At 59.9% G+C, this 111,418-nt stretch carries 106 protein-coding genes, 3 tRNA genes and 1 pseudogene (2 of these 110 only partly in view); 43 read left to right on the top strand and 67 right to left on the bottom strand.

What is annotated here, in order from left to right; translation table 11 throughout:
* Both sufE and ACJ8IJ_RS18405 read left to right on the top strand, forming a co-directional pair.
* Nucleotides 1-20 carry the end of a cysteine desulfuration protein SufE gene (gene sufE, locus ACJ8IJ_RS18410; RefSeq protein WP_004931358.1) on the top strand. The gene continues 397 nt to the left of window position 1, outside the view, so 20 of the gene's 417 nt are visible here — the last part of the coding sequence; its start codon lies beyond the left edge, outside the window; its stop codon occupies nucleotides 18-20.
* A 296-nt stretch (nucleotides 21-316) separates the two neighbouring features.
* A complete protein-coding gene (locus tag ACJ8IJ_RS18405; RefSeq protein ID WP_004931356.1) occupies nucleotides 317-1,330 on the top strand; it encodes a L,D-transpeptidase family protein in 1,014 nt (337 codons plus the stop codon).
* 142 nt (nucleotides 1,331-1,472) lie between these two features.
* Here ACJ8IJ_RS18405 and ACJ8IJ_RS18400 read toward each other — a convergent pair whose 3' ends face one another.
* The 7 genes from ACJ8IJ_RS18400 to ACJ8IJ_RS18370 all read right to left on the bottom strand — a co-directional run bounded on the left by ACJ8IJ_RS18400 (nucleotide 1,473) and on the right by ACJ8IJ_RS18370 (nucleotide 6,084).
* Complete coding sequence (locus ACJ8IJ_RS18400; RefSeq protein WP_004931354.1) at nucleotides 1,473-1,709, bottom strand: major outer membrane lipoprotein; 237 nt, start codon at nucleotides 1,707-1,709, stop codon at nucleotides 1,473-1,475.
* 308 nt (nucleotides 1,710-2,017) lie between these two features.
* Nucleotides 2,018-3,430, bottom strand: coding sequence for a pyruvate kinase PykF (gene pykF, locus ACJ8IJ_RS18395; RefSeq protein ID WP_004931353.1), 1,413 nt, complete (start codon nucleotides 3,428-3,430; stop codon nucleotides 2,018-2,020).
* A 400-nt stretch (nucleotides 3,431-3,830) separates the two neighbouring features.
* Complete coding sequence (locus tag ACJ8IJ_RS18390) at nucleotides 3,831-4,136, bottom strand: cupin (RefSeq protein WP_015377721.1); 306 nt, start codon at nucleotides 4,134-4,136, stop codon at nucleotides 3,831-3,833.
* A gap of 119 nt (nucleotides 4,137-4,255) precedes the next feature.
* A tRNA-Val gene (locus ACJ8IJ_RS18385) sits at nucleotides 4,256-4,332 on the bottom strand.
* A gap of 20 nt (nucleotides 4,333-4,352) precedes the next feature.
* Nucleotides 4,353-4,429, bottom strand: a tRNA-Val gene (locus tag ACJ8IJ_RS18380).
* Nucleotides 4,430-4,449: 20 nt separating this feature from the next.
* A tRNA-Val gene (locus tag ACJ8IJ_RS18375) sits at nucleotides 4,450-4,526 on the bottom strand.
* Nucleotides 4,527-4,707: 181 nt separating this feature from the next.
* Nucleotides 4,708-6,084: an MATE family efflux transporter gene (locus tag ACJ8IJ_RS18370; protein WP_033633189.1), complete on the bottom strand. Its 1,377-nt coding sequence runs from the start codon at nucleotides 6,082-6,084 to the stop codon at nucleotides 4,708-4,710.
* Between the two features lie 239 nt (nucleotides 6,085-6,323).
* On the opposite strand from ACJ8IJ_RS18370, the gene ACJ8IJ_RS18365 reads away from it, so the two are divergent.
* Nucleotides 6,324-6,974, top strand: coding sequence for a riboflavin synthase (locus ACJ8IJ_RS18365; protein ID WP_004931347.1), 651 nt, complete (start codon nucleotides 6,324-6,326; stop codon nucleotides 6,972-6,974).
* 54 nt (nucleotides 6,975-7,028) lie between these two features.
* Nucleotides 7,029-7,322, top strand: coding sequence for an I78 family peptidase inhibitor (locus tag ACJ8IJ_RS18360; RefSeq protein WP_016927929.1), 294 nt, complete (start codon nucleotides 7,029-7,031; stop codon nucleotides 7,320-7,322).
* Nucleotides 7,323-7,394: 72 nt separating this feature from the next.
* Here the strand turns inward: ACJ8IJ_RS18360 and cfa are convergent, their stop codons facing one another.
* Together cfa and punC are read right to left on the bottom strand one after the other, a co-directional pair.
* Complete coding sequence (gene cfa, locus ACJ8IJ_RS18355) at nucleotides 7,395-8,546, bottom strand: cyclopropane fatty acyl phospholipid synthase (protein WP_004931341.1); 1,152 nt, start codon at nucleotides 8,544-8,546, stop codon at nucleotides 7,395-7,397.
* Nucleotides 8,547-8,890: 344 nt separating this feature from the next.
* The gene (gene punC / locus ACJ8IJ_RS18350) at nucleotides 8,891-10,102 is read right to left on the bottom strand and encodes a purine nucleoside transporter PunC (RefSeq protein ID WP_044031342.1); all 1,212 of its coding nucleotides are present in this window, start codon (nucleotides 10,100-10,102) and stop codon (nucleotides 8,891-8,893) included.
* Between the two features lie 123 nt (nucleotides 10,103-10,225).
* On the opposite strand from punC, the gene punR reads away from it, so the two are divergent.
* On the top strand, nucleotides 10,226-11,170 hold the full coding sequence (gene punR / locus ACJ8IJ_RS18345; RefSeq protein ID WP_442518436.1) for a DNA-binding transcriptional activator PunR: 945 nt from the start codon (nucleotides 10,226-10,228) through the stop codon (nucleotides 11,168-11,170).
* Here the strand turns inward: punR and purR are convergent.
* Nucleotides 11,167-12,192: an HTH-type transcriptional repressor PurR gene (purR, locus tag ACJ8IJ_RS18340; RefSeq protein WP_004931336.1), complete on the bottom strand. Its 1,026-nt coding sequence runs from the start codon at nucleotides 12,190-12,192 to the stop codon at nucleotides 11,167-11,169. The genes punR and purR overlap by 4 nt on opposite strands.
* A 324-nt stretch (nucleotides 12,193-12,516) precedes the next feature.
* Here purR and cydH point away from each other — a divergent pair, with 324 nt between their 5' ends.
* Complete coding sequence (gene cydH, locus ACJ8IJ_RS18335; RefSeq protein ID WP_004931335.1) at nucleotides 12,517-12,606, top strand: cytochrome bd-I oxidase subunit CydH; 90 nt, start codon at nucleotides 12,517-12,519, stop codon at nucleotides 12,604-12,606.
* Nucleotides 12,607-12,670: 64 nt separating this feature from the next.
* On the opposite strand, the gene sodB is transcribed toward cydH, so the two are convergent.
* A complete protein-coding gene (gene sodB / locus ACJ8IJ_RS18330) occupies nucleotides 12,671-13,249 on the bottom strand; it encodes a superoxide dismutase [Fe] (protein WP_021505464.1) in 579 nt (192 codons plus the stop codon).
* A 199-nt stretch (nucleotides 13,250-13,448) separates the two neighbouring features.
* Nucleotides 13,449-14,267, bottom strand: a complete 819-nt coding sequence (locus ACJ8IJ_RS18325) for a C40 family peptidase (RefSeq protein ID WP_004931330.1) — start codon at nucleotides 14,265-14,267, stop codon at nucleotides 13,449-13,451.
* A gap of 416 nt (nucleotides 14,268-14,683) precedes the next feature.
* On the opposite strand from ACJ8IJ_RS18325, the gene ACJ8IJ_RS18320 reads away from it, so the two are divergent.
* On the top strand, nucleotides 14,684-15,031 hold the full coding sequence (locus ACJ8IJ_RS18320) for a Grx4 family monothiol glutaredoxin (RefSeq protein ID WP_004931329.1): 348 nt from the start codon (nucleotides 14,684-14,686) through the stop codon (nucleotides 15,029-15,031).
* Between the two features lie 68 nt (nucleotides 15,032-15,099).
* On the opposite strand, the gene rnt is transcribed toward ACJ8IJ_RS18320, so the two are convergent.
* The 6 genes from rnt to ACJ8IJ_RS18290 form a co-directional block, all read right to left on the bottom strand.
* Nucleotides 15,100-15,783 carry a ribonuclease T gene (rnt, locus tag ACJ8IJ_RS18315; protein ID WP_016927925.1) on the bottom strand — a complete coding sequence of 228 codons (684 nt, stop codon included), beginning with the start codon at nucleotides 15,781-15,783 and terminating at the stop codon, nucleotides 15,100-15,102.
* 79 nt (nucleotides 15,784-15,862) lie between these two features.
* Nucleotides 15,863-16,270 carry a lactoylglutathione lyase gene (gloA, locus tag ACJ8IJ_RS18310; RefSeq protein WP_004931325.1) on the bottom strand — a complete coding sequence of 136 codons (408 nt, stop codon included), beginning with the start codon at nucleotides 16,268-16,270 and terminating at the stop codon, nucleotides 15,863-15,865.
* A 341-nt stretch (nucleotides 16,271-16,611) separates the two neighbouring features.
* Nucleotides 16,612-17,715, bottom strand: a complete 1,104-nt coding sequence (locus ACJ8IJ_RS18305; protein ID WP_004931322.1) for an alkene reductase — start codon at nucleotides 17,713-17,715, stop codon at nucleotides 16,612-16,614.
* A gap of 91 nt (nucleotides 17,716-17,806) precedes the next feature.
* Entirely contained in the window at nucleotides 17,807-18,427 is a 621-nt protein-coding gene (locus ACJ8IJ_RS18300; RefSeq protein WP_021505463.1) for a TetR/AcrR family transcriptional regulator, read from the bottom strand.
* Nucleotides 18,428-18,530: 103 nt separating this feature from the next.
* The gene (eptA, locus tag ACJ8IJ_RS18295) at nucleotides 18,531-20,168 is read right to left on the bottom strand and encodes a phosphoethanolamine transferase EptA (RefSeq protein WP_004931319.1); all 1,638 of its coding nucleotides are present in this window, start codon (nucleotides 20,166-20,168) and stop codon (nucleotides 18,531-18,533) included.
* A gap of 138 nt (nucleotides 20,169-20,306) precedes the next feature.
* On the bottom strand, nucleotides 20,307-20,948 hold the full coding sequence (locus ACJ8IJ_RS18290) for an NAD(P)-dependent oxidoreductase (protein ID WP_004931317.1): 642 nt from the start codon (nucleotides 20,946-20,948) through the stop codon (nucleotides 20,307-20,309).
* 139 nt (nucleotides 20,949-21,087) lie between these two features.
* Between ACJ8IJ_RS18290 and ACJ8IJ_RS18285 the strand changes: the two genes are divergently transcribed.
* The 3 genes from ACJ8IJ_RS18285 (at nucleotide 21,088) to ACJ8IJ_RS18275 (ending at nucleotide 23,276) form a co-directional block, all read left to right on the top strand.
* The gene (locus ACJ8IJ_RS18285) at nucleotides 21,088-22,017 is read left to right on the top strand and encodes a LysR substrate-binding domain-containing protein (RefSeq protein ID WP_193152098.1); all 930 of its coding nucleotides are present in this window, start codon (nucleotides 21,088-21,090) and stop codon (nucleotides 22,015-22,017) included.
* A gap of 23 nt (nucleotides 22,018-22,040) precedes the next feature.
* Nucleotides 22,041-22,280: a DUF1289 domain-containing protein gene (locus ACJ8IJ_RS18280; protein WP_015377731.1), complete on the top strand. Its 240-nt coding sequence runs from the start codon at nucleotides 22,041-22,043 to the stop codon at nucleotides 22,278-22,280.
* 99 nt (nucleotides 22,281-22,379) lie between these two features.
* A complete protein-coding gene (locus ACJ8IJ_RS18275) occupies nucleotides 22,380-23,276 on the top strand; it encodes an aldo/keto reductase (protein WP_004931312.1) in 897 nt (298 codons plus the stop codon).
* 59 nt (nucleotides 23,277-23,335) lie between these two features.
* On the opposite strand, the gene ACJ8IJ_RS18270 is transcribed toward ACJ8IJ_RS18275, so the two are convergent.
* On the bottom strand, nucleotides 23,336-25,180 hold the full coding sequence (locus ACJ8IJ_RS18270) for a polyurethane esterase (protein WP_442518435.1): 1,845 nt from the start codon (nucleotides 25,178-25,180) through the stop codon (nucleotides 23,336-23,338).
* A gap of 241 nt (nucleotides 25,181-25,421) precedes the next feature.
* Between ACJ8IJ_RS18270 and sodC the strand changes: the two genes are divergently transcribed.
* Nucleotides 25,422-25,943: a superoxide dismutase family protein gene (sodC, locus tag ACJ8IJ_RS18265; RefSeq protein ID WP_015377733.1), complete on the top strand. Its 522-nt coding sequence runs from the start codon at nucleotides 25,422-25,424 to the stop codon at nucleotides 25,941-25,943.
* On the opposite strand, the gene ACJ8IJ_RS18260 is transcribed toward sodC, so the two are convergent.
* The 3 genes from ACJ8IJ_RS18260 to ACJ8IJ_RS18250 are packed head-to-tail and all read right to left on the bottom strand — an operon-like array spanning nucleotide 25,944 to nucleotide 29,081.
* Nucleotides 25,944-27,974, bottom strand: coding sequence for an FUSC family protein (locus tag ACJ8IJ_RS18260; protein ID WP_076740273.1), 2,031 nt, complete (start codon nucleotides 27,972-27,974; stop codon nucleotides 25,944-25,946).
* Nucleotides 27,975-27,977: 3 nt separating this feature from the next.
* Nucleotides 27,978-28,841, bottom strand: a complete 864-nt coding sequence (locus ACJ8IJ_RS18255; protein ID WP_004931305.1) for an efflux RND transporter periplasmic adaptor subunit — start codon at nucleotides 28,839-28,841, stop codon at nucleotides 27,978-27,980.
* Nucleotides 28,842-28,844: 3 nt separating this feature from the next.
* On the bottom strand, nucleotides 28,845-29,081 hold the full coding sequence (locus tag ACJ8IJ_RS18250; protein WP_004931303.1) for a DUF1656 domain-containing protein: 237 nt from the start codon (nucleotides 29,079-29,081) through the stop codon (nucleotides 28,845-28,847).
* Nucleotides 29,082-29,261: 180 nt separating this feature from the next.
* Between ACJ8IJ_RS18250 and slyA the strand changes: the two genes are divergently transcribed.
* Nucleotides 29,262-29,693: a transcriptional regulator SlyA gene (gene slyA, locus ACJ8IJ_RS18245; protein ID WP_004931301.1), complete on the top strand. Its 432-nt coding sequence runs from the start codon at nucleotides 29,262-29,264 to the stop codon at nucleotides 29,691-29,693.
* Between the two features lie 92 nt (nucleotides 29,694-29,785).
* Here the strand turns inward: slyA and ACJ8IJ_RS18240 are convergent, their stop codons facing one another.
* The gene (locus ACJ8IJ_RS18240) at nucleotides 29,786-30,250 is read right to left on the bottom strand and encodes a glycine zipper 2TM domain-containing protein (protein WP_004931299.1); all 465 of its coding nucleotides are present in this window, start codon (nucleotides 30,248-30,250) and stop codon (nucleotides 29,786-29,788) included.
* A gap of 359 nt (nucleotides 30,251-30,609) precedes the next feature.
* Here ACJ8IJ_RS18240 and anmK point away from each other — a divergent pair, with 359 nt between their 5' ends.
* From anmK to tyrS, 4 genes are all read left to right on the top strand, one after another.
* On the top strand, nucleotides 30,610-31,731 hold the full coding sequence (gene anmK / locus ACJ8IJ_RS18235; protein ID WP_442518434.1) for an anhydro-N-acetylmuramic acid kinase: 1,122 nt from the start codon (nucleotides 30,610-30,612) through the stop codon (nucleotides 31,729-31,731).
* Nucleotides 31,732-31,776: 45 nt separating this feature from the next.
* Nucleotides 31,777-32,079, top strand: a complete 303-nt coding sequence (locus tag ACJ8IJ_RS18230) for an MliC family protein (protein WP_004931294.1) — start codon at nucleotides 31,777-31,779, stop codon at nucleotides 32,077-32,079.
* 89 nt (nucleotides 32,080-32,168) lie between these two features.
* Nucleotides 32,169-32,822 carry a pyridoxamine 5'-phosphate oxidase gene (gene pdxH, locus ACJ8IJ_RS18225; protein WP_048324978.1) on the top strand — a complete coding sequence of 218 codons (654 nt, stop codon included), beginning with the start codon at nucleotides 32,169-32,171 and terminating at the stop codon, nucleotides 32,820-32,822.
* Between the two features lie 139 nt (nucleotides 32,823-32,961).
* The gene (gene tyrS / locus ACJ8IJ_RS18220; RefSeq protein ID WP_048323245.1) at nucleotides 32,962-34,236 is read left to right on the top strand and encodes a tyrosine--tRNA ligase; all 1,275 of its coding nucleotides are present in this window, start codon (nucleotides 32,962-32,964) and stop codon (nucleotides 34,234-34,236) included.
* Nucleotides 34,237-34,314: 78 nt separating this feature from the next.
* On the opposite strand, the gene ACJ8IJ_RS18215 is transcribed toward tyrS, so the two are convergent.
* The 3 genes from ACJ8IJ_RS18215 to ACJ8IJ_RS18205 all read right to left on the bottom strand — a co-directional run bounded on the left by ACJ8IJ_RS18215 (nucleotide 34,315) and on the right by ACJ8IJ_RS18205 (nucleotide 43,930).
* Entirely contained in the window at nucleotides 34,315-37,398 is a 3,084-nt protein-coding gene (locus tag ACJ8IJ_RS18215) for a DUF4214 domain-containing protein (protein WP_442518433.1), read from the bottom strand.
* A gap of 173 nt (nucleotides 37,399-37,571) precedes the next feature.
* Entirely contained in the window at nucleotides 37,572-40,652 is a 3,081-nt protein-coding gene (locus tag ACJ8IJ_RS18210; RefSeq protein WP_286094105.1) for a DUF4214 domain-containing protein, read from the bottom strand.
* A gap of 149 nt (nucleotides 40,653-40,801) precedes the next feature.
* Entirely contained in the window at nucleotides 40,802-43,930 is a 3,129-nt protein-coding gene (locus ACJ8IJ_RS18205) for a hypothetical protein (protein WP_131164262.1), read from the bottom strand.
* 294 nt (nucleotides 43,931-44,224) lie between these two features.
* On the opposite strand from ACJ8IJ_RS18205, the gene pdxY reads away from it, so the two are divergent.
* On the top strand, nucleotides 44,225-45,085 hold the full coding sequence (pdxY, locus tag ACJ8IJ_RS18200) for a pyridoxal kinase PdxY (protein WP_369324523.1): 861 nt from the start codon (nucleotides 44,225-44,227) through the stop codon (nucleotides 45,083-45,085).
* Between the two features lie 39 nt (nucleotides 45,086-45,124).
* On the opposite strand, the gene gstA is transcribed toward pdxY, so the two are convergent.
* From gstA to ACJ8IJ_RS18180, 4 genes are all read right to left on the bottom strand, one after another.
* The gene (gstA, locus tag ACJ8IJ_RS18195; protein WP_004938367.1) at nucleotides 45,125-45,730 is read right to left on the bottom strand and encodes a glutathione transferase GstA; all 606 of its coding nucleotides are present in this window, start codon (nucleotides 45,728-45,730) and stop codon (nucleotides 45,125-45,127) included.
* Between the two features lie 92 nt (nucleotides 45,731-45,822).
* Nucleotides 45,823-46,707, bottom strand: a complete 885-nt coding sequence (gene dapA / locus ACJ8IJ_RS18190) for a 4-hydroxy-tetrahydrodipicolinate synthase (protein ID WP_369324525.1) — start codon at nucleotides 46,705-46,707, stop codon at nucleotides 45,823-45,825.
* A gap of 361 nt (nucleotides 46,708-47,068) precedes the next feature.
* A complete protein-coding gene (locus ACJ8IJ_RS18185) occupies nucleotides 47,069-47,332 on the bottom strand; it encodes a DUF3811 domain-containing protein (protein WP_033642935.1) in 264 nt (87 codons plus the stop codon).
* Between the two features lie 95 nt (nucleotides 47,333-47,427).
* Nucleotides 47,428-48,123, bottom strand: coding sequence for an HD domain-containing protein (locus ACJ8IJ_RS18180; RefSeq protein ID WP_197752659.1), 696 nt, complete (start codon nucleotides 48,121-48,123; stop codon nucleotides 47,428-47,430).
* Nucleotides 48,124-48,324: 201 nt separating this feature from the next.
* Here ACJ8IJ_RS18180 and ACJ8IJ_RS18175 point away from each other — a divergent pair, with 201 nt between their 5' ends.
* Nucleotides 48,325-48,717, top strand: coding sequence for a nuclear transport factor 2 family protein (locus ACJ8IJ_RS18175; RefSeq protein ID WP_004938379.1), 393 nt, complete (start codon nucleotides 48,325-48,327; stop codon nucleotides 48,715-48,717).
* Here ACJ8IJ_RS18175 and ACJ8IJ_RS18170 read toward each other — a convergent pair.
* Nucleotides 48,714-48,983: a hypothetical protein gene (locus ACJ8IJ_RS18170; RefSeq protein ID WP_004938382.1), complete on the bottom strand. Its 270-nt coding sequence runs from the start codon at nucleotides 48,981-48,983 to the stop codon at nucleotides 48,714-48,716. The genes ACJ8IJ_RS18175 and ACJ8IJ_RS18170 overlap by 4 nt on opposite strands.
* 276 nt (nucleotides 48,984-49,259) lie before the next feature.
* Here ACJ8IJ_RS18170 and ACJ8IJ_RS18165 point away from each other — a divergent pair, with 276 nt between their 5' ends.
* Entirely contained in the window at nucleotides 49,260-49,640 is a 381-nt protein-coding gene (locus ACJ8IJ_RS18165) for a nuclear transport factor 2 family protein (RefSeq protein ID WP_015377744.1), read from the top strand.
* A gap of 7 nt (nucleotides 49,641-49,647) precedes the next feature.
* Here ACJ8IJ_RS18165 and ACJ8IJ_RS18160 read toward each other — a convergent pair whose 3' ends face one another.
* Nucleotides 49,648-50,028 carry a RidA family protein gene (locus ACJ8IJ_RS18160; protein WP_154870483.1) on the bottom strand — a complete coding sequence of 127 codons (381 nt, stop codon included), beginning with the start codon at nucleotides 50,026-50,028 and terminating at the stop codon, nucleotides 49,648-49,650.
* A gap of 190 nt (nucleotides 50,029-50,218) precedes the next feature.
* On the opposite strand from ACJ8IJ_RS18160, the gene ACJ8IJ_RS18155 reads away from it, so the two are divergent.
* Nucleotides 50,219-51,064: an aminoglycoside phosphotransferase family protein gene (locus tag ACJ8IJ_RS18155; protein ID WP_370456260.1), complete on the top strand. Its 846-nt coding sequence runs from the start codon at nucleotides 50,219-50,221 to the stop codon at nucleotides 51,062-51,064.
* Here the strand turns inward: ACJ8IJ_RS18155 and ACJ8IJ_RS18150 are convergent.
* Entirely contained in the window at nucleotides 51,029-51,532 is a 504-nt protein-coding gene (locus ACJ8IJ_RS18150; RefSeq protein ID WP_442518432.1) for a cupin domain-containing protein, read from the bottom strand. The genes ACJ8IJ_RS18155 and ACJ8IJ_RS18150 overlap by 36 nt on opposite strands.
* 100 nt (nucleotides 51,533-51,632) lie before the next feature.
* Entirely contained in the window at nucleotides 51,633-52,820 is a 1,188-nt protein-coding gene (locus ACJ8IJ_RS18145; RefSeq protein WP_004938398.1) for a benzoate/H(+) symporter BenE family transporter, read from the bottom strand.
* 115 nt (nucleotides 52,821-52,935) lie between these two features.
* On the opposite strand from ACJ8IJ_RS18145, the gene ACJ8IJ_RS18140 reads away from it, so the two are divergent.
* Nucleotides 52,936-53,499, top strand: coding sequence for a helix-turn-helix domain-containing protein (locus ACJ8IJ_RS18140; RefSeq protein WP_369324527.1), 564 nt, complete (start codon nucleotides 52,936-52,938; stop codon nucleotides 53,497-53,499).
* 194 nt (nucleotides 53,500-53,693) lie between these two features.
* Nucleotides 53,694-55,787, top strand: coding sequence for a prolyl oligopeptidase family serine peptidase (locus tag ACJ8IJ_RS18135; RefSeq protein WP_275095879.1), 2,094 nt, complete (start codon nucleotides 53,694-53,696; stop codon nucleotides 55,785-55,787).
* A gap of 75 nt (nucleotides 55,788-55,862) precedes the next feature.
* On the opposite strand, the gene dtpA is transcribed toward ACJ8IJ_RS18135, so the two are convergent.
* From dtpA to rsxD, 5 genes are all read right to left on the bottom strand, one after another.
* Nucleotides 55,863-57,377 (bottom strand): dipeptide/tripeptide permease DtpA, encoded by a 1,515-nt coding sequence (gene dtpA / locus ACJ8IJ_RS18130; RefSeq protein ID WP_004938405.1) that lies wholly within the window; start codon nucleotides 57,375-57,377, stop codon nucleotides 55,863-55,865.
* Between the two features lie 604 nt (nucleotides 57,378-57,981).
* On the bottom strand, nucleotides 57,982-58,623 hold the full coding sequence (gene nth / locus ACJ8IJ_RS18125; RefSeq protein ID WP_004938407.1) for an endonuclease III: 642 nt from the start codon (nucleotides 58,621-58,623) through the stop codon (nucleotides 57,982-57,984).
* The gene (locus ACJ8IJ_RS18120; RefSeq protein WP_004938409.1) at nucleotides 58,623-59,321 is read right to left on the bottom strand and encodes an electron transport complex subunit E; all 699 of its coding nucleotides are present in this window, start codon (nucleotides 59,319-59,321) and stop codon (nucleotides 58,623-58,625) included. The genes nth and ACJ8IJ_RS18120 overlap by 1 nt, the downstream gene beginning before the upstream one ends.
* A complete protein-coding gene (gene rsxG, locus ACJ8IJ_RS18115; RefSeq protein WP_004938412.1) occupies nucleotides 59,318-59,947 on the bottom strand; it encodes an electron transport complex subunit RsxG in 630 nt (209 codons plus the stop codon). The genes ACJ8IJ_RS18120 and rsxG overlap by 4 nt, the downstream gene beginning before the upstream one ends.
* Nucleotides 59,948-59,956: 9 nt before the next feature.
* Nucleotides 59,957-61,042, bottom strand: coding sequence for an electron transport complex subunit RsxD (gene rsxD, locus ACJ8IJ_RS18110; RefSeq protein WP_004938416.1), 1,086 nt, complete (start codon nucleotides 61,040-61,042; stop codon nucleotides 59,957-59,959).
* Nucleotides 61,043-61,407: 365 nt separating this feature from the next.
* Between rsxD and ACJ8IJ_RS18105 the strand changes: the two genes are divergently transcribed.
* Entirely contained in the window at nucleotides 61,408-62,301 is an 894-nt protein-coding gene (locus ACJ8IJ_RS18105) for a helix-turn-helix domain-containing protein (protein WP_004938420.1), read from the top strand.
* A gap of 33 nt (nucleotides 62,302-62,334) precedes the next feature.
* Here ACJ8IJ_RS18105 and rsxC read toward each other — a convergent pair whose 3' ends face one another.
* The 4 genes from rsxC to ACJ8IJ_RS18085 form a co-directional block, all read right to left on the bottom strand.
* Nucleotides 62,335-64,536, bottom strand: coding sequence for an electron transport complex subunit RsxC (gene rsxC / locus ACJ8IJ_RS18100; RefSeq protein ID WP_442518431.1), 2,202 nt, complete (start codon nucleotides 64,534-64,536; stop codon nucleotides 62,335-62,337).
* Complete coding sequence (gene rsxB, locus ACJ8IJ_RS18095; protein ID WP_004938428.1) at nucleotides 64,529-65,101, bottom strand: electron transport complex subunit RsxB; 573 nt, start codon at nucleotides 65,099-65,101, stop codon at nucleotides 64,529-64,531. The genes rsxC and rsxB overlap by 8 nt, the downstream gene beginning before the upstream one ends.
* Complete coding sequence (rsxA, locus tag ACJ8IJ_RS18090; protein WP_004938443.1) at nucleotides 65,101-65,682, bottom strand: electron transport complex subunit RsxA; 582 nt, start codon at nucleotides 65,680-65,682, stop codon at nucleotides 65,101-65,103. Before rsxA ends, rsxB begins: the two co-directional genes overlap by 1 nt.
* Before the next feature lie 135 nt (nucleotides 65,683-65,817).
* On the bottom strand, nucleotides 65,818-66,258 hold the full coding sequence (locus tag ACJ8IJ_RS18085) for a DUF2569 domain-containing protein (protein ID WP_004938446.1): 441 nt from the start codon (nucleotides 66,256-66,258) through the stop codon (nucleotides 65,818-65,820).
* 224 nt (nucleotides 66,259-66,482) lie between these two features.
* Here ACJ8IJ_RS18085 and ACJ8IJ_RS18080 point away from each other — a divergent pair, with 224 nt between their 5' ends.
* Together ACJ8IJ_RS18080 and ACJ8IJ_RS18075 are read left to right on the top strand one after the other, a co-directional pair.
* A complete protein-coding gene (locus tag ACJ8IJ_RS18080) occupies nucleotides 66,483-67,523 on the top strand; it encodes an oxidoreductase (RefSeq protein WP_004938449.1) in 1,041 nt (346 codons plus the stop codon).
* 72 nt (nucleotides 67,524-67,595) lie between these two features.
* Nucleotides 67,596-68,600, top strand: a complete 1,005-nt coding sequence (locus ACJ8IJ_RS18075; RefSeq protein WP_004938453.1) for a bile acid:sodium symporter family protein — start codon at nucleotides 67,596-67,598, stop codon at nucleotides 68,598-68,600.
* An 11-nt stretch (nucleotides 68,601-68,611) separates the two neighbouring features.
* On the opposite strand, the gene ACJ8IJ_RS18070 is transcribed toward ACJ8IJ_RS18075, so the two are convergent.
* Both ACJ8IJ_RS18070 and add read right to left on the bottom strand, forming a co-directional pair.
* The gene (locus ACJ8IJ_RS18070) at nucleotides 68,612-69,157 is read right to left on the bottom strand and encodes an AAA family ATPase (RefSeq protein ID WP_004938455.1); all 546 of its coding nucleotides are present in this window, start codon (nucleotides 69,155-69,157) and stop codon (nucleotides 68,612-68,614) included.
* A 109-nt stretch (nucleotides 69,158-69,266) separates the two neighbouring features.
* Nucleotides 69,267-70,265, bottom strand: coding sequence for an adenosine deaminase (gene add, locus ACJ8IJ_RS18065; protein WP_004938457.1), 999 nt, complete (start codon nucleotides 70,263-70,265; stop codon nucleotides 69,267-69,269).
* Nucleotides 70,266-70,401: 136 nt separating this feature from the next.
* Here add and ACJ8IJ_RS18060 point away from each other — a divergent pair.
* A pseudogene (locus ACJ8IJ_RS18060) lies at nucleotides 70,402-70,599 on the top strand (NUDIX hydrolase); the annotation flags it as partial.
* Nucleotides 70,600-70,632: 33 nt separating this feature from the next.
* On the opposite strand, the gene ACJ8IJ_RS18055 reads toward ACJ8IJ_RS18060, so the two are convergent.
* Together ACJ8IJ_RS18055 and malX are read right to left on the bottom strand one after the other, a co-directional pair.
* The gene (locus ACJ8IJ_RS18055) at nucleotides 70,633-71,814 is read right to left on the bottom strand and encodes a MalY/PatB family protein (protein ID WP_049188117.1); all 1,182 of its coding nucleotides are present in this window, start codon (nucleotides 71,812-71,814) and stop codon (nucleotides 70,633-70,635) included.
* Nucleotides 71,807-73,426 (bottom strand): maltose/glucose-specific PTS transporter subunit IIBC, encoded by a 1,620-nt coding sequence (gene malX / locus ACJ8IJ_RS18050; RefSeq protein ID WP_015377762.1) that lies wholly within the window; start codon nucleotides 73,424-73,426, stop codon nucleotides 71,807-71,809. Before malX ends, ACJ8IJ_RS18055 begins: the two co-directional genes overlap by 8 nt.
* 223 nt (nucleotides 73,427-73,649) lie before the next feature.
* On the opposite strand from malX, the gene ACJ8IJ_RS18045 reads away from it, so the two are divergent.
* Complete coding sequence (locus ACJ8IJ_RS18045; RefSeq protein WP_015377763.1) at nucleotides 73,650-74,681, top strand: Mal regulon transcriptional regulator MalI; 1,032 nt, start codon at nucleotides 73,650-73,652, stop codon at nucleotides 74,679-74,681.
* Here the strand turns inward: ACJ8IJ_RS18045 and ACJ8IJ_RS18040 are convergent.
* Nucleotides 74,678-75,559, bottom strand: a complete 882-nt coding sequence (locus ACJ8IJ_RS18040) for a LysR family transcriptional regulator (RefSeq protein WP_085336960.1) — start codon at nucleotides 75,557-75,559, stop codon at nucleotides 74,678-74,680. The two genes, ACJ8IJ_RS18045 and ACJ8IJ_RS18040, sit on opposite strands and share 4 nt — an antisense overlap.
* 206 nt (nucleotides 75,560-75,765) lie before the next feature.
* On the opposite strand from ACJ8IJ_RS18040, the gene blaSRT reads away from it, so the two are divergent.
* The gene (blaSRT, locus tag ACJ8IJ_RS18035) at nucleotides 75,766-76,902 is read left to right on the top strand and encodes an SRT/SST family class C beta-lactamase (protein ID WP_442518430.1); all 1,137 of its coding nucleotides are present in this window, start codon (nucleotides 75,766-75,768) and stop codon (nucleotides 76,900-76,902) included.
* A gap of 26 nt (nucleotides 76,903-76,928) precedes the next feature.
* On the opposite strand, the gene ACJ8IJ_RS18030 is transcribed toward blaSRT, so the two are convergent.
* Nucleotides 76,929-77,837, bottom strand: a complete 909-nt coding sequence (locus tag ACJ8IJ_RS18030; protein ID WP_004938483.1) for a LysR family transcriptional regulator — start codon at nucleotides 77,835-77,837, stop codon at nucleotides 76,929-76,931.
* 103 nt (nucleotides 77,838-77,940) lie between these two features.
* On the opposite strand from ACJ8IJ_RS18030, the gene ACJ8IJ_RS18025 reads away from it, so the two are divergent.
* Entirely contained in the window at nucleotides 77,941-79,095 is a 1,155-nt protein-coding gene (locus ACJ8IJ_RS18025; RefSeq protein WP_442518429.1) for a serine hydrolase domain-containing protein, read from the top strand.
* Between the two features lie 44 nt (nucleotides 79,096-79,139).
* Here ACJ8IJ_RS18025 and ACJ8IJ_RS18020 read toward each other — a convergent pair whose 3' ends face one another.
* Nucleotides 79,140-80,672, bottom strand: a complete 1,533-nt coding sequence (locus ACJ8IJ_RS18020; RefSeq protein WP_033633153.1) for a YdgA family protein — start codon at nucleotides 80,670-80,672, stop codon at nucleotides 79,140-79,142.
* A 140-nt stretch (nucleotides 80,673-80,812) separates the two neighbouring features.
* Nucleotides 80,813-81,991, bottom strand: a complete 1,179-nt coding sequence (gene manA / locus ACJ8IJ_RS18015; protein WP_004938492.1) for a mannose-6-phosphate isomerase — start codon at nucleotides 81,989-81,991, stop codon at nucleotides 80,813-80,815.
* A 478-nt stretch (nucleotides 81,992-82,469) separates the two neighbouring features.
* Between manA and ACJ8IJ_RS18010 the strand changes: the two genes are divergently transcribed.
* Together ACJ8IJ_RS18010 and fumC are read left to right on the top strand one after the other, a co-directional pair.
* Complete coding sequence (locus tag ACJ8IJ_RS18010) at nucleotides 82,470-82,784, top strand: hypothetical protein (RefSeq protein WP_049188168.1); 315 nt, start codon at nucleotides 82,470-82,472, stop codon at nucleotides 82,782-82,784.
* 230 nt (nucleotides 82,785-83,014) lie between these two features.
* On the top strand, nucleotides 83,015-84,412 hold the full coding sequence (fumC, locus tag ACJ8IJ_RS18005) for a class II fumarate hydratase (RefSeq protein ID WP_004938497.1): 1,398 nt from the start codon (nucleotides 83,015-83,017) through the stop codon (nucleotides 84,410-84,412).
* 41 nt (nucleotides 84,413-84,453) lie between these two features.
* On the opposite strand, the gene ACJ8IJ_RS18000 is transcribed toward fumC, so the two are convergent.
* Nucleotides 84,454-85,119 carry a peroxiredoxin-like family protein gene (locus ACJ8IJ_RS18000; protein WP_442518428.1) on the bottom strand — a complete coding sequence of 222 codons (666 nt, stop codon included), beginning with the start codon at nucleotides 85,117-85,119 and terminating at the stop codon, nucleotides 84,454-84,456.
* A 103-nt stretch (nucleotides 85,120-85,222) separates the two neighbouring features.
* On the opposite strand from ACJ8IJ_RS18000, the gene ACJ8IJ_RS17995 reads away from it, so the two are divergent.
* The 3 genes from ACJ8IJ_RS17995 (at nucleotide 85,223) to ACJ8IJ_RS17985 (ending at nucleotide 87,263) form a co-directional block, all read left to right on the top strand.
* On the top strand, nucleotides 85,223-86,113 hold the full coding sequence (locus tag ACJ8IJ_RS17995) for a LysR family transcriptional regulator (RefSeq protein ID WP_021505430.1): 891 nt from the start codon (nucleotides 85,223-85,225) through the stop codon (nucleotides 86,111-86,113).
* A gap of 1 nt (nucleotide 86,114) precedes the next feature.
* Nucleotides 86,115-86,804, top strand: coding sequence for a helix-turn-helix transcriptional regulator (locus ACJ8IJ_RS17990; protein WP_015377773.1), 690 nt, complete (start codon nucleotides 86,115-86,117; stop codon nucleotides 86,802-86,804).
* A gap of 90 nt (nucleotides 86,805-86,894) precedes the next feature.
* Entirely contained in the window at nucleotides 86,895-87,263 is a 369-nt protein-coding gene (locus ACJ8IJ_RS17985; RefSeq protein ID WP_004938508.1) for a VOC family protein, read from the top strand.
* Here ACJ8IJ_RS17985 and tus read toward each other — a convergent pair.
* Complete coding sequence (tus, locus tag ACJ8IJ_RS17980) at nucleotides 87,253-88,191, bottom strand: DNA replication terminus site-binding protein (protein ID WP_015377774.1); 939 nt, start codon at nucleotides 88,189-88,191, stop codon at nucleotides 87,253-87,255. The two genes, ACJ8IJ_RS17985 and tus, sit on opposite strands and share 11 nt — an antisense overlap.
* 330 nt (nucleotides 88,192-88,521) lie before the next feature.
* On the opposite strand from tus, the gene ACJ8IJ_RS17975 reads away from it, so the two are divergent.
* A complete protein-coding gene (locus tag ACJ8IJ_RS17975; RefSeq protein ID WP_342579350.1) occupies nucleotides 88,522-90,318 on the top strand; it encodes a glycoside hydrolase family 3 protein in 1,797 nt (598 codons plus the stop codon).
* 126 nt (nucleotides 90,319-90,444) lie between these two features.
* Nucleotides 90,445-91,731 (top strand): glycoside hydrolase family 10 protein, encoded by a 1,287-nt coding sequence (locus tag ACJ8IJ_RS17970; RefSeq protein WP_442518427.1) that lies wholly within the window; start codon nucleotides 90,445-90,447, stop codon nucleotides 91,729-91,731.
* Nucleotides 91,732-91,782: 51 nt separating this feature from the next.
* Here ACJ8IJ_RS17970 and ACJ8IJ_RS17965 read toward each other — a convergent pair whose 3' ends face one another.
* A complete protein-coding gene (locus tag ACJ8IJ_RS17965) occupies nucleotides 91,783-93,051 on the bottom strand; it encodes an MFS transporter (protein WP_031300458.1) in 1,269 nt (422 codons plus the stop codon).
* Between the two features lie 147 nt (nucleotides 93,052-93,198).
* Here ACJ8IJ_RS17965 and ACJ8IJ_RS17960 point away from each other — a divergent pair, with 147 nt between their 5' ends.
* The 3 genes from ACJ8IJ_RS17960 (at nucleotide 93,199) to bioD (ending at nucleotide 96,279) form a co-directional block, all read left to right on the top strand.
* Complete coding sequence (locus tag ACJ8IJ_RS17960; RefSeq protein WP_442518426.1) at nucleotides 93,199-94,089, top strand: LysR substrate-binding domain-containing protein; 891 nt, start codon at nucleotides 93,199-93,201, stop codon at nucleotides 94,087-94,089.
* Nucleotides 94,090-94,248: 159 nt separating this feature from the next.
* Entirely contained in the window at nucleotides 94,249-95,466 is a 1,218-nt protein-coding gene (gene mlc / locus ACJ8IJ_RS17955) for a sugar metabolism global transcriptional regulator Mlc (RefSeq protein WP_004938526.1), read from the top strand.
* Between the two features lie 144 nt (nucleotides 95,467-95,610).
* Nucleotides 95,611-96,279 (top strand): dethiobiotin synthase, encoded by a 669-nt coding sequence (gene bioD / locus ACJ8IJ_RS17950; RefSeq protein ID WP_004938529.1) that lies wholly within the window; start codon nucleotides 95,611-95,613, stop codon nucleotides 96,277-96,279.
* Between the two features lie 5 nt (nucleotides 96,280-96,284).
* Here bioD and ACJ8IJ_RS17945 read toward each other — a convergent pair whose 3' ends face one another.
* A complete protein-coding gene (locus ACJ8IJ_RS17945) occupies nucleotides 96,285-96,779 on the bottom strand; it encodes a DUF2938 domain-containing protein (protein WP_442518425.1) in 495 nt (164 codons plus the stop codon).
* A 70-nt stretch (nucleotides 96,780-96,849) separates the two neighbouring features.
* Here ACJ8IJ_RS17945 and ACJ8IJ_RS17940 point away from each other — a divergent pair, with 70 nt between their 5' ends.
* Nucleotides 96,850-97,242 carry a helix-turn-helix domain-containing protein gene (locus ACJ8IJ_RS17940; RefSeq protein ID WP_044031310.1) on the top strand — a complete coding sequence of 131 codons (393 nt, stop codon included), beginning with the start codon at nucleotides 96,850-96,852 and terminating at the stop codon, nucleotides 97,240-97,242.
* Here the strand turns inward: ACJ8IJ_RS17940 and clcB are convergent.
* From clcB to ACJ8IJ_RS17915, 5 genes are all read right to left on the bottom strand, one after another.
* A complete protein-coding gene (clcB, locus tag ACJ8IJ_RS17935; protein WP_442518424.1) occupies nucleotides 97,239-98,540 on the bottom strand; it encodes a voltage-gated ClC-type chloride channel ClcB in 1,302 nt (433 codons plus the stop codon). The genes ACJ8IJ_RS17940 and clcB overlap by 4 nt on opposite strands.
* A 125-nt stretch (nucleotides 98,541-98,665) precedes the next feature.
* Nucleotides 98,666-99,805, bottom strand: a complete 1,140-nt coding sequence (gene osmV / locus ACJ8IJ_RS17930) for an osmoprotectant ABC transporter ATP-binding protein OsmV (RefSeq protein ID WP_021505258.1) — start codon at nucleotides 99,803-99,805, stop codon at nucleotides 98,666-98,668.
* Nucleotides 99,802-100,452 (bottom strand): osmoprotectant ABC transporter permease OsmW, encoded by a 651-nt coding sequence (gene osmW, locus ACJ8IJ_RS17925; protein ID WP_004938544.1) that lies wholly within the window; start codon nucleotides 100,450-100,452, stop codon nucleotides 99,802-99,804. The genes osmV and osmW overlap by 4 nt, the downstream gene beginning before the upstream one ends.
* A gap of 8 nt (nucleotides 100,453-100,460) precedes the next feature.
* Entirely contained in the window at nucleotides 100,461-101,318 is an 858-nt protein-coding gene (locus tag ACJ8IJ_RS17920) for a glycine betaine ABC transporter substrate-binding protein (protein WP_198509697.1), read from the bottom strand.
* 64 nt (nucleotides 101,319-101,382) lie between these two features.
* On the bottom strand, nucleotides 101,383-102,099 hold the full coding sequence (locus ACJ8IJ_RS17915; protein ID WP_004938551.1) for an ABC transporter permease: 717 nt from the start codon (nucleotides 102,097-102,099) through the stop codon (nucleotides 101,383-101,385).
* Nucleotides 102,100-102,608: 509 nt separating this feature from the next.
* Between ACJ8IJ_RS17915 and ACJ8IJ_RS17910 the strand changes: the two genes are divergently transcribed.
* On the top strand, nucleotides 102,609-104,096 hold the full coding sequence (locus tag ACJ8IJ_RS17910; protein WP_076740255.1) for an MDR family MFS transporter: 1,488 nt from the start codon (nucleotides 102,609-102,611) through the stop codon (nucleotides 104,094-104,096).
* 50 nt (nucleotides 104,097-104,146) lie between these two features.
* On the opposite strand, the gene ACJ8IJ_RS17905 is transcribed toward ACJ8IJ_RS17910, so the two are convergent.
* Both ACJ8IJ_RS17905 and ACJ8IJ_RS17900 read right to left on the bottom strand, forming a co-directional pair.
* Nucleotides 104,147-104,446, bottom strand: coding sequence for a DUF1161 domain-containing protein (locus ACJ8IJ_RS17905; RefSeq protein WP_004938557.1), 300 nt, complete (start codon nucleotides 104,444-104,446; stop codon nucleotides 104,147-104,149).
* A gap of 89 nt (nucleotides 104,447-104,535) precedes the next feature.
* On the bottom strand, nucleotides 104,536-104,904 hold the full coding sequence (locus tag ACJ8IJ_RS17900; RefSeq protein ID WP_004938560.1) for a DUF1283 family protein: 369 nt from the start codon (nucleotides 104,902-104,904) through the stop codon (nucleotides 104,536-104,538).
* A gap of 148 nt (nucleotides 104,905-105,052) precedes the next feature.
* On the opposite strand from ACJ8IJ_RS17900, the gene ACJ8IJ_RS17895 reads away from it, so the two are divergent.
* Nucleotides 105,053-105,379 carry a YnfA family protein gene (locus tag ACJ8IJ_RS17895; RefSeq protein WP_004938563.1) on the top strand — a complete coding sequence of 109 codons (327 nt, stop codon included), beginning with the start codon at nucleotides 105,053-105,055 and terminating at the stop codon, nucleotides 105,377-105,379.
* Between the two features lie 36 nt (nucleotides 105,380-105,415).
* Here the strand turns inward: ACJ8IJ_RS17895 and ydfG are convergent, their stop codons facing one another.
* The 5 genes from ydfG to fecI all read right to left on the bottom strand — a co-directional run bounded on the left by ydfG (nucleotide 105,416) and on the right by fecI (nucleotide 110,957).
* The gene (gene ydfG / locus ACJ8IJ_RS17890) at nucleotides 105,416-106,165 is read right to left on the bottom strand and encodes a bifunctional NADP-dependent 3-hydroxy acid dehydrogenase/3-hydroxypropionate dehydrogenase YdfG (RefSeq protein ID WP_004938567.1); all 750 of its coding nucleotides are present in this window, start codon (nucleotides 106,163-106,165) and stop codon (nucleotides 105,416-105,418) included.
* A gap of 125 nt (nucleotides 106,166-106,290) precedes the next feature.
* Nucleotides 106,291-106,812, bottom strand: coding sequence for a GNAT family N-acetyltransferase (locus ACJ8IJ_RS17885; RefSeq protein WP_275095895.1), 522 nt, complete (start codon nucleotides 106,810-106,812; stop codon nucleotides 106,291-106,293).
* Between the two features lie 200 nt (nucleotides 106,813-107,012).
* Nucleotides 107,013-109,364, bottom strand: a complete 2,352-nt coding sequence (gene fecA / locus ACJ8IJ_RS17880; protein ID WP_442518423.1) for a TonB-dependent Fe(3+) dicitrate receptor FecA — start codon at nucleotides 109,362-109,364, stop codon at nucleotides 107,013-107,015.
* A gap of 115 nt (nucleotides 109,365-109,479) precedes the next feature.
* Nucleotides 109,480-110,436: a ferric citrate uptake sigma factor regulator FecR gene (gene fecR, locus ACJ8IJ_RS17875; RefSeq protein ID WP_442518422.1), complete on the bottom strand. Its 957-nt coding sequence runs from the start codon at nucleotides 110,434-110,436 to the stop codon at nucleotides 109,480-109,482.
* Nucleotides 110,433-110,957: a ferric citrate uptake sigma factor FecI gene (fecI, locus tag ACJ8IJ_RS17870; protein WP_442518421.1), complete on the bottom strand. Its 525-nt coding sequence runs from the start codon at nucleotides 110,955-110,957 to the stop codon at nucleotides 110,433-110,435. Before fecI ends, fecR begins: the two co-directional genes overlap by 4 nt.
* A gap of 426 nt (nucleotides 110,958-111,383) precedes the next feature.
* On the opposite strand from fecI, the gene guaD reads away from it, so the two are divergent.
* On the top strand, nucleotides 111,384-111,418 hold the 5' end (the start) of the coding sequence (gene guaD, locus ACJ8IJ_RS17865; protein ID WP_004938583.1) for a guanine deaminase. Its footprint extends 1,282 nt past the window's final position; only the first 35 of its 1,317 coding nucleotides appear in the window; it begins with the start codon at nucleotides 111,384-111,386; its stop codon lies beyond the right edge, outside the window.

Here is a 111,418-nt window from a genome sequence, read left to right as displayed (position 1 = left end):
AAGCGGCGCAGCTGGCCTGATCCATAACGCCTTCATCCTCAAGACTCATTGATACCTTTGCTTTGTCAATGAGTCTTTACAATTCACGATTTTCCTCCGGGCAACGCGCCCAATTCAGTGATATTTCAGCAGCTTAACTGTTGACGTTTCGTTGACAATCAATGACGGCGATTACGTTATAACGTGTTGATTTTTAGAGGACTTATTGCCTTTGATACCAGCGTTGCTAGTATTAATCAGGTATTGTCTGATTTACCCACCACCTGGCGCTCGTTAGCCTTGTGGGCGAACCGTCATAAAAAATATAGGGATGATAATGAAACGTGCGTTGAGTTTAATGGGCATGGTCTTCGCCACCGTATTGGCCGGCACGCAGGCCGCCAGTGCGACCGAGTACCCGCTGCCGCCGCCGGACAGCCGTCTGATCGGCGAAAACACCACTTATACCGTGCCAAACGACGGCCGCCCGCTGGAAGCCATCGCCGCTGACTACAAGATCGGCCTGCTGGGCATGCTGGAAGCCAACCCCGGCACGGATCCGTTCTTGCCCAAGCCGGGTACGGTGCTGACCATTCCGACCCAAATGCTGCTGCCTGACACCAAGCGTGAAGGGATCATCGTCAACCTGGCTGAGCTGCGCCTTTATTACTATCCGAAAGGCGAGAACAAAGTGATCGTCTATCCGATCGGCATCGGCCAGACCGGGATGCACACGCCGCTGGAGGTGACCTCCATCAGCCAGAAGATCCCTAACCCGACCTGGACGCCCACCGCCAACATCCGCAAGCGCTATCAATCCCAGGGCGTGACGCTGCCTGCGGTGGTGCCGGCCGGCCCTGAGAACCCAATGGGGCTGTTCGCCCTGCGTCTGGCGATGGGGCGCGGTGAATACCTGATCCACGGCACCAACGCCAACTTCGGTATCGGCATGCGCGTCAGCTCCGGCTGCATTCGCCTGCGTCCGACGGATATCGAGGCGCTGTTCAACATGGTGCCGCGAGGTACGCGGGTGCAAGTGATCAACGATCCGGTGAAGATTTCCGTTGAGCCGGACGGCAAACGCTATGTGGAAGTGCACCAACCGCTGTCGCGGGTGGAAAGCGACGATCCGCAGACCATGCCGATTGCGTTGTCTAAAGCGGAGAAAGCCTTTGCGGCCGATGGTCAGACCGATCGCGCCGTGTTCGATAGCGCGGTTGTACGCCGTTCTGGCATGCCGGTGCTGGTCAACGTAGGGGAGAGTCCGTCGGCGGTGAGTTTGACGCCTGCAGCGGCTCCTGCGGCGAATAAGAGCCCATTCAAGGCAGCGCCAATCAGTTCGGTGAACTAGGTTTGCAGGATTGAGCGGTCGAAGAGGGGTTCAGCGTGCTGAACCTCTTTTTTTTTGCCTGCCGTGCAGGAAACCCCCTGGCTGACGAACAGACAAAAAAAACGGCGCACAATGTGCGCCGTTTTCAATAACCAAAGCTATCTTACTTTTTGTAAGCGTGAGCTTGGTTGTCCAGACGCTGGTTAGCGCGTGCTGCGTCGTCTTTAGCAGCTTGAACGTCAGAACGCATTGCGTTCACGTCGTTGCTCAGCTGATCAACTTTAGCGTTCAGAGTCTGAACGTCAGAAGACAGTTGATCGATTTTAGCGTTGCTAGAGCAGCCAGCCAGCAGAGTGGAACCCAGGATTACCGCGCCCAGTACCAGTTTAGTACGATTCATTATAACACCCTCTAGATTGAGTTAATCTCCATGTAGCGTTACAAGTATTACACAAACTTTTTTCGAAAGAGAATAATTTTTTAGTGTTGAGGTGCTTTATTTTGATCGTTCGCTCAAACTTGCATCTGGTTTTACAAATTAGTTAAAAAAACGAGGGAAAACAGCCGGCTTCCATGGGACTACTCCGATTCTTTATTAGCTAAATAATGAGCGGATCGCGGTTGCGTTTTGAGAAAAATAGTTTACTGCTGATAAAAAAAACGCCGCAAAGCGGCGTTTTGATCAAGACAATTATGTCACGTTTTATATTACAGCACGTGTACCGAGGCCGTGTTGGTGGTGCCGCTCGGCACCAGCGCGCCGGAAACCATCACCACGACGTCGCCTTTCTGCGCCAGGCCGCTGGCCAGGGCGGCTTCTTTACCGATGCGGTAGAAGTCGTCGGTGGAGGCGATTTCCTTGACCATCTGCGGGATGACGCCCTTGCTCAGCACCAGCTGATGCGCGGTAGTCTCATTGGTGGTCAGCGCCAGGATCACCGCGTTCGGGAAGTATTTACGCACGGATTTCGCCGACTTGCCGCCGCTGGTGGCGACCACGATCAGCGGCGCGTCGAGTTTCTCGGCGGTTTCAACCGCGCCGCGGCACACCGCTTCGGTGATGCGCAGCTTGCGACGATCGTTCAGGGTGTCGATACGGCTTGGCATCACGCGATCGGTACGCTCGCAGATGGTCGCCATGATGTTGACCGCTTCCAACGGGTATTTGCCCTTGGCGCTCTCGCCGGACAGCATGACGGCATCGGTGCCGTCCAGGATGGCGTTGGCAACGTCGCCAGCTTCCGCACGGGTAGGGCGTGGGTTTTTGATCATGGAATCGAGCATCTGGGTGGCGGTGATCACCACTTTACGCGCGCGGTTGCATTTCTCGATCATCATCTTCTGGGCGAAGATCACTTCTTCTACCGGGATCTCGACGCCCAGATCGCCACGGGCAACCATGATGCCGTCGGACGCTTCGAGGATTTCGTCGAAGTTGTTCAGGCCTTCCTGGTTTTCAATCTTGGAGATGATCTGGATCTGCTCGCCGCCGTGGGCTTTCAGGTGCTCGCGGATCTCCAGAACGTCGGAGCGTTTACGGATGAAGGACGCCGCCACGAAGTCGACGCCTTGCTCGCAGCCGAAGATCAGGTCGCGTTTGTCTTTCTCGGCCAGCGCAGGCAGCTGGATGGACACGCCCGGCAGGTTAACGCCTTTGTTCTCGCCCAGGTCGCCGTTGTTCAGCACCTTACAGATGACTTCGTTCTCGGTCACGTTGGTGACTTCCATGCCGATCAGGCCGTCGTCAACCAGCACGGTGTTGCCGATCTTCAGGTCGGCGGCGAAGCCGGCGTAGGTGACCGCCACGCGCTCGCTGTTGCCGATCACGCTCTGGTCAGTGGTGAAGGTGAAGGTTTGGCCGGCGACCAGCGAGGCGTCTTTGCCGCCTTCCAGTTTCATGGTGCGAATTTCCGGGCCTTTGGTATCCAGCAGGATGCCGGCGTTGATACCGGTTTTCGCCATCACGGCGCGCATGTTCTTGATGCGGTTACCGTGCTCTTCATAGTCGCCGTGAGAGAAGTTGAGACGCATCACGTTCATGCCCGCATTGAGCAGGTTGGTCAGCATTTCTTCCGATTCGGTTTTTGGACCGATGGTACAAACAATTTTGGTCTTTTTCATGGCGGAGTTTTCTACAAGTTGTGATGGATAAAAAAACGAATTTGACCGGCGCGGTTTACGCCGGTAGGGAATTTGGGCCGTGCCTGGTGGTGAAAAACATAGTTATAGTTAAGGATAGGTGACGACAGTTGAAGTGGGGCGGAAAAATTCAGCCCGCGCGGGGGCGCGGGGATGCTGCGCAACGGGGTAAGATCACATCGTGTTATTATTGCGTTTTCGCAGATCAAGGGCTGAAACCATTCAACTGATAGACGTTGCGCATTATAAAGGCTAAGCGGCGGGAAACAAAATAAAAAACCGCGGCGGTGCGGCGGATAGAGCAAAACGGGGCTAAATGTGGCGCAAATGCAACGCGTTGCGGGCCGCTTGTTGCGCAAATAACCTTGCTGTAAATACAGGTTTAACGCGTTTGGGGAATTTCCAGCAGCGTGCCGGCGCTCAGGCAGAAGCAGCCGCTGGCGACGTTGGCCGGCAGGGTCAGGCTCTCGCCGGCACGTACTATCCGGGTGTCGCCGCCGAGGGTGAACTCGAATTCGCCGGATATCACCCGGGTTTGCAGCGCGTGCGCGGGCTTTTGCAACTGGCCGAAGGCGCCGGCCTCGAAACGCACTTCCGCCGCCGGCGAACCGTCGCTCATCACGCCTTCACGGCGGGCAAGGCCATTGTCGAGCGGCAAAAAGGCGGTTTTGGCGGTGAAGGTGGTCATGTGGCGTTCCTGATGGCTGATGGCGGTAGTTCGGCGCAATCGACATGAAAAATCGAACGGTCGGGCAGAGACGATACAACGGGAAGTATAACGTGACAGGGAGAGATGAATCAGCAATATGGTGCGTCCGAGTGGACTCGAACCACCGACCCCCACCATGTCAAGGTGGTGCTCTAACCAACTGAGCTACGGACGCACTGCGCTGCTTCTGAAATTTGGTGCGTCCGAGTGGACTCGAACCACCGACCCCCACCATGTCAAGGTGGTGCTCTAACCAACTGAGCTACGGACGCACTGTACTGCTTCAGGAATTTGGTGCGTCCGAGTGGACTCGAACCACCGACCCCCACCATGTCAAGGTGGTGCTCTAACCAACTGAGCTACGGACGCATCTTTTCCTGCCTGTCATGGCTGACAGCGGGGACGAATATTAACGAGCTACCTGCGTGCTGGCAAGGGGAAAAGCGCAATTTTATTCGGTATTTCACGCGATTGCTGAGGTTGTGCGCAGTCCGGCGTTTTTTTCCGCAAACCGCAACCCGGCCGGGGAGGAAACCGGCCGGGAGCGGATTCAGCGCGTGGATCGCTGCAGGATAACGGCAGTCGGCTGTTTCTGCAGCCAGCGCATGCGCAGCGCCATCATGATGGCGGCGAAGGTCAGTCCGATGATAAAGCCGATCCAGAAACCGCTTGGCCCCATCGCCGGCACCAGCGCATCGGTTAACGCCAGCAGATAGCCGCTCGGCAGGCCCAACACCCAATAAGCGATAAAGGTGATGAAGAAGATCGCGCGGGTATCTTTATAACCGCGCAGCACGCCGCTGCCGATCACCTGGACCGAATCCGAGATCTGGTACAGCGCCGCCAGCAGCATCAACTGCGAGGCCATCGCCACCACCGCCGGGCTGTCGTTGTACAGCAGGGCGATCGGTTCGCGGAAAGTGGCGGTAAACAGCGCGGTGCAGACGGCCATGGTGATGCCGACGCCGATGGCGGAGTAAGCGGCGACGCGTGCGCCTTCGACCGAACCTTCCCCCAGACGATAACCGACGCGGATGGTGGCGCCGACGCCCAGCGACAGCGGCAGCACGAACATCAGCGCGCTGAAGTTAAGTGCGATCTGGTGGCCGGCGACCGCGACGATCCCCAGCGGTGAAACCAGCAGCGCCACCACCGCGAACAGCGTGACTTCGAAGAACAGCGCCAGCGCCACCGGCATGCCGATGCCGATCAGGCGCCTTAGCGCCGCCCAGTCCGGGCCGCCGAGATCGCCGGCCTGGCGTTTGATGTCGCGCTGCGACGGCGCGCGCTTCACGTACCAGCGCATCATCAGGAACATGATCCAGTAGACGCTGCCGGTGGCGACGCCGCAGCCGACGCCGCCGAGTTCCGGCATGCCGAACTTGCCGTAGATAAAGATGTAGTTGATCGGGATATTCACCAGCAGGCCGAGGAAGCCGATCACCATGCCGGGTTTGGTTTTGGACAGCCCCTCGCACTGGTTGCGCATCACCTGGAAGAACAGGTAACCCGGCGCCCCCCACATGATGGCGTGCAGATAGCCGACGGCTTTATCCGCCAACTGCGGATCGATGTTGTGCATCATGTCGATGACGAACTTGCAGTTATACAGCACGACGATCAGCAGCACGGAGACGCCGGAGGCCAGCCAGAAGCCCTGACGCACCTGATGGGCGATGCGATCGCGACGGCCGGCGCCGTTGAGCTGGGCGATAACCGGGGTCAGCGCCAGCAGCAGGCCGTGGCCGAACAAAATGGCCGGCAACCAGATCGAGGTGCCGACCGCCACCGCCGCCATGTCGGTGGCGCTGTAAGCGCCGGCCATGATGGTATCCACCACGCCCATGGCGGTTTGTGATATTTGCGCGATGATGACCGGGATAGCGAGAGCCAATAAACTACGCGCTTCAATTAAGTACTTCTGCACGCATACACCTTTTCTATTTATATATGTGGGAGGGAGGGCTGCCGCGAGAGGACAACAATTAAAATAGCGGAATTTTGTCAAAAAGATTGTACCTGCTCGGCGTCGTTAAGCAAACGCCGCAGATAAATAGTTATTAAATGCGCAGCCATTCTTTTTTTGCCGTCGCGGATTTGGTTTTCAGCGCCAACTGGGGCAAACTGCCGGTAGCGTTTTAACCTATTTAGCAAGAAGAGGCACATATGTTCACCGGTATCGTACAAGGCACCGCGCCGCTGGTCGCCATTGATGAGAAACCCAATTTCCGCACCCACGTGATCGAAATGCCTGCCGAGCTGCTGCCGGGGCTGGAGCTGGGCGCGTCGGTGGCCCATAACGGCTGCTGCCTGACCGTCACCGCGGTGGAAGGCAACCGCGTCAGCTTCGATTTGATCAAAGAAACGTTGCGCCTGACCAACCTCGGCGATCTGGCGCTGGGCGACATCGTCAATATCGAGCGCGCGGCGAAGTTCAATGACGAAATTGGCGGCCATTTGATGTCCGGCCATATTATCTGCACGGCGGAAGTGGCCAAGATTTATACCTCGGAAAATAACCGCCAGGTATGGCTGCGCATGCCGGATGCGGAATTGATGAAATATGTGCTGCACAAAGGTTTCATCGGCATCGACGGCATTAGCCTGACCATCGGCGAAGTGGTGAATAACCGTTTCTGCGTGCACCTGATCCCGGAAACGCTGGATCGCACCACGCTGGGTAAAAAACGCCTCGGCGACAAGGTGAACATCGAGATCGATCCGCAAACGCAGGCGGTGGTGGACACCGTCGAGCGCGTGCTGGCCAATCGGGAAGCGACGTTGGCCGCGGCGATGGCGCCGGCGCACAAAGACTGACAGCGATTCTGGCGTGACCGCCGGCATCGAATCATAAGCAGAGAGGAGAAACGCGTGAAGTTTTATGGGAAAACGTTGTTGTTAACCGCGTTGCTGGCGCTGAGCGCTTGCAGCAGTTCGCCTGAGCAGGGCGCGGGCGCGCAAATGGCCGATGCGGACGATACCTGCGGCGCTTCGCAGTATCAAAATTTTGTCGGCAAACCGATGACCTCGCTGGAAGGCGTGCGGATCGACGCCAAGGTGCGAGCCATTCCGTACAACTCTGCCGTCACCATGGATTTCAACCTGCGCCGTCTGAACTTCCTTGGCGACAGCGACGATAAAATTATTCGCGTTTATTGCGGTTAACCCGCAGGGTTCGAAAGAGCAAAAAAAAGCCCCGGCGAAGATGTTGCCGGGGCTTTTTTATCGGGAAAGCGTTCAGCGGGCGACGCGAATGCCGCCTTCAACGCCTTTCGGGCTGAACACCACCTGCCATAACTGCAGATCGCGCGCCCGGAACGCGCCGGCGCAGGCGTTCAGGTAATAGCTGAACATCCGTTCGAAGCGTTCGGAATAGCGCTCGGCGAGCTGCGGCCACGCCTGTTTGAAGCGCTCGAACCAGGCCATCAGCGTGCGATCGTAGTCGGCGCCGATGTTGTGCCAGTCTTCCATCACGAAATGGCCTTCGCTGGCCTCGGCGATATGTCTCACGGAGGGCAGGCAACCGTTCGGGAAGATATATTTGTTGATCCAGGGATCGACGTTCATGTCGGTCTTGTTGGAGCCGATGGTGTGCAGCAGGAACAGGCCGTGCGGCGCCAGATTGCGCTCCACCACGTCGAAATAGGTGCGGTAGTTTTTCGGCCCGACGTGCTCGAACATGCCGACCGAGACAATGCGATCGAACTGCTGGTGCAGATCGCGGTAATCCTGCAACAGGATCTGCACATCCAGCCCGGCGCAGCGCGCCTGAGCCAGCTTCTGCTGTTCGGCGGAAATGGTCACGCCGACCACCGACACGCCGTAATTTTTCGCCGCATAGGCGGAGAGGCCGCCCCAGCCGCAGCCGATGTCCAGCAAACGCATGCCCGGCTGCAGCTGCAGTTTCTCGCAGATCATCCGCAGCTTGGCTTCCTGCGCTTCCTCCAGCGTGGTGGCGTCTTTCCAGTAGCCGCAGGAATACTGCATGTAAGGATCGAGCATCAGGGTAAACAGATCGTTGCCGAGATCGTAATGTTCTTTGCCGACGATCCAGGCGCGCTTTTTCGATTGCAGATTGGTCAGGCGCGCGGCGGCGATACGCAGGGTATCTTTCAGGTGGTGGGGGAGTTTCTTCTCCAGCCCGGCGCTGACCACGCGCTGGAAGAACATATCCAGCCGCTCGCACTCCCACCAACCGTCCATATAGCTTTCGCCCAGGCCCAGTGACCCTTGCTGCAAAACGCGTTTAAAGAATTCGGGATTTTTAACCTGAATATCGAAAGGGCGCGATCCGTTGATTTCGATACCGGCCAGACCGAGCATTTCGTGCGCGATACGGTACCACTGGTTATCCTGGATGCTCAGATCTTCTATACACGATGAACTCATAGCTTCTCCATCACCTTCTTCTGACTGATGACCCGTTAGGAAACAGCTTAGACAATTTCTGCGGGTGCATACCTATACCAACGGGAAATAAGCCCGCGGCGTCTGATATCCGACTATGAACAGAGGAAATTTAAAGAAACGGCCCGACGCAAACGGCGCAGGATAAACGCCCCTTTAAAAAAAGAGTGTGACGCAAGGCGCGTACACAATAGCTGATTGAGATATAGAGATTATAAGGTGTTACTTTACAAGGTTGTTTTTGAGTATAGGCGTGCCGAGGCGTTGACTCAACTGTAAATCGCACTCGGCACGCATATTCTTTAAGTGATTATTAATCTTGGCAATTATGACGCTGAGTTAGCATGTTCCCGCTGTGCCTTTTGCTGCGCATCGGCCGCTTTTCCCCGCTGCAGGAAATAACCCAGCGCGGCCAGGACTACCGTAGATACCATCACCGTCACCGTCGCCAACAGCGGCTGGGCAATAAACGCCGACACCAGCATGCTTGCCACAAAACACAGCCCCAATTGCAGCGTATTTTGCAGCGCGGCGGCTTTGCCGCTGCTTTCCGGGAACGGCATCAGCGCATTCGCCACCATGATCGGGTAGCCGGCGCCGTTGACCAGCGCCATCACGCAGAACGGGATCAGCAGCGTGGTGAGCGTCGGATTGGTCAGGGTCGCCACCAGATACAGTGCCACCATGCTGACACCATAAGCTACCAGCAGCCACGGCAGCAGAGTTTTGCCATTGATGCGCTTAAGCGCGGCGCGGCAGCCGTAGCCGCCCAGCAGGAAGGCCAGCGTTTGCGGCACATAGCTCAGACCGATGTCGCTCGGGCTATAGCCCATATCGCCGAGGATGAACGGCGAACCGGTCAGCCAGGCGAAGAAACCGGCCGAGCAGGCGGCGTACATAGCGACGTTGCCGCTGAACACCGGAGATTTCAACAGTTGCCAGAAGCTGACGCCGTTTTTCGGCGCGTCGGCGGCGGGGTGCGTTTTGGCGCGCTCTTTGAGCAGCAGCGTCGGCAGCAGCAGCAGCGCGGTGATCACCAACAGCGCGGCGAAGATCGCACGCCAGCTGGCGTGGTTCAGCAGCCAGGCGCCAAGCAGCGGCGCCAGCGCCGGTGACAGCGCCACCAGCGGCATGATGGTGGCGAACACGCGGTTGGCCTGGCCTTCGCGATAGCGGTCGACCACCAGCGCTTGCCAGATGGCGGTGGCGGAACAGACGCCGACGGCCTGAATAAAGCGCAGTATCCAGAGCTGCACGGCATTTTCTACCCACAGCATGCCCAGGCAGCCGAGCGCGAACAGCGTCAGGCCAATCAATAATACCGGTTTGCGGCCCAGTCGGTCGGAGAGGGGCCCCCACAGCAGTTGCGCGAAGGCGAAGCCGGCCAGAAAGATACTCAGGCTGGCGCTGACCGCGCCCGCGGAAATTTGCAGTTCCTCCCGCATGGCGCCGAAGGCGGGCAGGTACATATCGGTCGCCAGATAACCCAGCATGCTCAGGCCGGCGAGGTAGAACATAAAGCCAAAAGAATTTCGCATGGTATTTCTCGTTAATATTTTAGTGTCGCAGGTTTTTAGCGCCGGCCAGTGTATCCGGCTGGATCTCTGCTTGTGAAACGGTAATATTTGCAAAGTGCTGTTAAAAAAATTGAAGGCAAAGCGATGTGGTCTGAATATTCTCTTGAAGTTGTTGACGCGGTGGCGCGCACCGGCAGTTTCAGCGCGGCGGCGCAGGAGCTGCACCGGGTGCCGTCGGCAGTGAGCTATACCGTGCGGCAACTGGAACAATGGCTGGCGGTGCCGCTGTTTGAGCGGCGTCACCGTGATGTGGAGTTGACGCCGGCCGGCGCGCTGTTTATCAAGGATGCGCGAGTTGTTATCAAAAAAATGCTCGACACCCGCCGCCACTGTCAGCAGGTGGCCAACGGGTGGCGCGGCCAGCTGAATATCGCAGTCGACATCATCGTCAAACCCCAGCGCAGCCGCCAGCTGGTGCTGGATTTCTACCGCCATTTCCCCGATGTTGAACTGATGCTGCAACCCGAAGTGTTCAACGGCGTTTGGGATGCGTTGGTGGACGGCAGGGTGGACATGGCGATCGGCGCCACGCGCGCGGTGCCGGTCGGCGGCGGCTTTGCCTTCCGCGACATGGGGGATATGAACTGGCTGTGCGTAGTCAGCCCACAGCATCCGCTGGCGCAGCTGGCAGGGCCGTTAAATGACGATCGGTTGAGGCCGTACCCTGCGCTTTGTCTGGAAGACACCTCGCGCAATCTGCCCAAGCGCGTCACCTGGACGCTGGATAACCAGCGGCGGCTGGTGGTGCCGGACTGGACATCGGCGCTCGACTGTCTGTGCGCCGGGCTGTGCGTCGGCATGATGCCGGCGCATCGGGCGCTGCCGCTGGTGCAGCGCGGTGAGCTGAAGGCGTTGCAGCTGCAGCAGCCGTTTCCCGCCAGCCCTTGCTGCCTGACCTGGCAGCAGGATAAACCGTCGCCGGCGATGAGTTGGCTGCTGGCGTATCTGGGCGATGGGGAGACGCTGAATCAGGAGTGGCTGAGCGAGGCGGCGCCGGAAGCCGTGCAGGCTTCCGGCTCAGGGGATTAGCGACGGTAGTCGATGAATGGACCGTCGGCGACCGAACGGCGTTCCACCAGCTTCGGATGCACCTCGATCACCTGCGATTCTTCGCGCTTGCTGATGATGCGATCCAGCAGCATGGTGAAGGCCATTTCTCCCAGACGCTCTTTAGGCTGGTGAATGGTGGTCAGCGCCGGGGTGAAGTAGCGGGCGTTGCGCACGTTGTCATAGCCGATCACGGAAATATCCTGCGGCACTCGCAGCCCCAGCTCGTCAGCGGCGCAGATGGCGCCCATCGCCATGATGTCACCGCCGCAAAATACCGCGGTCGGCCGCTGTTTTTGCGACAGGATTTGGTGCATCGCCTTGTAGCCGGACTCCGGCTCGAAGTCACCCTGGACGATCCACTCTTCGCGAATGTCGATATGCGCTTCCTGCAGCGCCTTCATAAAGCCCTGATGACGGCCGCCGCCGGTGTTGCGCGACAGCTGGCCCGGGATGGCGCCGATATCGCGGTGACCGCGCTCGATCAGGTAACGGCCGGCCAGATAGCCGCCTTCGAACGCGTTATCGATGATGGTGTCGGTGAAGTCGCCGCGCGCGGCGCCCCAGTCCATCACCACCATCGGGATATTACGGTAGTCCTCCAGCATGCCCAGCAGTTGATCCGGGTATTCGGAACACATGACCAGCAGGCCGTCGACGCGCTTTTGCGCCAGCATCGCCAGGTAGGCGCGCTGCTTGTCCAGATTGTTGTGCGAGTTGCACAGGATCAGGGTGTAACCTTTGCTGTAGCAGCTGTTTTCCACCGCCTCGATCACTTCGGCAAAATAGGGCGCTTCGCTCGAGGTGGCCAGCAGACCGATAGACTTGGTGTGATTGACTTTCAGGCTGCGCGCCACGGCGCTCGGCGAGTAGTGCAGCTCTTTGATCGCGGCCCACACGGCCGCTTTGGTCTCTTCGGCGACGAAACGAGTCTTATTGATGACGTGCGAAACGGTGGTGGTGGAAACGCCCGCGCGTTTGGCCACATCTTTAATCGTTGCCATGTAAGGAATGACTCCTGAACTCACATGTTTACAGCATGTAAGTGTGATGTTAATCGTTTGCCTACGTAGATCCTTCTCCAGAGAAGCGAAAACTGAGTTTTTAGTGTGTTGAAGTCTTCAGCGCTTAATCAGGAGGGGCATGGATGCCGGTACGCAGTTGTGAACTGCGAATTTTGTCGCATATTGAACAAAAGTGGAAGAGGTAATCGAGATTATAAACCGGGAAATGATAACAAGATTTTATCGGCGAACTGTGGGAAAATGATTTGACGTACTAATTGTGCGCCTTTTATCCTTAGGAAAGCCTATTTTAAAGGAGTTGTCATGGATACCGATCTGAAGATGTCTCTGTTCACTACCGTCGGCGCGTTGGCGATGATCATCGCTTTCAGCTTTGTCGCCGCGTTGAACTGATCTCCCGCCAGTTATAAAAAAGGCGCAGCCTGGCTGCGCCTCATCACTTAGGCAAGGCCTGCGTTTACGCCAGGTTTTCCGCCGCAAATTTCCAGTTGACCAACGCCCAGAAGTTTTCCAGGTATTTTGGACGCGCATTGCGGTAATCGATGTAATACGCGTGTTCCCACACGTCAACGGTCAGCAGCGGTTTATCTTCACCGGTCAGCGGAGTTGCCGCGTTGGAGGTGTTGACGATCGCCAGCGCGCCGTCCGGTTTTTTCACCAGCCAGGTCCAGCCGGCGCCGAAGTTTTTCACGGCGGCATCGGTGAACTGCTCTTTGAACGCAGCGAAAGAGCCGAAGGATTTGACGATTGCCGCCGCCAGTTCGCCCTGCGGTTCACCGCCGCCCTGTGGCGACAGGCAGTGCCAGTAGAAGGTGTGGTTCCACACCTGCGCGGCGTTGTTGAACACGCCGCCGTTGGAGGTCTTGATGATCTCTTCGAGCGATTTGCCCTCGAACTCGCTGCCTTTCACCAGGTTGTTCAGGTTAACCACGTAGGTATTGTGGTGTTTGCCGTAGTGGTATTCCAGGGTCTCGGCGGAGATGTGCGGCTCGAGCGCGTTTTTCTCATACGGTAATGCAGGTAATTCAAACGACATTGCTTCCTCCTTTACAGCGCCACTTTCTTCCCGCCCAGGCGGGAGCCAGATGGGCCGTTTTTTATTGTGGTCATTCAATCTTAACAATTTTCATCATAAAAAACAGGAGGAAAAGCGAGAAATGCGCGTGGGGGAGTGCGATGGGCGATAGCTTGAGCAGGCGGTTGCGACCGGGGCCGCAACCGCGCAGAACAGGGAATTAACGGATGGTTTTCGGCGTCACTACGCGGCGTGCGCCGATGTAATGGTTTTGCCAATAGTCGTTGTCGAGCTGGCTGATGCGGATCTCTTCGCCGGTGCGCGGCGACTGGATGAATTTGCCGTTGCCGAGATAGACGCCGACATGGTCCGCCACGCCGCGGTTATTGATGCGGAAGAACACCAAATCGCCGCTTTCCAGTTCGCTTTTCTTGATCGGCGCCGCGTCGCGCAGGTGATACATTTCGTTGGCGGTGCGCGGCATCTTGATTTTCACCACGTCCTTATAGGCGTAATAGATAAGGCCGCTGCAGTCGAAGCCGGTGCGCGGCGAGCTGCCGCCCCAGCGGTAAGGCTTGCCCATCTGATCCATCAGCTTGGCCATCGCGGTCTGTTTGGCATGCTGGTAACGTTTTTTGTGCGCCGGGCTGAGTTTTAACGGCTTTTCTTCACGCGCCAGTTTGGCGGTGGCCATACCGGCGTCGCGGTGGCGGCCATAGCCTTTTTTATAGCCCTTTTTCGGCGGAGTGACTTTAATCTTGGCGGTTTTCTGCGCTTTGGCCTTGGGTTTGGCGCTGACGATCTTTTTCGCGCTTTTCTCGCTTTTGGCCTTGGCGGTCTTGGTTTTTTTCTCGGGGGCCGTCACTTTGGCTTTTTTGGCGGCTTTATCCGCTTTCTTTTTTCTGCGGTCATCGGGCCGCGCTTCATTAGCATGGCTTTTACGCTGCTCGGCAGCAACGCGCGCCTGTGGCGCAGCGTGCGCCAAATTGAAGAAGAGCTGCGTAAACAGCAGCGCAAAGAGCGTAAGAATTAAACGCATGTCGACGTCACCAACCTTGGCCCCGAAACGGATATCGAAAGAGTTACAGTATTCCCGAACTTCACCATATAAAACAGCGAAGAACTCATAAATAATAATCCATATTGTGAGAAAACGTTAATGACATTTTTTTTGGTTTAAAATCAGCCTGTTGATGTATAAAAAAGCGCCAGGCGACGGTGGCGGATATAATTAAGCCGCGCCGGCATCGCGGCGCAATATATTAGTGAAATGGTCGGATTAAAAATGTTATTCTCAACGTATGTTTTGACCGGAATGACGTGGCCGGTGAAACGCGATCGGCGGCGGGCGAATATCCTTGCAAAAGATGGCGTTTTCTTGCGACTGTTCCAGCCGCTACAATAGCCCGCGTGATGCATGTTGTAGCCATGAAATGTGGCTTGAGGAAGCAATAAATGACGACGACACTTGAAAAAATTCAGCACCAGATCGCTGAAAACCCGATTCTGCTGTACATGAAAGGTTCGCCAAAGCTGCCGAGCTGCGGCTTTTCCGCGCAGGCTGTGCAAGCGCTGTCCGCCTGCGGCGAGCGTTTCGCCTATGTGGACATTTTGCAGAACCCGGACATCCGCGCCGAGCTGCCAAAATACGCCAACTGGCCGACGTTCCCGCAGCTGTGGGTAGATGGTGAGCTGGTCGGCGGTTGCGATATCATCATCGAGATGTATCAGCGCGGCGAACTGCAGCAACTGATCAAAGAAACGGCAGAAAAGTATAAAGCGCAGGAAGACCAGCAGTCTTAATCGACGGGCTTGCGATTATCGCGTAACGGGCGGCGCCAGTGCAAACTGGGCCGCCTTTTTTGTTGGTTTTATTCGGCGAGATCGCCGGCGGGCAGCGGCCAGCCGCCGAGACGTTTCCAGCGGTTAACCAGCTCGCAAAACAGCAGGGCGGTTTGCTCGGTGTCGTACAGCGCGGAGTGCGCCTGGCTGCTGTCGAACGGCATGCCGGCGGCGATGCAGGCTTTGGCCAGCACCGTTTGCCCCAGCACCAGGCCGCTCAACGCGGCGGTGTCGAAGGTGGCGAACGGATGGAACGGGTTGCGCTTCAGGCCGGCGCGTTCGGCCGCGGCCATCAAAAAGCTGTGATCGAAGTTGGCGTTGTGCGCCACGATAATGGCGCGATTGCAACCGCGATCCTTGAGCCCTTTACGCACCGCTTTGAAAATGGCGTGCAGCGCGTCATATTCGCTGACCGCGCCGCGCAGCGGATTGTGCGGATCGATGCCGTTAAACGCCAGCGCTTCCGGCTGCAGGTTGGCGCCCTCGAAAGGCTCCACGTGGAAGTGCAGGGTTTCGTCCCGCTGCAGCCAGCCGTCCTCATCCATTTTCAGCGTGACGGCGGCGATCTCCAGCAACGCATCGGTATTGGCGTTGAAGCCGGCGGTTTCAACATCTATTACTACGGGATAAAACCCACGAAAACGACCACTCAGGGCGTTAAGATCACTTTTCTCGGCCATCAGTTTCTTATCTTCATCGAATGCAGCGCGCATTATGGCAAATTTTGCGCCCGGTTGCAGGCGCTATCGCGCGGAGAATCAGCAGGGCGCCAACGCGCCCTGAAGGGGGGGCTTAGTGGCCAAGGCCCTGACCGGCGTGTTTGTTTTCGATCAGCTCGATTTTGTAGCCGTCCGGATCTTCGACGAAGGCGATAACCGTGGTACCGCCTTTCACCGGGCCGGCTTCGCGGGTGACCTTGCCGCCGGCGCGACGGATGCTGTCGCAGGTGGCGGCAACGTCATCCACGCCCAGCGCCAGGTGGCCGAAGGCGGTGCCCATATCGTAGCTGTCGGTGCCCCAGTTATAGGTCAGTTCGATAACTGCGCCTTCGCTCTCTTCCGTATAGCCGACGAAAGCCAGGGAGTATTTGTACTCCGGGTTTTCGCTGGTGCGCAGCAGACGCATGCCTAATACCTTGGTGTAGAAGTCGATGGCGCGTTGCAGGTCACCGACGCGGATCATGGTATGGAGTAAGCGCATAATTCCTCTGAATTGACTGTGCCGTGGCAGACGGCGGGTGGATTGAAGCACAAGCGAGTATAGCCTTGTCCCGCAAGGGAATTCAACGTGACAAGTTAGTGACAATGTCACTTCGTGGTCTCGCGTCGAGGGTGTCTAAATATTGATCGAGTGTACCGATCGATACAGAGTAATTGATCTGCACAATCAATTATCTATTCCAGCGGCGATCGTGTAAAAATCGAACGACAATAAAGATCAACACCAGGGAACACCGGCCCGCCTCGTGCGGGCCTTTTTGCTTTGCGCGCGACGCATAAAAAACGGCCATGCGATTGCGTGGCCGTTGGGGTCAGGACAGGTTACTTCGCCAGAAACGGATAGTCGGTATAGCCTTCGGCGCCGCCGCCGTAGAAGGTTTCCGGCTTAGGTTCGTTCAGCGGGGCGTGCTGGCGGAAACGCTCGACCAGATCCGGGTTGGCGATGTAGCTGCGGCCGAAGGCCACCGCGTCGATGAAACCTTTTTCGATCAATGCTTCGGCTTTTTCGGCGGTGTAGGCGCCGGCACCGACGATCACCCCTTTAAAGTGGGCGCGCACCGAGTCGCGGAAGGCGTCGGAATACGGTTTGCCGCCGGCCCAGTCAGGTTCGGAGATGTGCAGGTAAGCGATATTGCGCTTATTCAGCTCTTCCACCAGATACAGCGCCGCTTCTTCCTGATCTTCGCCGTTGTCCAGCCCGTTGAACGGCCCCAGCGGCGAGATACGGATACCGATGTGTTCGGCACCCCATTCGGCGATGGTGGCGTCGACCACTTCCAGCGTCAGGCGGGTGCGATTCTCAATGCTGCCACCGTATTGATCGGTACGTTGGTTGGAAGCCGGTGACATGAACTGGTGCAGCAGATAGCCGTGGGCAGCATGCAGTTCGATGAAATCGAAACCGGCTTCGCGCGCGTTGGCGGTTGCCTGGCGGAAATCGTTGATGATGCCCGGGATCTCGCTGGTTTCCAGCGCGCGCGGCGTGGAGGTCGGCACGCGCACCCAGGCGCCGGTTTCATCACGCACGGTGGTGCGGGTTTCAGCGTTGATGGCCGAAGGCGCGACCGGTGCTTGCCCGCCTGGCTGCAGGCTGGCGTGGGAAATGCGGCCTACGTGCCACAGCTGCACGGCGATATGGCCGTTGTTGTCATGCACTGCCTGCGTGATGTTTTTCCATGCGGCGATCTGCTCCGGCGTATGCAACCCCGGCGCACCGGCGTAGCCTTTCGCCTGGAAGGAAACCTGGGTCGCTTCGGTCACGATCAGGCCGGCGCTGGCGCGCTGTGCGTAATATTCCGCCATCAGCGGCGTAGGAATATCGCCCGGCTCGATGCTGCGCAAACGCGTCAGCGGAGCCATAAACACGCGGTTGGGCAGGGTGATGGCACCAACCTTCAGCGGAGAGAGCAATTTTTCAGTCTTCATAGTGCATCCTGTATTTAATAGACCGGTCGTCTAGTAATGGGCGATAAAAAACCATGAACTGCATTTTTTCAATAAAAATAAGTTGTTACCGTTACGGTTGCGGCGGGCGCAGCAGCAACTCGATGCTTTCCAGCGCGCTGGTCAACGGCGCCAGCGAGTGACGGATCTTGGCGCGCAACGTGGCGCCGAGCCACAGTGAATACAGCGTTTCTGCGGTTGCCGCCGGGCTCATGGCTACCGACAGCGAGCCCTCGGCGATACCGCGCTCGATGGCCTCCTGAAGGTGGCCGATCACGCGAGCGGTGCCCGTTTCCAGCGCATGGCGCATCGGTTCCGACAGATCGCTCACCTCGGCGGAAAGCTTCACCGCCAGGCAGGCGTTGTGGCATTCGCTGCGGCAGTGGTAGCTGATAGCCTGGGCGTAATAGCCGAGCAGCTGGTGGCGGGCATCACCGCGCCTGTCGGCAAACAGAGCCTGCATTTCTGCATCATAATGCGCGAAATAGCGCTGCAGCATCGCTTCGCCGAAGGCTTCCTTCGAGCGAAAATAGTGGTAGAACGAGCCTTTCGGCACGCCCGCGGTGGCCAGCAGTTCGCTCAGCCCCATGCCGGTAAAGCCCAGGCGCAGGCTGAGGGTTTCGCCGGTGGCGAGCAGATGTTCACGTGTATCCACGTTGCAATGCGTTGATTTGGTCATCATGGTGCCGAGCATAATAGACCGATTGGTCTAGGTCAATGGGAATAAAAAAACCGGCGCACAAAACGCCGGTTTGTCTGCAAACTATTGTGCCCCAGCGGCACGCGGAAGTTAAGCGCTACGCCGCGTTGCGGCAGCGTTGCAGGATATCCAACTGGGATTGATATTCGCGGGTTTGTACGTTCAGCATACCCAACAGGGTGTGGAACAGGTTGTCCTGCGAAACCTCGTCCTTTTCCGCCAGCGTATTCAGACACTGGCGATCGATGCCGAAATTGCGCTGATAGTCGGCCGACATCCACATCAGGAAAGGCACGTGCGTTTGCTGGCTCGGTGCGAAGACATAAGGCGTGCCGTGCAGATACATGCCGTTTTCCCCCAGCGATTCGCCATGATCGGACAAATAGACCAGCGCGGTATTGAAACGGTCGTCATACTGCCGCAGCAGCTTGATGGTGGCATCGAGCATCGCGTCGGTATACAGGATTGAGTTGTCGTAGGTGTTCACCAATTGTTCATGGCTGCAATCCTGGATCTGATTACTGTTGCAGGTCGGCGAAAACGCCTGGAATTCTGGCGTGCTGCGGCGGTAGTAAGCCGGGCCGTGGCTGCCCATCTGGTGCAGCACGATCACGCCGTCGTCTTTCAGGCTATTGATGTAGTCGTTCAGCTTGTACAACAGCACGTTGTCCATGCAAACCTCGCCGTCGCAGTCCTGCTGCGGTTTCAGCTTGGTCATGTCGATGTGCGGCACCCGGTCGCAGGCGCCTTTGCAGCCGCCGTCGTTATCGCGCCACAGCACATTGACGCCGGCATGCGCCAGCACGTCGAGCATGCCTTCCTGGTGCGTCGCCTGGGTCGCGTCGTACTCCTTGCGTGGCATGTTGGAGAACATGCAGGGCACGGAGATCGCCGTTTCGGTGCCGCAAGAGCTGGCGTTCTTGAAATAGACCACGTTGTCCTGCTTGAGGCGCGGGTTGGTTTCGCGTTCATAGCCGCCGAGGGAGAAGTTTTCGGCGCGGGCGGTTTCTCCCACGACCAGGATCACCAGCGTTTTCTTGGCCTGCCTGGCGATCAGCGGCCCTTTACGCGCATCTTCGCCGATCTTGACCAGCGGCAGATTGCGGGTGAAGTAACGCTGTTCGGTAAACTTGATGGTGCCGGCCACGAAGTTGGAAGGCGTCAACATCTTCACCACGCTTTTATTGTTGCGGATCAGCGAAGCGTAGTCTTTGTAGAACAGCGCGGCGACGATCAGGATCACCACCAACGACAGCATGACGTTGGCGGCGCGCAGTCCGACCATGTACCACCAGGGGCGAGTCTGGCGAATTTGGGTGAAGCAGACCGCCACCGCCGGCAGAATGCCGAGCAGCGTCAGCCACAATCCCATGCGCGGCGTCAGCAGCGCGGTCGCCTCCTGAGGGTTGGTTTCGAAGGCGTTTTGCATCATGTTGCCGTCGATCACCACACCATAGCTGAACATGAAATAGTTGGCTGCGGCGCTGCCGAGCAAGAAAAAGATGATCAGCGGCTTGCGCAGGTAGGGCACGGTCAACACGCTGAAGATGATATTCAACGCACAGAAGATCACCACCGGCATGCTGGCGGCGAAAATCACGCTGTGGGCGCTATCGAAGGTGATATACGACCAGGCGCGCTGCAGGAATAAGGCGTTCTGAAATAAAGTGAAGAACAGGGCGGCGGCGAGGGTAAAACCGAGGCTGTTGCACCGTAAGCGTTGACGTAACCACATTGCCAAATCGGGATCCTGAAAGTAGATAATGCCTTGAAATCTACCGGATGAAACTTAAGAAAACCTTAGAAACTCAGATTACTGGCAGCGAAGAATACGCGGAAAACGCCAGGCCGAGCGGCCTGGCGGCGGGGCGGTTTAGTAGGCGGCGGTGAATTGCGCGCGAATAAACTGAGGCTTTTCAATCTCATCAACGATAGCGACCGCCAGGTCTTCCACCGAAATGCTGGCCGGCGCTTCGCCGTTCATCAGCAGTTGCGTGGTGCCGAGGCGGAACTGGCCGGTGCGTTTGCCCGGCTCCAGCAGGGCGGCCGGCGAAAGATAGGTCCAGTCGAGTGCCGACTCGTTACGCAGTTTGTTGCGCAGATCGCGCACCGCCTGCGCACCGGGGCGGATATTTTCCGGGAACTGCGGCGTATCCACCAGTTCAACGCCCGGCGCCACTTCCAGGCTGCCGGCTCCGCCGACCACCAACAGGCGTTTGACGCCGGCCTGCTCGACCGCGGTGAGGATCTGCTGGGCGCCGCGGGTGGTTTTCTCATACAGGTTGTCTTCGCCCCAGCCGGGGTTGTAGGCGCTGATCACCGCATCCTGGCCGCGCAATTGTCCCGCCAGCCAAGCCGTATCGGCGACGTCGCCCAGTGCGACGGTCAGATTGGCGTGCTCCGGCAACTCTTTTTTCTGGCGCGCGATTGCCGTCACCTGAATACCGCGAGCCAGCGCTTCATCCACCACGCGGCGGCCAACAAAACCGGTTGCTCCAATAATGGCTACTTTCATCTGTATGCTCCTTCGGGGATAGGTTCAGTATCGTGAGGCAGGCCGAGGTGCCTGCCGCGTGGTTTCTACTCTAGTCCTTAACAATAGCCGTGATTAGTGCCATATTCATGCTTTCTTGATTAAGTAAAACTTCATAATCGTGGATAAACTCAATCGAATGGCGGTATTCGCCACCGTGGTGGCGGAGGGCTCGCTGGCCGGTGCGGCACGGCGACTGGGCATGACGCCGTCGGCGGTCAGCCAGCACATGCGCTCGCTGGAGAAGGCGCTTGGGGTGCCGTTGCTGCATCGTTCCACCCGCCGTCTGGCGCTGACCGAGGCAGGAGCGGCGTTCTATCCCGGCTGCGAGGCGATGCTGCAACAGGCGCTGCAGGCGGAGCAGCGGTTGGCGGAGCTGCGGGATACGCTGGTGGGGGAGCTGCGCATCGCCACCCCGGTCGGCATCGGCGGCCGATCGCTTGCGGAGGCGTTGTCGCCGCTGTTGCAGGCGCATCCCAAGCTGACGCTGCGAGTGCTGGCGGACGATCGCATCGTCGATATGATAGAACAGCGGGTCGACATTGCGCTGCGGGCCAACCGGCAGCTGGCGGACGCCAATATGATTGCGCATCCGCTGACGGCGTGGCCGATGGTGCTGTGCGCCGCACCGCGTTACCTCAGCCAGCATGGGGTGCCGGAAAAACCGCAGGATTTGGTACAGCACCGCTGGATCTCCAGCGGCTACAGCGGGGCGCATCTGGATTTGCAGCACCAGTCCGGCCAGCAGGTCAAGCTGCGGCTGGCGGAAGGACAGATCGTCAGCGAGAGCATGAACGTGATGCGCGCCTTTACCCGCGCCGGTCTGGGCATTTCCGTTCAGCCGCTGTATGAAATTGGCGACGAACTGCAGCGCGGCGAGCTGTTGCTGCTGTTGCCGGAGTGGCGGCCGGCGCCGCTGCGGCTGCACGCGCTGACGCTGGAACGCACTATGCCGGAGAAAAGCCGCCAGGCGCTGCGCTATTTGCGTGACTATTTTCGCCGCAATGGAGAAAAGGGACTTGCCAGCGGCGGCGATGGCGTCTTCAATTAGCAAGAGAACGCAGGAGGAGCCCCGTGGCGCAGCAGCTTGAGTTTTTCGACATCCCCAGCCCGTGTCGCGGCATTTGTCAGGCCGACGATCGTGGATTCTGCCGTGGCTGCCTGCGCAGCCGCGAGGAGCGTTTCGGCTGGATGAACATGAGTGATGCGCAAAAGCGCGAGGTGTTGCGCCTGTGCCGTCAACGCTTCCTGCGGCTGCAGCGCGCCAATAAAGCGCCTGACGAGCCGCTGCCGGAGCAGCCGTCGTTGTTTTAACCTTTCCTGATCTGCCGCACGTTCGTGTGGCTTACCGCTTCCCTGTGCATCACCGGCTTGTGTATGCTGGCTGACAACTAATGTCATGAGGTTTTCGCAATGGTAGAACGTATTCGTCTCGCGCCGCAGGGGCCTGAATTTTCCCGCATGATTTGCGGTTACTGGCGGTTGATGGAGTGGGGCATGTCACCGCAGCAGCTGCTGACGTTCATCGAACAGCATGTCGAACTGGGCGTCACCACCGCCGATCACGCCGATATCTACGGTGGCTATGCCTGCGAACAGGCGTTCGGCGACGCGCTGCGTCTGAAGCCGGCGCTACGCCAGTCGCTGGAATTGGTGACCAAGTGCGGCATCGCCACCACCGCCAAGCCCGGTAACCCGATTGGGCATTACATCACCGACCGCGATCATATCGTGCAGAGTGCGGAACAGTCACTGCGCCATCTGCATACCGATTACCTCGATCTGCTGCTGATCCACCGCCCGGATCCGTTGATGGACGCTGACGACGTAGCCGAAGCCTTCGTTGCGTTGCACAAAAGCGGCAAGGTGCGCCATTTCGGCGTATCCAACTTTACGCCCGCGCAGTTCCAACTGCTGCAGTCGCGTCTGCCGTTCACGCTGGCGACCAACCAGGTGGAGATCTCGCCGATTCACCAACCGGCCATTCTCGACGGCACGCTCGACCAGTGCCAGCAACTGCGCATCAAGCCGATGGCCTGGTCCTGCCTGGGCGGCGGGCGCCTGTTCAACGACGCCGAGTTTCAGCCGCTGCGCGACGAGTTGCAGCGGGTGGCGCAAGAGATCGGCGCGGAGACCATCGAGCAGGTGGTGTACGCCTGGGTGATGCGTCTGCCGTCGTCGCCGTTGCCAATCATCGGCTCCGGCAAGATTGAGCGAGTGCGTTCGGCGCTGAAGGCGCAGAAACTGGTGCTGAGCCGCCAGCAGTGGTTCCGCATTCGCAAGGCGGCGCTGGGGTATGATGTGCCTTAAGGCGGGCAGAAAGAGGAAAGCCGGGCGGCGAAAGCACCCGGCTTTTTTTATGCCGATCTTTAGGCCAACACCACCTGATCGGTGCTGATGTGATCGAGCGAGACGCCGATCAGCGTGACCTGGCTGTGGCCGAAGGCCAGCACCAGATCGTCGTTTTGCTGCGTGGCGTAGTCGCGGATATTGCCGCGGGCGCCTTCGGTGCCGATAAATACCAGTTTATCGCTGGCGTTGAAGCCATACAGCTGGTCGCGGCCGAAATCGCCGCTGAACAGGAAGGTGTTGCCGTTGCCGACGCCCTTCAGGATGTCATCGCCGCTGCCGCCGACGAAGGTCAGGTTGCCGCCGGCGTGGCCGATCAGCGTGTCGTTGCCGGCGTTGCCGAACAGCCAGGCGTCGTGGCTGCGAGCCTGCAGGACGTCATCGCCGTCGCCGCCGGTGGCGGCGGCGGCATAGGCTTTGAGGCCTGAGTCCGATTTCAATCCGGCGGCGGTTACCTGATGATCCACTTCTTTGTTGAAGATAAGCCAGGAGGTTTCTTTGCTGCGCAGGGTGCTGATGTCGTCCGCCAGCGTAATGCCGCCCTTGGCGTCGCGCAGGTAAAGCGTGTTGCCGTCGTAGGCGACCTCGGTATTCTTCAACGCCTGCTGGGTATCGAAGATATTGTGGCCTTTGCCGCCGGCGATCAGGTTATAGCCGCCGGCGTCGCGGAAGATATCGTCGCCGTCGCGGCCCTCGAGATAATCGTTGCCTTTGCCGCCCTTGATCAAATCATTGCCGTCGCTGCCGATGATAAACGTCGGCCCGCTGTGCGTTTCCGCGTTGCGGTTCAGGTCTTCCACCCAGGTACTGCCGCGCGTCACGTTCGACAGGTTGGAGACGATGATGGTCGAGTCTTTGTCGGTCAGCGAATAAAACTCGGAGTTCAGCACCCGTATCAGGCCGTCCTGATAGAAGAACGGCAGGTGGGATAGCCAGGTCGGAATGTTGAGAATGGAGAACGGCAACAGATTCCAGGCGTCCGACGCGTAGTGATCGTTGAAGTTGACGATATTGTTGGTGGCGGAGGTATGCGGCGCATCGTGAACGCCCAATGACGGCAGGGTCAGCGAGGTGCCGTCGAGCGCGCGAAACACCGGATCGTTCTCATAGCCGATGTTGATCACCTTGCCGCCGGCTTCGTACTGGGTCGGCGAGGCGAAAGCGACATAGTTGGACTGCGCGTAGAAGCCGCCCCAGTTGGCGTCGCTCTGCGCCGCCATGCTGTTGACCGCCAGCCCGCCGAGGCTGTGGCCGCTGACCACCACGTCCTCGCCGCTCAGCCCGTGGGCCTGCGCGAATTTCGCCACGTCGCCCAGCAAGTTGCCGAACGCCTTCAGCGTGTAGCCGTCGGCGTAGCCTTTCGGCCCGAACCCGGCCAGCAGATCGTTAATCACATCGCCGATGGTATCGCCGATCAACGACTCGCGCGGGCCGCTGGTGCCGCGAAATGAGATGCCAATGGCGGTGAGATTGCCTTCGCTGTCATATTTTCCCAGCACCTCGGCCTGCGCGGTGGTGTAACCGGCGGTCTCGCCGTAGTAGGTGCCGCGCGCATCGGTTTTGCCGGCGTAACCCAACTGCGTGGCGCTGATCACCGACCAGCCGGCATTGTTCACCGCTTCCTGCGCGGCCTGTTCGGAGTCGGGGTTCCAGGGAAGGCCGGGCAGGCCGCCCTGCGACTGGGTGCTGCCGATGAGCGCCGTGATCAGCGTCAGCGGCAGACCGAGCCCGAAACCGGTCTGGTGATAGCCTTCATCGAAGCCGTTATCGATATTGTGGTAAGCGTAGGTAGAGATGGCCAAGGCGTCGGAAAACAGCGCCTTTGACGCGTTTTCGTCCAGATCCTTATAGCTAAAGATGCCCATATCAGTTCCTTATGAAGTATGCCGCCTGGCCGGGAAGTGAACTCTCGCGCGTCGGCGGTGGAAACAGGGAAACAACGTTAGCCGAACGACAGCTGGTCAGAGGACCAACATCGGTAGAATTATTATTGGTGCTAAATATTAGGCCCGCGAATCAAATTGGCGAGATTGTGCGTTGGTTAACAGTGCTGGCGTTGGCTCTCCTATACTGATAACTCGATATAGTCATTAAGGAGACTGATTGATGAAACGTTATTGGTATGCGGCGCTTGGCCTGATGGCCTGCGGGGCCGCTCAGGCGGCGACGGTCGACGTTGAGATGAATTTGGTGACCGGGCAGGGTATCGGTCAGGATATCGGCAAAGTGGCCATCAGCGAAACGCCTTACGGCTTACTGTTCACGCCGAGCCTGAAAGCCTTGCCGGCCGGGGTGCACGGTTTCCATGTGCATGAGAAAGGCAGCTGCGAGCCGGGCATGAAGGACGGCAAGGCGGTGGCGGCGCTGGCGGCTGGCGGGCATTTTGATCCGCAAAAAACCGGGAAACACCTCGGACCCTATGCCGACGGGCATCTGGGCGATTTGCCGGCCATCTATGTGACCGCCGACGGCATGGCGAACGATCCGGTGTTGGCGCCGCGGCTGAAAAAAATCAGCGAAATTGAGGGCAAGGCGCTGATGGTGCACGCCGGCGGCGATAACCACTCGGATCATCCACAGCCGCTCGGCGGCGGCGGTGCGCGCTTCGCCTGCGGCGTGATCAAGTGATCACCCGCCGCTAACGGCCGGTGCGGCGGCGGGCTGGCCCATCGCCTGTTGCAACTGCTGCAGCGAGCAGTAGAGCCGCCAAATCAGGCCGGCCAGATCGCGCGCCGCCTGTTCCGGGTGGTGCGCCAGCGCGTTGCTCATGCGCAGCAATTCCTGCAGCGTGGCGTCCAGCGAACTGTGCTGCACGCCTTTCTCCGTCATGATGCCGCGCAGGCAGTGGATACAGACGTTGCGCACCGCCGACAGCGGATCTGATCGGGTTTGCCAGTCGCGCAGTTGCCAGACGATATGGCTGCAGTTGAGCAGCACCACGCCCCAGCGCAGTAACCAGGTGCGCGCCTCCTGATCCTGACTTTGATTGAGCTGGCTGATGCGATGGTAGATCAGCGATTCAAACTGGCTTTCGCTCTGCTGCGGCCGTTTGCTCAACTGATCGATAAAGTCGCGCCGCAGCGCGCGGATAATGCGGCGGCTTTTGCGTTTGTCCGAGCTGGGGCGCAGGATCTGAAACGCCAGCCCGGCCAGCAGCACGCCGACGACTTTAGCGATGTTGTCATTGATAAAGGACTGGTAGTCATAGCTCGGCGGATTGCTGACGGTCAGAAACGAGCCCATAAAGACGATCAGCTGCCCCCAAAGCGCGGCATAAGGCGGGTTCTGCAGCTTGAGCATCTGCATGGTCACCAGGATCGGGAACAGGAAGGCGCAGAACACCCAGAAATCGTCAATCTGGATCATCAAACCGAATTTCACCACGAAGCAGGCGACCGAGAGCAGCAGCACCGCCTTGAGCAAGGTGCTGACGCTGTTGATCGGCGAAGGCGTGGAGGAGTAGAGCACGCAGCTGATGGCGGTGAGCGTCAGCGCCGCGCTGCCGGCGTCCCATTGCGTGTTGATCCAGTAGGCGCAGCCGATCACGATGCACAAAAAGGTGCGCAGGCCATTGTAGGCGGCTTCATAGCTGTCGGTATGGCGCGCCAGCGAAGTGGCGCGCGGCGGTTGGAGATCGCTGACCGCCGTGGCGCTTTCCAACCGCCGCAGCCAGCGGCTGCAGCGCAGGTAAAGCCAACAGAAATCGCGCAACCGCAGCCAGAAGGCGCGATGGCGATAGTCCGCGGGATCGTGCGGCGCGATCTGCTGGAGCAGGCGCGCCAAGCGATATTTATCGGTGGCGGGATCGCGCAGCTCGTCCAGCAGTTGCGTCAGCACCGGCATCAGATTGACGGGGCGATCCGGCCAGTTCAGCAGCATGCGGCGCAGGCTGGAGATGACGCTGGTAATGCGCAGCTGCTGGTGCAGCAGATAGTTGAGCAGGTTATTTTGCCGCCGCAGCCGGTAGTGGCTCCAGAATGCCTGAATGCGCAGCAGGTTCATGGTCAGGATCTGGCCGATGACCCCTTCGTGCGAGGTGCGCATCTGCGCGGTGACCTCCGGCTGCCACAGCATGGCGGCGTGCTCCAGCAGGCGCAGTTGCATGCGCCGCAGCGAGGTCATCAGGGCTTCGCCGTCGGAGGTGCTGGGCAGGATCATCATCATCAACCCGCCGCACAGAATGCCGGTGATCACTTCGCAAACTCGCGCCTGGGCGATGTCGAAGATCTGCTGGGTATCGGTGACGTTGACCGTGCCGAAGGCGATGATGGCGGCGGTATAGCCCGCCAGCGCGAAGGCATAAGAGACGTTGTTTTGGTAATGGTTGGAGACGTAGGTGCACAACCCGATCCAGGCGGCGATGAACAGCGTAAACAGCCAGGGATCGTTCAGGCAGTGGCCGGCGATCGCCACCGAGGCGGCGGCGCCCACCAGGCTGCCGAAGATGCGGCCGATGCTTTTGCTGATCACGCCGCCGATGGTGGGGAAGCTCACCACCGCGGCGGAGGTAAGCGCCCAATAGGGTTCGTCGAGTTCGAGCACGAACGCGACCCACAGCGCCAGACACATCGCCAGCGAGTTGCGCAGCGCATAGCGCCATTGGCCGCCGGTCGCCTTACCCCAGGGGGTACGGCTCCACTCCAGAAAGGGCAGGTTCACACTTTAGTTCCGCTGATGAATCGAAATGGTGCAGGTGGTGCCGGCGACCAGCGTCAAATCGGCGGGCACGTTGAGCAATTTTATCCGCACCGGCACGCGCTGGGCCAAACGCACCCAAGGCACATTAGGCTTAACGTCCATTAATAGATCGTTGCTGCTGTCGACGCTCTGATCGTAAATGGCGCGTCCGATACTCTCTACTTCCCCCTGCAGCGGCGTGTTACCGTTATATAAAACGATGTCCGCTTTATTGCCTTCTTTTATATGTTTCAGCTTGGTTTCTTCGAAATAACCGAGTACATAAAACGAATGGACATCCACCAGCGCGACCAAAGGCGTGCCGGCGTTGGCGTAGTTCCCGACCCGCGCCTGCAGATTGGTGATATAACCGTCGGTCGGCGCGTAAATTTTAGTTTTGCTCAAATTCCATTTGGCCTGTTCCAGGTTGGCCAGGGCGGCTTTATAGGCGGCCTTCATTGCCTGAGCGGCTAAATTGGACTCATCCAAATCTTCAGCGGAAATAACGTTGCGCGGCAAACCGCGGCGGCGGGCAGCCTCGTGGTCTGCCTTGGCCAGATCTGATTGCGCTTTTGCCACCGCGGCCTCGGCATTGTCCAGCGCGATCTGGTAGGGCACCGGGTCGAGGGTAAAAATCAGACTTCCCGCAGGTACGAACTGATTGTCATTCGCGCTTATTTTCTCTAATCTTCCAGAGACTTCAGGGGTGATATTGACGAGTTCGGCGCGCACTTTTCCATCACGGGTCCATGGGGATTGCATATAATAATTCCAGAGCCACCAACCGGCGCAGACGGCAATGGCGCAGACGATCACCGTAGAGAAGTATTTTAATGTTTTATGCTGCATGGGTTACCAACTCGCTAAAATCCATAAGGAACCGCTGACGGTCAGAACGAAAATGGACAGGTCCATCAACATGGGATGCCAGATTTCACCGGAATACATCCAGTCTCTCAGCAGTTGATGAATCAGCAGCCATAAGACCAGTCCTAGTAAAAAAGCTTTAAATATAGGTGGAAAATAAAGCGATGCCCCCAGGACCAAATCGGGTAAGGGGGATGAGGTGTGTAACCATGATGTATTCACATTAACAATCCCTAAGGGTGAATATGTTGAATATTTGCATAACGATTAAACGATAACGGCCGAAAATAGTGGCTATTTCCACAATATACATTATATACATTTGTGTTTTTAATGTGAGTTACCCAAAATAGTCTAAACTCTGGGAGGTAATGTTAGCATGCTAATTATAAGGAGGGGGAAGTGGAGTCAACATTAGGTTCAGATTTAGCACGATTAGTTCGTGTTTGGCGCGCGCTCATCGATCATCGGCTCAAGCCGTTGGAGCTGACCCAAACGCACTGGGTCACTTTGCACAATATCAATCGTTTGCCGCCGGAGCAGTCGCAAATCCAGTTGGCCAAGGCGATCGGTATCGAGCAACCGTCACTGGTTCGCACGCTGGACCAATTGGAGGAGAAGGGGCTGATCACGCGTCACACCTGTGCCAACGATCGCCGCGCGAAGCGCATCAAGCTGACCGAAGCGGCCGATCCGATCATCAGGGAAGTGGACAGTGTGATCACGTCTACACGCAGTGAGATTTTAAGCGGCATTACCGCCGACGAAGTGCATCTGTTGGTAGGGCTGATTGGCAAGTTAGAACAAAATATCACCGAACTGCAGAACAAATAATAATATTCTTATTTTCTACGATTACAGTTTCACAGCATCAGAAATAAAACCGGAGGCGATTGCCTCCGGTTTGCCGTTTGTCGCCGACTGACTTACAGCGGGGAAACGGTGATGGTGTCGCCCATGCGCGCCATGCGCACACGCTGGCCAGGGCTGAACTTGCTGTCGCCCGCTTTCTGTACCACCACGATGTTCTCTTTCTGGTCGGTCTTGATTTCCAGCTCGTAGCCGGAGGTACGACCGGCCACTTCACCGATGCTGTTACCTGCCGCGCCGCCGGCAATAGCGCCCGCCGCGGTAGCAAGCGTACGACCGGTGCCGCCGCCAACGGTGTTGCCCAACAGCCCGCCAATCACCGCGCCGCCGATCATCCCCATGGCGTTGGAGCCTTCGCCGCCCTGAATTTTAACCGGACGCACGGAAACCAGCGTCCCGTAGGTGACGGTCTGTACCTGCTTGGCCTGCGAGGACGAGTAGACATCGCCGGACATGGATTCATTGGCACAGCCGGCCAGCGTAACGGCGGCGACGGCGACGACAAGAAGACGCTTGATCATATAAAACTCCTGATGGTAGTAGTCCATAGCCTGGCAATGCTCACCAGGCAAGATTCAGTGAAAATGATAGACAAAGTATGGCTGAAAGTTGACACACCGCCATGCTTCATCGCTGCATGCAGCTTAACTTTTCTCTGTTCAACCAATAATAAACCGCGGTTTACCTTTATGACAGCCTTGGCGACATTCCGTCGCCTGTTATGGCACGGTTTAACACATAGCCCGTGCCACAGCGGCGCCAGAAGGCATCTGGCTCACGGTGCGTAAAAAAAGCATCATAATTCATGGCGTTAATCCGGCAATTCTGGTTTATTTGTCAGGACAAATTTTGCTTACCGCGCGGGTTAGAGGATGTTGCTATGAAGTCAGGCCGCTATATAGGCGTCATGTCCGGCACCAGTCTGGACGGAATCGATGTGGTATTGGCCGCGATCGACGATCGCATGGTGGCGCAGCAGGCCAGCTATAGCCATCCGATGCCGATGGCGTTGAAAAAAGAGATCCTGGGGATGTGCCAGGGGCAGCAAACTACGTTGGCCGCCGTCGGCCGGCTGGATGCGCAGTTGGGTACGCTGTTCGGCGAGGCGGTGCTCGGCCTGCTGAAGCAAACCGGCATCGACGCGGAGCAGGTCACCGCCATCGGTTGCCACGGCCAGACGGTGTGGCACGAGCCGGAAGGCGACGCGCGTTTCTCGATGCAGTTCGGCGATAACAACCGCATCGCCGCGCTGACCAATATCACCACCGTCGGCGATTTCCGCCGGCGCGACATGGCGTACGGCGGGCAGGGCGCCCCGCTGGTGCCGGCGTTTCATCAGGCGCTGCTGGGGCATCCCGTCGAGCGGCGCATGGTGCTAAACGTCGGCGGCATCGCCAACCTTTCTCTGCTGTTGCCCGGTACGGCGGTACGCGGTTTCGATACCGGGCCGGGCAACATGCTGATGGACGCCTGGGTGTGGCGCCACCGCGCGCAGCCTTACGATCAGGACGGCGGCTGGGCGATGCAGGGGCGAGTCTGCTTGCCGTTGTTGCAGCAGATGCTGGCGGATCCGTACTTCGCGCAGCCGGCGCCGAAAAGCACCGGCCGCGAGTATTTCAATATCGCTTGGCTGGAGCGGCAGCTGGCCGGATTGCCGGCGATGGCGCCGGTCGACGTTCAGGCCACGCTCACGGAACTGACCGCCGTCAGCATCAGCGAACAGGTGCAGCTGGCCGGCGGGTGCGAGCGTCTGTTGGTGTGCGGCGGCGGGGCGCGCAACACGCTGCTGATGGCGCGTTTGTCGGCGCTGCTGCCGGGCACGGAAGTTGGGCTGACCGACGATTTCGGCGTCAGCGGTGACGACATGGAGGCGTTGGCCTTTGCCTGGCTGGCCTTCCGTACGCTGTCCGGCCAGGCCGGCAACCTGCCTTCGGTAACCGGCGCCAGCCGTGAAACGGTGCTGGGTGGGATTTATCCGGTTTTGCCATTGGGGGGCAGTTAGCTCTGTTAGGATAGCCTGTGAAGGATTTTTCTAAGGAGCAACAGCATGAAAAAAGTCATTTTCGTCGCCGGCGCGCTGGCGCTGTCCGGCTGCAGTTACATCCTGCCGCAGAGCAGCCAGACGATGCACTATCAGTGTGGCACCACGCCGCTGACGGTGGCGCTCGACGGCAAGGCGAGTGAAGTCAGCCTGCTGATGGATGGCGAGCAGCTGCATCTTAAGCAGGTGCTGGCGCTGACCGGCGCCAAATACAGCGACGGCAAATACACTTTTTGGTCGAAAGACCGTAACGCCTATCTTGAGCGCAACGGTAAGGTAGTCATGAGCGACTGCGTGTTGACGGAGTGAGGGTTGACGGCGGCGTCGGAGCGATTGAGTTCCTGACGCCGCAGGCGCAGAATGTAACGACGGATTTTTTCAGTTGGTCGATAACCCAGATGATTGAAAAGAATGAGTTTGATGTTGCGGACCTGCGCCGTGAATACACCCGGGGCGGCCTGCGCCGCAACGATCTGACCGCCAGCCCGCTCGAACTGTTCGAGCGTTGGTTGAAACAGGCCTGCGACGCGCGCCTGGCGGATCCCACCGCCATGTGCGTCGCGACCGTCGACGAACACGGCCAGCCTTATCAACGCATCGTGCTGCTGAAGCATTTCGATGAGCAGGGGTTGGTGTTTTACACCAACCTCGGCAGCCGCAAGGCGCAGCAGCTGGCGCACAACCCGCATATCAGCCTGCTGTTCCCCTGGCACATGCTCGATCGCCAGGTGATTTTCCTCGGTCAGGCGGAGCGCCTGTCGACCCTCGACGTGCTGAAGTATTTCCATAGCCGGCCGAAGGACAGCCAAATCGGCGCCTGGGTGTCGCAGCAGTCGTCACGCATTTCCGCGCGTGGCGTGCTGGAAAGCAAATTCCTCGAGTTGAAGCAAAAGTTCCAGCAGGGCGAGGTGCCGTTGCCGAGTTTCTGGGGCGGATTCCGCGTGAAATTCGACTCCGTCGAGTTCTGGCAGGGTGGCGCCCACCGCCTGCATGACCGTTTCCTGTATCAGCGGGACGGGAATGACTGGAAAATTGACCGACTGGCACCTTGAAGACGTAAAATCCCCCTCTAAGCGCTGGTGCTGACGCCGCCGGCGCTTTATTCTATGCGCTACCCTGAATTTTTATTTCGCCACTGGGCGAAAGGCCGTGTACCGGCAAAGGTGCATTCGTTTATACATGGAGTCATTGATGGCAAGCAGCAACTTGATTAAACAACTGCAAGAGCGGGGCCTCGTTGCCCAGGTTACGGATGAGGAAGCGTTAGCGGAGCGACTGGCGCAAGGGCCAATTGCACTGTATTGCGGTTTCGATCCGACCGCTGACAGCTTGCATTTGGGCCATCTGGTTCCTCTGTTGTGCCTGAAGCGCTTCCAGCTGGCCGGCCACAAACCGGTAGCGCTGGTGGGCGGCGCCACTGGCCTCATCGGCGATCCGAGCTTCAAAGCGGCGGAGCGCAAGCTGAACACCACCGATACGGTGAACGAGTGGGTCGAGAAGATCCGCAAACAGGTTTCCCCGTTCCTCGATTTCGACTGCGGCAGCAACAGCGCTATCGCGGCCAACAACTACGACTGGTTCGGCGGCATGAACGTGTTGACCTTCCTGCGTGACATCGGCAAGCACTTCTCCGTTAACCAGATGATCAACAAGGAAGCGGTCAAGCAGCGTCTGAATCGCGACGACTCCGGCATCTCCTTCACCGAGTTCTCTTATAACCTGCTGCAGGGCTACGATTTCTCCGAGCTGTATAACCGCCACCAGGTGGAGCTGCAGATCGGCGGTTCCGATCAGTGGGGCAACATCACCTCGGGTATCGATCTGACGCGCCGTCAGCACCAGAAGCAGGTGTTCGGCCTGACCGTGCCGTTGATCACCAAAGCCGACGGCACCAAGTTCGGTAAAACCGAGGGCGGCGCGGTCTGGCTGGCGCCGGAAAAAACCAGCCCGTACAAGTTCTACCAGTTCTGGATCAACACCGCCGACGCCGACGTCTACCGCTTCCTGAAGTTCTTCACCTTCATGAGCCTGGAAGACATCAACGCGCTGGAAGAAGAAGACAAGAACAGCGGTAAGGCGCCGCGCGCCCAATACGTGCTGGCGGAAGAAGTGACCGGCATGGTGCACGGTGCGGAAGGCCTGGCGGCCGCCAAGCGCATCACCCAGAGTCTGTTCTCCGGTGCGCTGCACGACATGACCGAAGCGGACTTCGCCCAGCTGGCGCAGGACGGCATGCCGACCATCAAACTGGACCGCGACGCCGATCTGCAGCAGGCGCTGGTGAATGCCGAGCTGGTACCGTCACGCGGCCAGGCGCGCACCATGATCGGCTCCAACGCGGTAACCATCAACGGCGAGAAGCAGTCCGATGCCGAATACCGCTTCAGCGATTCAGACCGTCTGTTCGGCCGCTACACGCTGCTGCGCCGCGGCAAAAAGCATTACTGCCTGGTGGATTGGCAGTAAACGTCAGTCAGTCTATATGACATGAAAAGCCCGGGGGAGCTCCCCCGGGCTTTTTTTATCGCATGGCGCGGATGACGATCAGGCAAACGCCTCCGGCAGCGAGTTTTCGGCCGCAAGGCCGTTCACGGTAATGGCCGGCGAGTGGTAGTGCAGAGTGGCGGCAACTACGTTGGGATTATGGTTGCCGACCGAGAAAACAAAATCATTATCGTCAAACATCTGGTTATGATTTTTATCTACGATGACATAGACCGACTTCCCCAGTTGCAGTAAGCCGACTTCCGCCAATTGATGGGTGCTGGCACCGTTGGTCTGCTTCGCCAGAATCTGCGAGAACAACGCCTGGGCATTGTCGGTCGCCGTCAGATCGCTGAAGACCGCCTGGAGTTCGCTGGCGCTGCTCGCTTTGCCATACTGTACAGGACTTTTATTGCCGGTTTTGGCGAAGAGCCACTGGTTGCCGACATCGCCTACCCTGATCACGCTGTTCGGATAGTCGTAGTTCAAGGTGACCAGATCGTCTATTTTACTGTCGCTGAAGCTGAGTGAGCGCGTGAGATTCACCGTGGTATTGCCTTTTACCTGTGCGCTCAACACGGTCAGACCATCATCGCCAATGACGAGCTGATGTCCGCTCAATTCGTTGATGACGGTGCTGAAGTCATCTTTGTTGGCCAGTGAGTTCAATGTGTCGTAAAAATCGCCCCCGCCGGTGCCGCCTTTCTCCGCCACTAACTGCAATTTCATGTTCGAGTCGCGTTGGGTATTTCCCTTAATGATTTGCAAATTATCGCTGAAATCGGCCGCGACGGTGAGATTGAGCACCACAGTCGGAGTTTCGCCAAACGGATTGGAGCCATATATGAGGCTGGTCAAGAGCAGCTCAGAGATCGAGTTGTCCCCGCCGCTTAGCGTCATAGTGCGGGTTTGTTCCAACACGCGGGGGGTTTCCATATAGATTTCCAGCGTTTGCTTATGGTCGGACGTAAAGCTGAACGTGCCCATATTCCACGCTATAAATTTGTCGTTGTTTGGGACGAATTCCAGCGTAAAGTGCGTATCGCTTTGCCGGGTATCGTGTATATGAATATGGCTGTTGCTTGTCAGACCCCCGGCCAGTTTGAACGAGTCATTGCCGACGTTAAGCAGCGTCAGGTCGCCGGAATAGGCCGAAATGATCCCGCCGGCGTGGCCGGTATAGCCGCTGCCGTTATTCAGGGGCAACTCGGCTTGGGTAAGAGGGGATGCGTTGGCATAAGCCGCGTTATGGATGCCGGCATTTTGGCTGAAAAGGCCGAAGTCGAAGACTTTGCTGCCTTCGTTGGCAACCCATTTCCCGTCCAGATAAATATCGCCGGTTCCTCTGTAGTGCGTCAGATCGATATAGTCAAAGTATCTGAATTGGTTGACGTTGCTGACGATAGTGCCTTCGAGCTTACCAAGCTGATTTGTGGTCAGATAAACCGATTTGGTAATGAAGTTAGCCGAGAGCGACGTGATAGTGGACGAGCTCGTTGAGTTAGCCTCTGCCAAAAAATCGCTGCCGATGTGGTTGGCGCCACCGTTGACGCCATTGCCGTCCCAGAGCAAGTTTTTCGTCATCAGGTTGATATGGGCATCGTTCAGGCTGCTGCCTGCTTCAACCACGACGTTTAAAAAGCTAATGGGTAAAGCGGCATCCGCATTGGCGATATTGGCGTCGTTGAGGCGCAGGGAAACGACTTTATTGCTCAGGGAAGAGAGCACCGTGGCGTTCGTGGCATAGAGACCGGACAGTATGATGGCGCTTATATCCCTGAGTTCGGTCACATCGACGCTCGTGGAAATGTTGGCGTTGAGGTTTATCTGGCTCAAGCCCAATAGGGCGATTTCGGTCGTGGTGACCTCATGATCCCCCCGCCCATTGATGTTTGCCACCAGCTTGCCGTTATCCGACAGGGTGAACGTTCCGTTAAAGTCCTTTTGATAGCCCAATGCATCACCCAATTTTACATCGAATTTTTTTAGCACGCTGGTCTGCGGCGGGTAGGGGGGATTATCCAGTGGGTATTTGCCTTCGCGGAAGGCATCGATGATCAGCGAGGATGCCTTGATATTGTCGTTGCCTGCTTCCAACAGGATAGCCTGAGCTGAAGCGCTGTCGAGTGGCTTGCCATAGAGTTTGAGGTAAATCTTTTGATAATCGCCGGCGTTGCGGAATTGGTAGGCGCTTGACAATATTTTCAGCAGATCGCTGTGAGAGGTGCCGCTGGCCAATAAACGGCTAAAGGTATCGAGCGCTGTGGCGTCAGCGGCGGTTCCGGCGACCGTCAGGTACAGTGCCATCACCGCTTCAGTATAAACAGGCGGTGGTAATTCACCGGGGGCATAGACATGGGTTGCCGCCGTGAAGTTTTGCTTGGCGGTGGTGGCGGTGGCGTCATTTCTGATGTCGCCCATCATACGCACCATGACCTCACCGCGGGTTTCACTGTGATCGTTCAATCCCGTTACGTATTTTTGCAGGCCACTCTCGCCGGCAGTTTTACCGAACCCGGTCGAAAATATTTTCCTGACAAAATCGTCGTTGCTGAGTGAATGGATATAGCCTTTCGTGGCGATGAATGCATTGGCGATATCGACGGTGCTTTTCTTGCCACTTACCAGCAGGCCGCTCCAGTATTGGACGGCGGCGGAATGGGTCATGCTGCCGAGCAGATAATAGAGCCCCTGAACATCTGCCGCCGCAGAGAGCTGTGACGGTTGCACCAGCTCTGAAGGATACAGCGTGGTGTTGACGACAGTCTGCAAATGCTGTTGTTGAGCTTGCTGCCCGGCATCGTTGCCCATGTAGTTTGTGACCTTGGCGATCAGTTCGGTCGTCAGATTGCCGAGAGTTTTTCCCCAGTTGAACTCTGCAGTGAGCGCGTTCAGCGTCAAGGTGTCCGGCTGTGCGCCCGTGGTATTCTGATAGATGTATTGTATTTTTTGGCTGACGCTCAGGCCATCGTAACGATGGTGCCCGTCTTGCGAACGGATAAACATATTGGCTAATTCCGCTTGCGTGTAATCGCCTTTTTCCAGCTTTTTAGCGAAATAAGTCAACGCGTCATCATCGGCTTTTTTGCCCAAGGTGGCGTAGAACAGTCGGGCTACATCTTGCTGCAAGGTCAGTAGGCTCATGATATTTCCCTGTGAGTTGTAAACAAGTGCGAGGCATCGACAAGTACAGACCAAAACGGCTTGATTGCAGTGCGAGTTCACCTAAGGAAATTCTGTATTTGTTGAAAGTGCGGCCACCCTCGGCGTAGGGTGGCCGCAAATGGCCGGCCATGGCTAGCTGGCGCGGGTGACGATTAGGCAAACGCCTCCGGCAGCGAGTTTTCGGCCGCAATACCGTTCACGGTAACGGCCGGCGCATGGTAGTGCAGAGAAACGGCAGCCAGATAGGGATCCTGATTGCCGATCGAGAACACCACATCATCAGCGTCAAACGTCTGGTTATGATTTTTATCCACGATGACATAGACCGACTTATCCAACTTCAGCACACCGACTTCCGCCAACTGGTGGGTACTGGCGCCGTTGGTCAGCTTAGCCAGAACCTGCGAGAACAGCGCCTGGGCATTGTCGGTCGCCGTCAGATCGCTAAAGGCGGCCTGCAGTTCGTTGGGGCTGGTTGCGCTGCCATACAGCGTGGCGGTTTTATCGCCGGCCTTGGAGAAGACCCATTGGCTGCCGGCGTCACCGACATTGATCACACTGTTCTGATAGCCGACGTTCAAGGTGATCAGATCGTCTATTTTACTGTCGCTGAAGCTGAGTGTGCGTGCAGAGTCTACCGTGGTATTGCCTTTTACCTCTGCTTTCAACACCGTTAGACCGGTATCGTCAATGGTCAGCTGATGCCCGCTCAATTCGTTGATGACGGTGCTGAAGTCATCTTTGTTGGCTAACGAATTCAACGTGTTGTAGAAACTGCCGCCACCGGTGCCGCCTTTCTCCGCCACTAACTGCAACTTCATGTCCGAGTAAAATCGGCGATCGATATAGTCGTTTCCGCGGATGGTTTGCAGATTATCGCTGAAGTCCGCCGCGACGGTGAGGTTGAGTACCAGTGATTGATCGCCGGCATACATCGCGCCGGTCAGAAGCAGATCGGAGATCGAGTTGTCCCCGCCGCTTAGTATCATGGTACGTTTTTGTAGCATTTCTACGTTGCTGCTCATATAGACTTCCAGCGTTTGCTTATGGTCGGACGTAAAGCTGAACGTGCCCATATCCAGATCGAAGAACTTGCCGCTGTCTTTGGTGAACTCCAACGTAAAGCGGGTATCGCTTTGCCGGGTATCGTGTATATGAATATGACTGTTGCTTGTCAGACCCCCGGCCAGTTTGAACGAGTCATTGCCGACGTTAAGCAGCGTCAGGTCGCCGGAATAGGCCGAAATGATCCCGCCGGCGCTGCCGGTATAGCCGTTGCCGTTACTCAGGGGCAACTCGGCTTGGGTAAGAGGGGATGCGTTGGCGTAAGCCGCGTTATGGATGCCGGCATTTTGGCTGAAAAGGCCGAAGTCGAAGACTTTGCTGCCTTCGTTGGCAACCCATTTCCCGTCCAGATAAATATCGCCGGTTCCTCTGTAGTGCGTCAGATCGATATAGTTAAAATATTTGAATTGGTTGACGTTGCTGACGATAGTGCCTTCGAGCTTACCAAGCTGATTTGTGGTCAGATAAACCGATTTGGTAATGAAGTTAGCCGAGAGCGACGTGATAGTGGACGAGCTCGTTGTGTTAGCCTCTGCCAAAAAATCGCTGCCGATGTGGTTGGCGCCACCGTTGACGCCATTGCCGTCCCAGAGCAAGTTTTTCGTCATCAGGTTGATATGGGCATCGTTCAGGCTGCTGCCTGCTTCAACCACGACGCTTAAGAAGCTAATGGGTAAAGCGGCATCCGCATTGGCGATATTGGCGTCGTTGAGGCGCAGGGAAACGACTTTATTGCTCAGGGAAGAGAGCACCGTGGCGTTCGTGGCATAGAGACCGGACAGTATGATGGTGCTTACATCCCTGAGTACGGTCACATCCAGGTTTGTGGGCGTGTTGGCGTTGAGGTTTATCTGGCTCAAGCCCAATAGGGCGATTTCGGTCGTGGTGACCTCATGATCCCCCCGCCCATTGATGTTTGCCACCAGCTTGCCGTTATCCGACAGGGTGAACGTTCCGTTAAAGTCCTTTTGATAGCCCAATGCACCGCCCAATTTTATATCGAAGTCTTGCAGCAAGCTGGTCTGCGGCGGGTAGGGGTGATTATCCAGTGGGTATTTGCCTTCGCGGAAGGCATCGATGATCAGCGAGGATGCCTTGATATTGTCGTTGCCGGCCTTCAGCAGGATAGCCTGAGCTGAAGCGCTGTCGAGTGGCTGACCATAGAGTTTGAAGTAAATCTTTTGATAATCGCCGGCGTTGCGGAATTGGTAGGCGCTTGACAATATTTTCAGCAGATCGCTGTGAGAGGTGCCGCTGGCCAATAAACGGCTAAAGGTATCGAGCGCTGTGGCGTCAGCGGCGGTTCCGGCGACCGTCAGGTACAGTGCCATCACCGCTTCAGTATAAACAGGCGGTGGTAATTCACCGGGGGCATAGACATGGGTTGCCGCCGTGAAGTTTTGCTTGGCGGTGGTGGCGGTGGCGTCATTTCTGATGTCGTCCATCATACGCACCATGACCTCACCGCGGGTTTCACTGTGATCGTTCAATCCCGTTACGTATTTTTGCAGGTCACTCTCGCCGGCAGTTTTACCGAACCCGGTCGAAAATATTTTCCTGACAAAATCGTCGTTGCTGAGTGAATGGATATAGCCTTTCGTGGCGATGAATGCATTGGCGATATCGACGGTGCTTTTCTTGCCACTTACCAGCAGGCCGCTCCAGTATTGGACGGCGGCGGAATGGGTCATGCTGCCAAGCAGATAATAGAGCCCCTGAACATCTGCCGCCGCAGAGAGCTGTGACGGTTGCACCAGCTCTGAAGGATACAGCGTGGTGTTGACGACAGTCTGCAAATGCTGTTGTTGAGCTTGCTGCCCGGCATCGTTGCCCATGTAGTTTGTGACCTTGGCGATCAGTTCGGTCGTCAGATTGCCGAGAGATTTTCCCGCGTTGACCTGTGCGGTGAGTGCGTTCAGCGTCGAGGTGTCCGGCTGTGCGCCCGTGGTATTCTGATAGATGTATTGTATTTTTTGGCTGACGCTCAGGCCATCGTAACGATGGTGCCCGTCTTGCGAACGGATAAACATATTGGCTAATTCCGCTTGCGTGTAATCGCCTTTTTCCAGCTTTTTAGCGAAATAAGTCAACGCGTCATCATCGGCTTTTTTGCCCAAGGTGGCATAGAACAGTCGGGCTACACCTTGTTGCAAGGTCAGTAGGCTCATGATATTTCCCTGTGTGTTGTAAACAAGTGCGAGGCATCGACAAGTACAGACCAAAACGGCTTGATTGCAATGCAAGTGAACCTAAGGAAATTCTGTATTTGTTGAAAGTGCGGTCACCACCTTCGACGTGAGGTGACCGCCAATGTTCATCAGGCCATGGCTAATTCCGTTGCGGGTGCGGCGGTGCTGCCGGCGAGCGTGATGATCGGTGCCTGATAATGGAGATGGGTCGTGATATCGTAGACGTCTTTATTACCCAGCGAGAAAATAATGTCCTGGGCATCAAGTTTTTGATTGTTATTATTGTCAATAATAATATAAGCATTATTGCCTAATTTGACCGCACCGACGCTTTGCAACAGGGCGTCACTGTTGCCATGCGTTATTTTCGTCAGAGCCTGGTTAAATATGTCCTGCGCGGAATCACCGGGGCTGACAGTCAGCGAGTCAAACAACGCGTTGACCTGCTCCGTTTGGCTCAGTTCGCCGTAAATGACGATCTCGCCTGATGACTTGGCGTTGAATACCCAAGGATGATTCGGATCGCCGACGGTGAGGGTATCCGTAGGGGTGAGGGTATTGATGGTGACCATGTCCTCGATGGTACTGCGCTCAAAGTTGATTTTGCTGTCGTGCGCAAACTCATTGGTCATGACCAATGGATTCAGCGTGGTGTTACCTTTAAGCGTTAACGTCTGGCTGTTGGTATAGGCGATGGTGAGTTGTTCCCCGGCTAATGCCTCAATGACGCTGTCGAAGGCGCTGTGATGCTTCAGCGAAGTGAGTAGCTTATAGAACTCACCGCCGCCGCTACCGCCTTGTTCCATTATCAAATCCGTTTCGACGCGTGGAATGACTTCATTGCCGGGATTGAATGTCGGTTCGATAACAATACTTTTTAGGCTATTGCCAAAGTCTGCTTTTACCGTCACCTGCAATTTGCTTATGCCGCCTATGCGTATCGTTTCAATCGCGTTTTCGCCTGCCAGAGAGACTGAAGCGAATTTCGAACCGTTGGCATATAATCGGAGCTCTTCCGGCAATTGCCGCCCGAGGAAATGGCTGGTGAAGCTCAATGTCCCGGCGTCCAGGTGCTCGATGGCGCGGTTGCCGATACTGACGCCCCAAGGCCCGAAGATATCGTTCGGTGGTGCGGCAAGCGGCGCCAATTCCAGATGAAGTTTGCTTTGTGCCCCTGCATTGCCGTTAATGGTGAGAAAAGGCAGCGTGTTGAAGACGGGCAGGTTGATAACATGCACATTATCAGCGAAACCGGAAAGTGTTAATCCCTGGCTACCCGTCCAGTAATACCCGTCGCCGCTTTTCTGGGCATGGGGTGCCTGTTGTAAATGGGCCACAGTTGGGACGCTGTTGTTGTAAATACTGGCTGTTTGATTGATTACCCCATAATCGAAAATGTTTGCGCCTTCTGTCGCGATCCATTTCCCATCAAGATAAATATTTCCCGTGCCGCGATAACCCGCAAGATCGATCTGAGGGAAGAATTGAAACTGGTTGATATTCGTTTTGATTACGCCTTCAGTGTCGCCGCTTGCCGTCGAGGTCAGATAAATATCCTTCAAGATCAGGTTGGCGGAAACGACGCCATCCGCATCAAAAGCGTTCTGTGCGGTGAAGGCCGTGCTGACCCTGTTGGCTCCGTGGTTTACGCCATTGCCATTCCAGAGCAGGCTGGCACCCCCTGCGCCGAAAAGAAGATCCATTTTGGCATTAGCGAGATCGAATTTATCGGAAATCATTACCGCATCACGTTCAGTACCAAATGCAATCTTGTCAGTCATTTTGAAGTAAGGGTTCTCGTCCAGATTGAGCCGCAAGGCGAATCCCTTATTTTTTAATGAGTTGAGGGCAGTGGCGTCAGTGGGCATATTCCCCTGCAAGGTCACTTCTTGCAATTTGGTTGACTGGCTGAAATCAACGGCGACCGAGGCATTCACATTAAGAAAGACATGCGTCAGAACGGCCAACTCCACCGGGCTTAACGAATGTTGATTGCCGGTGTTCACCGCGCCGCTCAATACGCCGTCGGTGGAGAGCGATAATTCAGCGAAGGGTTTGTAATTCAGCGCCTGGGCGATGCTGAGTTGATAGGCGGCGACATCTGCCGGATGAGGTTCATGCGCGCCGTCGACTGGGGAAATCCCCTGGCGGAATGACTCGATAATCAACGCGCTGGCTTGATATCTATCGTTGCCGGCCTTCTGCAACAAGGCTTGGGACAGCGCCAGGCTCAGATTTTCGTGATACAGCGAAGCGTAGATTTTCTCGTAGTTGTCCGCTCCCTGGAATTGGTGGGCGTTGGCCAGCATTTTCAACAGCTCGGCGGAAGACATCCCGCTGGCGAGCGAACGGCTAAAGGTATCGAGTGCGGTCGCGTCTGCGGAAACGCCGGCCACCGTCAGGTAAAAGGACATCACGGTTTCGCCATAGTGCAAATCGGGGCGCTCGCCAGGCGTATAGACATGGGTGGCGGCCAGAAAATGACTTTTGGCCGTTTCATGCTGAGTGTCGGTGTCTGCTCGAATATCCGTTATCACACGCATAATGACTTCGCCACGGGTTTCACTGCCGATGTTCAAGCCCGCTATGTACTTCTGCACCTCGTCTGCGCCGGCCTGGTTGCCGAACGCTTCAAAAAATATTTTCTTCACGAAGTCTTCATTGCCAAGCGATTTGATATCGGTTTTGACGGTGGTGAAATAGGTCGCTATCTGTGCGGCGGTTTGGTGGCCGGCGGCGAGGACACTGCCCCAGTAATTTACCGCTGTGGCATTAATCACGCTGCCGAGTACGTAATAGATGCCCTGAATGTCCGCTGCCGCCGGTGCATGTTCTGCTGCCAGCACAAAAGCGGGATAGAGTGTGGTCGCGATGGTGTTCTCAACGTGTTGCTGTTGCGTCAGGATTGTTTGATCCGACCCGGCATAATCGCTGAGCTGGGTGATGAGTTCTTGCGTCAACTGACCGAGCGATTTGCCGGCATCGAGCTGTTTTACCCACTGCGCCACAGTGTCTGGGCCGGGGGAAATGCCGCTGGCGTTGTGATAGAGGTACTTCACCTTATCGGCGGTGCTCAGGTTATCATAGCGATGCCGGCCATCCGCAGAGAGAATGAAGAGATTGGCAAGTTCGCTTTGGTTATAAGTTCCTTTTTCAAGCTGTTTGGCGAAATAGATCAGGGCGCTATCGTCAGCCTTTTTGCCCAGTGTGGCGTAGAACAGGATGGCGACGTCTTGCTGTAGTTTTAATAAACTCATGACATGCTCCATGGCGTGGCGAAAAAACAATATTGGCAAGTAAAGCCTATCGTCGTCGGAATGCAATGCGGCAACCGTGGGGATATTCTGCGTTTTCAGGTCTCTCAGGCCGCGCAAGGCGGTTCTCGGCTTTTTTTGGATCGGACTTTTCGCTACAATATGCCGCCGTCGAAAGCATAAAAATTCCTCTCATTTCTTGTTTTTAACAGCGCCGGCATGACGTTTTCGCGTTGTGCACCCATTATCATTTCGCCGCGGGCTGATGCACACGGCATGGCGAGGTCAGTTGTTCCGATGAAAAACATTCTTTCTATCCAGTCGCACGTGGTGTTTGGTCACGCCGGCAACAGTGCGGCTGAATTTCCGATGCGCCGTATGGGCGCCAACGTCTGGCCGCTGAACACGGTACAGTTCTCCAACCATACGCAATACGGCCAGTGGACCGGCTGCGTCATGCCGGCCAATCACCTGACCGAGATCGCGCAGGGCATCGCCAATATCGATCAACTGAAGCGCTGTGATGCGGTGTTGAGTGGCTATATCGGTTCGCCGGAGCAGGGCGACCATATTCTGGAGATCGTGCGCCAGGTTAAGCAGGCGAACCCGAATGCCTGGTATTTCTGCGATCCGGTGATGGGACATCCGGAAAAAGGCTGCATCGTGGCGCCGGGCGTGGCCGAGTTTCACTGCCGCCAGGCGTTGCCGTGCAGCGACATGATGGCGCCGAACCTGCTGGAGTTGGAGATGCTGAGCCAGATGGCCGTCGCCAACGTGGCCGATGCGGTGCAGGCCGCCCGCGCGCTGATCGCCAAAGGGCCGCGGCTGGTGCTGGTCAAGCATCTGGCCCGGGCCGGCTATCACGCCGACTGTTTTGAAATGCTGCTGGTGACGGCGGAGGAGGCCTGGCACATCAGCCGGCCGCTGGTGGACTTCGGCGCGCGTCAACCGGTCGGCGTCGGCGATTTGACCAGTGGTCTGCTGCTGGTGGATCTGCTGAAGGGCGGGGCGCTGGATAAAGCGCTGGAGCACGTGACCGCCGCCGTGTATGAGGTGATGCTGACCACGCAGGCGATGGGCGAGTACGAACTGCAGGTAGTGGCGGCACAGGATCGGATCGTGCAACCGCGCAGCGAGTTCAAAGCGGTAAAACTGTAAGTGCAACGGGCCCCGGCGATAGCCACCGGGGCCGAATGTTTACTTCAATCCTTCGGCGTTCAGCGCCGCATCCACCGCCGGGCGCGCCGCAACGCGATCGAACCAGGCCGCCAGATGGGCGTGTTTGCGCACGTCGAACTGCAGGGCGAACGCCCAACGCAACACGGTGAACAGATAGGCGTCGGCCACGCTGAAACGGTTTCCCAACAGGAAGTGCTGCTTCGCCAGCACCGAATCCAGATAGCTGAACTGTTGCTCCAGCCTGGCGCGCGCGATGGTTTTGTATTCCTCGGGCGTTTTCGGGTTGAACAGCGGGCTGAATCCTTTGTGCAGCTCGGTGGCAATGTAGTTCAGCCATTCGATCGCGTGGTAGCGCGACAGGGTGCCCGCCGCCGGGATTAGGTTGCGATCCGGCACACGGTCCGCCAGATATTGCACGATCGCCACGCCTTCGGTCAGCAGGCTGCCGTCATCCAGCAGCAGCGCCGGGACCTGTCCCTTGGGGTTGATGGCGAGGTAATCGGCGCCGCTCTCGGTTTTCTTCTGCGCCAGATCGACCTTCTCCGCCGTAAAATCCAGCCCTGCCTCACGCAACACGATATGCGGGGACAGCGAACAGGCGCCGGCTTTATAGAACAGTTTCATCGGAAGCTCCTTGTTGATGACGAATGACGGGCATGCTTAACCTCTCATCGTAGTCCCATAGCACCAAAATTACAGCGGCTTAGCTAACAAATTTAACCGACGATCGCCTCGGCGGGCTGCAGCTGCGCCAGCGTCGCGGCGATCTGCTGCTGCAGCGCCGGCGGCGCCACCTGCATCGGCGAACGCAACTCGTTGGCGATCAGCCCCTGCTGGGCCAGCACCGTCTTGACCGGCGCCGGATTCGGGAAGCTGAACATCTGGTGGATCATCGGCAGCAGCTCGTAGAAGTTGCTGCGCGCCGCAGCCAGATCGCCGGCGGCGACCTGCTGCACCAGCTGGACGAAACGTTCCGGGTGAACATGCGCGGCGGCGGAGATGGCGCCGGTGCCGCCGAGGCACAGCGTGGTGAGGATCAGATTGTCTTCCCCGGTCATCACATCGATTTCGCCATCGGCGATCAGCGCCATGGTGGTGTCAGGGTTGCCGCCGCAGTCCTTGATGGCGGTGATGCGCGGATGGCGTGCGAGCCGGCGCAGCGTGGCCAGCTCCATGGCGATGCCGGTGCGCTGCGGAATGTTGTACAGGATCACCGGCACGGTGGAGGCGTCGGCCAACTGGGTAAAATAGTCGTTCAGGCCGCATTGCGAAGGGCGGATGTAGTAAGGCGCCGGGATCAGCACGCCGGCGATGTCGCGCAGCTGAATGGCCTGCTGCATCTGCAGCGTGGCGGCCATGTTATTGCCGGAAAGGCCCATCACCACCTGGCGTGCAGGCGCCACTTCCAATACGGCGTCGAGCACCGCCAGCTGTTCTTCTTTGCTCAGCGCGGCGGCTTCACCGGTGGAGCCGCAGACCACCAGACCATCGATGCCGGCGTCGAGCAGGTGCCGCGCCAGGCGTTGCACCGCCGGCAGGTCGACGGCGTCGTGATTGAAAGGGGTAACCATCGCCACCCAAATACCCGAAAATGAGGCCATAAAATATTCCTTCTGTGTGACCGACAGAGAAGCCAGATGAGAAAATTGAAGGCGGGGCGTTGCGTGCCATCCAGTCAGCTCATCTGACGGGACAGCGCGCCCCGGTCAAATGAGCGTCTGTTTCTTCGATGTAACCGCTGCCAAACCGCCAAGGGGCAACGCAGGTGTCATCAGAAAATCAGCGTTGCGTGGGTAGGCCATGGCAGTCTCGCGAAAAGGGGAAGTGGGGTGATAATGAATATTCTTCATCAGGCTGTCAATTTACAACAGATTGATAACATTGTTATTCATGATTCGCCGGTGAGGATGAGTTTGGCTAATAAACGACAATCCCCGCGGCGGCGGGGATTGTTTGGCTGATTCAGCGCGGCGGGCGGGTACCGATGGTGGCGGACCAGCTGAAGGTGTCGCCGCTTGGCCGGTAGCGGTTGGCCTTGCGTTCCGCGCGCTCTGCCTTGGCGAGCTTCGCTCTGGCGGCCATGATGCGCGCCACCACTTCATCCTTGACCTTGTGCTGTTCGGCGTTGGTCAGCGGCCGGCCGTGGCTTTTACGCGCCTTGTCCAATTCGGTTTTCACTTCCCGCTGTTCGCTTTCCGTCATCTCTTTCAACGTCAACTTTTTCATTTTTGCCGCCCGTTCGGTGAAGTTGGCTTTCAGTTTAACGGCGTTATATGACCGAAAATGTTATGGGCATAACGAAAATGCCCCGTAAGCCCAGGTTACACCTCTTCCAGCAGATCGTCGACAAAGCGCCGCATGCGTTCGGTGCGCTGTTCGGCCATCTGCCGCCCGGCGGCGGTCTGGAAGCCGTCTTGCAGTTTGAACAGCTTGGTTTCGAAGTGATCCAGGCTGAAACGTTTGTCGTCGTATTGGCGATGTTCGGCCCGCGGATCGGCGGCGTCATACAGCGCGCTGCGCATGCGGCCGCCGATATAGAAGCAGCGCGCCACGCCGATAAGGCCGATAGCGTCGAGGCGATCGGCATCCTGCAGGATCTTCGCCTCCAGCGTTTGTGGCGGGATGCCGGCGGAAAAACTGTGCGCTTCAATGGCGTGAGCCACCGCCGCGATGTCCGCCGGCGCCCATTCCAGCCGGGCCAGCGTCAGCGTGGCTTGCTCCGCCGCCATGCGCGAGGCCAGATGGCGCTGCGGCGAATTCTTTTCCACCGCGACGGCGTCGTGCAGCAGCACCGCCGCGCAGAGAATGCGCCGGTCGCCGCCTTCCAGCTTGCTGATCCGACGGCAGTTCTTCCAGACCCGGTGCAGGTGCGCGACGTCATGCGAACCGTCGTCCGACTCGAGGGTGAGCGGCAGCAACGTTTGTGCCAGCGCCTGGTAGGGGGAAAACGGTTGTAACAGCTCTTGCGTCAGCGAGGGTAAAGACACGTTCAGCTCCTGTTGGGGGAAATCGGTCAATCAGCATAGCCGTGCCGGATGCCGGGAGGATGACAGTAAAACGGCTATTGTTTACTAAAGTGCAACCCACTATTGTCATAACTGCGGTTTTTGCAGCGAAACAAGCAACCTAGAATAGCCGAATTCCGCCGTCTCCGCCTGGTGAGAGCCTGTGTCCGCGGGGATGGCCGGAATATCCTCATCAGCCATGGGAGAAGAGACATGCCAACCCCTCTTGAAATAGTGCGCGCAACCTATGAAGGCAGCTCCGAAGAAAACGGCCGCAATCTGCTGGCGGCGCTGGCCCCCGATGCCGAGTGGACCGAAGCCGCCGGTTTCCCTTACGCCGGTACCTATATCGGCCCGGAGAACATCATCAAGAACGTGCATCAGCGCCTGGGCAGCGAATGGCAAGGTTACCGCGCCGACGTCGATCACTTTTACGACGCCGGCGACAACGTGATCGCTCAGGGTTTTTATCACGGCACCTACCGGGCCACCGGCAAATCCTTCAGCGCCTCTTTTGCGCATATTTATACGCTGCGCGCCGGCAAAATCGTGAAGTTCGTGCAGATCGTCGACAGTGCTAAAGTGTTGGAGGCGATGCAGCCTTAATCGCCGCTGCGCTTGCCGAATTTGCGGTCAAACTCGCGCCGGTAACCCCGGGCCTTGTTGCGATCGCGGATCCACAAATAGCCGCACACCAGCGCAACCGCTCCCGAGAAGGTGACGTTGCGCATATCCCGGTCATACCAAAACACCAACAGCGCATCCAGCGCCGCAATCAGCGCGATCCATTTGTACATATGGGATTGGCGCCGCGTGGCGGCGTTGAGTCGTTTTAACTGTCTGGCTTCGTCCAACACCGGTTTTTGCTGCATAGCGTTTCGTTATCGTCAGGCTGTTCACGCTAAATTAGCAGAATTTCCCTCACCGTCGCAAAGATTAACGCGCGGCGTCATGCGGTTTTCAGCGCCCCTGGCGCGGCGCAGAAAATTTATGCGTGGGCGCTTGAATTGTTCATCGGGCGTGATAGGTTATTTATTCGTTATTTTTGGGTTTTTATTCATAATTCGCCGTGTCATCAAGCTGCAGCACTGGGCGGTTAACGTGATGGGTTCGACGCATGCGGCGGTTAACTTCGGCAGGAGGATGTGATGAACGATAAAACGGCACGCCCGCAGGATGTGGTTCAACAACAGCTTGACGCCTATAACGCCCGCGACATCGAGGCCTTTATGGCCTGCTGGGCGGACGACGCCCAGTATTACGAGCATCCAGACACGCTGCTGGCCAGCGGCAAGGCGGCGATCCGTGAACGGCATCTGGTGCGTTTCCAGGAGCCGAGTCTGTATGGCGAACGGATAAAACGCATGGCGGTAGGCAATATGGTGGTCGATCAGGAAGTGGTGACGCGCAATTTCCCGCAGGGGCGCGGCAAAATGGATGTCATCGCCATCTATGAAGTGGAACAGGGGCGGATCGCCAAAGCCTGGTTCAAGATCGGCCCCTGCGTGCCGGATGAGGGCGCGCTCTAGCCGCGCATTACTGCAACGCCATCACCGCCTCTATTTCCACAGACACCGCGGGTGAGAACAACGCGCTGACCGCCATCAGTGAACAGGCCGGCAGCGCGCCATCGAAATAGTCAAACAGCACCGGGCGCACGCCCGCCAGATCGGCGATGTCGGTCAGGAACACGCTGATTTTAATCAATGCCTTGAGGTTGACGCCTTCGCTGGCGGCAATGGTGGCCAGCTGTTCGAGGATCTCCTGCGTTTGCTCCGGCGCGCTCAATCCCTGAGCGTCGGTGGCGTAGGCCGTCAATCCGGAAACGTATAAGCGATCGCCGTGGCGCACCGCATGCACATAGGGGCCGCCCGGCGTCGGCAACTGCGGATAATTCGTGCGTTTTAATGATGTCATGGTCAAACCCCGCGCAAGACCGGTTAATAAAATCGACAAACTTGGTTAGGATACTGAAGAAACGGCGGCCAGGCGCCGCGCACCGATGATATTTGAGAGTATCATCCCTCTTTATTTTATACGTCGTCTTCACCCGAATGTGACAGTGCGGCGCAACTCGGCCACAAGGACGCATGAGACGATGAACCCGATTTTTACTCCCTACCTGCAACGCTGGCAACTGGAACAGGATGGCAAAGCCTTCGAAACCCACAGCAGTCTGCTGATGCCGGTGCGTTACCGGGGCGAGGCCGCCATGCTGAAGATCGCCCGCGAGCAGGAGGAGCGCTTCGGTGGCCGGCTGATGTGCTGGTGGCGCGGGGAAGGCGCCGCGCTGGTGCTGGCGTGGCACGACGACGGCATTCTGCTGGAGCGCGCGCAGGGCGAAGGTTCGTTGGCGCAGCTGGTGCGTGATGGCGACGATGAGCAGGCCACGCAGATCCTGTGCCGTGCGATCGCCGCCTTGCATGCGCCGCGAGAGGCACCGCTGCCCGAATTGATCCCGCTGCAGGAGTGGTTCAGCTCGCTGTGGCCGGCGGCGCAGGCGCACGGCGGCATGCTGCGCCTCAGCGCTACAACGGCGGCGGAATTGCTGAGCAGCCCGCGAGAAGAAAGCGTGCTGCACGGCGATATCCACCATGACAATGTGCTCGACTTTGGCGAACGCGGCTGGCTGGCGATCGACCCCAAGCGTTTGTACGGTGAACGGGGCTTCGATTACGCCAATATCTTCTGCAATCCCAACTACGGTATCGCCACCGATCCGGCCATTTTCCAGCGCCGCGTGGAACAGGTGTGCCGATTGGCCGGGTTGGATCGCCGGCGCTTGCTGCAATGGATCCTGGCCTGGTCGGGGCTCTCCGCCGCCTGGTTCATGGAAGACGGGCAGGCGGCTGACATTGACTTTCGCGTGGCCGAACTGGCGGCGCGCGCGTTGGATATCCCGTTGCCGGACGGCGATTCAGGGTTCATCCTGCCAGTAATCGAGCGAGGTTGAAAGGCGCTGCAGGTAGCGCACCTGCTCGCCGTCTGCGCTGCGCGCCATCGCCTGGTATTTGCCGGAATCCGGGTACATCACCAGCTCCGGCTGTTCGCGCGTGCTGACGGACAGGTACTTCAGCGGCGCATCGGAAGTGTTGATGATCTGGTGCGGGTATTCCGGGCCCGGCGGAATGAAGATGACATCCCCGCTGACGATCGGCAGCATTTCTCCTGCCACCCGCAGCGTACCGCTGCCTTCCAGAATGATGAACATTTCCTCCTGAGCGTAGTGAAAATGGTAGGGGCAGGAGCGCATGCCCGGCGCCACACAATCGAAAGAGGCGCCCAGCTTGTCGGCGGCGGTGCCGGTGCCGAGACGGGCGCCGACGCTGTCATACAACGGCGGCCGCCGGTCATGTTTCATCTCTACCTGTTCGACATTGCGTATCAGGCGCTGAGCCAACAGCGCAGCTTTCTCAGTCATAAGCTTCCTTGGTGACGGCGTCACTTATTAGGTGAATTGACAGTCAGACGACAGAGAAAGTGAAGGCGCCACGGCGTCGCTTGTCAATGTAGACCGCCCGTTACGCCTCGGAGGTTCGCCGCGGCAGCGACAGCAGCAGATGGGCGATGGCGCCGCCGACAATGCCCCAGAAGGCCGAACCGATGCCCAGTAATGTGACGCCGGAGGCGGTGATGAGGAAGGCAATCAGCGCCGCGTCGCGCTGTTTCTCATCATGCAGCGCGCGCTGCAGGCTGCCGCCGATGGTGCCGAGCAGCGCCAGCCCGGCGATGGTGTGGATCAAGGCGACCGGCAACGCGCTGAACAGCAAGCCGATGGCGCCGCCGAACAACCCGGCCAATAAATAGAAGCCGCCGGCGGCCACCGCGCCCATATAGCGCCGCTGCGGATCGGGATGCACGTCCGGCCCCATGCAAATGGCGGCGGTAATGGCGGCGATGCACACCGAGAAACCGCCGAATGGCGCCAGCAGCAGCGCGGTCAGCGCCGTCCAGGCGATCAGCGGTGAGGTGGGGACACGGTAACCCGCCGCCTGCAGCGTAGCGATCCCGGGAGCGTTCTGTGAAGCCATGGTCACCACGAAGAAGGGCACGCCGATGCCGAGCAGCGTCGGCCAGCTGAAATGCGGCGCGATAAATTCCGGCACGGCGAACGCCGGCGTCTGTTGCGTCAGCTGGATATCGCCCTGCAGCGCGGCGATCGCCAGCCCAATCGCCAGCGTCAATACGATGGCGTAGCGCGGCAGGTAACGGCGGCTGAGCAGATAGGTCAGCCCCATACCGGCGCTGAGGAGGAAATTGAGCTGCAGCGAAGCGAAGGCGTCCAGCCCGAAACGCAGCAGGATCCCCGCCAGCATCGCGGCGGAAATCGCCTGCGGAATATAATCCATCAGGCGAGCGAACAGCCCGGTGACGCCGCAGAGCAGGATCAGACCGGAAGCGAAGATAAACACCCCGATCGCCTCGTTGATCGGCGTGCCGGGCAGGCTGGTGACCAGCAGCGCCGCGCCGGGCGTCGACCAGGCGGTGAGGATCGGGGTGCGATAGTAAAGCGACAGCCCGAGGGAAGTGACGCCCATTGCGATCCCAAGTGTGCTCAGCCAGCCGCCGATCTGCGCCGGCGTAGCGCCCGCGGCGGCGGCGGCCTGGAAAATGATGGCGGCAGAGCTGGTGTAACCGACCAGAACGGCGACAAAGCCGGCCATGACGGCGGGCAGGGTCAGATGACGCAGGGTGACGGCAGGGCGCATGAGCAGCTCCAATCGGTGGTTGTGCGTTATAACGCACGGCGAGAAATCAGCATAGCATCGTGCGCTATAGCGCACAAGCGGGTATAATCGGGCTCGACACGCAGAGGAGAACTGGATGCAGGAACTTGCCGGCCATTTGGCGCACACCCTTCGCACGCTGCGCGCACAGCGCGGCTGGAGCCTGACGCAGGCGGCGGAATACACCGGCGTCAGCAAGGCGATGCTCGGGCAGATTGAACGCGGCGAGTCCAGCCCGACGGTGGCGACGCTGTGGAAGATCGCCACCGGTTTCAACGTGGCGTTTTCCGCCTTTCTTGAGGCCTCACCCGCGCAGCAGCAGGCGACGTTGCACCGCTATGGCGATCTGCCGGTATACGATCAGGACAACGCCGACATGCGCGTGGTGCCGCTGTTTCCCTACGATCGCCAGCTGGCTTTCGATATGTTCGTCATCGATCTCGCGCCGGGTGCGCTCAGCGAATCGTCGCCGCATGAGCCGGGCGTGATCGAGCATGTGATCGTGATCAGCGGCCGGTTGGAATTGGCGATAGACGGCGCGTGGCACAGCCTGGCGGCCGGCGAGGCGATGCGCTTTCAGGCAGATCGGCCGCATGCTTACCGCAACGCCGGTTCACAAACGGTGCGTATCCACGATCTGATCCACTATCCTCAATCCTGACTCAACGCGGCGGCCGTGGGCTTTGACTCCGCGCCGCCAAACGCCTACCTTGTTGAAAATGACTCTTATTTCACAGGCTGTCGCCCATGACGGGGCGGCGTTGCAGCCGACTCAAAAGGAGCTTGATTTTGCCGGTCACCAATCGACGTCAGTTCATTAAACTCAGTGCGCAAACCGCAGGAGCCGTATTCGCGATGACTTCATTACCCAACAGTATCCGCCTGGCGATGGCGGCGGAGGGCGGCGCGGCCGCCGGCGATGAATTCCTGTGGCTGGAAGAGCTGCAGGGTAAAAAAGCGCTGCAATGGGTGCAGCAGGAAAATCAGCGCACCGTGGCACGTTTCGGTCAGGGCGAAGACTTTCAGCGCATTGAGCGCGAAGTCCTGGATATCCTCAATAAAGACACCCAGATCCCGTGGGTGAGCAAACGCGGCGAGTACTATTACAACTTCTGGCAGGATCAGGCCAACCCGCGTGGCCTGCTGCGGCGCACCACGCTGGACGAGTACCGCAAGGCCAAACCGGCCTGGGAGACGGTGCTGGATATCGATGCGTTGGGCAAAGCGGAGGGCAAGGATTGGGTTTATCAGGGCTCGCAACCGCTGGCGCCGGAATACCGTTATTGCCTGATGCAGCTGTCGCCGGACGGCGGTGACGCCACCGAAATCCGCGAATTCGATCTGGTTGCCAAACGTTTCGTCAAAGACGGTTTCAACGTGCCGGTGGCGAAAAGCCGGGTTTCCTGGGTCGATCGGGACACGCTGTTCATCGCCACCGATTTCGGCCCCGGCTCGATGACCCAGTCCGGCTATGCACGCATCGCCAAACGCTGGCGGCGCGGCACGCCGCTGAGCGCCGCCGAAACGCTGTACGAAGCGCAGCCCGAGGACATGGCGGTTTTCGCCTATCACGATCGCACGCCGGGCTTTGAGCGCGATTTCGTCGGCCGCAGCCTGGACTTCTATCGCCGTGACTATTTCTTGCTGGCTCAGGATGGTCGGCAGAAAAAAATCGACATCCCGGCCGACGCCGAGCTGGACACACATCGGGAATGGCTGCTGATCAAACCGAGCAGCGACTGGGAAGTGGGCGGCAAGCGTTATCCGTCCGGCGCGCTGCTGGCGGCCAACTTCGATGACTATCTGGCGGGCAAGCGCGAGCTGCAGCTGCTGTTTACCCCGACGGCGGAGCAGGCGCTGAGCGGCTACAGCGGCACTCGCGATCACCTGATCCTCAGCATCATGGATAACGTGGTCAACCGGCTGGAGGTGCTGACGCCGCAGGGAGGCAGCTGGCAGCGTCGTCCGCTGGGCAACCCCGGCGCCATCAGCACCCTTTCCGCCGGCGGCATCGACGAAGAGAGCAACGCCTATTTCCTTACCGTCAGCGGGTTCCTGCAGCCGACCTCGCTGTATATGGGCAATCTCGACGGCGGTGAGGCGACGTTGTTGAAACAGGCGCCGCAGGACTTTGACGCCGCCGGCTATCAGGTCAGCCAGCATTTCGCGCGCTCCAAGGACGGCACCCGCGTGCCGTATTTCCAGATCGCCGCCAAAGATCTCAAGCTGGACGGCAGCACGCCGACGCTGCTGTATGGCTACGGCGGATTTGAAGTGCCGCTGTTGCCGGGCTATCTCGGCGGCAAGGCGCCGGCCTGGCTGGAGCGCGGCGGGGTGTACGTGGTGGCCAACATCCGCGGCGGCGGCGAATACGGCCCGGCCTGGCATCAGGCGGCGCTCAAGCAGAACCGCCATCGCGCCTATGAGGATTTCGCCGCCGTGGCCGAAGATCTCATCGCACGCAAGGTGACCTCGGCGCCGCATCTCGGCGCACGCGGCGGCAGCAACGGCGGCCTGCTGGTGGGCAATATGCTGACGCTGTATCCGCAGCTGTTCGGCTGCATCGTCTGCGAAGTGCCGCTGCTGGACATGCAGCGCTATACCCAGCTTTCCGCCGGCGCGTCGTGGATCGCCGAATACGGCGATCCGAGCAAGCCGGAGGAGTGGGCCTACATCAAGACCTTCTCGCCATACCACAACATTCAGGCGCAGACGGCCTACCCGCCGGTGCTGTTCTATACCGCGACCAGCGACGATCGGGTCAACCCGGCCCACGCCCGCAAAATGGCGGCGCGCATGCAGGCGATGGGGTATCAGCAGGCCTATTTCTATGAAAATACCGAAGGCGGGCACAGCGCCGCCGCCGACAAGCAGCAGGCGGCGTTCCACAGCGCACTGGTAAGCGAATTCATGTGGGCCAACCTGAGCGGCAAACCCAAGTCAGCGTAAGCCTTTTTCTTGCGGCATAAAAAAACACCGGGGCGTTAACCCCGGTGTTTTTATTTACGCTCAATCCGCCGGCGGTCAGCGAGCCGCAGTGGCTTCCTGCGCTTTCTGATTGGCGTCTTCGGTGGTGTCCAGCGTCATGCGGTACAGCTTCGGCGCGGTCAGCATCATCAGGATAGCGATGACGGCGGTGACGATGCCGATCTGCATAAACACATGGCTGTAGATGGCCAGCGAAGCGTGCGCGTCGTTGATGTCGCTTGGCACGGCGGTCAGACCGGCAACCTTACCGGCGATCAGCGCGGCGGCGGCGGTAGTCAGGAACCAGGAGCCCATGATGAAGCCCATCAGACGCTGTGGCACCAGCTGTGCCACCATCGCCAGACCCAGGCCGGAAATCATCAGCTCGCCGATGCTCTGCAGCGCGTAGCTCAGGATCAGCCAGTTGACCGACACGATGCCCTGTTCGTTGGCGAAGCTGGCGCCCCATGGCAGCACCAGGAAGGCGCAGGAGCAGAGGATCATGCCGAAAGCGAACTTGTGCGGCATCGGCAGGCGATCGCCCATTTTGTTATACAGCGCGGCCAGAATCGGGCTGGCGAGCATGATCCAGAACGGGTTCAGCGCCTGATACTGCTCCGGCTCGAAGGCGACGCCGAAGATGCTGTGTTCCACGTTATGGATGGCGAAGAAGTTCAGCGAGGTTGGCATCTGGCTGTACAGCACGAAGAACACCACCGCTTCCAGCATCAGCAGGAAGGCGACGATCATCTTGCGGCGTGCGGCGCCGTGCAGGGCGAAGGTTTCCTTGGCGAACACCAGAACGATACCGGCGGAAACGAGGGCCAACGCCCAGCGCGCGATCACTTGGTTGTGCAGCAGCCAGCTGGACACGGCGATCAACGCCACGATGCCGACCAGCACCATCAGCAGCTTCGGCAGATGCAGCGGCTTGAAGTCAGGTCTGGAGCCGTTTTCCTTCACCCACTTGTGGCACATCATAAAGTTGACCAGGGTGATCAGCATGCCGACCACGCTCAGGGAGAACGCCACGCTCCAGCCGTATTTCGCCGCCAGCCACGGGGTGGCCAGCATGGAGAAGAAGGAACCGATGTTCACCGACATGTAGTACATGGTGAAAGCGCCGTCGATGCGCGGGTCATCTTTCTCATAGCAGGTGGACAGCAGGGAGGACGGGTTAGCCTTGAACAGGCCGCTGCCCACGGCGATGGTCGCCATGCCCATGTAAACCCAGAAGATGTCGTGGCCGGAGTAGGCCACCATGGCGTAACCGGCGGCCAGCACCAGTGCGCCGAGCACGATCACGCGTTTGGCGCCCAGCACCTTGTCGCCCAGCCAGCCGCCGATGGCGACGAAGCCGTATACCAGGGCGCTGAAAGAAGAGAACAGGGTGATGGAATCGGCTTCGCTCATGCCGAGCATCTTGACCAGATAAACCGCCATGATGCCCTGCAGGCCGTAATAGCCGAAACGCTCCCACAGTTCGATCGAGAAGATCAGGTAGAACGCTTTCGGTTGTTTGAACGCGTTAAGGCTAACGCTCTCCGGGTGTTGGTTGTTTGCTGTTGACACTGGTACCTCTGTTTTTTCGCAGCCCGTCTTTGGAGGACGGGAAAGTACAAAAGTTGATGCGGAACGGCATCCTTTTGCGTTGTTATAGGATGGGGACGGCGGTTAATGTTCACTATCTTTGTCAACGTGGCAAGCAGTTTGTCATATTCGGTTACATTTAACGCTCGCAGGATTATGCTGCGATGTTGCAAATGTTATGCAGTATTAACTTTCGGGTTTTAATGGTTTACCGATTTTTTGTTTTGATTAAAAGCTATACGGATTTTAAACAGGGATATATTCTGCTGAATTGCTATTTTTTAGCGCATCAGTGTATGTGTGGTTATTAATCCATTGGAATGTTGTGCATATGCAGCGTTTTGTAAAATTATAGAAATTTAGGAAAACGGGACTGGCATTTGTGAACGCCTTGTGATCCTGAAAGCGTGACGTTCACCGCAATTTTTGACTAATTTTTCGCTTGAAAATAACGCGGCACTGAGTTTTTCACTGAAAACCGCGATAACGCCGGGGTTACTGCTGCGCGATATCACATTTCCGATAAAAAAGAGGCGCTGGCGGGGGGAGTGGCGGTGACGGGTGCGGTTTGCCGCACCCGTCAGACTCAGGATTCCGGATAAACCTTCTCTTTATACTCGCACAGATCTTCGATGATGCAGGAGCCGCAGCGCGGTTTGCGCGCGATGCAGGTGTAGCGCCCGTGCAGGATCAGCCAGTGGTGGCAATCGACCTTGAATTCGGCGGGCACCACCTTCAACAGCTTCTCTTCCACCTGATCGACGTTCTTGCCCGGCGCGAAGTGGGTGCGGTTGCACACCCGGAAGATGTGGGTGTCCACGGCGATGGTCGCCCAGCCGAAGGCGGTATTGAGCACCACGTTGGCGGTCTTGCGGCCGACGCCCGGCAGCGCTTCCAGCGCGGCGCGATCTTCCGGCACTTCGCCGCCGTGCAGCTCCAGCAGCATACGGCAGGTTTTGATCACGTTTTCGGCCTTACTGTTGAACAGGCCGATGGTCTTGATGTACTCCTTGACGCCATCAACCCCCAGCGCCAGCATGGCGGCGGGGGTGTTGGCGACCGGGTAAAGTCTGGCGGTCGCCTTGTTGACGCTCACGTCGGTGGCCTGCGCAGACAGCAGCACGGCAATCAGCAGTTCAAACGGCGTGGTGTACACCAGCTCGGTGGTCGGGTGCGGGTTGTTGTCGCGCAGCCGGGTCAGAATTTCCAGTCGCTTCTGCTTGTTCATCAGGCCTTCTCAGCACGTCCTTGTTCCAGCAGCGGTTCCGCCGCCACGGCGCGGGCTTTGCGCGCCTTCATTTTTTCGTCGATCAGATATTTGACCGCCAGCAGCAGCCCCAGGCCGATAAAGGCGCCCGGCGGCAGCATCGCCAGCAGAAATGGGCTGTCGAAATGCACCACTTCGATGCGCAGCGACTTGGCCCAGCCGCCCAGCAGTTGGTCGGCGCCGTCGAACAGCGTACCGTTACCCAACAGTTCGCGCATCGAGCCCAGCGTCACCATCACGCCGGTGGCGCCAAGGCCGATGGCCATGCCGTCCAGCGCCGAGAGGCCGACCGGCTTCTTGGCGGCCACCGCTTCGGCGCGGCCGACCACGATGCAGTTGGTCACGATCAATGGAATAAAGATGCCGAGCGACTGATACAGGCCGAAGGCATAGGCGTTGATCAGCATCTGCACGATGCTCACCACCGCAGCGATGATCATCACGTAGATCGGAATACGCACTTCGCTCGGCACCCAGCGACGCACCGCGGAGATGGAGGCGTTGGTCAGCGTCAGCACCAGCGTGGTGGCCAGCCCCAGGCCCAGCGCGTTGGTGACGGTGGAGGTCACCGCCAGCAACGGACACATGCCCAGCAACTGCACCAGGGCGGAGTTGTTTTTCCACAACCCCTGAACGATCAATTCTTTGGCTTCACTCATTCGGCGGCTCCACACGCAGGTAAGCTTTCAAGTTTAGGCGGCAGCGTTTCCATATACAACGCCGTGCGGCGCACCGCATTGACCACCGCCCGCGGGGTGATGGTCGCGCCGGTGAATTGGTCGAACATGCCGCCGTCTTTCTTCACCGCCCAGCGCTTATCGTCCGGGCCTTCGATTTTCTTGCCGCTGAAGAAGGAAATCCAGTCGGAAATGCGCAGTTCAATTTTGTCACCCAGCCCAGGCGTTTCGTGGTGTTCAATCACCCGGGTGCCGAGCACCGTGCCGTTGAAATCGGCGCCGACCAGCAGCTTGATGGCGCCGGAGTAGCCGTCCGGCGCGGTGGTTTCCAGCGCGGCAGCCGTCGGCTGCCCGTTTTTGCGCGCCAGGTACAAGCGATGCGGCGCGCCGTCGCCCAGCGCCGGATCGCTGACCAGCAGGCATTCGTTCTGCATGATGTTGTCGTAGTTTTCCGGCGGTACCACCTGATCGAGCAGCGCTTTTTGCTGCAGCGCCGCCTGATGGGCGATGGTGGTTTTGGTCAGGGCGTAAACCACGGCGGTCAGGCCGGTGGTGACCGCCGCAAACACCGCCAGCGTGGTGCCGTGCTTTCTCATGGAATTCAGCATGGCGGCTCCTTAGCGATGGCCGTACACGCGCGGCTGCGTGTAGTGGTCGATTAACGGGACGGTGATGTTGGCGAGCAGCACGGCGAAGGCCACACCATCAGGGTAGCCGCCATAGACGCGGATCAGCCAGACCAGCACGCCGATCAGCGCGCCGTAGATTAAGCGGCCCTTCGGCGTGGTGGAGGCGCTGACCGGATCGGTGGCGATAAAGAACGCACCCAGCATGCTGGCGCCGGAGAACAGGTGGATCAGCGGCGAAGCCTGATGCGCCGGATCGATCCACCAGGCCAGACCGGAACAGAAGGCGATGGCGGCCAACATGCTGAAAGGGATTTGCCAATGGATCAGGCGGCGCGCCAGCATAAACAGGCCGCCGGCCAGGAAACCGAGGTTGACCCACTGCCAGCCGATACCGGCCAGCGCGCCGCCGAACAGCGGCTGCTGCAACACCTGTTCCACGCTGTGGCCGCTGCGCAGGCCGGTTTTGAAGCCGTCGAGCGGCGTGGCCTGGCTGATGCCGTCCACGCCCATCTGCAGTTCGTGCAGCGTCGCGCCCTGTGCGGTATGGCCGCTGAAAATCGCCAGCAGCGTGTCGTGGAGCGACAGCGCGGTGGCGCGCAGTTCATCCGGCGGTAGCCAGCTGGTCATCTGCACCGGGAAGGAGATCAGCAGCACTACGTAACCGACCATCGCCGGGTTGAACGGGTTCTGCCCGAGGCCGCCATACAGCTGTTTGGCGATAACGATGGCGAAGAAGGTGCCGATGACGATCATCCACCACGGCGCCAGCGGCGGCAGGCTGATGCCGAGCAGCAGCGCGGTCAGCAGGGCGGAGTTATCCGCCAGCCGGCTGCGCACCGGCAGCTTGCGCAGCCTGAGGATCGCGCCTTCTGCAGCCAGCGCGACGATCGCCGCCAGCGCCACCTGAATCAGCACGCCGTAGCCGAAAAACCAAATCTGCGCCGCAATGCCGGGAATGCACGCCAACATGACCCACAGCATAATGCGGCTGGTGCTTTGCTGGTTGTGGGTGAAAGGCGAGCTGGCGATGTGTAAGCCTTTGGCGGCTGTGGGTGATACCGGCCTGAACTTCATAGAGTAACGATACCTTCTGCGCCGCGTCTGCGGCAGTTTCGATGCGCCATACTGCGGGCGCGGCAAAAATGATAGCCGAGCATTCTACCTGATTCGATGCGAGGGTAATACGCCTTAATGATAGGGGTATTCGGCTTTCCGCACATCTGGCGATCGGGGTGGCGCGATTTGATTTTTTTTTGGCCGGGAAATGGGCTAACGTGAGGAATTGTCAGTGGAACTTGTGCCGCCATCGACCGCGGGAAATGGGGTAAACGTCTGAATGAGATATCATTTCTCTCCAGATTTCCGCACAAAATAACAACTTTCACATAATCCGTGTAGGTTACTATCGCGAACATTATTGAGTCAGTGAACCCATAATAATGACAAATGAAGACATTTTTTTTATTGAAGAGCTAATTGAGTGGGTGGAGATACATCTGGAGAAACGGCCAAACCTGGATGAAGTCGCGCGTATTTCGGGCTATTCCAAGTGGCACCTGCAGCGTAAATTCAAGCGTATTACCGGCATTCAACTCGCCACCTATATCCGTTCGCGCATCCTGACGCGCGCCGCGGTGGCGTTGCGCATTACTCGTCGCTCCATCATCGACATCTCCGATGAGCTGGGCTTCGACTCTCAACAGACCTTTACCCGCATGTTCAAGCAGCGCTTCGGCACCACCCCCAATCGCTACCGCTCGATGGAACACTGGGACGTGAAAAACCTGATGCCGCGCTTTAACTTCGAAGCCAGCTACGGCGCCGGTTATTACCCGGAAGTGAAGCGGCTGACGCTACCCGACATGCAGCTGGTCGGCTTCACGCGCCGGCTGGATTTCGCCTCCGAACAGGAGCTGGAGTACTCTTCCTGCATGGCGATGAAGGACGAGATTTTCAACGACTTCTTCAAGGGGCTGCACGTCGACTGTCGGCGGATTTACAGCATCTATTCCCCTCATGCCGGGGAGGGCGACGAGCTCTCATCCACGCTGGTGATGGCTGTTGATCCTGAACACAGAAAGGATATTCTTTCCAACCATCAGATAGACACCTTCCATTTGCCGAGCCGCGAGTTTATCTCTATCAACCATAAGGGGTCGGCGAAAGAGTGTTTGCAGTTTTTCGGCTACCTGATGTCGCATGTGATGCCGGGGTTGAAGGATAAAGTGCGCGGCAGTATGGAAATGGAGATCATTCAAACCAAAGAGTGGAATCCTGAATCCAAACTGCGTCAGATTGAAGTGGATTACACCTACCTGATTTCTATCGATTAAATGGCGCCTGGCGTCAGCCAGGCGCCGCTATCATTATTTGTCTTCCGTTTCCGCCGCCAGCGATTCTCTGGCGGCTTTTTTGGCCTTTGCGCGGGCGATAGCCGCCGCGACCGCCGCCTTGCGCGGATCTTCTTCGGCTGCAGCCGGCGCCGGTTCCGCCGATGCAGGGGCATCCGCCTGCTGCGCCGCTTTCTTGGCCTTGGCGCGGGCGATAGCCGCCGCGACCGCCGCCTTGCGCGGATCTTCTTCGGCGGCAGCCGGCGCCGGTTCCGTCGGTGCAGGGTCATCCGCCTGCTGCGCCGCTTTCTTGGCTTTTACGCGCGCCAGTGCCGCCGCGACCGCCGCTTTGCGCGGATCTTCTTCGGCGGCAGCCGGCGTCGTTTCCGCCGGCGCAGGGGCATCAGCCTGCTGCTCTGCCTTTTTGGCCTTCACGCGCGCCAGGGCGGCCGCAACGGCCGCTTTACGCGGATCGTCCTCTGTTGCCGCCGGGGCGGAGTTGTCTGCTGCCGGCGCCTCTTTGCGCGCTTTCACGCGGGCCAGCGCCGCGGCCACGGCGGCTTTACGCGCGTCGTCGCCAGCGGTCGCCGGTGGCGCTTCCGTTTCCACCTCGGCAGCCAGCTGGGCACGACGTTCGCGCGCCTGCGCTTTACGTGCTTCGCGGGCAGCGATCATCTCGCTGTTATCCGGCTGCTGGCCGTTGACCGGCGTAACCGCCGCTTCGGCATTCTTGCTGCGCACGCGCGCCAGCGCGGCCTGCACTGCGCCCTGATCGTCGTCGGTCAGTTTGACGGCGGCCTTTTTATGTCGCTCTTCACGCGCCAGTTTTTCACGCTCCAGACGCGCCAGCTTGGCCTCGTAACGCGCCTTGGCCTCGGCGGTGCGCGCCGCTTCCAGATCGATAGCCTTGATTTCGGCCTTTTCCTGCCGGTAGTACTGTACCAGCGGGATATTGCTGGGGCAGACGAACGCGCAGGCACCGCATTCGATGCAGTCGAACAGGTTATGGTTGCGCGCCTTGTCGTGCTCCTGCCCGCGGCTGAACCAGTACAGCTGTTGCGGCAGCAGCCCGGCAGGGCAAGCGTCTACGCACAGGCCGCAGCGGATGCAGGACTGCTCCGGTTCCTGCGGCGTCATTTCATCCACCGTCGGTGCCAGAATGCAGTTGCTGATCTTGACGATCGGCACGTTCAGCGCGGGCAGGGTGAAGCCCATCAGCGGGCCGCCCATGACCACCATCTGCTGCGCCTGCGGACGGAAACCGACGAAGTCGAGCAGGTGCTGCACCGGCGTGCCGATGCGAGCCCACAGATTGCCGGGGCGCTCGATCGCCTCGCCGGTCAGGGTCACTACGCGCTCAATCAGCGGTTCGCCGTCGACGATCGCTCGCTTGATGGCGAAGGCGGTGCCGACGTTTTGCATCAATACGCCGATAGCGGAGGAGTGCTTACCGTGCGGCACTTCCTTGCCGGTCAAAATTTTGGTCAGCTGCTTGGCGCCGCCGGACGGGTATTTGGTCGGGATGACGCGCAGCGCAATGCCGGGCTGGCCGCGCAACGCCTGTTTCAGCGCCGCGATTGCCTCCGGTTTATTGTCTTCGATGCCGATCAACGTGAGCTTGGGTTGCAGAATGTGTTGCAGGATCTGCGTGCCTTCAATGATCTGAGCGGCATGTTCCTGCATCAGACGGTCGTCGGCGGTAATGTAAGGCTCACACTCGGCGGCGTTGAGGATCAGCGTTTCCACGCCGCTCATGCCGCCTTGCAGTTTGCTGGCGGTCGGGAAACCTGCGCCGCCCAGGCCGGCGATACCGGCCTGATGAATACGTTGAATCAGTTCCGCGGCGGGCGATTGGCGATAGTCCGCCACCGGATCGCGCTCGCACCAGCGGTCTTCCCCGTCTGCCTCAATAATCACGCACAGCTCCGTCAGCCCGGACGGGTGCGCGGTGATGTGTGGCGTAATGGCGCTGACGGTGCCCGAGGTCGGGGCGTGCACCGGCACGGTGCGGCCGCGGCCGACGGTCAGCGGCTGGCCTTTCAACACCCGATCGCCGGCGCTGACGCACAGCTCGCCTTCCGGCCCCAGATGCTGTTGCAGCGGAATGATAAAGGTCTTGGGCAGGGGCGCGACACGCAGCGGCGCACCGCTGGACTGCGTTTTCATTTCCGGTGGATGGATCCCGCCGTCGAAATCCCAGATCCGGTCTTTTTTAAAGGCGGCGAACAGATTAAGCATGTTGCTCCACGTGGATCACTTGCACCGGGATCGTCTTCATGTCCCACTTCCAGTTGGCGGTGGTGGTAGCGACCGGTCTCATTTCAATACAGTCGGTAGGGCAAGGGGCGACGCACAGATCGCAGCCGGTACAGAGGTCGGTGATGACGGTGTGCATGGCGCGGGTGGCGCCGACGATGGCGTCCACCGGGCAGGCCTGAATGCACTTGGTGCAGCCGATGCAGTTGGCCTCGTCGATATAGGCCACTTTACGCTCCGGCTCGGCGGCGGCTTCGCTGCCCAGCGGCTGCGGCTCGACGTTGAGCAGCTCCGCCAGTTTCAGCATCACCTGTTCGCCGCCCGGCGCGCATTTGTTGATCATCTCGCCGTTGGCCACCGCCTCGGCATAGGGGCGACAGCCGGGGTAGCCGCACTGGCCGCACTGGCTCTGCGGCAGGATCGCATCGACCTGCTCGGCGACCGGATCCTCTTCCACCTCAAAACGGCGCGCGGCGTAGCCCAGCACCAGTCCGAACAGCAGCCCGAGCGCGCTCAAAGCCGCGATAGCTATCCACAACGCAGTCATTAGAATTTCACCAGCCCGGTAAAGCCCATAAAGGCCAGCGACATCAGCCCGGCGGTGATCAGCGCGATCGAGGAGCCGCGGAACGGCGCCGGCACGTCGGCCACCGCCAGACGTTCGCGAATGGCGGCGAACAGCACCATCACCAGCGAGAAACCGGCGGCGGCGCTAAAGCCGTAAACGGCGGACTGCAGGAAGTTGTAGCCGAGGTTAACGTTAAGCAACGCCACGCCAAGCACCGCACAGTTGGTGGTGATCAGCGGCAGGAAGATGCCCAGCAGGCGGTAGAGCGCCGGGCTGGTCTTGCGCACTACCATCTCGGTGAACTGCACGACGACGGCGATCACCAGAATGAAGGAGAGCGTGCGCAGGTACACCAGATCCAGCGGAACCAGAATAAAGGTGTTGATCACCCAGGCGCTGACGGAGGCCAGCGTCATGACGAAGGTGGTGGCCATTCCCATGCCGATGGCGCTTTCCAGCTTCTTGGAAACGCCGAGGAACGGGCACAGGCCAAGAAACTTCACCAGAACGAAGTTGTTCACCAGTACGGTGCCGACAAACAGGAGCAGGTATTCGGTCATTGCGATGCCTAAAAAAATAAAAGCCGCCTATTATCGGGAATCGGCGGCCGGACGACAACATATGAATCGCAGGGGTATTGCCTTTTTTGGTGAAAATTTACACAAAATACCCGATAAAACGTGCTGCAACCGCCTTTAACGTTCGGTAAAGGTGCCTTTGACCCGCTGCGAGCGCTTGATATAAGGCACCAGCAGCGCCGCCATCAGTAGCGGCCAGCCGAGGCTGCGCACCGCCACTTCGTCCGGCACCGGCGCGAAGGCGAAGGCTTTCACCGCCAGGATCACCGTGATCAGCAGCCACAGCAGGAACAGTTTAGGGAAGCGCTGCGACCGCTGGCAGAACAGAAACACCAGCCACAGGGTAAAGCCCCACATCAAGAGCGTGGTCAGCACCGAAAAGTACCATTGCAGGGTAAACGCCTGGGCGTTGGTCAACAGATAGTCGCGCGACTCGGGCATGAAGATCGCCATGGCGTACAGGAGCAGCATCAGGCTGGCGCTGAGCAGGGTAACGATCAGATAGGCCAGCGGGGCCAGCAACCAACCGCCGATACGAGAGTATTCAGCTTGAGACATAAAACGGCTTCCTGATTGAATCGGGGATCACAGGCGGCATAGCTTAGCGGGTAATATAGGCTTCGTCATCTCTATCAAGCGGATAGCTCGGCATTGCGGCGCCGGGCCGCACGTTTGGCTACTCCGGCCTTGCTTCGAATTAACATCTCATTTACTTCTTGTTCCATCCGGCCGCATGGTGTCAAATCGAAAGGGTCTGTCGTGAGCCTGCAAGAGGAAATCCCATGGCTGAAAAAATTCGTGTCGGGCTGGTCGGTTACGGCTACGCCGGTAAAACCTTTCATGCGCCGCTAATCGCCGGTACGCCGGGGCTGGAACTGGCCGCCGTTTCCAGCAGCGATGCCGGCAAAGTGCACGCCGACTGGCCGTCGATGACGGTCGTGGGGGATGCGCAAGCGCTGTTCGCCGATCCGGCCCTCGATCTGATCGTCATTCCTACCCCCAACGATACCCATTTCCCGCTGGCGCAACAGGCGCTGGCCGCCGGCAAGCACGTGGTGGTGGATAAACCGTTTACCGTGACGCTGTCACAAGCACAGGCGCTGCAACAGCAGGCGCAGCAGAGCGGTTTACTGCTGTCGGTGTTCCACAACCGTCGCTGGGACAGCGATTTCCTGACCCTCAAAGCGCTGCTGAACGACGGTTCGTTGGGCGAGGTGGTGTATTTCGAGTCGCATTTCGATCGCTACCGGCCACAGGTGCGCCAGCGCTGGCGCGAACAGGGCGGCGCCGGCAGCGGCATCTGGTTCGATTTGGGGCCGCATCTGCTCGATCAGGCGCTGCAACTCTTCGGCAAACCCGAGCGGCTGTTCGTCGATCTGGGTGAGCTGCGGCCGGGGGCACAGGCGGTGGACTATTTTCACGCGCTGCTGAGCTATGGCGATCGCCGCGTGGTGCTGCACGCCAGCATGCTGGCGGCGGCGGAGAGCCCGCGCTACGTCGTGCACGGCACCCGCGGCAGCTATGTCAAATACGGCCTCGATCCGCAGGAGGACCGGCTGAAGGCCGGCGAGCGCTTGCCGCAGGCCGATTGGGGCTATGACATGCGCGACGGCGTGGTGACGCTGTCACGTGACGATCTGCTGGCGGAACAACCGCTGCTCAACATTCCCGGCAATTATCCGGCTTATTACGCGGCGGTGCGCGACGCGATCACCGGCATAGGCGAAAACCCGGTGCCGGCCGCCGACGCCATCGCGGTGATGGCATTGATTGAACTGGGGCTGGAATCGGCCCGGCTGCAGCAGGCGCTGCCGGTGGTTTGATACCGCCCATTTCTCTGTGCCCGGCGCAACGTCGGGCCTTTTTACGACTTTACGTGCAAGGAAATTCGTTTCATGTCCTGGTTGCAGCGTTTGCGCATTGATAAATTTTTGCTGGTTCTGATTTTGGTGGTGATCGTCGCCTCGCTGTTCCCCTGCGAAGGCATCTGGAAAACCTTCTTTGAACACCTGACCACCGCCGCCATCGCGCTGCTGTTCTTTATGCACGGCGCCAAGCTGTCGCGCGAGGCGATCGTCGCCGGCATGAGCCACTGGAAGCTGCATCTGCTGGTGTTCCTCAGCACCTTTGCGCTGTTCCCGCTGCTCGGGCTGGCGATGAACCTGCTGGTGCCGGGCATCATGACGCCGACGGTCTATCTCGGCTTCCTCTATCTGTGCGCGCTGCCGGCCACGGTGCAGTCGGCCATCGCCTTTACCTCGGCGGCGGGCGGCAACGTGGCGGCGGCGATCTGTAGCGCCTCGGCGTCCAGCATTCTTGGCGTGTTCCTGTCGCCGCTGCTGGTGGGGGCGTTGATGCATACCCAGGGCGGCAATACCGACGTGCTGCACGCCATTGGCTCAATCATTCTGCAACTGATGGTGCCGTTCGTGATCGGCCATCTGGCGCGGCCGCTGATCGGCAAGTGGATCGACCGCCATCGCAAACTGATTAACCTGACCGACCGTTCGTCGATCCTGCTGGTGGTGTATACCGCGTTCAGTGCGGCGGTGGTGGAAGGGATTTGGCACCGTATCGACGGCTGGTCGCTGCTGACCATCCTGGTGATGTCGCTGGTGCTGCTGACGGTGGTGCTGGTGATCAACACCTACGCGGCGCGCTGGCTGGGCTTCAACACCGCCGATGAAATCACCATTGTGTTCTGCGGTTCGAAAAAGAGCCTGGCGAACGGCATCCCGATGGCCAACGTGCTGTTCCCGGCCGCGGCGGTGGGCGCCATGGTGCTGCCGCTGATGATTTTCCACCAGGTGCAACTGATGGTGTGCGCGGTGCTGGCGCAGCGCTATGCGCGTAAAACCGCCAAACAGCGGGCCGAGGCGGAGGCGCTGGCGGCCAAATAGGCCGCAGGCCGCTAGCGGTGGCTCAGCGCGTCGAGCAGAAAGTCGGCGCGCTCATCGGGTGAGGCGCGCGGCAGCTCTTGCAGCCGATAGCCATAACGGCGATAGATGGCCACCATCGCCCGATAGGTTTGCTCGGCTTCGGCGAAAGACTGTTTTCTCTCGCTGTCCTGCGCATAAATCGCTCGCCACGGCGGGGCGATGAACACCGTATCGGCATAGCGAAAGGCGTCGATCGCCGCCGTTAAGGGGGCGGGGATCGATAATCCGCACAGCGTCAGGTAACCGGCGATATCCGGCAGGCCGCGATCGAAGAACCAGCATGTTGCGCCCGTCGCTTCGCGCCATGAACGCAGTTCCCAATCGAGCATCCGCTCGGCGAAAGCCTGGCGATCGCCCCACGGCAGCGCATTGCCGCCAATACTCACCTGATCCTGAATAATCGCCCGGCCCGCCTCCTGCGAATGCGGGTAACCGCGGCGATGAAGAACGTCGATGAGCGTGCTTTTGCCCGAACCCGGGCCGCCGGTCAGCACGATACGGCGTAGTTTGTCAGACATACGGATCTCCTCTCTTGCAACAGAGTGATGGGGTGAAAACAGCGATAAAGACGAGCAGGCGGAAGAAAACGGGGGATGAGAAGAAGGCGCCGTTTGGCGCCTGGGGAGATTAGCCCTGAACTTTGGCGCGCAGCGCCTGTTTTTCCTGCTCGCTGAGGAAGGCCAGCTTCAGGCCGTTTTCCTGCGCGGTGCGGATTTCTGCCGGCGTCAGCCCGGCCTGCGGCGCGGCGACGCGGTATTCATGCTCGATCTCGATGCCCTGAACCGCCGGATCGTCGGTGTTGATCGACGCCAGCACGCCATGGCGCAGGAAGGTGGCCAGCGGATGCTGCGCCAGTGACGGCACGGTGCTGGTCTGGATGTTGGAGGTCAGGCAGGATTCGATGCCGATGCCGTGTTCCGCCAGGAAGTCCATCAGCGCCGGATCTTCAACCGCTTTTACCCCGTGGCCGATACGTTCGGCACCCAGCTCGCGGATCGCCTGCCAGATGCTTTCCGGGCCGGCGGCTTCGCCCGCGTGCACGGTGATGCGCAGGCCGGCGTCGCGCGCGCGGTTGAAGTGGTTGAGGAACAGGCTGCCGGGGAAGCCCAGCTCATCGCCCGCCAAATCCAATGCGGTAATGCCGTCGCGGTGCGCCAGCAATCCTTCCAGCTCCTGCAAACAGGCGGCCTCGCCAAAGGTGCGGCTCATGATGCCGATCAGGCGAATGTCGATGTCGCGATCGCGGCAGCCCGAGCGGATCCCGTCGATCACCGCTTCCACCACGCCGGCGACCGGCAGCTGATGCTTCATCGCCATGTAGTAAGGGGAAAAACGCAGCTCGGCGTAGTGCAGGCCGGCGTTGGCGGCGTCCTCGACGTTTTCGTAGGCCACCCGGCGGCAGGCGTCCAGATCGCCCAGCACCGCTACGCCCCAGTCCAGTTTCTGCAGGAAGCTGACCAGATCCGGTTCGGCGTGGGTGATCTGCACGTGCGGGCGCAGGCTCTCCAAATCGTTGGCCGGCAGGGTGAGGTTGAACTGGCGACCGAGGTCGAGAATGGTCTGCGCGCGGATGTTGCCGTCGAGATGGCGGTGAATGTCGGTAAGCGGTAGGCGGGGATCGATCATGCTGGGCACTCGCTAATTTATCGTAGGTAAAGTGCAGAACAGTATAAAAACAAATGAATGAAACTTGCCATCTCGTTGCATAAAAAAGTGACTTGAATCACAAATAATGCGAGGTGTATCGCATTATCGTCGTGAATCAGGCTCCACTCAGGTTGGCGATGCGGTGAGCGAGGCGTTTCTTTACCCGGTGGCCCATCGGCTGATTGCGCAGTGTCAGGCGGTGTATCGCATCGAAGGGGCATCTGCGGGGGCCGATAACGACGTGCGGTTGGCTAACGAATGGGGATTGACGGTCTATCGTCATCTGGAGGAAATTCCGTCTGTTCAGGCGTAACGGAGGGGCGGGCAGAGGCTCGCCCCCCTCGCGTTATTGCTCGTCCAGCACCACCCTCAACCCGGCGATCAGCTTGTCCATGCCGGCCTCCAGCTTGCCGCGCGGGCAGCCGACGTTGAGACGCAGGAACCCGCGGCCTTCCTCGCCGTAGGTAAAGCCCGGCATGATCGCCACCTTTTCGCGCTCAATCAGCACCTGCTGCAGCGCCCGATCGTCTACGGCCAGCGGCCGCAGATCGATCCAGGCCAGGTAGGTGGCCTGCGGCGGGCGCCAGCCCAGCGCGGGAAACGCCTGCTCCAGCCGTTCGGCGACGTAGCTCAGATTATCCTGCAGATAGTCGCGCAGGGCGTCCAGCCAGGGTTCACCGTGGCGATAGGCAGCCACGTGCGCCGCCACCGCCAGCACCGCCGGCGAGGAGAGGCCGTCGCGGGCTTTGAGCTGCTGGAAATAGGCTTCGCGGCTGGCGTCGTCGCTGATAAAGCCGTAGGCGCCGGTCAGTGCTGGGATATTGAAACTCTTGGAGCCGGAGGTCAGCAAGGCCCAGGCGCCGGTCGCTACCTGGCTCCACGGCGTATGGCGGTGTTCCCCCCATGCCATATCCATGTGGATTTCGTCGCTGATGACGCGTACGTCGTGGCGCTCGCACAGTTCGGCCATCTGCTGCAACTCGTCGCGGCGCCACACTTTGCCGGTGGGATTATGCGGGCTGCACAGCAGCAGGATCTTGGTTTGCGGCCGCGCCAGCAACGCCTCAAGGTGCGCCATGTCGCAGCGCCAGTCGTCGCCGGCCTTGTGCAGCGGGCAGGCCAACAGTTGGCGTTGGTTGGCGAGGATCACCTTGTAGAAGGCGTCGTAGGCCGGGGTATGGGTCACCACATAGTCGCCTGGTACGGACCATTGGCGGATCAGCTGCGCCGCCATGTAGATAACGGAGGGGCCGTACACCGCCGTTGCGGTGTCGATGGCGACGTTGAAACGTTGCTGATACCAGTGGCGCAGCGCGCCGAGAAAATCCTCGTGCTGCCAGCGGCTGTAGCCCAGCACGCCGTGCTGCAGGCGTTGCTGCAACGCCTCGAGAATGCACGGCGCGGTGGCGAAATCCATATCGGAGATGGTGAACGGCAGCAGGTCGTCGCTGCCGAATCGATCGGCGATATAGTCCCACTGGGTGCACCAGGTGCCGTGGCGGTCGATCGGGGTGGAGAAATCAAACATGGGTGGCTCCCTGCAGCGCCGCGGCAGGTTGCGCCGTGGCTATCAGTGAGTCTAATTCATCTTTCACCGATTGCACCTGCGGGCCGATCACCACCTGCAGATTATGGTCGTTGAGATGCACTACGCCGATGGCGCGGTTGGCCTTCAGCGCCGCATCGTCCACCCGGCTCATGTCGTTGACCGACAGGCGCAGGCGGGTGATGCAGTTGTCCAGCGTGATAACGTTGCCCGGGCCGCCGAGGGCCGCCAGAATCGCCGGCACGTTGTAGCCGGATTTGCCCACCGCGCCGCTCGGCGCGCTTTGGCTGACGGCGCTGTCGCTCTCACGGCCCGGCGTTTTGATGTTAAAGCGCTGGATGGCGAAGCGGAAAATGGCGTAATAGCCGACGAACCAGACGGCGGCCACCACCGGCACCAGATACCACTTGGTGGCGGTGCCGTGCAGAATGCCGAACACCACGAAGTCGATGATGTTGCCGTCGGTGTTGCCGATGGTCACGCCCAGCAGCGCCATCACGGTAAAGCCCAACCCGGTGAGCAGCGCGTGGATCAGATACAGGAACGGCGCGACGAACAGGAACAGGAACTCGATCGGTTCGGTGGTGCCGCCGACCACGCAGGCCACCACGCCGGAAATCAACAGCCCTTTGATTTTGTGACGATTCTCCGGTTTAGCGCAGTGGTACATCGCCAGCGCCGCGCCCGGCAGGCCGCCGAGGAACGCCGGCATTTTACCCTGTGACAGGAAGCGGGTGGCGCTCTCGGCGAAGCCGGTGGTGGTCGGGCAGGAGAGCTGCGCCTGGAAGATGGTCAGGGCGCCGCTGACGCTGTGGCCGCACACCTCCATCGTACCGCCCGCCTCGGTAAAGCGGATCAGCGCCACCAGAATGTGCTGCAGGCCGAACGGCAGCAGCAAGCGTTCACCGGTGCCGAACAGCATCGGGCCAAAGGCGCCGGCGCTGTTGATCACCCAGCCCAGCCCGGTGATGCCGGCGGCGAACCACGGCCAGATCAGCGGGATCACCAGGCCGCACAGGCCCAGCACCACGGTGGTGACGATTGGCACGAAGCGCGTGCCGCCGAAAAACGCCAGCGCGTCCGGCAGGCGGATGGTGTGGAAGCGTTCATGCAGGCGATAGACGATGATGCCGACGATCACCGCGCCGAGGATGCCGGTATCGATCGACTGAATGCCGAGGATGTTCTGGATATTGTTGGCTTTCAGCACCAGCGGATCGCTGGTGGGCAGCACGCCGGCGGCGGTCAGGTAGAAGTTGGTGCCCAGATTCAGCACGGCGAAGCCGACGAAACCGGAGAACGCGGCGACGCCTTTGTTTTCGCGCGCCATGCCCAGCGGAATGGCGATGGCGAACATCACCGGCAGGAAGCTGAAGGCGAAGGAGCCTACCTTGCTCATCCAGGTGAAGATCAGCTGGAAGATCGGGTGGCCGATAAACGGCATCAGGGTGATCACGTCGCGGCTGCTCAGCGAGCTGCCGATCCCCAGCATGATGCCGCAGAAAGAGAGCAAGGCGACGGGCAACATGAACGTTTTGCCCAGGCTCTGGAAGAACTCCCAGAGGGTGATTTTGGGTTTGTTGGCTGCTGACATAACCGACTTCTCCTGGCGAAAAGACGAGCAAAAAGGGGACTGTTGATTAGGTAAAAAGAAGATAAAACGTTTTACCTAGCAAAAATGCGCCACCAATCACAAATCTGCCGCCCGGTTTTTGGCGACAATGCGGCAGGCAGTAAAACGTTTTACTGAGCTAACGGATTCGGTATACCCTTGATCATTACGGCGCGGGTTGCCCAGGAACGGGTTCGCAGAGACTATGAGCATCAAAAAAATCACCATCACCGATGTGGCGCAGCAGGCGGGCGTGTCGGTCACCACGGTTTCCCTGGTGTTGAGCGGCAAGGGGCGGATTTCGCCGACCACCGTCGAGAAGGTCAATCAGGCGATAGAGCAGCTGGGCTACGTGCGCAATCGTCAGGCGGCGACGCTGCGCGGCGGTGAATCCGGGGTGATCGGCCTCGTTCTGCGCGACATTTGCGAACCCTTCTATGCCGAAATGACCGCCGGGCTGAGCGAAGCGCTGGAGGCGCACGACAAACTGCTGTTTTTAACCCAGAGCGGGCGCGACGGCCAGGGCTTGCAGCGGGCGTTTGACGCGCTGCTGGCGCAGGGCGTCGACGGTATCGTGCTGGCCGGCGGCATTCGCGCGGCGGCTGGGTTGAAGGAGAAGGCGGCCGAGCAGGGCGTACCGCTGGTGTGCGTGGCGCGCTCCAGCGGTCTCGATGGGGTGGACGTGGTGCGGCCGGACAACATGCAGGCCGCCAAACTGGCCACCGAATTTTTGATCAAACGCGGCCACAGCCAAATCGCCTACCTTGGCGGCCAAAGCGACTCATTGACGCGTGCCGAGCGGTTGGGCGGTTTTTGCGCCACGCTGGTGCAGTACGGCCTGCCGTTTCGCAGCGAATGGATCGTCGAGTGCGATTGCCGGCAGCGTGAGGCGGCGCAAGCGGCGGAACAGCTGCTGCGCCACTATCCGAACATTACCGCTGTCGTTTGCCATAAGGCTTCGGTGGCGCTGGGCGCCTATTTTGGCCTGACGCGCAGCGGCCGCAGCATCGGCTCGGACGGGGTTGACGCTTACTACGGGCGGCAGGTGGCGCTGATCGGCTTCGGCGACGTGCCGGAGGCCGAGCTGACCGAGCCGCCGCTGACCTTCGTCTCCAGCTCGGCGCGGGAAGTGGGGCGCAGCGCCGCCGCGCGCCTGCTGCAGCGCATCGGTGACGCCGACCTGCCGGCGCAGAACGTCATTCTGCCGCCGACGCTGATCCGGCGCGGCTCCGCCTAATCCCGCCGCTGTTCCTCTTCCGCCTCCCGGCGGATCCAGCCGATAAAGGTTTTCATCGCCGGCGTCAGATCCCGCGACTTCAAATGGGTCAGCCAATAGGCGCCAAGCGCGGCCTCGGCGGCGAACGGCCGCTGCAGCGCGCCGGCGGCCAGTTCGCGGCGGAACATGCTGACCGGCGCCAGCGCCACACCGTCGCACTGGATCGCGCCTTCCACCATCAGTCTTGACGAGTCGAACACCGGGCCGTTGATCCGCCACGGCGTCACCTGCGCAGCCGTGAACCAGCGCTCCCATTCATCCTTGCGGTAGGTGCGCATCAGCTGCTCGTGCTGCAGATCCTGCGGCGTGCGCAGGCGCGCGGCGACCGCCGGCGGGCAGAGCACCGTCAGCGGCGCGTCGAACAGCTTGATATTGCAGGTGGCGGGCCAGAGGCCTTCGCCGAAGCGGATGGCGAAATCCATGCCGTCGGCCGACAGATTGACCAGGTTGTTGTGGGTCAGCACCCGTAGATCGATAAACGGGTGCGCCGTGCGGAACGCCGCCAGCCTCGGCATCAGCCAGCCGACGGCGAAGGTGCCGACCACCGCCACCGTCAGCACCTCGTGGAAATGCCCGCCTTCGAACTGTTGCAGCACCGCCTCGATGCGGTCGAAGGCGTCGTTCAACACCGGCAGCAGCGCCTGGCCTTCTTCGGTCAGATCCAGGCCGCGCGGCAGGCGGCGGAACAGCTGAATGCCCAGCTGTTCTTCCAGCATGCGCACCTGCTGGCTGACGGCGGCCTGGGTGACGCGCAGCTCCAGGCCGGCGCGGGTGAAGTTCAGGTGGCGGGCGGAGGATTCGAACGCCCGCAGGGCGTTGAGGGGAAGTCGATTGCGCATTGTCGATAGCCATAAGTTTTTCTTTATGCTGGCTGAAATTATTATCGCTTGTCAACCCGGCGGCAAAATCCGATATTTGGCGCGGCTGCTGAGAGCGTCGTGGCAGCCGTAAAGGAATGACATCATCAACCAGGGAAAGCGCCGTGCATAACGCCAATAAAAACTTTTGGCCGCGGCCGATGCCCTGCAACCTGAGAGCTTCTATCATGACGAAAATGAACCGCCTGGCGGCCGCGTTGATCGCCGCGCTGATCCTGCCGACCGCACAGGCCGCGCAGCAGCAGGATATCGACGCCGTTATTCAGCCGCTGATGAAAAAATACGGCGTGCCGGGTATGGCGATCGCCGTGTCGGTCGACGGCAAACAGCAGATTTACCCGTATGGCGTGGCCTCGAAGCAGACCGGCAAACCGATCACCGAGCAGACGCTGTTCGAAGTGGGCTCGCTGAGCAAAACCTTCACCGCGACGCTGGCGGTCTATGCGCAGCAGCAGGGTAAGCTGTCGTTCAGCGATCCGGCCAGCCGCTATCTGCCCGAGCTGCGCGGCAGCGCCTTCGACGGCGTCAGCCTGCTGAATCTGGCGACGCATACCTCCGGCCTGCCGCTGTTCGTGCCGGACGACGTGACCGACAACGCCCAACTGATGGCCTACTACCGGGCCTGGCAGCCGAAACACCCGGCGGGCAGCTACCGCGTCTATTCCAATCTCGGTATCGGCATGCTGGGCATGATCGCCGCCAAAAGCCTCGACCAGCCGTTTATCCAGGCGATGGAACAGGGGATGTTGCCGGCGTTGGGCATGAGCCACACCTACGTTCAGGTGCCGGCGGCGCAGATGGCCAACTATGCGCAGGGTTACAACAAGGACGATAAGCCGGTGCGGGTCAATCCCGGCCCGCTGGACGCCGAGTCTTACGGCATCAAGTCCAACGCTCGCGATCTGATTCGCTATCTGGACGCCAACCTGCAGCAGGTGAAGGTCGCACAGCCGTGGCGCGACGCGCTGGCCGGGACGCACGTCGGCTATTATAAGGCGGGCGCGTTCACGCAGGATCTGATGTGGGAGAACTACCCGTATCCGGTGAAACTGTCGCGTTTGATCGAGGGCAACAACGCCGGGATGATCATGAATGGCACGCCGGCTACCGCCATCACGCCGCCGCAGCCGGAATTGCGCGCCGGCTGGTATAACAAAACCGGCTCTACCGGCGGTTTCTCCACCTACGCGGTGTTCATCCCGGCGAAGAATATCGCCGTGGTGATGCTGGCCAACAAATGGTTCCCGAACGACGATCGGGTCGAGGCGACTTATCGCATCATCCAGGCGCTGGAGAAGCGCTGACAATCAGGGGCGCCGGCGGGGCGCCCCTACCACCGATGCTGCCGTTCACGTTGCTCGCGCATGAAATCGATAAAGGCGCGCAGTTTGAGCGGCAGATGTCTGCCGGCGGGGAAGTAGATGAAAAATCCCGATGCTTCGCTGGCGTAACCCGGCAGCACTTCCACCAGTTGCCCCTGTGCCAGCTCCTGCAACACCGTGCCCTGAAAACGCTGTGCGATACCCAGCCCCGCCAACGCCGCATCCTTGATCAGCCTGTCTTCGTTAAAAATCAAACTGCCGCTGACGTCCAGCGCGCGTTCATCGTCGCCCAGGCTGAAATACCAGGGTTCCAGTTTGCCGCTGCCGGGAAAACGGTAGCGCAGGCAATGGTGCGCGAGCAGATCGTCCGGCGTGGCCGGTGCGCCGCAGCGCGCCAGATAGCCAGGCGAAGCGACCAGCACCCGGCGCTGGCCGTTATCGATCGGCACGGCGATCATGTCCTTTTGCAGCATGGCGTGCATGCGAATGCCGGCATCGAAACTGCCCAGCACCAGATCGGAAAAGCGGTCTTCGGTAAACAGCTCCAGCTGCACCTCGGGATAGCGCCGCTGAAACGCCGCCAGATGCGGCATCACCAGCAGCGAAGCGGCCAACTGCGGCAGCGTAATGCGCAGCAGGCCTGCCGGCTGTGCGCCCAGGGCGCGCACATCGTCCGCCGCCACATCGATCTGGCCCATGGCCGGCGATACCTTCTGATAGAACAACCGGCCTTCGTCGCTGAGGCGCACCGAGCGGCTGGTGCGGTGAAATAACCGCACTCCCAGCTGATTCTCCAGCGCCTGAATGTTTTGCGACACCGCCGGCGGCGTGACGCCCAGTTGGCTGGCCGCGCGGGTAAAGTTGCCCAGGCGTGCCACGGCTTCGAAATAGGGCAGCAGTTGCAGGAGTGAACTCATCTATCAATAACCTGTGCTTAATGATTCATTAAATTATGCCTTATTTTAATTTATGAAGAACGTTTTAGACTGATTTTTACTTTCCCTCAGAGAGATTAAAATCATGTCGGCAATACAACAGGCGTTAACAGAACGGATCGCGGCGATCGATCAACAGGCGATGGCCGAAGGGCGCATCGTCGGCAGCGTGGTGCTGGTGGCGCGGCGGGGTGAAATTTGCTACGCCGGTGCGGCCGGTTATGCCGATCGCGAAGCGCAGCAACCGATGCGGCGGGAAACGCAGTTTCGGCTGTCGTCGGTTTCCAAACCCTATACCACGCTGGCGGCGCTGCGTTTGATTGAGCAAGGCAAGCTGAGCCTGGACGATGCAGTCAGCGACTGGCTGCCGTGGTTTACCCCGGCGCTGGCCGATGGCCGCCGCCCGGCGATCCGCATTCGTCATTTGCTGAGCCATACCGCCGGGCTGGACTATCGGCTGAACCAACCGCCGGCGGGCGTTTACCATCAGTTGGGGATCCAGGACGGCGTGGAGCTGTCGACGCTGACGCTGGAGCAAAACCTGCGGCTGTTGGCGCAGGCGCCGTTGCTGTCGGCGCCGGGGGAGCGCTTCAATTATTCGCTGGCGATCGACGTGCTTGGCGCGGTGCTGGAGCGGGTGACGGGCATGTCGTTGCCGCAGCTGTTTGTCGAATGGGTGGCGCAGCCGCTGGGGCTTGGCAACACCGCATTCCATGCGACGGACGCCGCGAACCTGGCGACGCCGTATTACAACACCCCGCAGGGGCCACAGCGCATGTATGAAGGCCTGCGGGTGGCGCTGCCGGAGGAGATGGCGGGGGGCGAGGTGCTGTTTTCACCCGCGCGGGCGCTTAACGCGGAGGCTTATCCCTCCGGCGGCGCGGGCATGGTCGGTGATGCCGACGACGTGCTGCGGCTGGTGGAGGCGCTGCGCAGCGGCGGGCAGGGCATGTTGCAGCCGGATACGGTGGCGTTGCTGCGCAGTCCGCACGTCGGCGCCGAGGCGCAAACGCAAGGGCCGGGCTGGGGCTTCGGCTTTGGCGGCGCGCTGCTGGTGGATCCAGACGCCGCGCAGACGCCGCAGCATGCCGGTACCCTGACCTGGGGCGGCGTTTACGGCCACAGCTGGTTCTTTGATCCACAGGCGCAGCTGAGCGTGGTTGTCTTGACCAATACCGCATTTGAGGGCATGTGCGGCCGCTACCCGCAGCAGATCCGCGATGCGGTTTATGCAGCGTAAATAAAAAGGGCCCCGCAGGGGGCCCTTGTCAGGTTTTCAGGCGATTACTGCGCCGGTACCGGAGCGGGTTCCGCTTCCTGAGCCGGTTCAGCGTCTTCCGCCGGGGCGCCCAGCATGGCGAACTGGCCGATGAACTCCTGCAGCGACATCTTGTTGCCGTTCAGGTCAACCTGATTGTCAGCGTAGTGGAACTTGCTCGCGATCACGCCGTCTTTCTGGGTGGTCAGCTTGAACATCTGACCCATGGCCGCCAGGCCCTGCACTTGCTGCTGCGCCAGTTTCTGCGCGTCTTCCGCATTATAGCCCTGCAACAAGGCGGTCTTCGCGGTCACTTCGGTAGCCATCGCTTCCGGAATGGTCAGGTTGATATCCAGCTTTTTAACCGCCTGAGCGATCAGCTGATCCGGCGATTGTGCCGGGGAGGCGGCCTTGCTCGGATCGGTCATCGCCAGATCCAGCGTGAAGACGCTCTCACCCTTGCTGTTTTTCCAGCTCAGCGGGGCGATGCTGAGGCTCGGGTTGCCTTTCAGCAGCATCGGCAGGTTCTTTTGCAGCATCTCGGAGGTCTGCTGTTCGTAGACGTCCGGATCCAGGTTCTCGCCCTGCTGCAGCAGCGCCATGGTTTGGCGGTTGTAGCTGTCGGAGAAGTCTTTCAGCGCCTTGCCGTCGACGTTGTCGATTTTCAGCGTCAGTTTACCGGCACCGAAGTCGTTGCCCTGCACCTTGAGCGCGTCCATGGTGTAGTCGATCTGGCCGCCGATATTGCTGCTGCCTTGCTCGCCAAACTTGCTCACCAGATTGAAACCGTCCAACGCCACGGTATCTTTACCGTCGATCGTCAGTTTGAACTGCTTCAGCGTCATCGTCTGATCGCCGAGCTTCACGCCGAACTTGCTTTCGTTGCTGTTGCCTTTCAGGTTGAAGCCCTGGAAGGTGATCTGCTCGTTTTGGCCGAATTCGTTCGGGCTGGCGAACACAATAGTGTCGCTATTGGCGTCCAGCGCGAATTTTTTCAGATCGCGGGACACATCGGCGTCAATGGTGGCGCCGCTGAATTTCAGCGAAGATTTATCCTTCTGGTAGTCCAGTGGGATAAAGTCGATGGTGGACGCGGTATCGCCGCTGTACGAGATGCGCGAATCGGCGGTAAACAGCGATTTGCCTTTGGTGGTTTCAAACAGGCCTTTCACCGCAGGGGTGTTTTCCAGCTCGGTATGCACCGACGCCATGCTCGGCAGCAGGTTGAATTTTTTCAGCTGCGCGAACGGGAACGGACCGTGATCGATGGTTTCCAGGAACGCCACTTCTTCACCGGCTTTCAGCGCCGCATTTTCACTGGTATCCGTGCCGTCGGAACGCAGCACATAACGCACTTTACTGCTGAACAGGCCGCGCTGGTAATTTTCATAGCTCAGCTTGACGCCGGCTTTCGGCAGGTAGGCTTTCAGTTGGCCGTTGGCGTTGTCGACGACTTCGCCCATGTGTTGCTCGATCTGTTTCCCGGTGTACCAGGATGCCCCGGTCCATGCTGCGCCAAGAACGACAATGACGCTGACAGCGACTAACGATTTTTTCATAGCTCTGTTTCATCCTTTTTTCTTATCACCCTCCGTTGCATGGGAGGGGCAAATAGGGGCCGACAAAAAACGCCCGCAGGCGTTTAATTGTGGGGGTAGCTCTCGCTTTCAGCAAGCAATTTGCTGAAATTTATCAACGGTTAGGCCAGCTGGTTATAAACCCGGGCGATACGGCCGCTGCCGCTGACGTTGACCGGGGATTCGAACGCCCCAATAAAGCAGGATTCGCCCGGTTTGAGCGTCAGGCGTTGCCCGGATTTCTCCAGCGTCGCTTCGCCGGCGACGCAGAACACGATGGCGGCGCTTCGCTGTGCCAGCGCCTGTGGTGCGGCGGTCAAATCGTGCAGTGAGAAGGCGAAATCCTCCACCGGGATCGGGAAGAACAGCTCGTTGCCACGTTGCTCCGGTTGGGTCAGCAGGCCGGAAGCCGGTTGCGGGCGGAACTGCAGGTTGGCCAGCAGCTCGGGCACGTCGATGAATTTCGGCGTCAGGCCCGCGCGCAGCACGTTATCCGAGTTGGCCATCACCTCCAGCGCCACGCCTTTCAGGTAGGCGTGCGGCGTTTCGGCATACAGGAACATCGCCTCGCCCGGCGCGAGCTGCACCACGTTCAGCAGCAGCGGTGAGAACAGACCGCTGTCGTCCGGATAGAAGCCGGCGATGAAGCGCACGGTATCCCAGGGTTCCCCCTGCTGGTTGTTGAGCGCGGCTTTCAGCACGCCGAGCGCCAGCGATTTTTGTTCGCCGCTCATCGTCAACAGGCTGGCGAACAGGGTCGCGAGATGCGCGGTGTCCGGCTGTTGCAGGAAGGCGGCGATGTCGTGGTGCGCGCCGGCGATCGGTTGCAGCAGGGAAACGATATCGGCCAGTTCGCGAAAACCGTTCATCGCCAGGAACGGCGTCAGGGCGAACACCAGCTCGGGCTTGTGATTGGGATCTTTGTAGTTGCGTTCGGCGGCGCTCAGCGGGATGCCTGCGGCGTTCTCTTTCGCGAAGCCGACTTCGGCCGCCGCTTTGCTCGGGTGGACCTGGATCGACAGCGGCTGATCGGCGCACAGCACTTTAAACAGGAACGGCAACTCGCCAAAACGGCTGGCGACGTTGGCGCCCAGCTGTTTTGGCTGGTCTTCGTTGATCAGATCGCGCAGCGAACGCAGTTCACCGTCGGCGCCCGGCACGCGGGAAGGGCTCTTGGGATGGGCGCCCATCCACAGTTCGGCCATCGGCTGATTATCCGGGTTGGCGATGCCGTAAAGACGGGTCAGCGCATCGTGGCTGCCCCAGGCGTAATTCTGTACCGCGTTGGTCATTTTTTGCATGTCGATAAACGTCCTTAACGTCATTGTCGCACTGGATGACAATAACCTACTGATTTTATACGGTTAACTAAATCTGTGCCGACACCTATCCTACGCCCGCGTCGGCAGGAAAAATCATGGGCGCGATCAAAAAAACGCCGGATAACGTCGCGCCCGGCAACGGGGCCAAAGTATAACGTGATAACGATCGGCGTCTCAATTGGCGCGCAGGCCTCAAGGCGACCCGGAAAACCCGCCGATCGATTATTCTTTGGCCCAGCGGAATTATTGCCGATAGCCTGGTCATTCTGCGTCATTATTTATTTTTTTAGCATGTCAAACTATGTCGGCTGAATTTATTTTTTACCGTCTGAGCCATTCCCTTAATTATTATTTTCGCGCTGCGCCGGGCAATCACACGCTGAGCTTAAACCTGCGCGTCAGACCCGTTTACCGTAACGGCCAACACGTCGATTTAACGAAACAAGAGGTCTGTTGCATGAAAAAACTGTTGTTGCTATTGGGGCTTTGCACCAGCGCCACCCAGGCGGCGGTGATTGTCGCCTATCCCTACGCGGCGCCACGCACCGTGGTGATCGCGCCGGCGCCGATCGTCGTTACACCCGCGCCGGTCGCGGCTGTGGCGCATCCGCTGGCACTCACCGCCGGTGCGGCGGCGACCGGGGCGTATCGGCATCATGAACGGCAGGACGCCTACGACGAGATCAATCATCTGCAGCAGCAACGGATCGATGAGCTCAATCATTTACAGGCGCAGCGCATCAATAATTTTAATTCGCGTCATCCGCGTTAATGGTTATCCAGATTTTTATTCTCCAGGCTCATTCCCGGCCGTTTATTTCACCGCGGGTTAACCGGCGGAAAATAACCGCGTCGTTAATGGGTAAAAGAGATGAAACGTGCTGTGAGATAACTCTCTTAATGCGAATAGTTATTATGTCACTATACTGGGAGTGCATGCCGACGGGGGGTAGCGCGTCGGCCTAACCCTACAATTTTAGGAATTATGCTAAGGAGATCGTGATGGCAGGCGTTCGTATCGAAAAAGACTCTATGGGCCCCATCGAAGTACCGGCCGACAAGCTGTGGGGCGCGCAAACCCAGCGTTCGTTGGCGCATTTCCGTATTTCCTCCGAAAAGATGCCGACCGCGCTGATCCATGCGCTGGCGTTGACCAAGCGCGCCGCCGCGCAGGTGAACGTGGATCTGGGGCTGCTGCCGGCCGAACGGGGCGCCGCCATCATCAACGCCGCCGACGAAGTGCTGGCGGACAGCCATGCCGACCAGTTCCCGTTGTCAATCTGGCAAACCGGCTCCGGCACCCAGACCAACATGAACATGAACGAAGTGTTGGCCAACCGCGCCAGCGAGCTGCTGGGCGGCGTGCGCGGTGAAGAGCGCAAGGTGCACCCGAACGACGACGTCAATAAAAGTCAGAGCTCCAACGATGTGTTTCCCACCGCGATGCATGTGGCGGCGGTGATTGCGCTGCGCGAACACCTGATCCCCGAGCTGAAAGTGCTGCACAAGACGCTGAGCGACAAGGCCGAAGCCTACCGCGACATCGTCAAAATCGGCCGCACCCATCTGCAGGACGCCACGCCGCTGACCCTGGGGCAGGAGATATCCGGTTGGGCGGCGATGCTGGCGCACAATCTGAAACACATCGAGGACAGTATCCCGCACATTGCCGAGCTGGCGCTGGGCGGCACGGCGGTCGGCACCGGCCTGAACACCCATCCGGAGTACGCGGTGCGCGTCGCTAAAGCGCTGGCGGAATTGACCCATCAGCCGTTCGTCACTGCGCCGAACAAGTTCGAAGCGCTGGCGACCTGCGATGCGCTGGTGCAAGGGCATGGCGCGCTGAAAGGGCTGGCGGCTTCGCTGATGAAGATCGCCAACGACGTGCGTTGGCTGGCGTCCGGCCCGCGCTGCGGCATTGGTGAGATTTCGATCCCGGAGAACGAGCCGGGCAGCTCCATCATGCCGGGCAAGGTCAACCCGACCCAGTGCGAAGCGATGACCATGCTGTGCGCTCAGGTGCTGGGTAACGACGTGGCGGTGAACATTGGCGGCGCTTCCGGCAACTTCGAGTTGAACGTGTTCCGCCCGATGGTGATCCACAACTACCTGCAGTCGATTCGCCTGCTGGCCGACGGCATGCAGGGCTTTAACGAGCACTGCGCGGTGGGCATCGAACCGAACCGCGATCGCATCTCCCAATTGCTGAACGAATCGCTGATGCTGGTGACGGCGCTCAATACCCATATCGGTTATGACAAGGCGGCGGAAATCGCCAAGAAAGCGCACAAGGAAGGGCTGACGCTGAAAGCCGCGGCGCTGAAGCTCGGCTACCTGACCGAAGCGCAGTTCGACGAGTGGGTGCGGCCGGAAGCGATGGTCGGCAGCATGCAGAAATAATGACGTCATGCCTAAATGGGGCGCGGTTGCGCCCCGTCTTTTCAAGCCAACATCTCTAGCACCGATAACAGCGCCTGCGGCTCCGGCCGCTGGGTGTAATCGGCGTGCGCTTCGGCGTAGACAATACGGCCATCGCGGGCGATGACGAATCGCGACGGCAGCGGCAGCGTCCAGCTGTCATCCTGGTTGAACTGCGCCAGATCGAGGCCGAGCCGCTGTTGATACAGGGCGATCAGCGCGTCCGGCAGGCGGTAACGCAGGCCGAACAGGGCCGCCAGACGGTTGCCTGCATCGCTGAGCAACGGAAAGGTGAGATCGTGATCGCGCGCGGCCTGGCGGCTATGCACCGCGCTCTGCGGTGAAATGGCCAACAGCTGCGCGCCGTACTGCGTGATGGCGGGCAATGCGGCCTGCAGCGCCTGCAGATCGAGCGTACAGTAAGGGCACCAGATCCCGCGATAGAAACTGACGACCAGCGGCCCTTTTGCCAACAGCGCCGTGGAAGAGCATGGTCGGTTTTCGCTGTCCGACAGTGTAAAGCCGGGCGCGGCGTCGCCGACCTTCAGGGCGCGTTCGGCCATGCCCGACGCGATCTGCGCCTGTATAGCCTCACGCATCAGCGCGTGATCTTGCGCCGCGAGTTTGAACGGCAGTTGGTCGGCCTCGAATGCCGCTTTGAAGGCATCGAGTTTGTCTTGCAGTGTCATGCGTTCTCCTGACGGGAATGAGGGGGAGCGCTTATCTTGCCCATTCCAAAATGGCGCGTGTAGACTGCAATAAATGCTAACCGTTATTCCAACAAGGAATGCCATGGGTAAATTTGCCGATTACGAAACCTATGCCTGCGTTTACGAGAGCGGCTCCTTTACCGCGGCGGCGCGGCGGCTGCACGTGGGGCAGCCGGCGGTCTCAAAAGCGGTGGCGCGGCTGGAACAGCAGCTCGGCACGCGCCTGATGCTGCGCTCGACCCACGGCCTGCAGCCGACGGATGCGGGACAGCAACTGTATCAACGCACCCGGCGTATCCTGAACGAGCTGGCGGAGACGGAAGCGCTGGTGCAGAGCGCCGGCGAGACCCTGAGCGGCCGGTTGCGGGTCGCTTCGGCGGCGGTGTTCGCCCGCATCGTTCCCTTGCCTGATTTGACGGCGTTTATGCGAGCCAATCCACGGTTGCATGTTGATCTGCTGCTGGATGACGGCAATCTGTCGCTGATTGAAGAAGGCATCGATATTGCCCTGTGTGTTGGCGAGTTGGAGGATTCCGGTTTTACCGCCCGCAAGCTGGGTGAGGTAAAGCAATGCGTGATCGGCACGCCCGGCTATTTTGCCGCTGCCGGTATGCCGCAGCGGCCGGAAGATCTGTTGCAGCACGAGATGGTGATTTACCATCGCCGTGGCGGCGGCGAGCAGTGGCGCTTCAGCCGCGGAGAAGAGCAGCGCGCGCTGCGGCTGCCGGGGCGCATGCGGGTCAACGCGGCGGAGTGCGTACGCGAGCTGGTGCTGGCGGGCTTTGGCGCCACCGTCGCCAGCGAAGGCCTGTTTCGCAGCGAGCTGCAAAGCGGGGCCGCGATCGCGGTATTAGCGGACTGGCAACTGCCGCCGCTGGCGCTGTGGGCGGTGTTCCCCGGCGGCCATTTCGTTTCGGCCAAGGCGCGGGCCTTTGCCGATTTTGTCCAAACCGCGCTATGCAGGGAGCCGTGATATGTCGCGCGCACAACGTTTACTCGATCTGATGCAGCTGCTGCGCAACCACCGTTATCCGGTGGCGGGCCATGCGCTGGCGCAGACGCTGGGCATCAGCATGCGCACCCTGTACCGCGATATCGCCACGCTGCAGCAGCAGGGGGCGGAAATCGCCGGTGAGGCGGGCGTCGGCTATGTGCTGCGCCCCGGCTTTATGCTGCCGCCGCTGATGTTCTCGCCGGCGGAGACAGAAGCGCTGGTGCTGGGGATGCGCTGGGTCAGCCGCCGCGGTGACAGCCAACTGGCGAGCGCGGCGGGTCAGGCGCTGGCCAAGATCGCCGCGGTGCTGCCGCCGGCGCTGCGGGAGGAGCTGGAGGCCAATACGCTGCTTATCGCGCCGGTTCAGGCGCCGCCGGTGGCGGATGAGATGCGGGTGCTGATCCGAGACACCATCCGCTGCGAGCGCAAACTGCATATCGACTACCTCGATCTGGCGGGGCAGCGCAGCGAACGCCTGCTGTGGCCCTTTGCGCTGGGTTTTTTCGATCAGTTTCAGATGTTGGTCGCCTGGTGCGAGCTGCGTCAGGCCTTTCGCCATTTTCGTCTCGATCGCATTCAGGCCGCCACGCCGCTTGCACAGCGCTATCCGCGTGGCCGGCGGCGGCTGCTGAAAGAGTGGCGCCTCAGCGAGGGCATTGCGGAGCAATAGCGGCACGCTGCTGCCATAAACTGTCAGTCGTGCGCCTTAGTCTGTGCCTATCGGGAACCGGCCGGTTCCCATCACCCAAAGGACAGACCGATGACCCTTCCCAGCATGACCCTGCTTTATGTCGACAACCCGCTCAACAGCGCCGCCTTTTATCAACGCCTGCTGGGGCAGGCGCCGGTGGAGCTTTCACCCGGCTTTGCCCTGTTCGTGCTCAACAACGGCTTCAAGCTGGGGATGTGGGCCAAACAGGGGGTAAAACCCGCCGCCACGCTGACCGGCGGCGGCGGTGAACTGGGCTTTTTATGCCAGGATCCGCAAGAGGTGGAGGCGCGCTATAACCAGTGGCGTGAGCTTGGGCTGACTATCGAGCAAACGCCGACCGAGATGGAGTTCGGTTACACCTTCGTGGCGCGAGATCCGGACGGCCATCGCCTGCGGGTGTATGCCCTCAGCGAGTAGCGTCGTCGGTATACAGGTGCAGACGCGGCACCAGCAGCCGCAGCGGCCTGGCGTCGGGTTTGTAACGGTGTTTCACCGCCTCGGCGTCGTAGTTGAGCAGTTCGCCGATCTTCGGCACCGCGGCGCCGCTTTCAACCTGACACAGGGCGATCAGCGGCAGCGGGCAGGGGTGCTGCACCTGTTTTTGCTGCTGCTGATACCACACCCGGGCGATCGGCTGCACTTTTACCGGCCGTTTGATCTTCAGCGTCGCCTGCTGCGGCAGCCGGCTGACGTCGTCGATCTCACGGCTGACCAGGGCGGCCCACTGTTCACGGCTGTGCGGCGGCACCGCGCGGCCGGCTTTCAGGCTTTTCTCCAGCTGCGCCAGAATGTCGTCCCGCTTGACGTTTTTGATGATGTGCTTGTTGGCCCAGCCGAAGCGCACGGAGTCGGGATTGGTCAGGGCGGTGAGGGTGCGATAGGCGCTGAGGGTAATCAGCCCGTGCAGATGGGTGTGCACGAACTCGAAACGCTGCTCCGGCGCCAGGCCGGAATCGACGGTGATAATCTGCTCCAGTTCGCCCTTCAGGCGGTTGATCAGCGCCAGCTGCGTTTGCAGCGCCTGATACTCCGGTTGCTCCACCGCCAGACAGATGACGCCGGGCAGGCGCACGGCGGCCTTGCTGCTGACATTCTCCCGGTTGTGGTGAATGAACAGCCGCTGATAATGCTCCAGCGCCAGATCGCGCGCCGCTTGCCCCACATGCTGCTCGACCGCGATATGCGAAATGGCCTGATGTTCCTGGCCTTTTTCAACCTCCGGCAGGCTGAACACCCGCGCCGCCAGCAACCGCAGCGGGGCGATCTGCTGCTGCAACGCGCCGAGCGCCTGCTCCAGCTCGTTAAAGCAGGCGTTCATTCTGCCAATCACATCGTATCTGCTCATCGCACACTCCCATGTTAGTTACAACATACTATAGAAGAGTGGCCGACTGGGGGCAACATCGGCAAACGAAGAGGGAGCGGCTTCACTGGCCACCCGGCTTGTCAGTGAAAAATACGCCAGAGGGCCTTCTACAGCAGGGCGCGAAATAGACTTTGCATTGGTAGGGGTTTGATTCATTGATGGATTTTTTCTGTTGGTTGATATTTTGTTTGATCCATTTTCCGTTTGCCGTTGTCCAATCGCTGGAACAAACAGAATGGCAGGACGCTATGAGCCCCTCGGGTTATCTTTTCTTCTGTCATTAACGGGTGCTTTAAACGGAGGTTTACTGTGGATATTAAACAGAAAGTCAAAAACATGACGCTGGAAGAGAAGATCGGGCAAAAAATCATGCTGGATTTTCGCTACTGGGATCAGAACGGTAGCAGCAATCAGGATATGACCGTTCCCGATGCAGCCATTGGCAAGCTGATCACCGATAACCACATCGGTGGGGTGATCCTGTTTGCCAATAATCTGAAAGACAAGCAGCAGATCAAAACGTTGACGGCCTGGTATGCCGCGCTGAAAACCCACGCGGGCGTTCGTTTGTTTATTGGCACGGATAACGAAGGCGGTAACGTTTTCCGGCTGCCGCGCGGCGACTACGCCTCATTCCCCGGCAATATGGCGCTGGCGGCGGCGATCGAGGGCGGTGCGGATAAACAGCTCGCCGTTGAACAGGGCAAACTGATGGCCCAGGATATGCGCGCGTTGCATATCAATACCAACTTTGCCCCGGTCGTGGACGTCAACACCAACCCGTTCAATCCGGTGATTAACGTTCGCGCCTTCAGCGATGATAAGAACACCGTTGCCCGCCTGGCGGAAAACATGGTGGCGGGCATGAAACAGCAGGGTCTGATCACCGCGTACAAACACTTCCCCGGCCATGGCAGCACCTCCACCGACTCGCATACCGGTTTGCCGCGCGTCGATCGTACGCGGGAAGAAGCTTTTGCCATTGATATCGCCCCTTATAAACAGGCCATCGATCGCTGCGTGGCGCCGGATATGGTGATGACTGCGCATATTCAGTACCCCGCACTGGATAACAGCCAGATCGACACCCGCAACGGTGAAAAAATCACGGTGCCGGCCACCATGTCGCGCGAAATCCAGACCCAGATCCTGCGCAATGAGCTGGGTTATGCCGGCGTAACGATTTCAGACGCGCTGGATATGGGCGCGATTGCCGAGCATTTCAGCCAGCAAGCGGCGGCTGAAAACGTCTTTACCGCCGGGGTGGATATTGCTCTGATGCCTGTCAGCATCGCCTCGCCGGCGCAGGCGAGCCTGCTGCCCGAGCTTATCCGCTACATTGCGCAGCGGGTGAAAACCGGGCATCTCAGCGAGGCCGATATTGATGCCTCTGTCGAGCGCATTTTGCGCCTCAAATTGCGCCATCACCTGATGGGCCATAGCGATAAACCCTGTTCCCACGACGTTTCGTCCTCCGCGCATCAGCTGGAGAAACGGATTGCCGATCGTTCCATTACCGTGGTTATCAACCGTCAATGTCTGCTGCCGTTAAAGGACAAAGCGCTGCGCTACTTTATTCTGACTCCGTGGGGCGAGCAGGCCAAAGGCATTGCGAACGTGATGGCGCAGGAGGGCTACCAGAACGTCGTGGCCGCGAAGGAAACGGAACTGAGCGACGCCCAGGTCAGGGAACATATTGCCGGCTGCGACGTGTTCTTGCTTGGAACCCTCTCAACCCGCTTTACGCCTGCCGAGCAGGATGGGGTCGTGACCGCCGCAACCGGGGCGGCTAATGATACCAGTCCTTATCCGGGCTGGCTGAAATACGCCGCCGAGCAGGGGAAAAAACGCGTTCACCTCTCATTGCGCGCGCCTTACGATATCGTGAACTATGCCGCTGACGTGGATGCGGCTGTCGCCACCTATTCTTACTACGGGTATGACAGCGGCGTATGGCGTGGCCCTTCGATGATATCGCTGGCGCAGGTGCTGACGGGGAAAATCAAACCGCACGGAAAACTGCCGGTTAATACCTGGCATGACTACGATGAGCAAACCAATACCGGCAAGGTGGCGTTCCCTCGCGGGACGGGGCTGAGCTGGTGATGGGATAAGTACCGGCGTCGCCAGAAAGGGCGGCGCCGGTCGCTGGATGGCGTTGATAAAGCGGGCGGTTTCTTGCTCCGCACGCCGCGACATGGGATAACCGTCACTCACGGAAGGAGAACATTTATGCCGACAGGCGCAACAAATCTAGGCGGATGGCTGTTGATGGCCGCCATGCTGGGCGTGAGCGGATGCGCCAAACCCCCTGAGCCGGAAAAGCCTCCGCAGCCTGTACCGCCGGCAACGCCGATGCGGGGCATCTGGCTGGCCACGGTCATTGGATTGGACTGGCCGCCGGCGGCCTCGCTGAAAGCGGAATCCACGCAAGAGCGGGTGCGTCTGCAGAAGCAGGGGCTGACGGACGCGCTGGACGACATGGTGAAAACCGGGATTAACACGGTGTATTTTCAGGTTAAACCGGACGGCACGGCCCTGTGGCGTTCTGACATCTTGCCCTGGTCGGAGGTATTGACCGGCACCGTGGGCCAGGATCCCGGTTATGATCCGCTGGCCTTTATGCTGACAGAAGCGCACCGGCGCGGCATCAAGGTCCACGCCTGGCTGAACCCTTATCGGGTTTCCATGAATACCCGACAGCAAACGATTGATGCACTCAATCATACGCTGCAGTCGCCGCCGGCCAGCGTCTATGCGCTACATCCCGACTGGATACGCACCGCCAGCGATCGCTTCGTGCTCGATCCCGGCCTGCCCGAGGTGCGCAACTGGATCACCGGCGTGGTGGCTGAAGTTGTCAAAAACTACGATGTCGACGGCATTCAGTTTGACGATTATTTCTATTATGAAACGCCGCAATCGCCGCTGGATGATGAAAAGACGTATCGCGCATACGGCAAAGGGTTTGCAGACAAGGCCGACTGGCGAAGAGACAACACGCTGCAATTGATAAAACAGGTTTCCGCCACCGTCAAAGCACTGAAGCCCGCGGTCGCGTTTGGCGTCAGCCCGGCGGGCGTATGGCGAAACAAAGCGGACGATCCTGCCGGTTCGGCGACGCGGGCCGGCGCGCCGTCGTACGATACGGCCTATGCCGATACGCGCCAGTGGGTCAAACTGGGGCTGCTCGACTATATCGCACCGCAGCTATATTGGCCTTTCGATCGTGAAATTGTTCGCTACGACGTGCTGGCCAACTGGTGGGCCGAGGTGGTGAAAGACACGCCGGTTCGGCTCTATGCCGGGGTGGCGCTGTATAAAGTGGGCACGCCATCGGCCAGCGAGCCGGCCTGGACCGTCGACGGCGGCGTCCCCGAGCTGAAAAGGCAGTTGGATCTCAACGAGAGCCTGCCGGGGATGGGGGGAACCATCCTGTTCCGGCAACGTTATCTGACCGAGCCGCAAACGGACAAGGCGGTGGAGTACCTGCAAACTCGCTGGAAACCCGGTCAATAATCACGGGCTCTGGCATGACGAGCCGCGGCTAACCACCGCGGCTTTTTCCATTCACAGGCGCGCCGCTTCCGGCAGCCGTTTCAGGTAATGCACCACCAGCAGCGCCAGCAATAGCATCAGGCTGATAAACGCCGCCACGCCATTCCAGCCGAAGCTGTGCCAGAACACGCCGCCCAGGGTGCCGGCCACGCTGGAGCCGACGTAATAGCAGAACAGATACAGCGACGACGCCTGGCCTTTGGCGCGGCGCGCACGGCGGCCGATCCAGCTGCTGGCCACCGAGTGGGCGGCGAAGAAACCGGCGGTGAACAGCATCATGCCGATAAAGATCGCCGGCACCTGCGGCAGCGCGGTAATCAGGATCCCGATCAGCATAATCACGATCGACGCCAGCAGCACCGGGCCGCGCCCGAAGCGCGAGGTGAGCGCCCCGGCCTTGGGCGAGCTGTAGGAGCCGGTAAGGTACACCACCGACAGCAGGCCGACGATCGCCTGGCTCAGGTGATAAGGATCCGCCAGCAGGCGATAACCGATGTAGTTGAACAGGGTGACGAAGCTGCCCATCAGCAGGAAACCTTCCGCGAACAGCAGCGGCAACCCTTTATCGTGCCAATGCAGTTTGAAGTTGATCAGCAGGGTGCGCGGGCGCAGCGAGCTGGCGCGGAAATGCCGCGAGGCGGGCAGGATGCGCCAGAACATGCAGGCGGCGGCGAGGGCGAACAGGCCGATGACGCCAAGCGATACGCGCCAGGAGAAGAAGTCGGTCAGCACCCCGGTCACCAGGCGGCCGCTCATGCCGCCGATCGAGTTGCCGCTGATATACAGCCCCATCGAGAAGGCGACGAAGCTGGGGTGGATCTCTTCACTGAGGTAGGTCATGCCGACCGCTGCGACACCGCTCAGCGACAGGCCGATCAATGCGCGCATCAGTAAAATGCCGTGCCAGCTGGTCATAAAGGCGCAAATCAGCGTGCAAACCGCCGCCAGCAGCAGCGCCACCACCATCACCGACTTGCGGCCGATGGCGTCGGACAACGGCCCGGTGAACATCAGGCCGATCGCCAGCAGGCCGGTGGAGACCGAGAGCGACAGGCTGCTTTCCGCCGGCGAGACACCGAAGTCTTGCGACAGCACCGGCAGGATCGGCTGCACGCAGTAGAGCAGCGCGAAGGTCGCCAACCCGGCGGAAAACAGCGCCAGCGTTACGCGCATAAACTGCGGCGTGCCGCGTTCGATATAGGGGAGTTTGTTGTTGAGGGTGGAGCGTTTTACTTTTGGCGCAGCGGCCGCGTCATCGTTGGCGGCCAGCGTCGACGGCATCACGGCCGCAGAACGCACAGGGGTTGTCACAGCGTTTCCTTACCGAACTTCGGGGAGATAAACAGACACTTTGCAGATAACAAAATGATAGGGAGCGGCGATTTTTTTGTCTAATATATTAATAATTACAATTAAGACTTTTTAAATATGAATATCGAGTTGAGACACCTGCGTTACTTTATCGCCGTGGCCGAAGAGCTGCATTTTGGCCGCGCCGCTGAACGGCTGCGCATCTCCCAGCCGCCGCTCAGCCAGCAAATTCAGGCGCTGGAAGAGATGGTCGGCGCGCGGCTGCTGGCGCGCAACAACCGCAACGTCAGTTTGACCCAGGCCGGGGAGATGTTCCTCAAAGAAGCCTATCAGGTGCTCGATCAGGTCGGGCGCGCGGCGAAAAAGGCGGCGCGCCTGGATCGCGGCGAACTGGGCGAAATGACCATCGGCTTTACCTCCTCCGCGCCCTTTATCGGCGTGGTGGCGCGCAGCCTGCGCGCCTTTCGCCAGCAGTCCCCGCAGGTGCACATCAAGATGCGCGAAATCAACACCAAACAGCAGATCGAACCGCTGCTGAACGGTGAGCTGGATCTGGGGGTGATGCGCAATACGCGGCTGCCGGAGGCGCTGCACTATCAGCTGCTGCTGCGTGAACCGCTGGTGGCGGTGGTGCCGGAAGGGCATCCGCTGGCGGAAACGCCCGGCGGCGCGCTGCGGTTTCAACATTTGGCGCGGGAGCCGTTCGTGTTCTTCTCGCGCGAAGTGGGCACCGCGCTGTACGACGAAATTCTGCTGTTGCTCGGCAAGGCCGGCATCACTCCGTATATCACCCAGGAAGTGGGAGAAGCGATGACTATCATCGGGCTGGTCTCCGCCGGGTTGGGAGTCTCGATTCTGCCGGCGTCTTTCGCCCGGGTGCGGGTGGACGGCGTGCGCTATTTGCCGCTGGCGGAGCCGGACGCCACCACCGAAGTGTGGCTGGTGCACCACCGCCGGCGGCCGTTGACCGCCGCGGCGCAGGCGCTGATAGCGTTGATGCTGAAATGACGTTGAGCTTGGGCAAATAAAAATCAATTCACGCTGAAATTGCGAGGAATTTGTGCAGCAAATCACATAACGAATCAAATAGTTGACGCTGTATGACAAAAGCCCCACCATAACCCCTAGTCTTTATTTAGAAGCGCGAAAAATAGTAGGAGCCGGTTTGTGATTGCGGTTGGGCAGCCTGGGCATATCGATCAAATCAAACAGACCAATGCGGGGGCGGTTTATCGGCTAATCGATCAACTGGGTCCGATTTCGCGCATCGAACTGTCAAAACGCGCGCAGCTGGCGCCCGCCAGCATCACCAAGATCGTGCGCGAACTGCTGGAAGCCCATCTGGTCAAGGAAACCGAGTACCAGGAGATCGGCAGCCGGGGCCGCCCGGCGGTGGGGCTGGTGCTGGACACCGAAGCCTGGCACTACCTGTCCGCCCGCATCAGCCGCGGCAGCATCACGCTGGCGCTGCGCGATCTCAGCAGCAAGCTGGTGGTGGAGGAACAGCTGCCGCTGGCGGCCGAACATCCCGAACCGTTGCTGAAGCGCATCCTGACCGAAGTCGATCAGTTCTTTATCCGCCACCAAAGCAAGCTGGAACGGCTGACGGCGATCGCCATTACGCTGCCGGGCATGATCGATGTGCAGTCCGGCGTGGTGCACCGCATGCCGTTTTACGACGTGCTGGAGATGCCGCTCGGCCCGGCGCTGGAAACCCGCACCGGCCTGCCGGTTTACCTGCAGCACGACATCAGCGCCTGGACCATGGCCGAGGCGCTGTACGGCGCCTCGCGCGGCAGCCAGAACGTGATTCAGGTGGTGATCGACCACAACGTCGGCGCCGGGGTGATCACCGGCGGCCATGTGTTGCACGCCGGCAGCCACAGCGTGGTGGAGATCGGCCACACCCAGGTCGATCCCTACGGCAAACGCTGTTACTGCGGCAACCACGGCTGTCTCGAAACCGTGGCCAGCATTGAGAACATGCTGGAGATCGCCCAGCAGCGGCTGAGCGGCTCGATGAGCTCCAGCCTGCACGGCGCGCCGCTGACCGTCGAATCGCTGTGCGACGCCGCGCTGGCGGGCGATCAGCTGGCGCGGGACATCATTCTCGGCGTCGGCCACAGCGTGGGGCGCATTCTGGCTATCATGGTCAACCTGTTCAATCCCGAGAAGATCCTGGTGGGCTCGCCGCTCAACCGCGCGGCGGAGATCCTGCACCCGGCCATCGCCTCCTGCATTCGCCAACAGGCGCTGCCGGCCTACAGCGAGCAGGTCAAGGTCGAATCCACGCAGTTCTTCAATCAGGGCACCATGCCCGGCGCGGCGCTGGTGAAAGAGGCGCTGTATAACGGTTCATTGCTGGTGCAGCTGCTGCAAGGCTAACATCAGAACCTCTTATTAATTCCGCAAAAGATTGAGCTACCTCAAGCCCCTACGCGGCAGCATCCCCTAGAATTTTTCCGAAAGACTTCTTCGCCGCCGGTGCGGCGATACATTGTTAACGGGGCATTCTGGGGCATTTTATTCATGTTGAAGCGTTTATTTGTGACAGGCACGGATACCGACGTCGGTAAAACCGTGGTTTCCCGCGGGTTGATGCAGGCGCTGGCCGCCGAAGGCCGTTCGGTGGCCGGCTACAAGCCGATCGCCGCGCGCTGCCAGGAAACCAGCGAGGGCATCCGCAATAAAGACGCTTTGGTATTGCAGGCATCTTCAACCCTGCCGCTGTCCTACGAGGAGATCAATCCCATCACCTGCCTGGATGAGGTGTTTCACGCGCATGCGACCGAGGACATCAACTATGGCGTGATGAGCAGCGGTCTGCGGGATCTGTCGGCCAAAGCCGATACGGTGGTGGTGGAAGGCAGCGGCGGTTGGCGGGTGCTGATGAACGATCTGCGGCCTTACGCCGAGTGGGTGGTGCAGGAACAGCTGCCGGTGGTACTGGTGGTGGGCATCAAGCTGGGCTGCGTCAGCCACGCGTTGCTGACCGCACAGTCGATTATCAACGACGGCCTGCCGTTGCTGGGCTGGGTCGCCAACCGCATCAACCCGGGGTTGGCGCACTATGCTGAAACCATCGCGGCGCTGCAGCAGCGCATTTCCGCGCCGCTGCTGGGTGAGATCCCGTATCTGCCGCGCGCGGAGCAGCGCGAACTGGCGCACTATCTCGACATCTCCACGCTGCTGCGCTAGCGCGCTCAGGCCAGCAAAGGGGCCAACAAACGGGCGGAGACAAACAGCCCCAGGCCGTACACCGTATGCACCAGCAGGCTGATGATGCGGCTACGCGTCGGATTGGGGGTGTTCGCCGCCGCCATGCCAAAGCCTAACGCCGGCTGCATCACGAAGAAGGGCGCCGCCAGGCTCAGCCAGCCGCTCAACAGCGCGACCAGCGGCGTCGGCGCGGCGTACCACGCGATGCCCGCCAGGCCGAGCGGGATAAAGGCGAAGGCGACGCCGATCGCGTAGTGCAGCAGCCATCCCATCGCTTTTTCTCCCCGCCGCACCGGCGCCGCCATGATCGGAGCGTGATAAAACCGGCCGTCGAACAGGTCGATAAACCAGCGGCCGACCAGCGCGTAGTTAAGGGGCGGGATGCCCAGCACGCGCTTTTGCACGATGGCCCACAGATCGGTGCACAGCGTGGCGCCCACCCCGGTCAGCACAATCATCAGTAAAATTTCTGTCGTCATTTTCGTGTCCTTAAAGTCACTCATGGTGTAATGTGCGCACAGTCTGCAACTTAAAGTCGACTTCAAGTCAATGGAAAAAGAACTGGATATTGGCGAGGTGGCGCGTTTGAGCGGCATCGCGCCCTCGGCGCTGCGGCATTACGAGAAAAAGGGGCTGATCGCCTCGATAGGCCGCAACGGTTTACGTCGCCAATACGCCGCCGGCGTGCTGGAGCAACTGAAGCTGATTGCCCTCGGGCGGCTGGCGGGATTCACGCTGGATGAGATCGCCTCGCTGTTTGACGAGCGGGGGCGCATCGCCCTCGATCGCCGGCTGCTGGCGGCGCGGATTGAAGAACTGGATCGCACCCTGCGGCGTCTGGGGCAGGTGCGCGCCGGTTTGCAGCACATGGTCGATTGCCCTGAACCAGAGCACCTGCAGTGCCCGCAGTTCAGAAAGCTGCTGCAGCAGGGCGAGTTTTAAGCCTCGCGTTTGGGCGGCGGCGTGGTGTGGTAGACCGATACCGGCCGCAGGCCGCGCGACACGGTGGTGGCGATCACGCAGGCCAGCAGAATGCCGGGCAGCAGCGCGTATTCGCCGGTCATTTCAAATACCATCAGCGCCGCCATGATCGGCGCATGGGTGGTGGCGGCCAGCAGGGTAGCCATGCCGGTCAGCGCCAGCAGCAGCGGCACCGCCGCATCCATGCCCGGCCACAGGCCAAACAGCTGGCCGATCATCGAACCGAGCGCGGCGCCGACGAACAGCGTCGGGGTGAAGACCCCGCCGGGCGCGCCCGACCCGCTGCTGGCGAGGATCGCCAACAGCTTGCATACCAGGATCGCCCCCAGCAGCAACACCCCCGGCGGCGCGATCAGCAGCGCCTGCACCACGCTGTAGCCATTGCCCCATACCTGCGGGAACAACAGCGAAAGCAGCCCGACGATCAGGCCGCCCAGCGCCAGCTGCAGCGGCGGCTTCAGGCGCAGCGATCGGAACGCGCGGCCGGTGGCGGTCATCAACCATAAAAACAGCGGCCCGCCGGCGCCGGCCACCACGCCGACCAGCGCCATCAGCAGGTATTGCGTCGGCAAGGGGGCGGCGAGCGGCGTCACCAGGTAGAGCGGCGCCTGGCCGCCGTTGAGCAGGTTGGTCATCAGCAGGGCGCTGACCGCGGCGATCACCACCGGGCCGAGCGAGGCCAGCATCAGGGTGCCGAACAGGATCTCGGCGATAAACAGGCTGCCCGCCAGCGGCGCATGATAGGCGCTGGCCATCCCGGCGGCGGCGGCGCAGGCCACCCACAGTTTCCATTCTTTCTCGTGCGTAAAGCGCTGGGCAAACAGCGAGCCCACCAGCGCCGCCAGCAGGATCATCGCGCCCTCACGGCCGATGGCGCTGCCGCTCGACACCACCAGCAGCGACGCCAGGCACTTCACCAGGCTGGCGCCGGTGTCCAGCTTGCCGTTGCCGGTCTCGATCGCTTCCATATAGTCGGTGGGCGCCGCCGGGCGCTGGTGGCGGTAGCACTGGTGAACATACAGCAGCAGACCCGCCGCCAGCCCGCCCAACGCAGGCGTCAGGGCGCGCCGCCAGCCGGGCAGCGCGGCGGCGGCGGCCACCAGACTGCCGTCGGCATTGCCGAGCAACAGCCACTCGAGGCCAATCATCGAACGGTGGAACAGCCACACCGCCAGGGCGGCGGCGACGCCGATGAACACGGCGATAAACAGGCTGCGCAGCAGGGCGCGATAGTGGTGCAGGTGGACCAATCTTTTCATGCGTGGGCGGCGTCGTGAGAAAAATCAAAGGGTCATCAGCGCATTGTGCTTGGCGCTCCGGCCGATGACCAGTGAATCTTTATCAAACTGCGGCATGGGCGGGGCGGTCGGCGCCCCGGCGGGGGTTATTGCGGCGTCAGCACCCGGCGCGTGCGGCCGGAGCTGAGGTAGTCGGCGATATAATCCTGCGAGATTTCGCCGCTGTAGCGGCCGTCTTCATCGACGATCGGCATCCAGGACGTATTGTGCTCATACAGCTTCGACAGCACCACGCGCAGGTTCTCTTCCGCGCGGGCGGTGACGCGAAAGCGGTGCAGGCTGTCGGCGCATACCCCCGGCGCACCGCGCGCCTCGCGGCGTTTGACGTAACCCAGCGGTTTGCCGTCGGCGTCCACTACCGTCACCGAACGTGCATCGATATCGTCCATCAATCCGAATGCCTCTGTCAGTGGCGTTTCCCGGCGTACCGTCACCGTCTCTTGTTGGTCTGCCACGTCGCCGGCCTGCACCAGCAGCAGGCGCTTCAGCGTGCGATCCTGGCCGACAAAGGAGGCGACGAAGTCGTTCGCCGGGCGCGCCAGCAGCTCATCGGCGCTGGCGTTCTGCACGATCTTGCCCTGGCGGAACACCGCGATGCGATCGCCGAGCTTCAGCGCTTCATCGATGTCGTGGCTCACCAGCATCACGGTCTTTTTCAGCTGGCGCTGCATGTCGAGAAACTCGTTCTGGATGGTTTCGCGGTTGATCGGATCCACCGCGCCGAAGGGTTCATCCATCAGCAGCACCGGCGGATCGGCCGCCAGCGCGCGGATCACGCCGATGCGCTGCTGCTGTCCGCCGGACATCTCTTTCGGGTAGCGGTGCAAAAAGCGCTTGGGATCCAGCGCCACCATGCTCATCAGCTCCTCGGCGCGATCGTGGCAGCGTTTTTTGTCCCAGCCCAGCATGCGCGGCACCACGGTGATGTTCTCCTCGATGGTCATGTTGGGGAACAGGCCGATCTGCTGGATGACGTAGCCGATTTTGCGGCGCAGGCTGACGGTATCCAGCGCGCTGGTGTCTTCGCCGTTGATCAGAATGGTGCCGCCGGTGGGTTCGATCAGGCGGTTGATCATCTTCAGCGTGGTGGTTTTGCCGCAGCCGGAAGGGCCGAGCAGCACGCAGATTTCGCCTTCCGGCACGTCCAGATTGATGTTGTCGACGGCGTTGAACGGCGTGCCGTTCTTTTGCATGAACTGTTTGGTCAGATTTTCCAATTTAATCATGAGCGGATCCCCTTGGGCGTGAGCGCAATTTGCAAACGGTGCAATAACCAATCGAGGACGATCGCCAGCAGGCTGATCATCACGGCGCCGGTAATCAACTGGCGGATGTCGCTGCTGCTGATGCCGTTGAGCAGCAGCAGGCCGAGGCCGCCGGCGCCGATCACGGCGGCTATCGCCATCACGCCGATATTCATCACCACGGCGGTGCGAATGCCGCCGAAAATCACCGGCAGCGCTACCGGGATCTCCACCCAGCGCAGGCGTTGCCAGAAGGTCATGCCGATGCCGCGGCCGGCTTCGCGCAGCCCGCCGGGCAGGTTGTCGAGCGCGGTGTGGGTATTGCGCACGATCGGCAGCAGCGAATAGAGGAACACCGCGGTGATCGCCGGCACGTAGCCGATGCCGTGGCCGATTAAGGAAAACAGCGGGATCATCAGCCCGAACAGGGCGATGGAGGGCACGGTCAGCACCAGCGTGGCCAGGCTCAGCACCGGCGTCGCCAGCCATTTGTGGCGGACGATCAGCACGCCGAGCGGCACGCCGATCAGGATCGCCAGGCCGACGGCGATGCCGACCAGCAGCAGGTGTTCCAGCGTCAATCCGGCGATATAGGCCCAGTTTTGCCAGGCGTAAAGTAAGGTATTCATCATGCCTCCTAAATCAGGCCGCGCTGCTTGAGGAACGCGTCGGCGACCTGTTGCGGCGTCTGGTAGTCGATATCCACTCTGGCGTTAAGCTCGGTGATCACCTGATTGTTGAACTGTTTCGACAGCGTGTTCAGCGCCGCTTCCAGCCCCGGCGTGTTTTGCAACACGTCGGCGCGCACCACCGGCGTGACCGCATAGCTCGGGAAATAGCCTTTGTCGTCTTCCAGCACCTGCAGATCGAAGCCTTTCACCCGGCCATCGGTGGTGTATACCAGCCCGGCGTCGACGAAGCCGTCGCGGATGGCGTTGTAGACCAGGCCGGGATCCATCTGGCGGATTTGCGGGCGATCCAGCGGCATGTCGTACAGCGCCTGCATCGGCTTCAGGCCGTCCGAGCGGCCGGCAAATTCCAGATCCAGCCCCAGCAGCCAGTTGTGTTTCGGGTCGGTTTTACGCACCTGTTCCACTTTGGCCACCAGCTGCGACATCGTGCGGATCTGCTCTTTTTCCGCGCGCCGGCGCTGCATGGCGAAGGCGTAGGTGTTGTTCATGTCCGCCGGCTGCAGCCACACCAGGCCGAGTTTGGCGTCGAGCTTTTTCACCGTGTCGTAGGTTTCCTGCGGCGACATGCGCTTATTGATGTGGTTAAAGATGATCAGCGAGGTGCCGGTGTATTCCCAGGTCATGTCGATCTGCTTGTTGATCATCGCGTTGCGGGTGATCACCGTAGCCAGATTGGTCTTGGGTTCGACCTGAAAACCTTTGGCCCGCAGGTATTGCACGGTGATCGCCGACAGAATGCGCTGTTCGGTAAAGTTCTTGCTCGCCAGCGTCAGCGGGGCGGCCCAGGCGGCCGCGCCGGTCATCAGCAAGGAGAACAGCAGCGCGTGGCGGAGTCGTTGTAACCATCGAATCATCGCGTTTCTCCCATCAGGATGCGGTGTGCGGGCTGAGCCGGCGGCCGAGACCGGCCAGCGCCAGATCGAGCAGCAGGGCGATCAGCGCGGTGGCGGCGGCGCCGAGGATCAGCGTCGGGAAGTCGTTCAGGTAGATGCCGGGGAAGATCAGCTCGCCATAGCTGCTGGCACCGATCAAAAAAGCCAGCGGCGCGGTGCCGACGTTAATCGCCATCGCGATGCGCACCCCGGCGAAGATCACCGGCAGGGCGTTGGGCAGTTCGACCTGGCGCAGCCGCTGCCCGGCGGTCATGCCAATACCGTTGGCGGCCTCGACCAGCGCCGGTGGCACCGAACGCAGGCCGGCATAGGTATTGCGCACGATAGGCAGCAGCGAGGCGAGGAACAACGCCACCACCGCCGGCCGGTCGCCGATGCCGATGATCACCATCGCCAATGCCAACACTGCCAGCGGCGGCAGGGTGTTGCCGACGTTAAAGATCTGCATCACGTGCTCCGCCCAGCGGCGGGCGAAAGGGCGGCTCAGCAGGATACCGCTGGGAATGCCGACCAGCAGCGACAGCAGCATCGAACACACCACCAGGAACATGTGCTGCTGACCGAGGTAAATCAAATCTTCCCGGCGCGACTTGAGGGTTTCCCAACCGATGCCGTAAACCAGCAGCGCGATGACGGCGATAAACAGCAGGCTCCCGAGGAGCAGGCGCCGGTATGGCGCTGACTTGTGCATGATGTTGCGTCCTCCGTTGCGCGGAGCGGCCGACGAGACGGCGCATTCCGCTCTGATTGTTACCCACGGCCCGGCGGGCGTGGCGGTACAAAACGGGCGTTTCGCATGAGGTTAGCGACATTGAGCGAAGGGTGCGTTCGGCACAGCGTGCTGAACGTAGGCTCAATACGTGAGTTAATCAGCATAAGATACTGATATTTAAACCCGAGAAAGCACGAAGCCCAAAGGCGCCGGCTAGGGAAGGTATAGCACCCTGTCGTTGAGCGTGCCAAGTTTTATGAACAAAATCAGCTGATTGAGTTTGCTCGTATTGGCGCCGCAGCCCGCGTCAGCGCTGGGATGCGGGTAAAGTAAAAAAAATCCACGGCAAAACGTTACGCCGTAACAGTTAGTCCAAATGGTGCGATTCGCCGCCGGCAAAGGCAGGATGTGAGGGCGGATAGACTTGGCACAGGCGCTTGCTGATATACTCAGGGAAAATAAAAACGCCAGGAAACCTGCATAACGCCATGACAAATAACGTTTCACCCGCACCCATTGCCCACCGCCCGCTGATCCTGATCGCCTGCATGCTGGCGATGTTCATGTCGGCGATCGAAGCCACCATCGTCGCCACCGCCATGCCGACCATCATCGGCGATCTCGGCGGCTTCTCGCTGCTGGGCTGGGTGTTCGCGGTCTATTTGCTGGCGCAGGCGATCACCATTCCCATCTACGGCCGGCTGGCGGATCTCTACGGCCGCAAGCGGGTGTTCTTCTTCGGCGCGACGCTGTTCCTGCTGGGATCGGTGCTGTGCGGCTTCGCCCCCGACATGTATTGGCTGATCGGCTTCCGCTTATTGCAGGGATTGGGCGCCGGCGCCATCATGCCGATCGCGTCCACCATCATCGGCGACATCTACAGCGCCACCGAGCGGCCGAAGGTGATGGGCTACCTGTCGAGCGTGTGGGGCGTATCGGCGATCATCGGCCCGCTGCTGGGCGCGTTTATCGTGCAACACCTGCCGTGGGCGCTGGTGTTCTGGGTCAACCTGCCGATCGGCCTGTTGGCGATGCTCTTCCTCTGGCGCTATCTGCCGGCGCATCAGCAGTTGCGGCGGCACGCGCTGGATCTGGCCGGCACCGCCTGGTTGACGCTGTTCGTTTCGGCGCTGCTGCTGGCGCTGTTGCAGATGGAAAGTCTCGGATGGTGGGTTGCGCCGCTGCTGGCGCTGGCGGCGGCGTCGCTGGCGCTGCTGATCCGTCAGGAGCGGCGCGCGGTCGAGCCGCTGTTCCCGCTGGCGCTGTGGCAAAGCCGGGTGATCGTCGCCGGCAACATCGGCGGGCTGGTGATCGGCGCGGCGATGATGGGCATCAGCGCCTTTCTGCCCACCTTCATTCAGGGCGTGATGGGGGGCTCACCGCTGGAGGCGGGCACCACGCTGGCGCTGATGTCGATCGGTTGGCCGCTGGCCAGCACGCTGAGCGGCCGTTTGATGCTGATGACTTCGTATCGCGCCACGGCGCTGTTGGGCGCGCTGCTGTTGGTAGCAGGCGGCCTGATCCTGCTGATGCTGCAGCCGAACGGCGGTCTGCTGTGGGGCCGGGTGGCGGCATTTATGGTCGGCGCCGGCATGGGATTGTGCAACACGACGTTTTTAGTGTCGGTGCAGAACGCCGCGCATTACAGCATTCGCGGCATCGCCACCGCCTGTACGGTGTTTACCCGTATGGTGGGCTCGGCCATCGGCACCGCGATTTTGGGCGCCACGCTGAACCTCAACCTGCAGTGGCGTTTGCCGGAGATTGACGATCCGGTGCAGCGGCTGATGGAGCCGGCGGTGCGGCACAGCATGGGGAGCGAAGCGCTGGCGCAGCTTATCCAGCAGGTGGCGGCTTCGCTGCATTGGGTGTTCCTGGTATCGGCGTTGGTGTCGTTGCTGGCGCTGGCGGCGGCGATGCTGATCCCGGCGCGTTGTCGGCCGCAAGGCGAAGAGGAAGAGGCGGAGCAGGCGTAAAGGAAAAGGAAAGGGCGCGGCTATTGCGCGCCCTGGGTAGCCGATGCGGCTTACTGCGCGTTGGAGGTGTCCTGGCTGGTGCCGGTCTGCGCCGCGTCACCACTATCGTCGCCGTTGTTCAGGCGGGTATAAACGATCTTCTGGGTGTCGTTTTCGCAGTGGCCGACCACCTGGCCGCCTGCTTGATCGGCCTGATCGTTAGGCACGATCTCCAGTTTGAAGCCGGACTCCGGAACGCCGTTATTGACGATTTTTTGCGAAATGTCCGCTTTCACGCTTTCACAGGAGGCCAGAGCCGCCAATGGGGCGCCGGCCAGCAAAACAGCGGTTAATATCAGCGTTTTCTTCATCACGTCATCCTTTTAGACAATGAACTTCCTGTAACAGGATAGCAGCAACGGCGGCCGGGTTTCACGCTTGCCCGCCCGCCGCAGGCGGATTAAGGATTAATCCGACGCCCGGTCTGGCGATCCAGACATTTACGGGTGTCCGGTTCCCAGTACGCGTTGACGTTGTTGCTGTCGTTGCAGCGGTCTTCGTCATCTGCCGCGCGATCGGCCTTGTCGAACTCTTTCTCGACGCGAGTGTTGACCTTGTGGCGCAGGGATTTGGTATCATTCCACTGCTCTTTGCTTTGGCGCGCTTCTTCGGTGCTCATCGCGCCGCTGCCTTTGCCATCGACGGTGACGCAGGTGCTGCCCTGCGTGCAGGTGGCGGCCAGCGCCGGCGCCTGCCAGGCGCCCATAACGGCCAGCATGGCGACCGGCAGCATCCCGCGCAGCAGTCGTTGGGTCGAAAATGTTTTCATCGTTTCATCCTTATGAGTGAGTGCGCCTGATGATGGCGACACTGGCGTTACCTCGCCCGCAGGCGTGGTGATAAATATACCACCGCGCTCCTGGAATTCACCAGCCAAGCGCCGATTCGTTTACTTTACCGAGAGAAAACTGCGACCGATGTTAAAAACCACGCTGTTGTTTTTCGCCACCGCCCTGGCTGAAATTATCGGCTGTTTCCTGCCTTACCTGTGGCTGAAGAAGCAGGGCAGCGCCTGGCTGCTGCTGCCGGCGGCATTAAGCCTGATGCTGTTTGTCTGGCTGTTGACGCTGCATCCGGCGGCCAGCGGGCGGGTCTATGCGGCCTATGGCGGTGTGTATGTGGCGACGGCGCTGCTGTGGCTGCGAGTGGTGGACGGGGTGAAGCTGTCTGCGCTGGATTGGGTCGGCGCCGGCGTGGCGCTGGCGGGCATGCTGATTATCGTTTCCGGCTGGCGCGCGGCCTGAGGAAACGCGGCGGGAGTCGCCTCCCGCCGTCGCGGCTCAGGCGCCGCGGTGGATGTTCAGCCCGGCGAAGGACTGGCTGACCGGCATCATTTCCAGCGTGTTGATGTTGACGCGCGCCGGCAACGTCGCGACCCAGAACACCGACTCGGCGATGTCTTCCGGCGTCAGCGCATCGGCGCCTTCGTAGGTTTTGTTGACCTTGCCGTCATCGCCTTTGAAGCGCACGTTGGAGAACTCGGTGCCGCCCACCAGGCCCGGCTCGATATCGGTCACGCGAATGCGCGTGCCGTGCAGATCGGCGCGCAGGCCCAGGCTGAACTGTTTGACGAACGCCTTGGTGGCGCCGTACACGTTGCCGCCGGCGTAAGGCCAGTTGGCGGCGGTGGAGCCGATGTTGATCACGTGGCCGACGTTGCGCTCGACCATGGCCGGCAACAGCGCGCGCGTCATGTTCACCAGCCCTTTGGCGTTGGTGTCGATCATGGTTTCCCAGTCATCGGCGTTGGCCTTGTGCGCCGGCTCCAGCCCCAGCGCCAGCCCGGCGTTGTTCACCAGCACGTCGATCTGGCGCAGCTCGGCCGGCAGTGCTTCGATCGCCTGTTGAATGGCGGCGCGGTTGCGCACGTCGAGCCGCACGATGTGCAGCGCTTGGCCGAGTTCTTCCTGCAGCTCTTCAAGACGCTCAAGGCGGCGCCCGGCGGCGATCACCCGATGGCCTTCACGGATAAAACGGCGCGCGATCGCCTCGCCGAAACCGGAGGTGGCGCCGGTAACAAAAATAATCATGTTGCTGTTCCTCAACTGTTTTTACCCTACATGCCTCTATCATTAGCACAAACCCGCAGGCAGTGGCAGGGGTTATCACGGCGGAAAGCAAAAAAGATGACACCGGGCCGGCGGCCCGATGCTGACTAGCGCTGAGGCGGCAGGTGATACACCACGGCGTCATACTTGATGCGCTCGCAGCGGCCGGCCAGCACGCCGCCCAGCGACTCGACGAGGCGGCGGCTGGCGGTATTCTGCTCGGCCACCGGGTAGAGAAAGTGCGGCGGCTGAAAGCGCTCGCTGGCCCAGCGCGCGATGCCCTGTACGATTTCACGGCCGTAGCCCTGGCCATGCAGGCTCTCTTTAACCCAGATGCCCAGCTCCGGGGTGTGGCTGCGCAGATTATGCGCGCCGCCGACGCCGATGAACTGCCGGTCTTCGCGCCGACGGGCGACGAAGATCACTTCTTCACCTTCGCGCATCAACGGCAGCCAGCCTTGCCAGACGTTGGCGAAATCCTCCGGCGACGCCTCCGGCTCAAAGGTCATAAAGCGCGTCAGAGTGGGGGTGATCGCCTGGTAAACATCGTCGGCGTCTGCTGCGGTAAAGGGGGCAATCAACAAACGGTCGGTGTCAACGCGGCACTGAGAAAGGTCATTATGATTCATCTTATTCCCTCGCTTTTCAGGCCAGAATGGCAAAAAAATCCGCGCCCATAAGTTGGGGCGGATCGTCGATATTACGCGCATTGGCGTCAGAAGCGACTTATTTTTCGCCGCTGCGGCGGCGCGGAGCAACGGCTTTATGTGACGGCGTCACGTTGATGGGAAAGGCGGCGGGCACGGTTAACCGCGCCCGCCGCTGCGGATCAGAACTTCACCGAACCTTGCAGATAAATCGTGCGCGGCTGGCCGATGTACAGACCCTTGTTGTTGTCGTCATAGGCGCGGGTGAAATACTCGTGGTTGAACAGGTTTTTCACGCCGACGCCCAGATTCAGGCCGGCCATTTCCGGGCCGAAATCATAGGCGGCGCGCACGCCCCACAGCATATAGCCAGGGATGCGGCCGGTGCTGCCGTCGGCGCTTTCCGCCACGGTGTTGGCGTTGTCGGCGAACTGGCTGGACTGGAACTCGCCGTTAAGGTTAAACGCCCAGTTGCCCGGCGTGTAGTCCAGCCCCAGCGTGCCTTTATGCTTCGGCGAGAACGGCACCTGGTTGCCCTTGTAGCCGCCGTCTTCGCGGATGGTGGCGTTGACGTAGGCGTAGCTGGCGTAGGCGGTCAGGTCGTCCAGTTTCGGCGTCAGCTGCGACAGATCGTAACGCAGGCTGCCTTCCAGCCCGGTGTGGCGGGTTTTGCCGCGCGCGGTCACGCTGTCGGTCACCTGGTTGGAGTCGTACTGGTTGTTGAAGTTGATCAGGAACAGCCCGATTTCGCCGGTCAGCGCATCGCCGGCGTAGCGGGTGCCCAGCTCCCAGGTGCGCGCCTTCTCCGGTTCAATTTTGCCGCTGTCGACCGCTTTGCCCATCTGGCTGTATTGCACGGTGCCGAAGGAGCCTTCGGTGTTGGCGTACAGGTTCCAGTATTCGTTCAGGTGATACATCACGTTCAACGCCGGCAGCGGCGCGTTATAGCTGACGTCGAGGCGGTTATTCTTGATGTAGTTGTTCTGATACGACTTGATGTACTCGTAGCGCATGCCCGGCGTGAGGGTCCAGTCGCCGATGTCGATGCGATCGTCGATATAAAACGCGTGCGCCTCGGTGCCGGACTGGGTGTCGCGATCGTACGGGCTGGCGGTGGACGGCAGCCTGCCGGTGCTGGCTTTGCTGGTGTAGCGCAGTTCGTGGGTGGATTCGCTGACGTAGCGGTAGCCGACGCCGACCTCATGCGCCGAGTCGCCCCAGCGGAAGATCTGGCTGTAGCGCGGTTCCACGCCGCGCACCCAGTATTCGCGCGGCGACAGCGTCAGGTTTTTACCCTGATCCAGATAGCCGCTGCGCAGGGTGTAGGTGTAGAAACTCTGCACGTCGAACTTGTGCTGCCGATCCGGCTGATACTGGTAGCCGAAGTTCGCCAACTGGCGGCGGCCCCAGAACTTGTCGTACGGGCGCGTCGACTGGAACGGGTTGGCGTTGTAGTCCGCCCGGCTCAGGCCGCCCGGCATTTCAGCTTCGCCTTCGTAGTATTGCAGCAGGCTGTTGAAGGTGTGCACCTCGTTCGGCGCGTAACGGCTTTTTAGCATCACGTCGTCGATTTTGGTCGCGCTGTGCTCGCGCCAGTCGCTGCCGCGGGTGCCGGAGTAGAGCAGCGCCGCGCCGAAGCCGTTGTCGGCGGTGCCGCCGATCATCAGGTTGCCGGTGCCTTTGGGGTGATCCTGGCGCGAGGTCGGGCTGAGTTGCCCCTGCATGCCGGCCGTCATGCCGAAGGTTTTCGGGATGGCGCGGGTGACGAAGTTGACCACGCCGCCGACGCTCTGCGGCCCATAGCGCACGGCGCCGCCGCCGCGCACCACGTCAATCGCGTCCATATTGCCGAGCGAGACCGGCGCCAGCGACAGCTGCGGCTGGCCGTAAGGGGCGAAGGGCACCGGGATGCCGTCCATCAGCACGGTGGAGCGGCTGGCGAGGCGCGGGTTGAGGCCACGAATGCCGAAGTTCAGCGCCATATCATGGCTGCCGGTGCCATTGTTCTCCGGCGCCACCACGCCCGGCACGCGGTTCAACGCTTCGCGCACGGTGGTGGTGCCGGTTTTGGCGAAGTCTTCGCGGCGCACCACGTCGCGCGCGCCGGGGTGTTCGAACACGTCTGCCTGACGGCCTTCCGCCAGCCAGTCACCGACTACCGTGATGTCCTCTTCCTTCTGCGGCTGCGGCAGTGTGGCCAGCGTGTAACCGTTGTTGCCGAGCGCTTTAGCCTGCAGGCCGCTGCCCGCCAGCAGGGCGTTCAGGCCGTCGTCGACACCGTAGCTGCCGTTCAGGCCCGGCGAACGTTTGCCGGCGGTCAGCGTGCCGTCCACCGAGAGTGCGATGCCGGCGCGAGCGGCGAAAGCGTTCAGCGCCCCGTCCAGCTCACCGGCCGGAATGTGATAGGTGGCCGCGGCGCTGGCGGCGCTCACCGTCAGCGGTGCGGCGAAGGCCAGACCAATGGCCATGGCCAGCGGCGTGGCCCGTTTTCCCCAAAGCGAAGCCGGAGCGACCTTTCCCCAAGCGTTGTTCATACCTTCTCCTGAATCATTTTTTATTTATTGCTGCAGTGTTTTCCTGGGAGTCGGATGAGCGAAGCAAAAGGGACAATCAAGAATGCGATTTTTTATCATTTTTATTTAAAAAGATTCAGGCGGGGACGATTTGCAGCCAATAGCGGGTAAAGCTCTGCAGACGAACCGGCAGCGTCTGGCTGAGCAGGGCGAGGGCGCGATCGGTATCGTTGAGCGGGAAACTGCCGCTGACGCGCAGGCCGGCGACGGCCGGATCGCAGCTCAGGTGGCCGCGCCGGTAGCGCGCCAGTTCGGCGATCACCCGGTCCAGCCGCCACTGGCTGACGCTCAGCACGCCGCGCAGCCAGCCGTCCTCTTGCGCAGCCGATTGCTTGTCGCCGAAGGCCGTGGCGCTGAAGCTGATCTGTTCGCCGGCATTCACCCGGCGCGTTTGCCGCGCGTCCTGCGCCAACTGCGCTTCAACCGCATGCTCCAGCACCGTCAGACGCGTCTCGCCGCCGCTCTCGCGCACCAAAAAGCGGGTGCCGAGCGCGCGCATCGCCCCCTGCGGGCTTTGCACCCACAGCGGCCGGGGGTCGCGTCCGGTAATCAGGCTGATTTCCCCAGCGTGCAAGCGGATCAGCCGTTGACGATCGTCGTAATGTACGTCCACCGCGCTGGCGGTGTTCAGCACCAGCTGGGTGCCGTCGCTTAACACAATGGGTTTGATCTCGCCGGTGGCGGTGCGGTAGTCGGCGCGTAGCTCCCGGCCGAACGGCGACTGGTAAAGGAAGCCGCCGCCGCCCACGCCGAGCAACAGCAGCAGGCTTTTCAGCAGGGTGCGGCGATCGATCGCCGTCTGGCGGCCGGCGCGGTCGAGCGCACGGTAGCTGAACTTGCCCGGCACGCCCTGTAGCTGGCTCTGCAGCGCTTCGACGCGCTGCCAGGCCCAGCGGTGATCGTCATGCTGCTGATGCCAGGCTTGCCACTGTTGGCGCTGGCGCTCGGTGACGTGCTCGTCGCACAGCAGCGCATACCAGTGTGCGGCCATTTTCAGCGCCTGGCGCTGCTCGGGGGTGATGGCGTTGCTCATGAGAAAACGTCGTTTTCGAGGCTGAACAGCAGGCAATGCTCGGTGGCTTTGGCCATGTATTTTTTAACCGAACTGACCGAAACGCCGAGGCGTGCGGCGATGTCCGTATAGCCCAGACCTTCGAGCTGCGACAACAGAAAGGCCTGTTTTACCTTCGGCCCGAGGCCGTCGAGCATCGCGTCGATCTGCTGCAGGCTGTCCAGCAGGCTCTGGCGCTGCTCCGGCGACGGGGCATGGCCTTCCGGGATCAGCGCCAGCATCTCCAGATAGGCGCGCTCCAGCGTTCTGCGGCGGAACAGATCGACCATCACCCGTTTGGCGACGGTGACCAAAAAGTCTTTCGGTTCGCGCAGGGTCGCTGCGGCGTCGCTTCTCAGCAGGCGCATAAAGGTGTCCTGCGCCACATCGTCCGCATCGAACGCGCAGCCCAGCCGCCGGTGCAGCCATCCCTGCAACCAGGCATGATGGGTGGCGTAAAGGCGCGACAGCGCGGCGTGCGGGGCAGAAGCGGTGGCGGACATGATTTTCGCATTGCTGGTCAAAAAGATGCGCGGATGATAATTGAGAATGGTTATCGTTTCAAGTTTGACCGTTGTCCTTAGGCAGAGATTCAACCCCCAGGCGTGGTGTTGAAATAAGCCGTGCGCCGTGAAGATATTCGCTTGCTCATTCAAGGTGCAGCGGCGCGATGTTATTTTGGCAGGCAAACGGTTGCTATTTATCCGCCGTCGAAGACTGAGCGTGGGTCTTATTCTTTTTCGCCGGCCTATGCTTTCAGGTTAATTACCAATCAATTGTTTTTATTTAGAAATGTATTTTATCGCCGCCTGTTGGCATGCGGCTTGCTATGCTTAAGCCGGTCTTTACGTTTGGGCAAAAAAGCCTTGTTTCATCGGCGCAGGTTATTTCGCGGGTGAGCTTGGCCGGTCGTCACAAGGAAGAAAATAATGGCACTGCAATTCACCACGGCTATTCGGGGCAA

The organism is Serratia sp. CY40230, assembly GCF_052168835.1.
Taxonomy (GTDB): Bacteria; Pseudomonadota; Gammaproteobacteria; order Enterobacterales; family Enterobacteriaceae; genus Serratia; species Serratia nematodiphila.
The sequence above is the reverse complement of the archived record's forward strand: the minus strand, read 5'-3'. Positions and strand labels throughout refer to the sequence as shown.

Coding starts and splice junctions, on each gene's coding strand:
- ACJ8IJ_RS18160 (WP_154870483.1), bottom strand. CDS start 50,028: ATGACATCATTAAAACGCACGAATTATCCGCAGTTGCCGACGCCGGGC.
- pdxH (WP_048324978.1), top strand. CDS start 32,169: ATGATTGAAAAGAATGAGTTTGATGTTGCGGACCTGCGCCGTGAATAC.
- ACJ8IJ_RS18275 (WP_004931312.1), top strand. CDS start 22,380: ATGGTAGAACGTATTCGTCTCGCGCCGCAGGGGCCTGAATTTTCCCGC.
- ACJ8IJ_RS18140 (WP_369324527.1), top strand. CDS start 52,936: ATGCAGGAACTTGCCGGCCATTTGGCGCACACCCTTCGCACGCTGCGC.
- ACJ8IJ_RS18025 (WP_442518429.1), top strand. CDS start 77,941: ATGTCGGCAATACAACAGGCGTTAACAGAACGGATCGCGGCGATCGAT.
- ACJ8IJ_RS18170 (WP_004938382.1), bottom strand. CDS start 48,983: ATGCAGCAAAAACCGGTGTTGGACGAAGCCAGACAGTTAAAACGACTC.
- add (WP_004938457.1), bottom strand. CDS start 70,265: ATGATCGATCCCCGCCTACCGCTTACCGACATTCACCGCCATCTCGAC.
- ACJ8IJ_RS18320 (WP_004931329.1), top strand. CDS start 14,684: ATGACGACGACACTTGAAAAAATTCAGCACCAGATCGCTGAAAACCCG.
- tus (WP_015377774.1), bottom strand. CDS start 88,191: ATGAGCAGATACGATGTGATTGGCAGAATGAACGCCTGCTTTAACGAG.
- gstA (WP_004938367.1), bottom strand. CDS start 45,730: ATGAAACTGTTCTATAAAGCCGGCGCCTGTTCGCTGTCCCCGCATATC.
- rsxA (WP_004938443.1), bottom strand. CDS start 65,682: ATGACCGAATACCTGCTCCTGTTTGTCGGCACCGTACTGGTGAACAAC.
- manA (WP_004938492.1), bottom strand. CDS start 81,991: ATGCAAAAAATGACCAACGCGGTACAGAATTACGCCTGGGGCAGCCAC.
- gloA (WP_004931325.1), bottom strand. CDS start 16,270: ATGCGCTTACTCCATACCATGATCCGCGTCGGTGACCTGCAACGCGCC.
- fecA (WP_442518423.1), bottom strand. CDS start 109,364: ATGAACAACGCTTGGGGAAAGGTCGCTCCGGCTTCGCTTTGGGGAAAA.
- punC (WP_044031342.1), bottom strand. CDS start 10,102: ATGCGAAATTCTTTTGGCTTTATGTTCTACCTCGCCGGCCTGAGCATG.
- ACJ8IJ_RS17960 (WP_442518426.1), top strand. CDS start 93,199: ATGAATATCGAGTTGAGACACCTGCGTTACTTTATCGCCGTGGCCGAA.
- ACJ8IJ_RS17885 (WP_275095895.1), bottom strand. CDS start 106,812: ATGAATCATAATGACCTTTCTCAGTGCCGCGTTGACACCGACCGTTTG.
- ACJ8IJ_RS17945 (WP_442518425.1), bottom strand. CDS start 96,779: ATGACGACAGAAATTTTACTGATGATTGTGCTGACCGGGGTGGGCGCC.
- punR (WP_442518436.1), top strand. CDS start 10,226: ATGTGGTCTGAATATTCTCTTGAAGTTGTTGACGCGGTGGCGCGCACC.
- ACJ8IJ_RS18405 (WP_004931356.1), top strand. CDS start 317: ATGAAACGTGCGTTGAGTTTAATGGGCATGGTCTTCGCCACCGTATTG.
- ACJ8IJ_RS18300 (WP_021505463.1), bottom strand. CDS start 18,427: ATGCTCGGCACCATGATGACCAAATCAACGCATTGCAACGTGGATACA.
- ACJ8IJ_RS18165 (WP_015377744.1), top strand. CDS start 49,260: ATGAACGATAAAACGGCACGCCCGCAGGATGTGGTTCAACAACAGCTT.
- ACJ8IJ_RS18390 (WP_015377721.1), bottom strand. CDS start 4,136: ATGACCACCTTCACCGCCAAAACCGCCTTTTTGCCGCTCGACAATGGC.
- ACJ8IJ_RS18185 (WP_033642935.1), bottom strand. CDS start 47,332: ATGAAAAAGTTGACGTTGAAAGAGATGACGGAAAGCGAACAGCGGGAA.
- ACJ8IJ_RS17965 (WP_031300458.1), bottom strand. CDS start 93,051: ATGCCGTCGACGCTGGCCGCCAACGATGACGCGGCCGCTGCGCCAAAA.
- ACJ8IJ_RS18040 (WP_085336960.1), bottom strand. CDS start 75,559: ATGCGCAATCGACTTCCCCTCAACGCCCTGCGGGCGTTCGAATCCTCC.
- eptA (WP_004931319.1), bottom strand. CDS start 20,168: ATGTGGTTACGTCAACGCTTACGGTGCAACAGCCTCGGTTTTACCCTC.
- ACJ8IJ_RS18010 (WP_049188168.1), top strand. CDS start 82,470: ATGAAAAAACTGTTGTTGCTATTGGGGCTTTGCACCAGCGCCACCCAG.
- osmV (WP_021505258.1), bottom strand. CDS start 99,805: ATGATTAAATTGGAAAATCTGACCAAACAGTTCATGCAAAAGAACGGC.
- ACJ8IJ_RS18230 (WP_004931294.1), top strand. CDS start 31,777: ATGAAAAAAGTCATTTTCGTCGCCGGCGCGCTGGCGCTGTCCGGCTGC.
- ACJ8IJ_RS17895 (WP_004938563.1), top strand. CDS start 105,053: ATGTTAAAAACCACGCTGTTGTTTTTCGCCACCGCCCTGGCTGAAATT.
- ACJ8IJ_RS18105 (WP_004938420.1), top strand. CDS start 61,408: ATGACAAATGAAGACATTTTTTTTATTGAAGAGCTAATTGAGTGGGTG.
- purR (WP_004931336.1), bottom strand. CDS start 12,192: ATGGCAACGATTAAAGATGTGGCCAAACGCGCGGGCGTTTCCACCACC.
- ACJ8IJ_RS18020 (WP_033633153.1), bottom strand. CDS start 80,672: ATGAAAAAATCGTTAGTCGCTGTCAGCGTCATTGTCGTTCTTGGCGCA.
- ACJ8IJ_RS18120 (WP_004938409.1), bottom strand. CDS start 59,321: ATGAGTGAAGCCAAAGAATTGATCGTTCAGGGGTTGTGGAAAAACAAC.
- ACJ8IJ_RS17985 (WP_004938508.1), top strand. CDS start 86,895: ATGACCCTTCCCAGCATGACCCTGCTTTATGTCGACAACCCGCTCAAC.
- pykF (WP_004931353.1), bottom strand. CDS start 3,430: ATGAAAAAGACCAAAATTGTTTGTACCATCGGTCCAAAAACCGAATCG.
- rsxB (WP_004938428.1), bottom strand. CDS start 65,101: ATGACTGCGTTGTGGATAGCTATCGCGGCTTTGAGCGCGCTCGGGCTG.
- rsxG (WP_004938412.1), bottom strand. CDS start 59,947: ATGCTGAATTCCATGAGAAAGCACGGCACCACGCTGGCGGTGTTTGCG.
- ACJ8IJ_RS18400 (WP_004931354.1), bottom strand. CDS start 1,709: ATGAATCGTACTAAACTGGTACTGGGCGCGGTAATCCTGGGTTCCACT.
- ACJ8IJ_RS18325 (WP_004931330.1), bottom strand. CDS start 14,267: ATGCGTTTAATTCTTACGCTCTTTGCGCTGCTGTTTACGCAGCTCTTC.
- ACJ8IJ_RS18305 (WP_004931322.1), bottom strand. CDS start 17,715: ATGAAGACTGAAAAATTGCTCTCTCCGCTGAAGGTTGGTGCCATCACC.
- ACJ8IJ_RS18000 (WP_442518428.1), bottom strand. CDS start 85,119: ATGACACTGCAAGACAAACTCGATGCCTTCAAAGCGGCATTCGAGGCC.
- rsxD (WP_004938416.1), bottom strand. CDS start 61,042: ATGAAGTTCAGGCCGGTATCACCCACAGCCGCCAAAGGCTTACACATC.
- ACJ8IJ_RS18290 (WP_004931317.1), bottom strand. CDS start 20,948: ATGAAAGTAGCCATTATTGGAGCAACCGGTTTTGTTGGCCGCCGCGTG.
- ACJ8IJ_RS18255 (WP_004931305.1), bottom strand. CDS start 28,841: ATGCAGCATAAAACATTAAAATACTTCTCTACGGTGATCGTCTGCGCC.
- ACJ8IJ_RS18270 (WP_442518435.1), bottom strand. CDS start 25,180: ATGGGCATCTTTAGCTATAAGGATCTGGACGAAAACGCGTCAAAGGCG.
- ACJ8IJ_RS17915 (WP_004938551.1), bottom strand. CDS start 102,099: ATGCACAAGTCAGCGCCATACCGGCGCCTGCTCCTCGGGAGCCTGCTG.
- ydfG (WP_004938567.1), bottom strand. CDS start 106,165: ATGATTATTTTTGTTACCGGCGCCACCTCCGGTTTCGGCGAGGCGATC.
- ACJ8IJ_RS18075 (WP_004938453.1), top strand. CDS start 67,596: ATGTCCTGGTTGCAGCGTTTGCGCATTGATAAATTTTTGCTGGTTCTG.
- ACJ8IJ_RS18210 (WP_286094105.1), bottom strand. CDS start 40,652: ATGAGCCTACTGACCTTGCAACAAGGTGTAGCCCGACTGTTCTATGCC.
- ACJ8IJ_RS18145 (WP_004938398.1), bottom strand. CDS start 52,820: ATGCGCCCTGCCGTCACCCTGCGTCATCTGACCCTGCCCGCCGTCATG.
- nth (WP_004938407.1), bottom strand. CDS start 58,623: ATGAACAAGCAGAAGCGACTGGAAATTCTGACCCGGCTGCGCGACAAC.
- ACJ8IJ_RS17900 (WP_004938560.1), bottom strand. CDS start 104,904: ATGAAAACATTTTCGACCCAACGACTGCTGCGCGGGATGCTGCCGGTC.
- ACJ8IJ_RS18215 (WP_442518433.1), bottom strand. CDS start 37,398: ATGAGCCTACTGACCTTGCAGCAAGATGTAGCCCGACTGTTCTACGCC.
- ACJ8IJ_RS18070 (WP_004938455.1), bottom strand. CDS start 69,157: ATGTCTGACAAACTACGCCGTATCGTGCTGACCGGCGGCCCGGGTTCG.
- pdxY (WP_369324523.1), top strand. CDS start 44,225: ATGAAAAACATTCTTTCTATCCAGTCGCACGTGGTGTTTGGTCACGCC.
- ACJ8IJ_RS18085 (WP_004938446.1), bottom strand. CDS start 66,258: ATGTCTCAAGCTGAATACTCTCGTATCGGCGGTTGGTTGCTGGCCCCG.
- ACJ8IJ_RS18055 (WP_049188117.1), bottom strand. CDS start 71,814: ATGTTTGATTTCTCCACCCCGATCGACCGCCACGGCACCTGGTGCACC.
- ACJ8IJ_RS17910 (WP_076740255.1), top strand. CDS start 102,609: ATGACAAATAACGTTTCACCCGCACCCATTGCCCACCGCCCGCTGATC.
- dapA (WP_369324525.1), bottom strand. CDS start 46,707: ATGGCCTCATTTTCGGGTATTTGGGTGGCGATGGTTACCCCTTTCAAT.
- rnt (WP_016927925.1), bottom strand. CDS start 15,783: ATGCGCGCTGCATTCGATGAAGATAAGAAACTGATGGCCGAGAAAAGT.
- osmW (WP_004938544.1), bottom strand. CDS start 100,452: ATGAATACCTTACTTTACGCCTGGCAAAACTGGGCCTATATCGCCGGA.
- sodB (WP_021505464.1), bottom strand. CDS start 13,249: ATGTCGTTTGAATTACCTGCATTACCGTATGAGAAAAACGCGCTCGAG.
- ACJ8IJ_RS18365 (WP_004931347.1), top strand. CDS start 6,324: ATGTTCACCGGTATCGTACAAGGCACCGCGCCGCTGGTCGCCATTGAT.
- malX (WP_015377762.1), bottom strand. CDS start 73,426: ATGTCAGCAGCCAACAAACCCAAAATCACCCTCTGGGAGTTCTTCCAG.
- ACJ8IJ_RS18205 (WP_131164262.1), bottom strand. CDS start 43,930: ATGAGTTTATTAAAACTACAGCAAGACGTCGCCATCCTGTTCTACGCC.
- cydH (WP_004931335.1), top strand. CDS start 12,517: ATGGATACCGATCTGAAGATGTCTCTGTTCACTACCGTCGGCGCGTTG.
- anmK (WP_442518434.1), top strand. CDS start 30,610: ATGAAGTCAGGCCGCTATATAGGCGTCATGTCCGGCACCAGTCTGGAC.
- cfa (WP_004931341.1), bottom strand. CDS start 8,546: ATGAGTTCATCGTGTATAGAAGATCTGAGCATCCAGGATAACCAGTGG.
- ACJ8IJ_RS18045 (WP_015377763.1), top strand. CDS start 73,650: ATGAGCATCAAAAAAATCACCATCACCGATGTGGCGCAGCAGGCGGGC.
- blaSRT (WP_442518430.1), top strand. CDS start 75,766: ATGACGAAAATGAACCGCCTGGCGGCCGCGTTGATCGCCGCGCTGATC.
- clcB (WP_442518424.1), bottom strand. CDS start 98,540: ATGAAAAGATTGGTCCACCTGCACCACTATCGCGCCCTGCTGCGCAGC.
- ACJ8IJ_RS17940 (WP_044031310.1), top strand. CDS start 96,850: ATGGAAAAAGAACTGGATATTGGCGAGGTGGCGCGTTTGAGCGGCATC.
- ACJ8IJ_RS17920 (WP_198509697.1), bottom strand. CDS start 101,318: ATGACCGGCGCGGCCGCCTGGGCCGCCCCGCTGACGCTGGCGAGCAAG.
- ACJ8IJ_RS18080 (WP_004938449.1), top strand. CDS start 66,483: ATGGCTGAAAAAATTCGTGTCGGGCTGGTCGGTTACGGCTACGCCGGT.
- ACJ8IJ_RS17990 (WP_015377773.1), top strand. CDS start 86,115: ATGTCGCGCGCACAACGTTTACTCGATCTGATGCAGCTGCTGCGCAAC.
- ACJ8IJ_RS18135 (WP_275095879.1), top strand. CDS start 53,694: ATGACTTCATTACCCAACAGTATCCGCCTGGCGATGGCGGCGGAGGGC.
- tyrS (WP_048323245.1), top strand. CDS start 32,962: ATGGCAAGCAGCAACTTGATTAAACAACTGCAAGAGCGGGGCCTCGTT.
- ACJ8IJ_RS18030 (WP_004938483.1), bottom strand. CDS start 77,837: ATGAGTTCACTCCTGCAACTGCTGCCCTATTTCGAAGCCGTGGCACGC.
- ACJ8IJ_RS17970 (WP_442518427.1), top strand. CDS start 90,445: ATGCCGACAGGCGCAACAAATCTAGGCGGATGGCTGTTGATGGCCGCC.
- rsxC (WP_442518431.1), bottom strand. CDS start 64,536: ATGCTTAATCTGTTCGCCGCCTTTAAAAAAGACCGGATCTGGGATTTC.
- ACJ8IJ_RS18175 (WP_004938379.1), top strand. CDS start 48,325: ATGCCAACCCCTCTTGAAATAGTGCGCGCAACCTATGAAGGCAGCTCC.
- ACJ8IJ_RS18240 (WP_004931299.1), bottom strand. CDS start 30,250: ATGATCAAGCGTCTTCTTGTCGTCGCCGTCGCCGCCGTTACGCTGGCC.
- sodC (WP_015377733.1), top strand. CDS start 25,422: ATGAAACGTTATTGGTATGCGGCGCTTGGCCTGATGGCCTGCGGGGCC.
- ACJ8IJ_RS17995 (WP_021505430.1), top strand. CDS start 85,223: ATGGGTAAATTTGCCGATTACGAAACCTATGCCTGCGTTTACGAGAGC.
- ACJ8IJ_RS18150 (WP_442518432.1), bottom strand. CDS start 51,532: ATGACTGAGAAAGCTGCGCTGTTGGCTCAGCGCCTGATACGCAATGTC.
- ACJ8IJ_RS17905 (WP_004938557.1), bottom strand. CDS start 104,446: ATGAAGAAAACGCTGATATTAACCGCTGTTTTGCTGGCCGGCGCCCCA.
- fumC (WP_004938497.1), top strand. CDS start 83,015: ATGGCAGGCGTTCGTATCGAAAAAGACTCTATGGGCCCCATCGAAGTA.
- fecR (WP_442518422.1), bottom strand. CDS start 110,436: ATGAGCAACGCCATCACCCCCGAGCAGCGCCAGGCGCTGAAAATGGCC.
- fecI (WP_442518421.1), bottom strand. CDS start 110,957: ATGTCCGCCACCGCTTCTGCCCCGCACGCCGCGCTGTCGCGCCTTTAC.
- bioD (WP_004938529.1), top strand. CDS start 95,611: ATGTTGAAGCGTTTATTTGTGACAGGCACGGATACCGACGTCGGTAAA.